Raw genomic sequence first — 115,343 nt, 5'->3', positions numbered from 1 at the left:
CAGGGCAGGGCGGTCTTGCCATAGCGTTTGCCAAATGGGGGCAAGTAGGGCAGGGTCAGTGATAAGCTTGATGTCCTTGGTGGCAAAGGCTTGGGTGAGTTTGGTTTTTTCTGCCACTGACAGCATGTTACCGTCCACAGCCACTCGACTGCCTTTGGCTAAGTTTGTCAGCCAATCAATGTGATTGGGGGTGCTGGCAGTCAGCTTTTGTAGCTCAATGCCTGTGCCATTTAATTGATTGCCAGCTTGTACCCAATAGCGACTGTCTACCCAAAGCCCAGCAAAATCCGCCGTTACCACCAGCGTACCAACCGAGCCAGTAAAGCCAGACAGATATTGACGAAGTTGCCAATGCTCAGGCAAATATTCGGACAGATGTGGGTCAGCAGAAGGCACGATTAAAGCATCAATGCCCTGATTATCGCCCTGATTATCACCCTGTTTATCTTGAGTAAGCTGGGTGTTAAATTGGCGAAGTTGCTCTCGTAAAGCATGAATACGCTCAGCGATGTTTGGCATAAATTTTCTGTTCCTTAAAACCCATCTAAACCTACCCAAAGGCAAATTTAGCGTTTAATTTCTACTTCAACGTTGTTTGCCTTATTCATTTGAACTTGGACTTACATCAACTCCATAGACTAACACGGTAGAACCTACCGCTTGTTTATATTAAGATAAAGTTAGGACTTTATCCGCCTTGTTTAAAATGTTTAAACTTGCATTCACATCACGGTCATGACTTGCTTTACAATTTGGGCAAGTCCATAGACGTGTTGCCAACGTCAAGTTTTCTTTAGCCATCACAAAACCACAAGATGAACAGGTTTTACTGCTTGGATAAAATCTGTCCACTTCTTTAACAGTTTTGTGATGAATGTTGGCTTTGTAGATGAGTTGCCGCTTAAATTCATAAAAACCCAAATCGCTAACAGCACAGCTTAATTTGTGGTTTTTAATCATGCCTTTAACGTTAAGGTTTTCAAGGCAAATCACATCAAATTGTTTTACTAAGTTGGTTGTTAATTTGTGTAAAAAGTCTTTTCTAATGCAGCTGATTTTATAATGCAGCCGTGAGAGCTTGGTTTTCGCTTTTTCACGGTTGTTACTGCCTTTTTGTTTACGGCTAAGCGATTTACTTAGTTGTTGTAATTTTTTAAGGTTTGTTTTTAAAGGTTTGGGTGCCCCAATTTTTGTGCCGTCTGATAACGTGGCTAAATCGGTAATCCCTAAATCAATGCCAACACTTTTGTGTGTTTTGGCATTTAATTTTGGTGGATTGTCAATTTCCACACCAACCGATACAAACCATTTACTGCCTTTTTTAAAAATGGTGGCGTTTAAAATTTTTCCATTAAAACGCAAATTTTCTTTGAGCTTTACCCAACCTAAATTAGGAATTTTTATCTTTTTGCCAATCAATTTAAATTGGTCGTTGGTTAAGCTAAATTTGTCGTTTATGCCTTTTTTCCTAAACTGCGGATATTTGGCTCGCCCTTTAAAAAAGTTGTCAAAGGCTTTGCCCAGTTGAATTATGGCTTCTTGTGGACTGCATTTGGTTACTTTTGCCATAAAGGGAAATTGTTGCTTTTTTATGCTGTTAAGTTGTTTTCTAAGTTTAAATTGATTTGGGCTGTTCAGTTTGGTTTTGTCAGTTTCTATGCCGTTTGCTTGACATTCATCACGATAATTTTTATCCGCTTGGTATTGTTTTTGCCATTCGCTCAATGCCCAGTTATAGGCAAATCTGGCAACGCCACAAGCCTTTTTGAGATGGGTAGCTTGGGCGTTGTTAGGTTTTAGCTCAATGATGTGTCCACGAATACAGGTCATTCTAACATCGCCTTAATTGCTTCTAAGACTTTTTTGTTTTTCTTGCTTTGTGAGCCGTACAGTCTTTCGGAAAATACCGTGATGATTTCTAGCACATCTTGGGCTAATTCTTCTTCAAAGTATGGGTTTTCGCCTTGATTAATGATGACAACTTCCACATTCTTTTTTTCACATAAAGCGAAAATAAGCTCCGAGCCAAAACGCAATAGGCGGTCTTTGTGGGTTAAGACCAAACGTCCAATTTCGTCATTTAAAATGCCATCTAAAAGCAGGTTTAAGCCTTTTTTGTGGTAATTCATACCACTACCCAAATCACCCACGATTTCAAATTGCCAACCTTGATTGGCACAGTACAACTCCAATACACCAATCTGACGGTCTAAATCGTCCTTTTGGTCGTGGCTTGATACACGAGCGTAACCAACTGTTTTGCGTTTGAGCATGGGTAGATTGTGGTAAAAATTAGGGTGCAGTTTATTAATGTCATATCTGCGATGACCTTTGGGCGTGCGTTCAGCAACAAGAACACCTGTTTCGTCCCATCTCCGCAAAGTGGAGATGGACACGCCAAGTCGTTTTGATGCTTCATTGATACTAACTAATCTATTCATTTGAGAATTATTACATAGGTTTAGGTAGATTTCAATAAACAGTTAGTAACCCTAAGGCTCATTCCATCTGTGACTTATCTCATCTGCTATTTATTTTGCCTGCCATTTACTCCGCTTGCTTAAGTGTTTCTGAGTTCTTGAGCATTTTTTCGATGGGACGAGATAAGATTAACAGCATCACCGCACTCACCACCAAAAATATCGCCATGGTGGCAAATAAGTTGGGTAAGTCATTAATGGTATCAGCGGTGACATAGCCACCAAAAAACGCCGCCACCAGATTGCCCACCGCAATCGACGCAAAAAATAAGCCCATGATTTGCCCCTGCATTCGTTCAGGAGCAAGCTTGGTCATTGACGATAAGCCAACAGGGCTAAGTGCCAATTCACCCAGTGTCAATAGGAGCAAACTGCCCACCAGCCACATGGGCGATACCAATGTACCGGGTTGGTTCACCACATGGTTGGCTGCCACAATCATCAAGCCAAACCCTGCTGCTGCCAATAACATGCCCAAAGCAAATTTTGTCATACTGCTTGGTTCAAGCCCTTTATTTGCCAATTTGACCCAAATCACACTGACAACGGGGGCAAGCAATAAGATAAAAAATGGATTTAAAGATTGAAACCAGAGGCTTGGAATGTTAAAGCCCATCACATTCAAATCGGTATAACGGTCGGCAAATAAGTTAAAAGAAGTGGGCTGCTGCTCAAAGCTTGACCAAAATAAGGTCGAACCAATGATGAGTAAAAAACAAATCAACAAACGAACTTTTTCATTTTTGTTTAAACTTGGGCTAATAAAGCGATACAAAAAATACAAAACAATCGTTCCTGCAATCAGATAAGTCATGTATTCAGCAACCACTTGTGGATTAAATGGCATGATGCCCATCATAATTAACCCAACCACCACGGCAAGCACCGCCACCACCGCAAACACCCACCGCCCCACATTGGCAACCTGACCACTGGGGTACTCCCACACAGGAGTAATGTTATTTTCTTGAGCGTATTTTTTTAGGCTGGCACGTGCATAAAAGCGATACAACAATAAAGCCACCAACATGCCAAAACCACCGACCCCAAAGCCGACATGCCACATGCCTTGTTCTTTAAAAATCCCCACAATTAAAGACGCAAACAACGCCCCAATGTTAATGCCCATATAAAATAGCGTAAACCCAGCATCACGACGGCCATCACCGTCAGGATATAATGCCCCCACCATCACCGAAATACAGGTTTTAAACAACCCTGAACCGATGACAATGAACATCAACCCCAAAAAAAATACCGACGCACCCACCATGGCAGATAACGCAATGCACAAATGACCCAAGGCAATGATTAAACTGCCCCACCACAATGCCCGTTCTTGCCCAAGCCAGTTATCCGCAAGCCAACCACCTGGCACTGCCATTAAATACATTGCCCCAGCAAAAATACCATAAATGGCAGAAGCAGTAACATCATCAAAGCCAAACCCGCCACTTTGAATGGTTGCCACCATAAACAGCACCAACAAAGGACGAATGCTATAATAAGAAAAACGCTCCCACATCTCAGTAAAAAATAGCGGTTGTAAGGGTTTTGGGTGTCCCATAAAACCACTGTCTTTATGGGGCTTTATTGGCGTATCGCCTTCCAAGTGGTTGATATTTTGCGTCATACTGTGTATGTCCTTATTTAAATGTCATCTTTTAATGTAAAAAATCAAATATAAACAAATCCAATTAACTTGAGCCAAATTAAAAAAGCATTGTTTCACCAAATAGACGATTTGTAAATTATTTTTTTACATAACCAACAACACATTTAGCCAATAATCAGCAAAAATCAATAAGCAAAAAGCCCATTGACGGGCAATGGGCTTGGGTTATGAATTTATGGAGATGATGGGTCATCAGTTGGCTTGATGAATGATTTTGATAAGTTATTTTGATAAATTATTTTGATAAATTATTTTGATGAATGACTTTGATAAGTTACTTTGATAAGTTACTTTGATAAGTTATTTTGATAAGTTATTTTGTATAAAGTCAATCATCTTCTCCCAACTTTGTTTGGCAGCAGTTTCATGATAGCCCAAGTCCACATCATTTTCAGAAGCGCGTTTATCGGCGTTGGGATTGGTAAAGCCGTGTTTGGCGTTGTCATAGACGTCCACTTGATAACTCACATTGGCATTGTCCAGCTCTTGTTTTAATTTTTCAATGGCCTGCATCGACACCATGCTGTCATCACGCCCATGAGCCACCAACACGTTGGCATGAAACATGCCTTTTTGGGCAGGTTGTTTTGGGGTGGGGTTGCCATGAAAGGTAGCAACCGCTTTTAATGGCATGCCAACCCGTGCCATGTCTAGGACGATTTTGCCACCAAAGCAAAAGCCGATGGCCCCCAATCGATTCGCATCAACCGCCATTTGATCGCTAAAGTCAGTTAAAATTTGTTGGCAACGAGCCATCAGCTTGTCTTGGTCATCAAGCATCTGTGTCATCCATTCGTTGGCTTGAATGGCATCGGTGGTCAGTTTGCCTTCGCCGTACACGTCCATTGCCACCGCAGCAAAGCCTGCTTGGGCAAGGCGTTCGGTGACTTGTTTGGGGTGTTCAACCACTCCCCACCATTCTGGAGCAACCAAGATACCAGCAACAGGATTGTCTTCACTGGCAGAGTCAGGCAACGCCACATAACTGATAAGCTCAATGCCTTGTTTTGTGGTGCTATGTAGTTGGTAAGTTTTGATGCTCATGGTGCTTCCTTATTGCCATACTCCCACCACCATTGCCATACTCCCACCACCAAACCTAGCGGTTATGGTAGGGGAATCTTTGCGACCCATAACAATCCCAACCTAGATTGAATTGTTACCTTTCGCCAGCACACTTACGCTGATAAGTATTATACTGGGGGAACTCTTTACACAGTAGCAAATCCTGCTACATCAGCTAATGCCTGCTTTTTATGGTTCTTTACCATGTTTTTTACATCTAAATCTTCAATCACATAACTGGTAGCTTGGTTTTCGCAAATCAGTTTATGCGTGACTTTATGGTGTAATTTTAAGCGCTGGTTGCGTACTTTTTCATGAATACAAGCAACAGCTAACTTTTTGAAATATGGGTATAATTTAGCATTATTTTTATTTAAGTGTCAACCTAAATCAAAGATTATGGGTGGAGAATGACGCACGATGAGTTAAAATGTTGTGAAAAAAAAACGTTGTTAACAAAGGTGTTGCGAAAAAAAATAAATGACAACAGTTAAAGCCAACCTTTGCTTTATAAGCATACCATAACAAAATTTGCCACCGCACAACAGAACAAACGTGTTAAACTTCGTCATTTTCTTAGATGGTCGATAGACTAGGCTGACAGATTATTGATAAATTTCTGGTAAAAGTCTGACAAATAAACATTGATAAATAGACATTGACAAATAAACAAATAACAAACATGAAGCAAGCTGATACCACATTTACCACATTGCAACCCACATCACAACTTAAATTACAATCAGACACCATTGTTAAAACCACGGCTCAAGCAACGGCTCAACTTACCAATCAGTCTCAGTCAATCTTACGCCCTAATTTTTGGCAACACTTTCCCCTTAACGAGTTGACTGATGCCGAATGGGAAGCTTTATGTGATGGCTGTGGTGTGTGCTGTTTGGTGAAGTTTTTGGACGATGACACACCTGCCCACTTGGTTGAATACACAGATGTGGCGTGTCAGTTGCTTGATTGCCAAACAGGTCATTGTCAAGATTATGCCAACCGTCAGGCCAAAGTACCTGATTGCATTCAACTGACGGTAACCGATTTGCCAAAGATGTTGTGGCTACCAGACAGCTGTGCTTATAAGCGTCTGTATCGTAGTCAGTCATTACCAAATTGGCACCCACTAATCACTCAAGACAAGGTGAAATCTGCCATTTTGATGAAGCAGGCAAATATTGGAGCGGCTGGTCGTTGTGTGCCAGAACCAAGCGTATCGCAAGAGCAGATTGAAGAGCGGGTGGTGCATTGGGTGCAAGTGAGCTGATGGGGTGCAAATTGGTCATTGCTCAACTCAAATGGTCATTAATGGTCATTGCTTAAAAAATCAAAAAAAGCCTATTGATTGTATGGGTGGCATCGGATAAAGTGAGACAACTTTTGGTAATGATGCGAGGTTAACACACCCCCCATGTCTGACGACAGTTCCCATTTTAGTACTTCTTCTGGCTGGTCACGAGGTCTAAAACGCTGGTTGTCCGCCGCTCCTGAAACTCGTGATGAACTCATTGACATTGTTCATGATTCTCGCCAATTTTTGCAACCTGATACGGTTGACATGCTTGAGGGCGTGTTGGATTTGCCCGCCACACAAATTCGTGAAATCATGACCCCACGGCCTAACGTGGTTGGTTTACATGAATTAGATGGTCTTGAAGACATCATGGCGGTGTTTTTAGAATCTGCTCATTCACGTTATCCTGTTTTTGACAGTCAAGATGGTGATGCGGTCATTGGCATTTTGCTTGCCAAAGATTTATTGCCACTGTTGATGGCGACCATTAAAGCCGACAAAGCTGATAAGGCTGACAAAGCCAATAAAGGCAACGATGACAACACTGCCAGTACTGCCAACGCTCAATCACGCACTTTTCGCATCAGAGATTTGGTCAGACAGCCTTTGTACATTAACGAAAATGCCCGCTCTGATACCTTGCTACGCTTACTACAAAAAACTCAAGTGCATATGGCAGTGGTGGTGGACGACTTTGGTAACTTTGCTGGCGTGGTTACCATGGAAGATTTGCTTGAAGAAATTGTCGGTGACATCGTTGATGAGCATGATGATTTAGACGAAGACAGTAACATTAACAACATCGTACCCCATGCCAGTATGCCAAATGTTTGGATAGTACAAGCATCTACATTGATTGAAAGTTGTAATGAAGCGTTGGGCGCGGCATTTGATGACAGTGAAGTGGATACCATGGGCGGTTTGGTGATGCAAAAGCTGGGCAGTGTTGGTGATTTATCTGGAGAAAGTGTGGACATTGACGGTTGGCAATTAACCGTTTTGCAAGTAGAAGGGCGGTTTATTCACACTCTTGAGCTGAAAAAAATGCCCTAAATGAATGCTCTAATACTGATGCTTTAATAAACAATAAAATCAGTTTTAACTCATCCTGCGTAATTCTCCACCCATAATCTTTGATTTAGGTGGAGATGTAAGCACAAGCGACCCAAGCAGGGCGTTCTTGTTTTTCGATATATTGTCTAAATTGACACTAAATAAAAATAATCCTAAATCATACCCATATTTCAATCAGCTAACAAGCCATGCTAATCAAAAAGCATTTTGGCTATAATCGGTTTGTATTCAACTTGACGTTGGCATTGCAACAACGCTACTATGCCATGTTTGGCAAATCTTTATCACGAACCAAAATCCAAAGCCAGTTGGTTAAGAAAAAGAAAACAGGCAAGTTTGCATGGCTAAATGAAGTCAATAGCCAATCGTTACTTAATGCCCTGCTCAATGTACATACCGCTTTTACCAATTTCTTCAAAAGTCGTGCCAAGTTTCCACGCTTTAAATCTAAAAAAATCCCACAGCGAAGTTATCAATGCCCTCAGCACTGCACAGCAAACTTTGAACAAGGCATCATCAACCTACCCAAAATCAAAGGCATCAAAACCGTATTTAGCCGTGAATTTGTTGGCAATATCAAAACAGTTACCATCTCTAAGACAGCCACAAGCAAATACCATGCATAAACTGATTTGCGAAAACCAAGCTACCAGTTATGCACTTGAAGATTTAGGTGTAAAAAACATGGTAAAGAACCATAAACTTGCCAAAGCGATTCATGATGTCGGTTGGGGGCAGTTTGTTACCCTACTTACTTACAAGGCGAATTGGTATGGTAAGAATATCCTAAAGGTAAATCGGTTCTTTGCCAGTAGTAAAATTTGTTCGCATTGTCATTACAAATTAGACAGTCTGCCGTTGTCAGTCAGAAATTGGGCGTGTCCTGGCTGTCAAACACAGCATGACCGTGATGTCAATGCATCAAGTAATATACGAAAGCAGGCGTTAGCTGATGTGGCAGGACTTGCTACTGTGTAAAGAGTTCCCTCATGCCGATACTATTCAGCGATGGTGGCATGACGAAAGGTAATAACTCAATCTAAGCTTAGGTTGTTATGGGTCGCAAAGACTCCCCCACCATAACTGATGAGTTTGGTGGTGGGGTATGTCAAGGGTGCTGATAGATTATTGAGCCGTTTTTTGGCGGACAATTTGATAACGCCTGCCAAGATACCAAATTGGGGCAGAAATGATATGGATTAAGCGAGTAAATGGCACAAGTAAGATTAAGGTTGTGCCTAAAAACATGTGCATTTTATAAATCAGTCCAGCATCTTCGACCAATGAAGCGGCATAGACTGGGCGTAATATCGCCAAGTTTTGTGCCCACCCTGCCAAGCTTAACATCAATGCACCATCACGATGCGTTGGATATGACCAAATGGTTGCAAGTCCCATGACCAATTGAAGCAAAATAATTAACAGTAACATCTTATCGCTAAAAGTTGATGTGTGGCTGATGCGTGGGTTGGTAAAGCGTCGCCAAATCAACATGATAAGCCCAATTAAGCACATTATCCCTGCAATGCCACCAACAATCACTGCCATCAGTTGTTTTTGTGGTGCGGTGATGATGCGTTCATAAATAAAATGGGGGGTAAACATGCCAAAAAAATGCCCAAGCAATACGACAATGATGCCAATATGAAATAAATTGCTTGCCAATCGCATGCCTTTATCTGACAACATTTGACTTGAGCCTGCACGCCATGTGTATTGAGACAAGTCAAATCTTGCCCAACAACCAAAGATGCACACTGTCAAGGCGATGTAGGGATAAATGCCAAATAAAAAGACATGTAACCAATCTTCTGGGTTTGTTGTGTTCATAATCAGACTCCTTGTGTGGTGGCTTTGGCGGATTGGTTGAAGTCAACCCAATGCACAGGAACTTCGGCTTGGCGTTGAGCTTGTTCACCTTGTAGGTTTGCGATACGCTGTTTGGTTTGGTTTGATGGGCAGTTTTGTTGTTCTGCTCCCAAAAAATCCACCATTTCTTCTTCCCATGCTTTGTCAATCGCTTCGGTGGTGTCATCAGCAGGTTGGTTGTCTTTGTGCATTTTGGCAAGCTCTTGGTCAATGACACTCAGTGGTTCGCCTGCGATTTGCAACAATGCTTTAAATAGACCAACATAGTGGCTGTTTTTGTCCATTAAGCGAGCTGCCAATAAGGTAACAATGTGGCTAATGTTGGCAATTTCTTCACGAATCTGCATCTCATCATGGTTGATGGTGGCTTGGTGGGATAAAAATTCCAAATACATCGGCAGATAGTCAGGCAATTCTTTTGCGTTAATCTCAAATCCAGCCATTTCATATTGAGCCATTAAATCCACCATGGCTTGCCCACGGTCTCGACTTTCGCCATGAACATGTTCAAATAGCCATAAAGATAAGGAACGACCTCGCTCAAATAGGCTGTCATATTTGGCTTGTGCTTCTAGCTCACCGAGTGCAGCCATCTGGTCAATTAAGGTGGCGATGTCTTGTCGCACCTCAGGGCTGATAAGACGGCTTTGCATGACAAGCTGTTTGCATTGGTCTAAGTTATCATCAATAAACAGTTCGTGTTCAGGGTAATCCATGAGCAAGCTGATGACTTTAAGCAGTTTCATGTCTGTGGCAGATGTCATTTATAGCTCCCATGTTTGTACGGTTTTGATAAAATCACGCTTGTTATTTTTCTTTTGTCCAAACATGTGGGTGTCATTACCTCCTGTACAACCATTGCCAAAGGTAAAGCCACAACCATTGCGTTCAGCAAACGCATCGCTTAGGGCTTCTTCACGATGGGCGGTTGGGATAACAAAACGGTCTTCATAGTTGGCAATGGCAAGATAGCGATACATGTCCTCCACTTGGGCAACGCTTAAGCCAACAGCGTCTAACACCTCTTGGGCATCTTGTTTTTCAACCAGTTGCAGGCGTTTATAGCTTCGCATGGCAAGCAGGCGTTTTAATGCCAAGCGTACAGGCTCTTCATCGCCTGCGGTGAGCATGTTGGCAAGGTATTTTAAAGGAATGCGTAAACTGTCCACATCTGGAATCAGTCCGTCCATGCCCACTTTGCCTGCTTCGGCAGCGTTTTGAATGGGTGATAATGGTGGCACATACCACACCATAGGCAAGGTACGGTATTCTGGGTGCAAGGGCAGAGCAAGCTTCCAATCGACTGCCAGTTTATAGACAGGGGATTTTTGAGCAGATTCGATGACGCTCATTGGCACGCCGTCTTGTAAGGCTTGTTTGATGACTTTGGGGTCATGTGGGTCTAAGAAAATATCAAGTTGTGCTTGGTATAAATCTTGTTCGTTTGATAGGCTGGCAACTTCGTGGATTTTGTCTGCATCATACAATAATACACCAAGGTAGCGAATGCGACCGACGCAAGTTTCAGAGCAAATGGTGGGCATGCCTGCTTCAATACGGGGGTAACAGAAGATACATTTTTCTGATTTGCCCGATTTCCAGTTGTAATAGATTTTTTTGTAAGGGCAGCCTGAGATGCACATACGCCAGCCACGGCATTTGTCTTGGTCAATCAGCACGATGCCATCTTCTTCACGCTTATAAATTGCCCCACTTGGACAAGATGCCACGCAAGTTGGGTTTAGACAATGCTCACATAGGCGTGGCAAATACATCATAAAGGTGTTTTCATATTGCCCATAGATGTCAGCTTGTATGTCATCAAAATTCTTATCACGGCGACGCTTGGCAAACTCTGACCCAAGAATCTCTTCCCAATTTGGCCCCCATTCAATTTTTTGTATGCGTTTGCCTGTAATTAAGGAGCGAGGGCGTGCAATGGGCTGATGTTCACCAATTGGGGCGGTATGCAGATGTTGGTAGTCAAAGTCAAATGGTTCATAATAGTCATCTATCATGGGCAAATCTGGGTTGGCAAAAATATTGGCAAGCACTCTAAATTTACCCCCAATTTTGGGATTAATTGAGCCATCTGCATTGCGTATCCAACCACCTTTCCATTTACCTTGGTTTTCCCATTCTTTTGGATAACCGATACCGGGTTTGGATTCCACATTGTTAAACCATGCGTATTCCATACCTTCTCGGCTGGTCCAAACATTTTTACAAGTGACTGAGCAGGTATGGCAACCGATACATTTATCAAGGTTTAACACCATGCCAACTTGTGAGCGAATTTTCATTTTAATTTTCCTTGACCTAGCGACAGCTTAGTAAAATGTGTCATGATATGTTGTAAAATCATCAGTCCAAAGTGGTGGGTAATGGGCGTGGCAATTCATCATCAGCCTTGCCCTCTAGCCAGTCAATATTTGCCATTTTACGCACCACAACAAATTCATCACGGTTACAACCAACCGTACCATAGTAGTTAAAGCCATAAGAGAATTGGGCATAACCACCAATCATGTGAGTGGGCTTTAAGATGGTGCGGGTAACCGAGTTATGAATACCACCACGAGTACCTGAGTTTTCAGAACCTGGGATATTCACCAGTTTTTCTTGAGCATGGTACATCATGGTCATGCCTTCTTTGACTCGCTGACTGACCACCGCACGGGCGGTGATTGCCCCGTTGGCATTAAAGACTTCAATCCAATCATTATCTTCAATGCCTGCTTTTTGGGCATCAATCTCACTTATCCAAACAATTGGACCACCACGACTTAAGGTAAGCATCAATAGGTTTTCTGAATAGGTGCTGTGAATGCCCCATTTTTGGTGTGGTGTTAAGAAATTAAGCACAATTTCTTTGTTGCCATTGGATTGATATTTTTTAAATGCTTGGGTGGTTTTGGTGTCAATTGGCGGACGGTATTGTTGCATTTGTTCGCCAAAGGCTTGTATCCAAGGGTGCTCAACATAAAATTGCTGACGGCCTGTGATTGTCCGCCATGGAATCAGTTCATGCACATTGGTGTAGCCTGCGTTGTAGCTGACTTTGTCAGATTCAAGCCCTGACCATGTGGGACTTGAAATGATTTTTCTGGGTTGGGCAACAATGTCATTAAAGCGGATTTTTTCATGCTCACTGGCTTTTGCCAAATGAGTGTGGTCTCGTCCTGTTTTTTTGGATAATTCTGCCCATGCTTTAACCGCAACATGACCGTTGGTTTCTGGGGCAAGCATCAGTACGGTTTCAATGGCATTGACGACACTGCTCATATTGGGGCGTGTGTTGGCGACGCTGTCATCATGAATGCGATAATTTAACTGCCCCAATTGTTGCACTTCTTCTTTGGTGTCCCAGTCAATGCCTTTAGAGTTATTACCAAGCTTGTCCATTAAAGGACCAAGAGAAGTGAACTTGGCATAGGTGCTGGGATAATCTCGTTCCACGACTTTGATGAGTGGGCAATTAATGCCGGGTATGGGTTTTTCACCTGCACTTTTCCAATCTGTGCCACCAAAGGGTTGAGCCAATTCATCGGCACTGTCATGTTGCATGGGTAAGGTAACCACATCGGTTTGTGTTCCCAAATGCCCAACACAAAGGCGAGAGAACGCCTTAGCGATGTATTTATAAATTTCCCAGTCAGTTTTTGCTTCCCACGCAGGGTCAGTGGCGGCAGTGAATGGGTGGATAAATGGGTGCATGTCTGATGTGTTGATGTCTTCTTTTTCGTACCATGTGGCGGTGGGCAGTACAATGTCAGAATACAAACATGTGCTGGACATTCTAAAGTCTAAGGTGGTTACCAAATCAATTTTACCCGTTGGGGCATTTTCAACAAAGTCAATTTCGTTGGGTTTAAAGCCAGTTTGTACCGTTTCATCACCCAATAAGCCATTTTTTGTCCCTAACAAGTATTTGAGCATGTACTCATGCCCTTTGCCTGATGAACCCAGTAAGTTTGATCGCCAGATAAACATATTGCGTGGGAAATTTTGTGGATTGTCGGGTTGTTCGGCAGCAAAACGCAATGACCCATTGTGCAGACTTTCAACCACATAATCTTGAACACTCATGCCTTTGGCTTTTGCTTGGGGGGCAATGGTCAGTGGATTTTGGTTTAATTGGGGGGCAGATGGCAACCAACCTGCCCGCTCAGCTTTAATGTTGTAATCGAGCATATGCTCTGGAAATTGCGATTTATTGGCATGAGATGAAAGCAATTCATGGGCAGAGACAGTTTCATGTCGCCATTGGCTTGAGTGATTGTAAAAAAAGCTTGTGCCATTCATGTGGCGTGGTGGTCTGTGCCAATCCAACCCAAACGCAACAGGTGCCCAACCAGATTGTGGTCTGAGCTTTTCTTGACCCACATAGTGAGCCCAGCCACCCCCTGATTTGCCAATACAGCCACAGAGCATCAGCATATTAATCACACCACGATAATTCATGTCAAGATGATACCAGTGGTTCATGCCTGCTCCGATGATGACCATGGATTTGCCTTGAGTTTTGTGGGCATTTTCGGCAAATTCACGGGCGATTTGAATCACCTTTTCACGACTGACACCAGTGATTTTTTCTTGCCAAGCAGGCGTACCTGCGATGTTGGCATCATTGTAATCATCGGTGACATTTTGACCACCATGCCCATTATCAACCCCCAAATTGGCAACCATCAAATCAAAAACGGTGGCGACTTTGGCGGTTTGTCCATTGGCAAGACTGATGGTATGGCAAGGAATGTTTTTATACTGAATGGCATCACCAGCAGCAGCGGTAAAATAGGGGTGTTCATCACCACCAAAATAGTCCAAACCAACGCTTGCCGTCTCACCAGAACCTTTTAATGACAAAGTCAAATCCACGTCGCCATTATGTTGACCTTCTTTATTTTCCAAATTCCAACGCCCTGTTTCACCCCAGCGATAACCGATTGAGCCATAAGGTGAAACAAGCTCACCATTTTGGTTCATGGCGATGGTTTTCCATTCAGGATTATTTTCTTGACCTAAATTGTCAATTAAGTCAGATGCACGCAAAAAACGCCCTGCTTTAAACTTATCATCTTTTTCTTCAAGCACCACCAACATGGGTAAATCCGTGTAGCGTTTGGCATAGTCTTGGAAGTAATCACTTTGAGATTTCAGATAAAACTCTTTGATGATGACATGGCAAAATGCTTGAGCCAAGGCGGCATCTGTGCCTTGTTTTGGGTTCAGCCATAGGTCACAAAGTTTGGCAATTTCGGCATAATCTGGGGTAATGGCAACCGTTTTTGTGCCTTTATAACGCACCTCGGTAAAAAAGTGAGCGTCAGGCGTACGGGTTTGTGGCACATTTGAGCCCCACGCAATGATATAATCAGAATTGTACCAATCAGCAGATTCAGCAACATCGGTCTGCTCACCCCAAACCATGGGAGAAGCTGGCGGCAGGTCGCAATACCAATCATAAAACGATAAGCATGCACCGCCTATGAGCGATAAATATCTTGACCCTGACGCATAACTGAGCATGGACATCGCAGGAATGGGTGAAAAACCAATGATGCGGTCAGGGCCAAAGGTCTTGGCGGTGTAAACATTGGCTGCTGCAATGATTTCTGCACACTCTTGCCAAGATGAGCGTACAAAACCACCCAAGCCTCGTTTTGACTTGTATTCAGCAGATTTGGTAGGATTTTCAACAATGCTTGCCCATGCCAAAACAGGGTCGGTATGTTTGGCTTTGGCTTCACGCCATAATTTTAATAATGGTTTACGCACTTTTGGGTATTTTAAGCGGTTGGCAGAATACATATACCAGCTATAGCTTGCCCCACGAGGACAGCCACGAGGCTCATGGTTGGGCAAATCTGGGCGAGTGCGAGGATAGTCCGTCTGTTGTGTCTCCCAAGTTACCAGACCATTTTTGACATAGATTTTCCAAGAGCATGAACCTGTGCAGTTCACCCCATGTGTAGAACGCACCACTTTGTCATATGACCAGCGTGCCCGATAACTGTTTTCCCATTCACGGTTTTCATGGCGAGTCTCACCGTGGCTGTTGGCAAATTCACCTTGTTTTCTTTTAAAAAATCGCAGTTGGTCGAGTAAATGGCTCATGAATTTATCCTTAATTGGTCGATACCACAGTTGATGGTTAAAGTGAGTTGATGGCTAAAATAAGTCAATGAATAAAAATAAGGTTGATGGTTAAAAAGCCTGATGATGACCATCTAGTGTAAAGACAGCTAAGAAATGATGCTATTGTCATAATGGGCAGAGTGTCTACCCATTTAGTAGTAGATAAGATGGTCAGTAAAATTCGTTGGTAAACTTTCTGTTATTAACGTTGTTGTTAACGTTGTCTGACCAAAGATTAACCAGTTAACTGTTTGGTAATCAGAGCCTTTAATGGTGTTAGGTTGTTGCTGACTCGTAAGACCATGGTACGAGCGAGTTTGGCAGGTTTATTGTCTGTTGTGAACAGCTTAACCATGGCATTGGTTCCATGATACATAGGGCGAGTAAGGAGCATGTGCTGCCGTTCATAACGACGCAATGACTCATGATTGCCGATGTCTTGTTTTAGCCTCACCGCCTTTTTGACTTGTTTTGATAAAGTATGTACGCCATGCAATCCCAGATTAAACCCATGGGCTGTTACAGGGTGCATGCCAACAGCAGCATCGCCAATCACAGCAGTGCGAGTACTGATAAAGCGATTGGCATGTACCCCAACCAATGGATAAATATGCCGACTGCTGATTAAAGTCATCTCGCCCAATTCGTTATTGGCATAACCTTGTACTTTTTTAGCAAATTGTGCATCAGATAACCCCATTAACGCATCTGCATCTTGATTTTTAACAGTAATGACGCAGTTGGTTATCGTATCGCTTAATGGCAGTAACGCCAAAGTGATGCCATAATAAAAACACTCAACTGCACGCTGATGATTTGAGTAAGTATGTGACATACGGCACACAATCATACTCCGTCCAAAATCATAACTGTCAGCAGTGATGCCTAAATGACGGCGAGTGGTAGAAAAACGACTGTCTGCCACCACCAACAATTTGCCTTCTAATGAATCATTATTATCCAAAATAACACGAACCCCATGTTCATGATTAAAGACCTTATTAACACCGTGTCCATAACGAATGTCAATATTAGGGTGACTGATGGCGACTTGATAAGCTGCCTTACGAATTAAGTGATTGGATATCAGATACCCCAAATTAGCAACAGATTGACCAAAAGGCACATTTGCCGTTGCAAAATATAATTGATAGGGAGAATGACCGTCTAACACACTGGCATCTTTTAGGGTATGAATATCTTGTGGATCAATGCGTTGCCACATACCAATGTCTTGCATGATACGCTTTGAGACATGGGTTAAAGCAATTTCTCTGCCATCATAGGCAGGGTTACTAATGATCTCTTGGTTATTTTTCTCAACAATGACGATGTTTAACCCTGTGTCAGCGATACTGCTTGCAAAGCTTAATCCTGCAGGTCCTGCTCCTACGATGATGACATCGGTTATGTTGGTTGAACCAGATTGGTTTGGTGTGTTAGGAAAAAGTGCCATAAATTCCTCTTAAGCATCATGAGTTGAGTTGATGAAGCATGAATTTTCTTTTTAGCCATAAAATCTCTTTTTAGCCATAAATTTTATTGCCAGCATGGATTATCAATCAGATGGATTATTAACCAGATGGATTGTCAACAAGGATATGCTGCCCCTTTACGGCTGTAATACCACCATGTCAATGCAATACAAATTACATAAAAAACAATCAAAGTGATGAACGTGCCATTGACCCCAAGACCTGAACCGAACATTTTAGGAATAAAAAAACCACCATAAGCTGCAAACCCGCCAGCAAAACCAACCACAGCTGCCGACTCTTTACGAGCTTCATGAATGACATTTGGGGTATTTAAGCGTTCGTGCATGGTGCGAAAAATCACAGGAATCATACGAAATGTCGAACCATTACCAATGCCTGTGGTGATAAACAGCACCATAAAGCACATAAAATAGCCCATGAAATTACCTGCTTTTAGAAAATACATCACCGCAATCACTGCCAATGTCATCACCACATAATTGAATAAAGTAACCTTTGCACCGCCCAATTTATCCGCAATCCACCCGCCCACAGGACGAAACAATGCACCCACCAAAGGCCCTAAGAACGCCACCTTTAATGGGTCAACATCTGGAAATGACTGTTTAATCACCATTGGAAATGCCGCTGAAAACCCAATAAATGAACCAAATGTGGCAAGATATAAAATACACATGATCCAATTATGCTGACGCTTAAAAATCACCGCTTGTTCTTTAAACGACGCAGACGCTCCTGCCAAATCATTCATGCCAAACCAAGCCAATACCGTCACAATCATAATGGGAATGACCCACACAAACCCAGCATTTTGTAAATACAGAACATGACCTGATTCGCTCATTTGTCCATGACCTGCCATCGCCCCAAACAGAGCAAACCCAATCACTGCTGGCACAACAAATTGCATGGTAGAAACGCCCAAGTTACCCAAACCTGCATTTAGTCCCAATGCCATGCCTTGCTGAGATTTTGGGAAAAAGAATGAAATGTTTGACATGCTTGATGAAAAATTACCACCCCCAAAACCACACAATAACGCAATGACAGCAAATACCCAAAACGGCGTATTGATGTCTTGAATGGCAATACCAAGCCATACCATGGGGATAAGTAACGACGCAGTTGAGATGGTTGTCCAACGTCTGCCACCAAAAACAGGCACCATAAATGAATAAAAAATTCGCATGGTTGCCCCAGATAATGCAGGCAAAGCCAAAAGCCACGATAATTGCGACTTATCAAAATTAAAACCAACCTCAGGCATCTTCACCACAATCACCGACCACACCACCCACACCCCAAATGCCAATAACAAAGCAGGTATCGATATCCATAAGTTGCGAGTGGCAACGGTTTTACCATGCTGTTGCCAAAACGTCTCATCTTCTGGTCGCCAGTCGGTGATTTTCACGCCACCTTTGTATGTTTGATTTGCCATGATGCCCTCTGTGAATGGGGTTGAAATTAATGGGATTGAGATTAATGGGATTGGGTAAATGGAATGAATAAGCAAATAAAGATGAATAAAAAAAATAAAGATAAAAACCCATCGGTTAATTTTTGATTTAGCAGATTACTCTATCAACAAAAGCGAGCCGTCAAAATACACAAAAAGGAGTAGGTTGCTACCACCAACCACTCAAACCAACCACCAATCCCCAATCAAACTGTCACTGTTGATGGGCATGTTAGGGCGTGTCGCCAGTGAGTGAATGGATAAATGCGAATTAACGGATAACTGCCAAATTACGATATAATCATGATTCTTATGTCGTTAAAGCATCTGTAAGACGTTAAGAAGAATAGACAATTTTGTGTTTGAATGATGAATGGATGGGTGCGTGTATAAATTTCAGCTTTCTTTACCGATGCGAGCATGGTTGGCGGTAACGGTCATTGCATTGTTGGCAATCACCACCACTGTTACAAGCGGTCTGTTATCTTGGGAGTCAGAAGGTGATGCTAGGGCAATTAACACCGCAGGCTCAATAAGAATGGCGATATATCGCTTTAATAATGAATGGTTACGGGAATTTTCTCATGCTCAATTTTCAGCTGATGAAAAAAGTTGGCTGAATCAACAATATGCTCAACACACTTTGACTTCTACCTATCCAGATGGCATTAGCTTAGATGACAGCAAGGCATTTCAACAGCTTTTAATTGAAGACATGGAACATCGCCTAACAGAATTGGCGGTTTATCAATCCAACAAATCATCTGACCAAGATGAATCACAACAGATGTTTGATGACATTCAAAAACATTGGCATCAAGTGCTTAAACCCATGATATTTGCTCAGCGTAAAGATGATTTTTATCTGTCTTCAATTCATTATGTGGTCATGGTAGATGATTATGTGGTTAAACTACAATCTTTAAATGAAAAGCGACTTGGTCATTTACAAAGCATACATGCTTTTTCTTTAATCATTACCATGATTGTCATGTTTACAGGCATGTTGCAATTACAAAAAAACATCTTAAATCCCATTAAAAACCTGATAGATGCCAATCGTGTCTTTCGTGATGACCAAAAAATTCGTGTGCATATTAAAGGCTATAAAGAATTTGAAGACTTAGCTGACAGCTTTAACGCCATGGCAGACACCATAGAAACCAACCAAAGACATCTGAACAATGAAGTCATCAGTAAAACCAAAGATTTAACTCGAGCCAATGCTGCCTTATCAATTTTGTATGAATTTGGGCAACAAATGTCCACACGCCCAGTCAAACTTGAGATGCTCAACAAACTCATTGAACAATATGCCAGTTTAATGCCCAATTATCATTTGGTGTTGTGCCTGCAATATGATATCCATGCTGAAAAAGACAACATCTCCTTACATCGTGGTGGCACACAAGACATTTGCAAAAAAATAAACTGCCAAGAGTGTTACCTAAAAAATGATGCCAACACTCGCCGTTATACCGTTGCCCATTTGGGTGAAACATTTGGCGAGTTGCAGGTTCAGCAAGTCTTGCCTAAAGAAAATGCCAAACATCACATCAATAGTGTCAGCTTATCTAAAGATGGCGTGGTGGAATCTGCGCCTACTTGGCTTGATATTAGCCCTGCTGAGAATGATTTGTTTGAAACTTTAACACACTTCATCAGCACCGCCTTATCGTTACGTCAGCAACGTCAACAACAACACCAGATTTTATTGTTAGAAGAACGCACCACCATCGCCAGAGAATTGCATGATTCTTTGGCTCAATCATTGTCTTATCTGAAAATCCAAGTCAGCATGCTAGAGCGGAAGATAGATTTTGATGATTTAAAGACCAAGCAAGTGATTGACCATGTTAAAAAAGGCCTAGACGATGCTTATCGTCAATTAAGAGAGCTTTTGGTTACATTTAGACTAAAAATTGACGGTGATAATTTTGACCACGCATTACAAATGTCAGCTGACGACTTTGCCCAAAGAGCAGGATTTCATGTCCACATAAACAACCGAGTGATGAGCATCAACCTTGAAGCAAATGAACAAATTGATTTACTGCAAATTGCTCGTGAAGCCTTATCGAACATTCATAGACATGCCAAAGCAACCCATGTGATGATTGATTTGGGCTATATAAAATCAGAAAATAAAGTCATCATGCAAATCACAGATGATGGTGTGGGTATGAATGATGACAAAATTGACCAAAGCCAACATCATGGATTGATGATTATGCACGAAAGAGTCAGAAACCTAAATGGCAAGCTGACCATCAGTGCCAATCAGCCACATGGCGTGATTGTTAAAGTTGAATTTTTACCTGCTTTTTTTATTAAACGTTAGGGCGTGTTCCTAGTTTAGAACACCAAGTTTTAATGGGCTAAAAATGCCAAAATCTGGCAAAACTGCGTTAAATTGTTTGACAATATTCCAATATTATCTGCACAATTTGCCTTGTTTTGTTGGCGATTTTATCTATTTTTAGCCACATTATCCAAATAGGGGCACGCCCTAAACAACATCATGACTGGAACTTATATTTATGACCATTTTTACCGCTCTGTTTCCTGCAAAAATCCTATTGGTCGATGACCACCCCATGCTAAGAAGAGGGCTAAAAGACCTACTGAATTTGGAAGAAGATGTGCAAGTGGTGGCAGAAGCAGAAAACGGTCAACAAGCATTAGACTACTTACAAAATCATGATGTTGATTTGATTGTGCTTGATAATAATATGCCCGTATTAACAGGCATTGAAACCTTACAAAAAATACGTCAGCAACACATCACAGGAAAAGTCATCTTATTTACTGTCTCTGATAACAGTGAAGATGTGCAAGACGCTTTAGAGTTGGGAGCAGATGGGTATTTACTAAAAGACATGGAGCCAAATGACATCATCATTGACATCAGAAAAATCCTAAAAGGAGAATTGGTCATCAGCCCAAGTCTTGCCCCAGTATTGGCAAAGGCGATGCGAAAACCTGCCAATCAAAACGTCATTTCTGAACTGACTTCAAGGGAGAGACAAGTGGTTACCATGATTGCACAGGGAATGAGTAACAAAATGATTGGTAACAAACTTGACATTGCCGAATCAACCGTCAAAGTACATGTCAAACATGTGCTTAATAAGACCCAACTTCGCTCACGAGTAGAAGTGGCAGTATGGGCAGTACAAAATCTTGATGTTTAAAAACTGATACTTAAAAAAAACTGCCAAAGATTAGGCTGACCATAAGCGGTGTTATGTCAGCGATATGATAAAAATTCCCCCACTAAGCCAAAGACTTAGTGGGGGGTAAGTTAAGGGGGGTAAGTTAATCAGTGAGTTGGCTTTATTTGTTTGGTTGCTCAGTGCATGTCCAGCCCTTCTTGCTCAGCCAAGCGTTTATCCACAGAAGACATGTGGTACTCATCACCAAATGCCCCTTTTGGCTCTTTTAACCAAATAAAGCAAAAAATCCACGAAATCAACGCCCCAATGGCAATGATAAAAAAGAACTGATTTGGCTCAACAAAGGTAAAAATAAACAAGTAAAATACCGCCCCCACATTCCCATATGCCCCTGTGATGCCAGAGATTTGCCCAGTTAGACGGCGTTTAATAGATGGAATGATGCCAAAAGTTGCCCCTTCTGCACCTTGCACAAATATTGAACAACAAATGGTGATACACACCGCAATGAACAGCGGCCAGCTTGAATTCAACAATCCCATTAAGGCAAAACCAATGCTGATGCCCAACATGTATGCCAACATCACGGTTCGACGACTGCCAACTTTATCGGATATATAGCCACCCAATGGACGTGCCCATAAATTGACAAAAGCAAAAGTAGACGCAATCAGACCAGCAGTGGTTGGGTTTAAGTCCCAAGTCGTCTGAAAAAACATGGGCAACATTGACACCACCGCAAGCTCTGCCCCAAAGTTAGCAAAATAGGTGATGTTTAAAGAAGCCACCGAGCTAAAAGGATATTTGTCATCTTCAGGAATGCCTGCTTTAATGATTGGCAAATTCACACTGATGGCTTTATAAATCTGTAATAGCACCACAACGGCAATCGCCCCATAGGCAATCATCGCCCCAACATCGCTTAAAAATCCCATGGCTTGTGTGCGATAAACCAGTACTGACAAAATGCCATACAATGGAATGATGAACAAACAATAAACCAACAAATCTTTATAAGTGGATACCTCTAACGCCCCTGCCTTGCGAGACTTTTTAAAGGTTTTGGCTGAAGGACCATCGGTAATGATGAACCAATATATCACCCCATAAATCGCCATGATAAGCCCTGATACCGCAATCGCCCATCGCCAGCCATCATCACCCCCAAAAAACTGTAATGCCACGGTTGGAATGGTGATGGCAGCAGCCGCTGAGCCAAAATTCCCCCAACCAGCATAAAACCCTTCGGCAAAACCAATGTCTTTGGGCTTAAACCACATTGATGTCATATGTATGCCCACAACAAACCCTGCCCCAACAACAGACATAAAAAGCCGTGCGACAAATAACTGTGTTGTGGTATTACCAAAAGCAAAAAACCATGTTGGAATTGCCATGACCACCATCAAAATTGAAAAAACCCGCCGTGGACCAAAGCGGTCTAACGCCATGCCCACCACAACCCGACCAGGAATGGTTAAAGCCACATTGGCAATTAAAAAAAGTTTGATGTGGTCAGGGGTAAGGTATGACTCTGTGGCAAGCATGGACGTTGCCAAAGGTGCCATATTAAACCAAACATAAAAGGTTAGGAAAAATGCAATCCACGTATAATGCAAGGCTCGAATGTCTTTGCGTTCAAGCTCAAGTAGCTCTTTTGCATGCATGATACCTCTCCTAATTAAATGAATAAAAAAATTGGTCATCACATATTTGTTTCTGGTTCACGTTTTTGTAAGTGGACTAAAACAAACCAAACATATGATGAGATTATCAAAAAACATCAATAGGAGATATCATGCCAATGGCTATAAATATTGAGTCATGTACTTCTAAAGTGGCACATCACCACCAACACCACCACAAACATCACAACTTGATTGCTTGTGGTAAGAAATGGCTTGTATCTTCATGCGTTGTCCATCGCATAATAACAACTTATTTGCCAATGGATTGATGCCACGTCCCAAAAATTGTAATGCCACATTTGCTTGTAGCTGTCCCATAAATGCAGGTGTGCTGGCCAAAACCCCTGATGTGGCACAAGTCTGTTCAATGGGTATGGTATGCCCAAAAATACAGTGATAACACCCCGTATTTTTTGCAGGCTCAAATAACGCCAATTGACCGTTCATGGCAATTGCTGATGCGGATAATAAGGGGATATTGTGCTTGACACTTAACTGGTTAAGCAGTCGGCGAGTGGCAAAATTATCGCTACAGTCTAATATGACGTCAAATCTATTGTCTGCATGGGTGGCTGAGTGGGCAAATAATTGGTGAGCCAGCCCATCATCTAATCGTTGACAAATGGCATGAATCTCAACATAAGGATTGGTTTTTTTTAAGGTAACACAAGCCGTTTGGGCTTTAGGCTTGCCGATGTCATCTGGATAAAATAAGCTTTGTCGTTGTAGATTACTCAGTTGTACCTTGTCATCATCTATCAACAGAAGATGCCCCACACCTGCCCTTACCAGAGTTTCTAAAGCAGGACACCCAAGCCCCCCCACACCAACAACCAACACATTGGCGTGTTTCAGTCGTAACTGGGCTTTTAAACCCCATTCATCAAGTAGGATTTGCCGAGCGTATAATGCCAATTCATCGTCGCTTAACTCATTGTCGCTTAACTCATCATCGTTTAACGTGGTGTTGTGCGGTTTTATCATTTACAGTTGCCCCATGGATTAAAATTACTCATGTAAAGTTACTTACAGATTAAAGCCATTCACAGATTTGGGTGGATAACAAGTGGTTAAGTCTTGTTCAATCCATTTGTAACAATGGGTTATTTTAACTTGAACTCATCACAAACAAAAAATTCAATTGTCATAAAAAAAGCCCAAATCATTTTGGGCTTTTTTTATGACGGTTGTCAGTCAAATTTAAATGAAATCACATTCAGATTATTTATAACCTGCTTTTTTCATCAATATGATGGCTTGACGTTGGTTTTGGCCTGCAACAGAGACGTTGATGATGTCTTGTTTGAATGAACCCCATTTTGCCACATGGGGGGCTGGGCTGATGCGAGGGTTGGCTGGGTATTCGTTATTTAAATCAGCAAATAAGTTCTGGGCCTCAGGGCCGCTTAGCCATTCCATGAACTTTTGGGCTTCTGCTTGATTTTTACTGTATTTCACCAACCCAATGCCTGAAACGTTGACGTGTGTGCCTTTGCCATTTTGGTTGGCAAAAAATGGCTTGACGCTGATGTTTGGTTTTTTATTCAGTAGGCGACCGTAATAATAGGTATTGGCAATGCCCACATCACAGCGACCTGCGTCAATGGCTTCTAGCATGGCGGTGTCATTAGGAAATGGGGTGGTTGCTAAATTACTGACCCAACCTTTCACCACTTTTTCGGTGGTGGCACGACCTAGGTTTTGAATCATGGTACCAACCAATGATTGGTTATAGACGTTATCTGATGTGCGTAAGCACAGTCTGCCTTGCCATTTTGGGCTTGCCAAGTCAGCATAGGTTGATAATTCAGATGGGTTGACTTTTTGTGGGTTATAAAAAATGGTTCTGGCACGTACAGACATGCCAAACCAGCGGTTTTTAGGGTCTTGAAATTGTGCTGGGATATTGGCTTCTAATACTTTTGAGTTGACTGGTTTTAAGATGCCAGTTTGAGCCGCTTGCCAAAGGTTACCACCATCGACGGTGATTAAAAGATCGGCAGGGGTGTTACTGCCTTCAGCTTGTAGCTTTTGAATCAGTGGGCCTGCTTTGTCGTTGACCAACTTAATGTTGACCCCTGTTTTTTGTTCGTACTTTTCCACAATTGGCTTAAGTAGGGTGTCGGCACGAGCAGAGTACAATACCAATTCGGTGGCAAAAGCAGGGGTTAATGTGCCCAATGTGCAAATGGCAAGTAGTATTTTCTTTAACATCACTGTCTCCTTGATGGATAAAAATGCGTGTCATCACAAAGGGTTTTGTTTTGTAATGAGCTTGCGTGGTTTAAGATAAAGATTTTACTTAAATTTAAGCTAGTATATAATAACTCATACTGATGAACAATAATAATTATCATTCATTTTTATATTGTGATTTTTTGTGTCTGAACGTTTGTGTCTGAATGAAAGACAATAATGAAAGATAATAAAGATTAGGTTTGATGAGTTATGCGTGTATTACCCAAAGTGTGGTTATTGCTATGTATGGCGTTGGTGCTGATGCCATTGTCAGTCATTATGCTGGCATTTGGTGAGTTTGACCAGGAGATTTGGGGGTTTTTACTCGATTATCAGTTGCCGTTGTTGGTGAAAAATACCCTAATACTGCTATTAATGACAGCAGTCGGTGTGTTGCTGGTGGGAGTGAGTACCGCTTGGCTGACGGCAATGTATCGTTTTCCACTTCGTGGGGTGCTGTTTTGGGCGATGATGTTGCCATTAACCGTACCTGCGTATGTGCTGGCATTTGTGCAGGTGGGCATGTTTGATTACACAGGGGCGATAAGTACCTATCTGCGTCAAGCACATGGGTTTGAGCAGGGGTTGCCTGATGTGCGTAACATTTGGGGCTTATCGGTGGTGATGATTTTGACCTTTTATCCTTATGTGTATTTGCTTGCTCGCAATGCGTTTTTGAGCATGGGGCAGCAGTCTTTAGAGGTCGGTGCGTCTTTGGGTTTGTCGCCCAAACAGTCGGCGATGAAGATTGCCTTACCGATGGCTCGTCCGTGGGTGCTGGGTGGGTTGATGCTTGCGTTGATGGAAGTGTTGGCGGATTTTGGTGCGGTGTCTATCTTTGGGGTGGAGACGTTTACCACAGCGATTTATCAGGCGTGGTATGGTTTTTTTTCTATTGAGACTGCCAAGCAGTTGGCATCGCTGTTGATTGTGTTTGTATTTGCGTTGATGTTTTTGGAGCAGGTGACTCGTGGTGGGCAACGTTTTGCCATTGATAAGTCGGTACAGGCAAGCATTAAGCCATTACAGGGAACAAAGGCATGGCTTGCCACTTTGTATTGTGTGCTTGTGCTGACTTTGGGGTTTTTATTGCCTTTGGGTCAGTTGGTGGTGTGGGCGGTGGCAGATTGGCAATGGCAATCATTGCACGCTTTATTGAACCCAATGTGGCATTCGGTGCTGATTGGTCTGATGGGAGCAGGATTAACGGCAGTGGTGGCGTTGTTATTGGTAATGGCAAAGCGAACGGATAACAGCCGTTTTGCCCAAGTGGCGACTCGTGTGGCGACGTTGGGTTATGCCATTCCAGGGGCGATTTTAGCGTTGGGTGTGTTTGTGCCTGTGGCAGGACTGGATAATTGGTTGATTGAGCGGTTGTCTTTGTCAGAGGATATGACAGGAATTTTTAAAGGAACACTGCTTGTGATGCTTGTGGCGTATGTCATTCGCTTTTTGGCATTGGCGGTGTCAAGTGTGGAGAGTGGTTTTGAGCGTATTTTGCCAAGCATGACTGAATCAGCGGTGAGTCTTGGCGTGGTTGGTCATCGATTGATTACCAAGGTGTATTTGCCGCTGTTAAAAGGCTCTTTGGGCATTGCCCTGCTGATGGTGTTTGTGGACATCATGAAAGAGATGCCAATCACACTGATGACTCGCCCTTATGATTGGGATACGTTGGCAGTGCGGATTTATGCGTATACCATGGAAGGGCAGTTTAACGAAGCATCTTTGCCTGCGTTGGTGATTGTGTTGGCAGGTTTGGTGCCTGTGATTGTGTTTGCAAAAGCGGAGTATCGTTCATGAGTTTATCAGTCAAACATCTTGCCTTGGCATATGGGCAAAAACAAGTGCTGTCTGATGTCAGTTTTGAATTACAAGCAGGTGAGATTGCTTGTCTACTAGGGCAATCAGGCTGTGGTAAAACCAGTGCATTACGGTGTATGGCAGGTTTTGAAACACCCACCCAAGGCGACATTCATCTTAATGGTAAGGTGTTGTTTAGCCACACCCCCAGTCAGTCGGTGTCTGTCCCTGCCCACTTGCGTGGGATTGGTGTGGTGTTCCAAAATTATGCCCTATTTCCACATTTGACCGTGGCGGATAATGTGGGTTTTGGCTTGCATCAGCTTAGCAAAGCCGATAGGCAGACACGCATTGCTGAGCTTTTGGATTTTATCGGTTTAGACACTTACCATAACCGTTACCCACATGAGCTGTCAGGTGGACAACAACAACGTGTGGCACTTGCCAGAGCCTTAGCTCCTAAGCCACAACTGATTTTGCTAGATGAACCGTTTTCCAGTCTTGACGCTGAGCTAAGAACCAGCCTTGCCAAAGAAGTGCGAGAGCTGTTAAAGCAACAAGACACTCAAGCCATCATGGTCACGCATGACCAACAAGAAGCCTTTGCCATGGCGGATAAGGTGGGGCTGATAGCCGATGGTGTGCTACAACAATGGGCAACTCCCAGTGAGTTATATCATCAACCCAAGACACAGATTGTGGCACAGTTTATCGGTCAAGGGTCTTGGCTTAATGCCACACCAATCAGTGGCAATGATGCAAGCACCAGCTATCAAACTGTCCTAGGCAAACTTGGTTCGCAATATCCTTATTTTACCGATACAGAACAAGGCAAAACAGAACAAACAGGCAAATTGCTCTTACGTCCAGAAATGCTAGAAGTGGTCAATATTGCTGACGGTGTTGCTCATCATGCCCACACCACCACCGCCACGGTAGTAGACACTGAGTTTAAAGGGGCGTATCATCTTTGTCAGCTTAAACTGGGCAACCAAGAGATGGTCTATGCCCACATTGTTGCGACGGCTGATGGGTCTTGGCCGATACCACAAATGGGCGATAAGGTCGGGGTTAAGGTTTTATCATCATAAAAAACAGCCGTTGATTTCAATGTTAAACTGATTTATATTTTTTTAGCCATTAAGTTCAAGGAGATACCATGTTTAAAAATGTCGATTTTTATGCAGGCGACCCCATTTTGGGGTTGATGGAACAATTCAAAAATGACACCAAAGCGGATAAAGTGAATCTTGGTGTGGGCGTGTACTACACTCAAGACGGTAAATTACCCGTCCTAGAATGCGTCAAAACCGCTGAAAAACGCCTTGCTGACCCCGTACAACCACGCCCTTACTTGCCAATGGCAGGGCTGGCTGGGTATCGCAAAGCATGTCAAAATCTGTTGTTTGGTAAAGATGCTCAAGTGCTACAAGAACAGCGTGTCGCCACCATCGCCACCATTGGCGGTTCAGGAGCATTAAAAGTGGGAGCGGAGTTTTTGCATCAATGGTTTCCCCATGCCAAATGCCATGTCAGCGACCCCACATGGGGTAACCACATTGCCATCTTTGAAGGCAGTAACATCGAAGTTCATAAATACCCCTATTACGACAAAGCCACCAGCAGTGTCAAATTTGACGATATGATTGCTTATCTACAAAACTTGGATAAAGATGACATCATTTTATTGCATCCATGCTGTCATAACCCAACAGGGCGTGATTTGACACAAGAGCAATGGAATACCGTACTAGAAGTCATCAAGCAGCGTGGGCTGATTGCTTTTATGGACATTGCTTATCAAGGTTTTGGCACAGACATGGACAGTGACGCTTATGCCATTCGCAAAGCGGTGGACATGGGCATGACGCTTATCGTCAGTAACTCATTTTCTAAAAACTTATCGCTTTATGGTGAGCGAGTGGGTGGTCTGTCAGTGGTTTGCCCCACCGCTGATGAAGCCGAACGAGTGTTTGGCCAACTACAATTTACCGTGCGTCGCATCTATTCAAGCCCGCCATCACATGGTGGACATGTCGTTGACATCGTCATGAATGATGATGAATTATATCAACAATGGCTGGGTGAAGTTTATGACATGCGTGATCGCATCAAACAGATGCGACAAAAACTCAAAGCCACGTTAGAAGCCAAAATTCCTGAGCAGAACTTTGACTATCTCACCGAGCAAAACGGCATGTTTAGCTTTACAGGACTCACTCCCAAACAAGTCGAACGCCTACAAAAAGACTTTGGCATTTATATGGTCAGTAACTCTCGCATGTGTGTGGCAGGCTTAAACACCAACAACATCGACTATGTGGCAAATGCCATGGCAGACGTATTAAAAAGCTAAGGTTATATTTGTCAAAAATAGCCATCTATCATAAAAAACCATAAAAAATCCATCATAAAAGCCACGTTTAACGTGGCTTGATGTGACGTTAAAAACTGAAGTTAAAAACGCATCAACGCAACCTTTCATGCCATGCTGGCCCTTCACGCCATGCCAACAAAGCGTGTACATCTGCATCAATCCCAGCCTTTAACGCATCAAGCGATGAATAACGTCTCTCCCCATGCAAAAAATGCAAAAAAGTAACCAGTAACTCTTGTCCATATAAATCACCATCAAACTTAGGAAAATGCACCTCCAGTCGCCATTGATATTGTTGGTTAAGCGTTGGGCGAGTGCCAACATTGCATGCACCAAACAAACTGCCTTTACTCAAACCCACCAGCCCAGTACTGCCGTGTTTGCCTAGGCTTGATAAATCCGTACCATCGGTTGCCCTCACAGACACACCAAACACACCATGCACCGCAGGTTTTAGCCGATTTAAGGCAATATTGGCGGTGGGGAAGTTCAATGTCCGCCCGATTTTATCCCCATCGGTTACCGTCCCTAACATAAAATATTCATGCCCAAGCAGTGCATGGGCATGGTCTAACTGACCCTTTGCCAAACACGCTCTAATGTGGGTTGAGCTGATTCGGTTATCGTTATTCATGTCTTTAATGGTTTGTAAATTATTGACAACAAAGCCAAACGCACGTAAAAATTCACTGTCTCCTGTGCGGTCATGTCCAAACCTAAAATCATCACCCAACACCAAAATTTTGACATTCAGTTGTTTAAGCAGAATCTGAGCAAACTCATTGGCAGACAACGAACGAAATGCATCATCAAACCCTGCCACAATCAAATAATCCAATCCCTTGCCATTGTGTTGCAAGTTCGATAGTAACTGTTGTTTTTCTGCCAAATTGGTCAAACGAGCAGGGGCATTGCTGGGTGAAAAAAACTCTCTGGGTTGTGGCTCAAACACCATCACCGCACTGGCAAGACCCTGTGAGTTTGCCGTATCGAGTACTTGATAAATCATGGTCTGATGCCCCAAATGCACCCCATCAAAATTACCAATGGTCAGCACACAAGGCAGTGGCAATGACGGTAGTGATTGAGCAGATTGGTTGCTGGCTAATAAGTCGGATAATAGTAAGATTTGCATGTGGGTATCATGTGGCTATACAGTGTGAGATTATGGGGTAAGATTGTAGGGTGAGATGACAGTATGACATTGGTTATGACAAAAATATGGCGTATTATAGGCTATTTTTCCCAACATACCCAACTTAACACAAACAACATGCCATTATCTAAAAACATGCCATCGTCCAAAAATACAAACAATTGCTTATATCACTGGCAAACTGGTTTATCTGATCAATCATCAACTAAGTCTGGTCAACCACCAAATAAGATGGGTATTTTTTTACCATCTATCGATGACCTTACCGACATTGTCGCCATCTATAACATGGCTGTTCCCAGCAAATCAATCACCGCAGACTTAACCCCAATCCGTACCAACATGCGTACCGCTTGGTTTCATGAGCATTTGCACAATCCTAAGCGTCCTATTTATGTGCTTAAGCAATTAGATAATGGCGTTGATGGGGGTAAAGGGCGTTTGGTAGGGTGGGGCAGTTTTAGCGATTTGTATGCTCGTCCTGCTTATCACATCAGCAGTGAAATTAGCCTTTATCTGCACCCTGATTATCAACAAAACGGCATCGGTCGTACCTTATTGACGTGGATGTTACAGCAAGCTTCTGGACTTGGCATCAAAAACGTGGTGGCACTGATTTTTGCTCACAATCAGCCAAGTTTGGCGTTATTTAAACGGCTTGAGTTTGTACAATGGGGGTATATGCCACAAGTATGCGATATGGACGGATTTTTGGCAGATGTGGTGATGCTGGCAAAACAAACACAGACATAAACGCAGACATCAATACCAATAAACAGCAGAACACATCAACTAACAATCTAACGCATATTGGGGAGCGGTCTTATAACGCACAATGCCTTGCGTGTTAAACGAAATCTGATAATGGTTGTCATTAAAAGCAGTATTTGAGCAATAACTGACATGTCCAATATGACCTCTAGGTAAACCCGTATCCCCCCAAAACTTGGCGTAATGCTTCCCCAATGATACCCGAAACATCACATGGCCGTATTTTAAGCCCAAATGATGCTGTTCAATCACACGGTCTTGATGAACATCAAATTGGTTATCACGGTTCATGTCATCAAACAACAGCAACGCATGCTGTCCATCACGATGACAAGCTCCACTGTCATCTAATATGCAAACAAACACATTTTTTCGTGTGGTAAAGCTATTAACTTTTGCACTTGATAATGACGTGCTGATCAGATTTGCCACACGCCGAGCTTCCATATTGGCAAGCTGGCGCATAAAAGAAGGATACGCAATCACCGCCACCAATGCCAAAATCACCACCGTTACCATCATCTCAATTAAAGTAAAGCCTTGAATGGGGTTGATAAGGGTTAATGGGCTTGTACGCTTAGACTGTCTATGACTAAATGGCTTGGGTGAGTGTGGTTTTTGATACTGTGGCTTATGATTGAGCATGGAAGACATGAGAACGTGATGTTCTTGTTATTTATCGAAATCTCACATTATTGAAGTCAAGCTAATACAATAATAGCAAGATATCACCCAATATGTAAACGAAACAGTGGTATTTATATAAAAAATTCGTTACTATTTGTATGCCGATGCTCAAAAATAAGCCAATTTTGCTACAATGGATTTAAAATTTCAGATAAATGCAAGGCTGTTTGTCTTATCAAGTACACTGTTTGTGCTTGTCAGCATATTATAATTCAGTATATTATAATAATGTAATTATCTGTACCCTTACTTCACAAAGTGTTGTATTCTGTGCTTATTAAGGCTAAACTTTAGCCGTTGTGTCATCTCTCAAGAGATTGTTTGCCATCAGTCACTAAAACTTGCTAAAACTTAGTAACCTAAGATTTGGTAACACTTAGTCATGATGAATGATGATCTGATTTAATCTAATTTGGAGGAATTCCATGAAATTCAATAAAATCGCAATGGCTGTTTTGGCGGCATCTGCCGTTCCTTTAGCAGCTCAAGCTGGTGTGACTGTTACTCCACAGGTTGGTTACCACTATGCCAATCAAGCTCATAAAGAGCAACGCAAAATATTTAACACAGGTAAAGATTTAAAACCACAACAATCGGATTCAACCCCAAATGGTGGCATTGCTCAACAAAGTGGATTATACACTGGAGTGGCACTAGGTGTTGAGCTGACTCCATCTACCCAATTCCAAGTAGAATACGGTGTTAGCAATACTGAAGGTCGAGCTTCTAAAGAATCAGCAAAAACTCCTGAAAATCGTTTTGATGTTGAACAACAAACTTTATCTGGTAACCTTTTAATTGGTACAGAACAGTTTACTGGCGTGACTGACAGCCCATTTAAGCCATACGTGTTGGTGGGTGCTGGTCAATCTAAAATTTCTGTAGAAAATCAAAAAGCTTATAACACAGGTACAAATCAAGCCACACAAACTGGCAAAAATGGAAATATTACTGCTGGTACTGAAGTTGCCGAATCTAAAGACACCATCGGTAACCTAGGTCTTGGTGCAATGTATCGTGTTAATGATGCTTTAAGCCTACGTGGTGAAGCTCGTGCCATCCACAACTTTGATAATAACTGGTGGGAAGGCATGGCATTGGCAGGTGTTGAAGTGGTTTTGGGTGGTCATTTAGGTGCTGCTGTTCCTGATGCTCCTGTTGCCGAACCTGTTCCAGTCACTCCTGTCGATCCAGTAGTACCAGTAGTGCCTGTTGCACCAGTGGTTGTTGTGGAAGAGCCAGTGGACATCGACTCTGACGGTGATGGTGTGGTTGACAGACTTGATGCTTGCCCTGGCACACCACGTAACTTGGTTGTTGATGCCCGTGGTTGTCCGATTGAAGTGCCAGTTGCTGACGAATTGAACATGGAGCTTCGTGTGTTCTTTGATAATGATAAGTCGGTCATCAAGCCACAATTCCGCCCAGAAGTTGCCAAAGTGGCAGAAAAAATGGGTGAATATCCAAACGCAACCGCACGCATTGAAGGTCATGCTTCTAAGACAGGTCCTTCTGCTGCTTACAACCAACGTCTGTCAGAAGCTCGTGCTGTCGCTGTTAAGTCAATGCTTGTCAATGAATTCGGCGTTGCACCTAACCGCATGAGTACAGTTGGTTATGGCTATGATCGCCCAATCGCTCCTAACGACACTGAAGAAGGTCGCGCCATGAACCGTCGTGTTTATGCTGTCATCAGTGGCGATAAGACAGTGACCGTACAACAAACCAAAGATATGATTCAGTAATGGTTTGGTCTTGGTTCGGTCATTCGCCAAACCACATGTGCTAATAAATTGCATGTGCTGGTATGAATGAAAGACGCCCTCATTTGAGGGCGTTTTTTTATTGTGCATGACATATTGTCATCATTTTATCTCATTAAGATGCTATACTAGCCGCTGTTTTTTATACACCCTTGTTTTAAGCATATTTTATTAAGCGTATTTTTTAAGAGTATTTATGGCAAATGACATTCAAAATCTGCGTAACATCGCAATCATTGCTCACGTAGACCATGGTAAGACCACACTGGTAGATAAATTATTACAACAATCAGGCACACTGGGAGAAAGAACTGGTGAGATTGAGCGAGTCATGGATTCAAACGCCCTTGAACAAGAGCGTGGTATCACCATTTTGGCTAAGAATACTGCCATTAAGTGGCACAACCCAAAAGATGGCATAGAATATCGCATTAACATCGTTGATACCCCAGGACACGCTGACTTTGGTGGTGAAGTTGAGCGGGTCATGTCAATGGTTGATTGTGTGTTGTTGTTGGTAGACGCAGTAGATGGCCCGATGCCACAGACTCGCTTTGTTACCCAAAAGGCATTTGAGCAAGGACTTAAACCCATTGTGGTGATTAATAAAGTTGACCGACCGGGTTCTCGTCCTGATTGGGTGATGGATCAAGTGTTTGATTTGTTTGATAATTTGGGGGCAACCGATGAACAATTGGACTTTCCAATTGTTTATGCGTCTGCATTAAATGGTGTGGCTGGCAGACAGGCTGATGAGCTTGCTGATGACATGACCCCATTGTTTGAGACCATTGTGGACATCGTACAACCACCCCAAGTTGACCCAAAAGGGGCGTTTCAGATGCAAATTTCAAGCCTTGATTATAATAGCTTTGTGGGGGTGATTGGCATTGGGCGTATTCAACGAGGCTCTATTAAGACCAACACGCCTGTTGTGGTGATTGATAAAGATGGCAAAAAACGCAATGGTCGTATCTTAAAAATCATGGGTTATCATGGTCTTGAGCGTGTGGATGTGGATAATGCCCAAGCAGGTGATATTGTTTGTGTGACAGGGTTAGATTTGCTCAATATTTCAGACACCATATGTGATTTAAGTGAGGTTGAAGCTCTGCCCCCATTAACCGTTGATGAACCAACCGTTTCTATGACTTTTCAGGTCAATGACTCACCATTTGCAGGACGTGAAGGTAAGTTCGTCACTTCACGCAACATTCGTGAGCGTCTTGAGCGTGAGCTAATTCATAATGTGGCTTTGCGAGTAGAAGACACTGACACCGCCGAGAAATTTAAGGTTTCTGGACGAGGTGAGTTGCACTTATCCGTATTGATTGAGAACATGCGTCGTGAAGGCTATGAGCTTGGGGTATCACGTCCTGAAGTGATTATCAAAGAGGTGGATGGTGAAAAACAAGAACCTTTTGAAAATGTCATTTTTGATATTGAAGAGGCGCATCAAGGTTCAGTGATGGAGCAAATCGGTTTGCGTAAAGGCGAGATGACTAACATGGAGCTAGATGGCAAAGGTCGAATGCGTATCGAGGCGGTGATGCCTGCTCGTGGGTTGATTGGTTTTCGTTCTGAATTTATGACCATGACATCAGGTACGGGAATTTTGACATCTAGCTTTTCACATTATGGCACTCAAAAAGTGGGTGATGTGGGTGGTCGTATTAATGGGGTGCTGGTATCAATGACATCAGGTACTTGCTTGGGTTATGCTTTATTTAACTTACAAGAACGTGGCAAGCTGTTTGCTGAGCCAGGTTTGGAAGTGTATGAGGGAATGATTATTGGCATCAACTCTCGTGGTGATGACATGGTGGTTAACCCAACCAAAGCCAAGCAATTAACCAACGTGCGTGCGTCTGGCAGTGATGAAAACATCATCTTAACCCCTGCGATTAAGTTTAGCCTTGAGCAGGCGTTAGAGTTTATTGAAGACGATGAGTTGGTTGAGGTAACACCTGAATCGGTGCGTATCCGTAAGCGTTATCTGAGCGAAAATGAGCGTAAACGCCATGGTCGTAAAAAAGACAGTTAATTGGATTGTTTTATCAATAAAAAAGCCAGCGTTAAATGACGTTGGCTTTTTTGATGCGGTTGGTTTTTGTGGTTGATTTTAATGCCTTAGTCAACCACCACCACGGTATCGTTGGTATTGATGATGACTTCAGATGGTTTGTCAACAACAAGACGTACAGTGTTGTTATTGCTGTCTTGTGATTTGTAGTATTTGTCTTCAGCAACGGTACAACCTAAGCAACGTTGTAATGCTGCTTCCCAAGGTTCGCTGACCAGTTTTTGCTGAGCTTGTTGATGATTGTTACCAGCAAAAGAAAAGGGAAGACTCGCCACATAAGCGACTGTGCCTGCCACTGCTGTGACCAACTGCAAAGGCTTACCTACCACAGTATCCACCACCATGGACTCATAGGTAGGACCAAAGTCGTTTTCATTGATTTCAATGGCAGCTTGAGATGCTGAGCTAAGTAACATGCCAGTGACTAAGCTTGTGGAAAGTGCGATGTGAGTTGTAATGCGAGTAAAGGTACGTTTTGACATGGTGTTATCCTTAAATAAAATACCTATGATGTGTTTGTGATGGGTTGACAATGTATTTAGGGTGTGTTCCTAATTGCAATGATAAGATTGACAATGATAGGAACTTACAAATGATTGCCTTTATTAAACCAAGTTATGCCAGTCATGGCAAGCAGAAAAGTAACAATCTTTTAATAAATTGACAGCAGTGAGTCATAGGCAATGATTTAAAGACATTGCCACGCTGTTATTTACCCATTATTTACTTGTTATTTATCCGTGATTTATCCATAAAGGGGCTGACAGTTTGAGCAGTACACACTGGCACGTCCGTTGATTTTTTGCTTAGATAATGGTTTGGCACAAGTGGGGCAGGGTTGATTTTCACGCCCATAAGCCAACAGTGTCTGCTGAAAATAACCTGTTACTCCATTGGCAACGGTAAAATCACGCAAACTAGAGCCACCTTTGGCGATGGCTTGGGCTAAGATGGTTTTTATATGACTTACTAATGTTTCAAGCTGTGCTAAAGACAGCAGATAAGCAGGTGTGGCAGGGTGAATGCCTGCCAAAAACAGGCTTTCGGTTGCATAAATGTTGCCCACTCCAACAACCAGCGTTTGTTCCATAATGACGGATTTAATCGCTCGTTTTATGGGCGTTTTGAGTGTTGGCTGGGTTGTTTGAGTGCCATCATCAGTGTGGTTAAGACGATGAATGTGCGTGTGTAGATATTGAGCGGTAAAGTCATCACTTAATGGCTCAACACCCAAATGGTCAAGCAATTTATGTTGATAATCTTTTGCCCATAACACTGCCCCAAAACGCCTTGGGTCATGGTAATGTAGTTGGGTGATTTGTCCTTTGGTATTGATGAAGTCGATGATAAGATGGTCATGTTTACGTTTATCAAACCCTTGTGGGTGCTGTTGTAGACTGCCTGACATGCCTAAATGGACAATCAGCGAACGTGGGTGTTGTCCGTTAAAGTCTAATAATAAATATTTGGCACGGCGATGAATGGCAGTCAGACGGTGCTGTGTCAGCTGTGATAAATCTGCTGGCATTTGCCACCTAAGCTTTGGTTGATATGCTTGCAGACGGATAACGTTACTGCCAATAAGTGGGGTTAAGCTGGTTTTGGTGGTTTCAACTTCAGGTAATTCAGGCATATTGATGGGGATTGCTTGATGTTAATGTTAATGTGAAAAGCTATCTGTTATTTAACAACAACATGTGTTTAACAACATGCTGTTATTTAACCGCACGGTAAGCTTGCAAAATGCCATGCTGTTGCTCAAGCTTGGCAAGTAGTTTGGATAATTGTGCCAATCCTGTTACTTCCAAATGAATACGCATTTCAGCGATGTCTTCATCGGTGCTGACGCTGTCTACTTTACGAATGTTGATGTTTTCTTTATCAATGACTTGTGTTAGGTCTTTGAGCAGACCACGGCGGTCGTAAGCTTCGATAAAGATTTCTACAGGTTGCAAATTGCCTTGTTCTGAGTACCAAGTGGCATCTATTTGACGTTCAGGCTCACGTTCAATCAAGCGAGCGTATTCAGGACAGCCTCGGTGATGGATACTGACACCATGAGATTGGGTAATGAATCCTGCGATGGGCTCACCTCTGACTGCTTGACAGCAACCTGCCAGATGAATATCGATGTTGTCTAATCCATCAACGCAGATTTGATAAGCATCCAGCTTGCCAGTCGCTTTTGGGTGAATGCTGGGTTTAAAATTCCGATGGTCTTGCTCTGGCGTTAAGTCCAGCTGTTTTAAAATTTGGTTGGTGAGTTGATGTAAGCTGATGTCGCCTGTTACTAAACCCACCAAAATATCTTCTGAACTTTTTACTCGAAAATGTTCGATATGGCCAGCAAGATTCACACTGTTGGCATGCACGGACAATCGCTCCAACTCTTTGGTAAGTATCTGCCAGCCGATGTCGATGTTTTTACTGCGGTCAAGTTTGTTAAACCATTGTCTAAGTTTGCTTCTGGCTCGGTTGGTATGAATATAGCCAAGTGAGGGTACTAGCCAATCTCGGTTAGGCTCACGGTTGGATTTGGTAATAATTTCTACCTGTTCACCTGTTTTTAGTTCATAAGTCAGTGGCACATATCGTTGATTGACACGAGCAGCTTGAGCATGATTGCCCACTTGTGTATGCACATAATAGGCAAAATCCAGAACGGTTGCTCCTTTGGGTAACTCGGTGATGTCACCATCACGGCTAAACACATAAATGCGTTCGAATTCTTCAAAATCAGCCAGTTGCTCTTCTGCGTTATGATTGTCAATTTGGCGGTTGTCAGGTTGGTGGTTGTCCTGTTGATTGTCAAGGGTGAATGGTGCTGACGCATTGTCAGTGACTGAGTTGATGTTGATATTGGCTTGTGGGTGGTCTTTGTTGGTAGTCAACAGTTGTCGTAATGAGTTGATGCGTTGATTGAGATAAGCATCATTTTTGCCCCCTTCTTTATAGGTCACATGGGTACACATACCAAGCTCAGCTTCATAGTGCATGGTGTGGGTGCGGATTTGTACTTCCAGTGATTTATGCTTGGCAATCACTGCGGTATGCAGTGAGCGATAGCCGTTGGATTTTGGGTTGGTAATGTAGTCATCAAATTGCTCAGGAATGTGTCGCCATAGTCCATGCACCAATCCCAAAACGTGATAACACTCACTGTTGCTATTGACAAGCACTCGTAAGGCACGAATGTCATATAGTTGGTCAAAGGACAGCTGTTTGAGTTTCATCTTGCGATAAATCGAATAAATGTGCTTCACTCGACCACTGACATCGGCTTGAATGCCTGATTGCTCAAGGGCTTGTAACAGTTGTCTACGCACTTGTTCGATATAATCTTCACGCTCACTGCGTTTTTCTGCCAGCAGTTTGGCGATTTGTTTGTAGCGTTCTGGTGCAAGGTGGCGAAATGCCAAATCTTCAAGTTCCCATTTGATTTGAGCAATGCCCAAACGGTGGGCAAGTGGGGCATAAATGTTCATCACTTCACGAGAAACACGCTGTTGTCTGGCTTCACTGGCAAATGATAACTCTCGCATGGCAAAGGTACGCTCAGCAAGCTTTATCAACACCACTCGCACATCATTGGTCACAGCGATGAGCATGCTATAGATGTTGGTGAGCTGTTCACGGTGGTTGTTGATAAAATGGTCTTCTAGGCGTTTGTTATTTTCGATGGCTTCGGTCAGTTGTCCCATCGCCAAGGTGTCTTGTACCAGTTGGCAAACTTCTTTACCAAAATGCGCTTGTACTTCTTGCAGGCTAAGCAACTCTTTACGCACACTGCGAAACAGCATGGCAGCGACCAACGCCCGCTCATCATGATATAAATAGCTTAAAATATCCGCCATGCCAATGCCTGTGGCATACACACCAGAACGTTGGTTGTGGCTGACGGCATTCACCTTTTTGACCAGCTCCAAAGCGGCATGTAACTGAGTCAGATTATCTTGATGAATGCGTTGAGCCACCTTATCCAACCATGCTTGGATATCAATAGAAGCGGTATTTAAATGAGTGGTTGGCAAATGGCCATCACCACCCTGCTCGTGAATGCCCTGCCCGTGAGCATTTTGCCCGTGAACACCTGTGGCTGATGCCCCATATGGCAAATTCAAAGAAGACAGCATGGTTAAAAAAGTGGGATACGTACATTGCTTAACAACATGATTGCCATCGCCAATAAACGACCACTGAAATGACGACAACGTCATCTTATGATGACCATTAGCATCGGTTTTGCTTGACCCAACCTGTGTGTTACTTTTAGATACATGAAATAAAGGTTGGCGAGAATCATAGACAAATTGAGCGGTCAAACTGGCACTGTCAGCAAGTGCTGTCTGTCCGTCAACCAAAGGTAAGCCTTCTCGAATTTTAACCATGCCTATCTTCCTTTTGCTGATGGTTTGATGCCTTGTTGTCATTTAAAAAACATCTGACGACATGATTCATCATTATCACCCAACTGCTGGATAAATCAATGCAAACACTGTAAATATAAATACCGATATCAACACCGACCATAACAAAAAATAAAACAACCACATCACAAGCTTAAAATCTGATGTTAAGCTTGTGATTGTAAAACACGATGTTAAACTTCGATTTTAAAACACGATTTTAAAACACGATTTTAAAACACGATGTTAAACCCTGATGTTAAAATTTGGGGTGCATTAACTCATCAAAAAAGTGCAACATAATGTTGGGATTGATGGCAATGGTGGCAACCACCCCAAACGCACCGCCCCACAAATGGGCAGAATGATTGATGCGTGAATTGCCTTTTTTATTGGCATATAGGCCATAAGCCACATAAGCGACGGCAAATATGATGGCAGGGATTGGGATAATCGCCATCAGATACAACATGCTCCAAGGTTTGATTAAAATATACGCAAACAGCACCGCTGATACCCCACCAGAAGCACCAAGGCTAAAATAATTTAACTTTCCCTTATTGGTGGTGTGACTGGGTAATATCGAAGCGATGATGGCAAGCCCATAAAACACCACAAACCCAAAACCTGACACATATTGGTTATAAAACTGCTCAATGGCACGCCCAAAAAAATACAAAGTAAACATGTTAAATAACAAATGCGTGCCATCTGCATGGATTAAACCATAAGTGACTAAGCGATGCCATTGCCCTTGGCTTACCCAAACGGGGTTAAATATCAACTGATTGTATAAAGCACGACTTTGCCAAGCCATCAGGCTGACGATGACGGTAACGATGATGATGATGGTGGTATGATTTGGCACATAATCTCCTAAAAATTAAGGGCAATCAGCTAAAAAAGAATTCTAAAAAAACATGCTGACAAATTTGGTGGCTTTTTTTTGGTGGTTTTTTGCTGATTTTTACAACCATGGTAACAGTATTATGACGGTTTACTTACTGTATCATAACGAAATTTATTGAGAATTAGGGTATCTTATGTCATTAATCGTCAATGATGTTTGTTAACGATGGTTTTTGTTAACGATGGTTTTTTGACTTTGTGAAATTTGGTTAATGTGAAATTTGGTTAATTGGCTTTAGTAACTGGATAATCTTTAATAAATGGATAATATGACAACAGATGCGATGACAGACATTGTCGGTCATCTAAGACAGACGGTAACGCCAACCTTATTCAATGAACAACATGCTCAGCCAGAGACAACATTGTCAGACACTGAGCTGTCGTATATGTTAGATGGGTTTTATGCGTTGTTGACCACATTGTTGACAGATGATAAAACTGCCACACGAATTGAGCAAGTCATGATGGCAAATGATGGTGATGTTTATGCTCAACTTTGGAATGCCACTGAACGTAACATCATCAGCACTGAACTGGCACAAGCCCATGATGTTGATAAAATGACGGTTGATGATTGTCTTGATGCCGTTACGCCAAATGCGTATCGACATATCAAATCGCTGGCAGGGGGCCATCCTGTTGCCACTTATCTAAAAGGACACGTGCAACAAATCCGTCCTTATTTGCCTGTTTGGGCGGACATGGTGTTACCGCCTTATCTTTTGGGGAGTGTTGCCCCTAACATCACTTCAAACGTTGCTTCAAATGCTGTCTCAAATATGACCAGTAAGCCCAAGCCCACAGTAGAGCCTGTCTCAGAAGTGGCATATCAACAAAAGGCATACCCACAGTCGCCACCTACCTACAAGCGTCCACAAGGCAGTTTTATCAAGGCATTGTTGCCCATTTTGGCTTTGGTGTTGCTTGGCACATTGGCTTGGACAGCCTTGCATTACTTACAAAAAGACCCTAAACCACTTGCCCAACCAAATAGCAACAGTCAGCCAAACATTGCCCCTGTGGCAGTCACTTTGTTACCTGCCAACTTCACCGTAACCATTGGGGCATCAGGTGAGCTGTATGCGTGTCGTGGTGGTGTTGCCAATTCCATTATCCAATCTGAGCTGATAAAGGCGGTGGAAAATGTGTTTACCCTGTCATCAAACCGTTGTTTCTTTGATGTGTCGCCAAGCTATGACACCAAATTGCCTGCGATGGATCGAGTGGCAAGCATTTTAGCAATGATGAAACATGTGCCATTTGCCACGGCAGAATTTTCGGACAATCAAATTGTGTTAAATGCGCCCAATCCTACCGCATTGCAACAGTTGGTTAATGACGTACAAGCCTTGGCAAATAACGCTCAAGTATTGGCTGCCAAACCCTTAGATTCACAAGCCCAAATCAATCAAAGTCTAGAAGCATCAAGGCTTGCATTGGCAAGTTTGTCAAGCAATGCAAATCCCATTGATGTGGCTCGTGCATTGAGCTTGCAGGTGATTAATTTTGACATGGATAAAGCAATCATTCCTGAAGTCAATAAGCCACTGCTTGATAAAGCTGCCGACATCATCAAAGGTCTGCCTAACATAAGCTTGCTTATCATGGGGCATACCGATGCCACTGCTGATAATGCCCACAACGTGGCTTTATCACAAGAGCGTGCAACAGCAATCAAAGCGTATTTGGTCGCCAAAGGTGTCGATGCCAGTAAGCTGATGGTCAAAGGCATGGGTGAGCAATATCCAATTGCTGATAACGAAACTGAGCAAGGACGTTTTCGCAATCGTCGTATTGAGTTTGCTGTTTATAATCAGACTCAAGGTGATTTGGCTTGGTATCGAGACATACCAACACTTAACCAGCGTTCGCTCAACATCACAGACATGTCAAGCATGAATGATGATGCAGAAATGACCCAAACACCTGATATGATGAATGACATGCCATTTAATCAAGAAATGAACCAAGAAATGAACCAAAATATGCAAAATATGAATGTTGTGCCTAATGACCAAATGAACACTGGGGATAGTGGCGATTTGATTTATCCCCTTAGCAATTCCCAGCCTATGAACAATAACCATGGTTATGGTGGCATGTCTACTCAAGAGTTAGATGATTTGGCGAACTTAACCATCGTTGCTGAGCCAGCTATCAACCATTCAACCACCCATTAACTCATTGTTGTCTTATTTTTATGATTCTTGTTTTTATGATTAAGGAGTTAGCATGAATATCATCAACCATTTATCAAACACCATCACCCCTGCTGTATTGTCTGATGCCACAGCCAGCAGTGAAACTTCCATGCTTGAGCAATTCTATGCCATTTTTTTGGCACGCTTAGCAGATGACAACACGTACGCTAAGCTGTTAGATGAAAATTTGGTGGCAGAAAATGCGGGGCTTGATGCCATAGTCTGGAACAATACAGACGACCCAAAATATGTGGCTGAGCAGTTGGCAATCAATCATGGGTTGGAGATTAACAGCGTACAGCAGATGATGGCAGCCGCTTCACCTTTGGTGGTGCAAGAAGTAGAAGCATTGGCAGGAGAAACGCCTGTCCCAACTTATCTGCGTGGCTTACAACACAGTCAAGACAATCACAATACGGCGTTTGTTGATCATATTCCGAATTGGGCATTGGCGATGTTACCAGCAGGGTTGTTGGGCAGTACTGCCAGCACAGCAACTGCCCACGTAACGCCGCCCGCTCATGTCACACCAGAGCCTGCTGATTCTCGCATCTCTGAAACCATCTCAACCGACCCATTGGTCAAAACCAAAAAGCCATCTGGCAGTTTTATGAAGGCTTTACTGCCCATCATTGGCTTGATTATCTTGGGTGCATTGGCATGGGCGTTGTTAAAAGGTTGTCAAGAACCCACAACCAGCACTCCTGTGGCAACCGCCACCGAACAATCTGCCCAAACGGTTGCTCCTATTGAAGAGATGGTGAATGAATCACCTTCTGTGTTACGTCTGTCCGTCGATGAAACAGGCGAAAATGTCTATACCGCCACGGTTACCGCAGGTGATCAAGGTGTTGTTGACAGCATCAAATCCGCCATTGTCAATGTCTTTGGGCAACCAGCAGCTGACAAACTGATGGTTGATATTGACTCAAATCTCGCCACCCACATGCCTGCTGGGGATAAACTCACTGACATTTTAAGCGTGGTCAAAGGCGTACCCAATGCCAGCATCAGCATCGTAGGTGAGACCATCCGTGTCAATGCACCAGATACCGATGCTCGTGATAAACTGGTTGCTCAATTACAAGCTTTGTTGCCAGCGTTCATCGTAGAAGCTGAGCCTGACCTCAATATAGGCGATTCGGTCAATCAAAGCATCACCGCTTCACAAGCTGCCTTAAACCGTTTAACCGCTGCTCCAAACATCAATGACTTAATCCGTGCTTTGAACTTACAAATCATTAACTTTGCGGTTGATGAAGCCATTATCCCTGAAGAAAATAAAGTCATCTTGGATAAAGCCGCTGAACTTTTGCAAAAACTACCAGATGCTCACCTAAAAATTACAGGACATACTGACACACAAGGTCCAGCATCGTATAATCAAGACTTATCAGAACGTCGAGCAATTTCTGTCAAAGAATATTTGATATCAAAAGGCATCAATGCTGAGCATCTAACCACCATCGGTGCAGGTCAAGAAGAGCCGATTGCTGATAATTCAACTGAACAAGGTCGCTTTCGCAACCGTCGCATTGAATTTGGTGTGATGTCAGATGGTAAGTCTGTTGCGGTGATTGGCAATGGAGAATCTGGCTCAACTTCCATTGCAGACACCACCAAAGTGAATGATGCCATTCATGTGGCTGGTAATGCGGTTAAAGAAGTGGTGAGTGGGGTGATTGACCGTGAAGTGGACTTAAATTCAACCGACACCAACCACGCCACTGACAATGACAATAACAATAACAATAACAATGACACTTTATCAGGTGGTGATGGCTCAAACAACTCAACCACAACACCGTAATTTGCCGTCATTTCACTTGATGGCAGATTCATACAATGACAAAAAACCCAATGCGCACGGCATTGGGTTTTTTATGTGATGTATTTTATGTGGTGTCTTTTGTTTTTGTTTTAGATGGGTGTGTGTCGATGGGTATTAATGGCTTAAAAGCAACTCTTTGGCATTCACATACTCGTATCCTAATGCATCTGCCACCGCTTGATAAGTGACTTCACCGCCAAGCGTATTGATGCCTTTCATCAAGGCAATGTCGTCTTGACAGGCTTGTCGATAACCCTTGTTTGCTAAAGCAAGGGCATAAGGCAACGTAGCGTTAGACAATGCCATGGTGGACGTACGTGGCACAGCCCCTGGCATGTTGGCAACGGCATAATGAATGATGCCATGCTTGGTATAAGTGGGGTCATCGTGGGTGGTGATGCGATCGGTGGTCTCAAAACAGCCACCTTGATCGATGGCAATGTCCACCACCACACCACCAGCTGGCATAGATTGTATCATCGCATCGGTAACCAGTTTGGGAGCAGATGCCCCTGGGATAAGCACCGCTCCGATGACCAAATCGCTCTGCTTGACACATTGGGCAAGGTTCAATGGGGTAGACATTAAGGTATGTACACTGTTGCCAAACAGCTCAGACAACTGTTTTAAGCGTCTTGGGTTTAAATCTAAGATGGTTACGTCCGCACCCAAACCAACCGCCATTTTGGCGGCTTCTGTGCCAGCAACCCCACCGCCCACGATGGTAACTTTGCCTTTTTGTACCCCTGGCACACCGCCAAGTAAGATGCCTTTACCGCCATAAAATTTTTGTAAAAATTGAGCACCGATTTGTGTGCTCATTCGCCCTGCCACTTCACTCATGGGGGTCAAAAGTGGCAATGAACCATCTGCCAACTGTACCGTTTCATAAGCGATTCCTGTAACTTTATTATCTACCAAAGCTTTGGTTAACTGGGCTTCTGCTGCCAAATGCAGGTAGGTAAATAGCGTCAAACCTTCTTTAAAAAATGGATACTCAGTTTGCAACGGTTCTTTGACCTTAATGACCATGTCCACATCCCATGCCATGGAAGCATTGGGTACGATGGTTGCTCCGACCGCTTCATAGTCAGCATCAGCAAACTGTGAGCCACTGCCTGCATTGGTCTCAACCCTTACGGTATGACCAAAGGCGACCAACGCATGAACGCCACTTGGGGTAAGACCGACACGGTTTTCGTTATTTTTGATTTCTTTTGGAATGCCGATAAGCATGTTGCTCTCCTTAGCATCAGATAAAAAAAGGGCATCATATGGCGTTGGGTTAAACATTGGATTAAAAACTGACGCAATGTTAAAACTGACGCAATATTATTGATGCAATGTTATTAGGGGTGCGGTTATTAAAGATGCGATTATTAGAAATATGTCCTAAAACTTCACTTCTTTTTCCAGTTTTGTGTGCGATGGAATGGACCTAAATGACCACGCACTGCCAAGGTATTTGCTTTGAGAGTGGCAGACATTTTGTAGGTTTTGCCATTTTCTGGATCAGTGATTTTACCGCCACTGTATTTGCCATTACCATCAGCTTTTAAGCCTGTAAAGACGGTTGTGCCAACGAATTTTTTACCCTCTTCACGGTTGGTGTCAATAATTTTACCAGAGAAAGTATCACCAGATTGGGTGATTTGAACGGTGGCTTTGGGTTTGCCGTTATCAAATGTTTGCCACATGGTATCGGCAAGTGGGTCATTCGCCATGACAACAGTGGTCAGCGCAAAAGTGGCAAGGGCAATGGCGGATTGAGTGAAAAATTTCATAAAAGACTCCCTTCTTTAAACTTTCTTTGTTGAAAATAAATGAGCGTTGAAAATAGATAAGCTAAGCCAAAACGCTGATGATGTGAAACTGATAAACACTCATTCTAAGCATATAACAATTTTTAAGCGTATAACAGTTTTTAAGTATATAACAATTTGTATTAAGATTGTATCAAGACATCGTACTTTTTTATCCTCCGTTGCCTTATATCCACCGCCTTCAGGCGGTGGATATAAGGCAATTGTTAAATGCGATAAGTTTTGTTATACTCATCTCACTATATTCAATGTCTTACATTCCACAGTTAAGTTAAGACTAAATTGCGAGTACGCAGTAACTTAACTGGTAAGACGTTTCCAAACACACACTTAAGCTAATTCGTATCTATGACAATCCTAACGGTAGGATTAGCTTAAAATAAGAACCTAAGATGTACGGTGTGTCGTACGGGCGGTTGCCACTATCTTAGGCTTGCGGTCGGGCTTGACCGTCTGGGAGCAGGAATCCCCGAACGATAGGGAGGGGAGGAAGTCAAATACCAAAAATGGCACGCTTCGTAAATTAAGTGGTTATGAAAGTTTATTATTGCAAGGATTTTCAAAGCAGCTTGCCAAAAAAGTCATAGCACACAAATTACCTGATGGTAAAATACTATCGCAGGCAGGCAACGCCATGACTGTTACAGTCATAGAACAGATTGGCAAACAATTATTAAAATCTATTGGTGAGCAAGATGAACAACAAGCAAAAATTGATTGATTTGGGTTCACAAACTGCCAATATGCTCCAATTTAAGATTGACCCAGCAGAATTATTTGAGCTTTAAAGTTATGGCACTAAAAACCAACCAAACAAAACATTTACCTTACCCAAAACACCATTCAAATGGCTGAATTTCCACCATTTCCCCTTGTGCCACATCACCATGCTCCACTGTCAATACCAATAAACAGTTGGCATGGCTAAGCTGTTTAACACGGTGAGAATCTTGATGATTAAATGGTGTAACCACAAATTCACCAGATGGCGTTTGCTCAAAAAAAGCACGCTGGAATTCTTGTCGCCCACTTTTTTTGTCAATGTCTGTTTGACAAATGGCTTGTAAACGTAATGGTTTTGGTAAATCATCAGCATTTGCACCTGTCAGTTGCCAAATGGCAGGACGCACAAATTGTAAACAACCAACCACCGTAGATAATGGGTTACCGGGCAGTCCAAAATACAACACCTGTTTTTGTTGATGCTCATCTGTTTGATGCACAAACTCACCAAAGACAAAGGGCTTGCCGGGTTTCATGGCAACTTTATAATGATTGACTTTACCCAGTTCATCAACCACTTGGGTTAAAAAATCATAATCCCCAACAGACACGCCAGCGGTGGAGATTAACACATCGCAATCACTGATGGCCTGTTGTACCACTTGTTTTGTCATGGCTAAATCATCAGCAATAATGCCATAATCTTTGATGCTGATGGGCAGGTTTTTTAATAATGTTGTTAGGGTGGGTGTATTGGCATTATAAATCTGTGCCAAGGTGGTCAAAGGCTCACCCAAAGTTACCAATTCATCGCCCGTTGCCAAGATGCCTACCACCAGTGGCTTTACAACCGTAACCGATGCCACACCCAAATTAGCAAGTAAGCTGATATCGGCGGTATTTAGGCGTTTGCCTGCGGTGAGTACCGTTTCGCCCTTTTGTACCTCTTCGCCTTGTTTACGGATATTTGAGCCGTGATTGGCAGGTTTGCTCAGTGTGATTGAGTGGGCTTTTGATTTGTCTGTGTGTTGATTAAAATCGGTATTTTCTTGCATGACCACGGTATCACAATCGCTTGGCACAATAGCACCAGTAAATATGCGTACTGCTTGATTGGGTAAAACCTCTCCTTCAAATGCACTGCCTGCACACGACTCCCCAATTATCGTCAACCGACTGCCTTGTTCTAATTGACTATTTTTGCCTAAGGCAAAACCGTCCATGGCAGATAAATTTTGGCGTGGCACTGCAAAATCTGCCACAACATCGTGAGCCAACACAAAATTTTGCCCAGCCAATAATGGCACATGAAACGTGGGACGAGTTGCCAATGGATAATCAGCCAGATAGTCTTGGCAACGCTTAGAAATGGCGGTTTTGAGTTCTTTAACCGTAATCATATCAGCCTCGATAAACATTTTCTTCAGACATCTGTAGCTCAATGCCATCAATGTCTGCTTGCTTGCTTAACGCAAATAAATAATCAATTAAAGCATGATGAAAGGACTGTTGCATCAGCTGGTTGGCTATCATGGGCTTGGCTTGTTCATAGCTTAAAGCGATGCCCTCTTTTTTGGTCAGTATCTCAACGATGTGTATGCCATAGCGAGTTTCAATGGGATTGACAGACACCCCAATGGGTAAGGCAAAAACCACTTGTTCAAATTCAGCAACGGTTTGCCCTTTAATTATCTCTCCTAAATTACCCCCTTCCTCTTTTGATGGGCAAAATGAATGCCTGCGAGCCAGCTCAATAAAATCAGCATCACGATTATCACTGTGCTGTAATTGTTTGATGATGTCTAAGGCTTGTTTTTTAAGCTCAATTCGCTCTTCACCAGCATCATAAGGGGCAGCCAATAAGATATGGCGAGCGGTGATAAAAGGAGGCGTCACATAACGCTCAGGATTGCTGTCATATAATTGTCGGCAAGCATCTTCATTGGGAATGGTGGGCTGAACATGTTTATCAATCAACGCACTAATGGCAAGTTCTTCATCTTTTTGCCATGCTTGCTGTCCTAATTTATCATCTGCCAGCACGGCTTGATGCAAAAGCTCCCTGATGACCAAGGCTTGAGCGGATTGATATAAAGCTTCTTCTTGGCTATTGGCAGGGTGATATTGTACTTCTTGGGCAATGGCAGTGGGGTCAATCGTGATGCCATTGACGGTGATATGGGGAATTTGTTGACGGCTAGAGGCGATAAGATTTTTGGGACGCTTCATCTCTGCCAATGCTTCATCAATCAACTCTTTATCGCTGTGCGGGCGTTTTAAATCATCAGATGTTGGCATGATGCGAATGTCATCATCATAAATACTGCCATCATGTTGATGATGGTCGTGATGTTGATGCTTGCCACCACAACCACATGTGCCACCACCACAACCACTTGATGGGTCTTTTGTGTTTGGGGTGTTGGTTGGTTGTTGTGGATTAAAGGTTAAAACGGTCATGTCTTTTTCCAATTTTAGGATTTAAAGCCATTATTGATTGAAAAATCATGATTTACCATACTGCTTTAGGACTATACAATCAACAACACAATGACCATTCACTTTCAATCTGCCCCATGGCATAGGGGGCGGTTGCTCCTATTTATGCCCTTGGTGTTTTTGCACTAGGTAGGTGTGGTACTGGTACTTTTATTGGCACAATAAGTTCTATTAGAGGTGCGTCTACCATGTTAAATGGCATGCGCACTGTTGCTATGGGTACAGCTGGTGGTATTAGTGGTTACGCAAGTGCGACCAGTAAAATATCAATATTAGCTAATTTTTCCCACCAGATTAAAAGAGCATTATCAAATCTACTGGTAATTTGTGAGTTTACTATGTTATTAGCATATATTATAGCAACCCTAGCATTATTTATTGGGTGGATAAAAAATATCTCTATTATTGCAACCAAACCATGGATTGAAAGATGTTTTTTCTTAACATCAACTGTATTATTGATTTGGTGTTCTCTAAGAGTTGTCAATCAAACAAATCACCTTAGTGATAATTTGGCTTTTATGTATTTGGCTTATTATTTTGGATATTTATTGTTGCTTAGCGTGATTTTTTATAATTTGGTGAATTTCTTATCAAAAAAGTTGAGATAATATTCAATGGGCATGTGTCATTAAATTTTATACTGATGTCATCATCATACAAATTTGTGCGATTTTAATCAGGATAATAATAAAAAAAGTGTGGTGATTATTGCATAATTTTAGCATTACTTCTCTTATGTTTTAGCATGACTTTCAAATCTTAATATGAATACAAAAAGTCAGATTGTCAGATAATAATAAGAAAAATAAATGGAACAGAAAACAAAGGTCATATTTTTTTATGGTAGTCGCTACCATAGGTAAATCCTAAATAGATATAATTTCTTTAAAAATATTTGGGGTGTATCATGTTTTTTGAAATAAAGCCTTTTAATGGTATAGAAAAACATTCTTTTTACTTGTCGGGTCATTATTTATCAAAAGACACCCAAAAAAATAATATTATTGGGCTGGGCTTGGGAATTGAGTGATTGTCATACTGTCATTGATGGCAAAACACTTGATGATAATTTACCAAAAAAACAGCTAAAAAAAATTTATATAGACATACAGGTTGGAAAAACCACTGCTAAATATCAAAGGTGTTTAAATAAAAATGGGGAATTATTTTTGCATGATGTTTTTGATAAAGTTGGTGGTTTTAAATTTTCTATTTACAAAGAAGATTATGGGTCATCTGATTTTATAAAAAAAATAAACATAAGAGATTTAAAAGCTGGTCTGATAATAAATACAGACATTACATTTTTAGTGGTAAATAAAATTTAGTGGCAATTTTTTAATCAATTTGCTAATGGTCAATAAAAGAAAAAAATCCTATGAAAAAACTCTCAATCCTAGCACTTAGTGCTACTGTCGCCATAACCCCTGCCTTTGCAGAGACTGATGTTAATCATCACACACCAAAAACAGAATTATCTACCCAATAAGCGGATTTGTCTTTTGCTTTTAATGACAAAAATCCCAAAAGGTATTTATTATGTCATTTTGTTTTATGATACAATCTAAAAATGACATGGTGAAATATGTAAAAGACTATTTTACTGCCAATTTTGATACAAGAAAAAGATTTCATGTTGATTATTATTGTTATGATAATATTTATGTGTTTTCTTATGGTTTTAGTGGTATTTTAGTAGAAGGAGAAGATAAGAAAGGAGAAAATAAGAATAATTGCGTCAGTTTTTTTCTGTCAGATATTGCTGTTGGCATATTTCAATTACTGATAAAAAATCATATTGGATTTAACTTTGCTTTTGTTAATCTAAGGCACAAAGAAGATGAAGAAATGATTTTTAGAGATATTATTAAAAACCCAAAAGTCAAATATAAATTAAATGCTCCTTATTGTATTATAGAGAGATGATTGTACTGCATAATATGATAAGGTTTTTAAAAAATACAGTAAAATAAAGTATTGGTTATTTTATGAAAGGTGTGGTAGCTACTACTACTGGTTCTGCAACGTTAGGTTGTGCAGGGTGTAAATAAAACATTGTTTTAACCTATGAAGAAGTAAGGTGATTTATTTTTATAAATAATCGCCTTGTTTTTATTTTTTAAGTAGATGCTTTATTCCTGATGTACTTCTTGCTTATATTTTATGTATAATTAGCCTAATTGTTGGTTGGCTAAAATTTTTGCCAAAAATAATGAAACAAAAGAGTGCATAAACAAAATAGTGCATATAATTTCACTTTTTCTAATGATTATGAGTTATTTTTCTTATATAAATTTTATAGAAAATGTACCTGATAGCTTGGTATGAAAATACATCATATTCTTTATAATGTATATTACATTAGTATCTTTCGTTATGTATCTTATTGTTAATCGATTTAAGCAAACAGATGAAAATTCTTAAAAAGTATTAAAAATAGTTGTCGCAATATTATGAGATTTAAGCATCTACTTCCAATTTTGACGACGCTATCACTTCAAGCCCATGCCGACCTGCCATTAACCGTTGGTGATTTGTTGGTGGAGTAAGAGATATTTATCCAAATATTAGGTAGTAAAATCAAGACAAAAGATAATTGACAGGCACGGTTATTATCATTATCATCAACAATGATAACCAAATTATCTACCAAACAAGCGGATTTGTCTTTTGCTTTTGATGATGTAGAAAATTTACAAGCGGTTGCCATGACTGATGGGCAGATGCAAGAGACACAGGGTGCGTTTTTCCCCATAGGTGTTGGCTTGGCTATTGCTGGTAGATTTGCCACCAACCAATTAGTCAAACACTACATTGGTAGTGCAGGCATTGCTTACGGAACTTACTCTTTTGGAAAATCTCAAAGTGCGGAAGGCAAATAACACGAAAGGCAAATAATAATTTCTTGCCAATTTTATTTATGAGAAAAGTTCAAGCCACTTTCCACGTGGGATGGTTTGAGCTTTGCAAAAAAACAAAGCAAAAACAAAGCATTATGGTTAAATACATTATGAAAAAATGCCCCAATTGCCATAAAAAATGTATTGATTTCCTAGAATATTCTAGCAAATGCCCTTGTTGCAAAGAAACCATACAAACGCCAGTATTTTTTTCTGCATATCTAATGATTGTCCTGATGATTGTTATGTCTGTTGGCATATATATAAATAGCTATTTTTTGATGACATTTGCTTTTTTAATGATTGTCATCTATAAACTATTTTCCTATCAAATAGATTTACTATTATTTCCATTGGTGGTTAAAAATGAATAACGAATGGCATTTTATGTATCCAAAATATATTTGTTTACTTTATTGGTTCTAATACTGCTCCCATCAGCCCATGCCGACCTGCCATTAACCGTTAATGATTTGTTGGCGGATAAAATCAGTTTTAACTCATCCTGCATAATTCTCCACCCATAATCTTTGATTTAGGTGGAGATGTAAGCACAGGCGACCTAAGCAGGGCGTTCTTGTTTTTCGATATATTGTCTAAATTGACACTAAATAAAAATCCTAAATCATACCCATATTTCAATCAGCTAACAAGCCATGCTCAAAGCCCACAAATACCGAATTTATCCAAACAGTGAACAAGCCTTGCTAATCAAAAAGCATTTTGGCTGTAGTCGGTTTGTATTCAACTGGGCGTTGGCATTGCAACAACGCTACTATGCCATGTTTGGCAAGTCGTTATCACGCAGTAAAATCCAAAGCCAGTTGGTTAAGAAAAAGAAAACAGGCAAGTTTGCATGGCTAAACGAAGTTAATAGCCAATCGTTACTTAATGCCCTGCTCAATGTACATACCGCTTTTACCAATTTCTTCAAAAGTCGTGCCAAGTTTCCACGCTTTAAATCTAAAAAAATCCCACAGCGAAGTTATCAATGCCCTCAGCACTGCACAGCAAACTTTGAACAAGGCATCATCAACCTACCCAAAATCAAAGGCATCAAAACCGTATTTAGCCGTGAATTTGTTGGCAATATCAAAACAGTTACCATCTCTAAGACAGCCACAAGCAAATACCATGCATAAACTGATTTGCGAAAACCAAGCTACCAGTTATGCACTTGAAGATTTAGGTGTAAAAAACATGGTAAAGAACCATAAACTTGCCAAAGCGATTCATGATGTCGGTTGGGGGCAGTTTGTTACCCTACTTACTTACAAGGCGAATTGGTATGGTAAGAATATCCTAAAGGTAAATCGGTTCTTTGCCAGTAGTAAAATTTGTTCGCATTGTCATTACAAATTAGACAGTCTGCCGTTGTCAGTCAGAAATTGGGCATGTCCTAGCTGTCAAGCAAAACATGACCGTGATGCCAATGCAGCAAGCAATATACGCCATCAAGCGTTAGCTGATGCACTAGGACTTAGTGTTGTATAAAGAGTTCCCCCAGTATAATACTTATCAGCGTAAGTATACTGGCGAAAGGTAACAACTCAATCTAAGTTGAGGTTGTTATGGGTCGCAAAGATTCTCACGCCTACCGCTGGATTTGGTGGTGGGAGTGTGTCAAAAAACCCAACCAATCAATGGGGTGAGTTTTTCATGTAAAGTTGCTGACAAATTGTTATCATAGACGAATTTTATGTCATCGTCCGAGCCAACCATGCGTTTATCCACCCAATCGTTACAACAACGCCTAAATCAACAAAACAGTCATCAACAAGCTCAGCGGTTGCCCTTTGTGCTAAGTTTACTGGTCGCTTTATTATCAGGGGCGATGTTTAGCTTGTCGCTAGCCCCTTATGGGATTTGGATAATCGCCATCATCTCTCCTGCCATTTTGTATGCCCAAATTCGCTCAAGTACCAACTCAAAACAAGCGTTTGTCATCAGTCAGGTTTATGGTACAAGCTATTGGTGTGTGGGGGCGTTCTGGCTTTATACGTCCATTCATACCTATGGTGATGTTCCTGTGGTATGGGCATTGCTGGCAATTTTTGCCATGGGGTTGGGCATGGGGCTGTTTCATGGCATTTTGGCTTGGCTGTTTCATCGTTTTATGGGCAGACAGCCATTTGCTTTTGCTGCCCTTTGGGTCATTCAAGAATGGCTAAAAACATGGCTGTTCACAGGTTTTCCATGGTTGTTTGTTGGTTATGCGTTCACTGAACAGTATTGGCTGTCGTCCATTGCTCCTGTGTTTGGGGTGTTGGCGGTGTCGTTCGTTGCGGTGCTGTTGGCGGCAAGCCTTGTGGAAGTCGCCTACCGACGAGCAGGATATTTGCTTATCACCAGTGTCATCATGACAGCACCGCTGGCATTATGGCTTATTAACCCACAATGGACCAAGCCAAAAGACACAGCACCGCTAACGGTATCCCTGATTCAGGGCAATATTCCGCAAGATTTAAAATGGCTTAGAGAATACCAACTTAAGACGCTTGAGATTTATGCCAAGCTTACTCGTGATGAATGGAAGCAAGATGTGGTGGTCTGGCCAGAGTCTTCCATTCCCATGTTTCAAACCGAAGCATGGGGCTTTATCAGTGAAATGGCAAAAATTGCCAAAGAGAATAACACCACTTGGATAACAGGCATTCCTTATAAAGATGATGCTGCCTATGACCCTGCCATTCATCCATACCCACCGTTTTATAACAGCGTCATCGTATTGGGGTCTCAAGCAGGCATTGGTACTGACACAGAGGCTGGGCAATTATACAAAAAACAACGCCTTGTGCCATTTGGTGAATACATTCCCTTTCAAGGCATGCTCAACTTGTTCCCCAATTTGGCAGGCATGCAAAATTTGATGAGCTATAGCCGTGGTTCTGCTAAGCAAGCCCCACTTGGTGTGCGTGGACGCAACATGGGCGTGGCAATTTGTTATGAAGTTGCCTACCCTGACACCACCCGCAAAAACGCCATTGGCAGTGATTTTTTATTGACAATTTCTAATGATGCGTGGTTTGGTACGTCGGCTGGGCCATTACAGCATTTGCAAATGGTACAAATGCGATCGCTGGAAACGGGACGTTGGTTTGTGCGAGCCACCAACACGGGTGTGACTGCCATCATTGATGACAAAGGACGCATCATAAAGCAAGCTCCTCAGTTTGAACGCACTGTACTCAGAGGTGAGGTGCAAGCTTACACAGGACAAACACCATTTGTCCGCTTTGGGCATTATCCCATACTGGTATTGACGTTTTTATTAAGCTTGCTTAGCTATTTGGCTGGGCGAGCGAACAGGCAAACCAAAACCATAAAAAAATCAAGGTTTTAATCTGTCGGCTGTTTTGATGCAGAAGATTTTGTTATATAATAACCCCATCATGTTGTATATTTTTCATCACTTATTTAAAGGGACAACACCATGGCAGATACACACCACGAGGTTGCCAACAACCCAATCAAAGAAATCAGCTATGCACTCATCGGTACGTTGCTATTTTTAGCCATGGTTTTGTGGATTGCCATTGCTGCTTATATGCGACCAGCAGGCGACCATCACACCGCTGAGACCTTAGCCACAACTGACGTGGCAACTGAACTGGCTGAGACCACCCCCAGTGATGTGGCATCAGATGTTGCGGTGGCTGACCGCCACGAAGTGAATACTGATGCCAGTGCTCAGTTAGATAACGCCACCATCGTCGATGAATCTGACAGCATAAACAACGACGCTCCCGCTGATGCCACTGCCACCACCGAAGCACCCATCGCAGAGCCTACCGCTCAGTAGTCGTGGTTATTTGGTCACATAAAAAAGCCAATGGCATGCCATTGGCTTTATTGCGTTAATAATGCTTCCCACCCCAATCATACATATGACGTTGATACGCTAGTAATAATAACACCAATCCTGCCACAATCATCGGTAATGTCAGCATCTGCCCCTTAGTAACCCAACCCAATAGGATAAATCCTTGGTCAGCATCAGGCTGACGATAAAACTCAATGACAAAACGAGCAAAACCATAGCCTAATAAGAACATCGCTGATACCGCCATACGTGGGCGAGGTTTGGCAGAAAACCACCAAAGTAGGATAAATAACAAAAACCCCTCAGCAAACGCCTCATATAACTGTGATGGATGACGGGGCAGTAAATCCATGCCGTTTATCTGATATGCCAGCTCACGCAAGTTTGGATTAGACTGTAACAGTTGGGCATCAAAATGCACCGCCTGTGGAAAATACATCAAACAACGATAACTGCCATCAGACACCCGACCCCACAACTCACCATTGATAAAATTACCCAATCGACCGAATAATAACCCTGTTGGCACACAAGGGGCAATAAAATCTAACACTTCAAAGGTGGTCTTTTTGTATTTGTGGGCAAAAAATATCATGGCCAGTATCACCCCAATAAGACCACCATGAAAGGACATACCACCTTCCCAAACTCGGAACAAATAACCAGGGTTGGCAAACAGCTTATCCAATTGATAAAACAGCACATAACCAATACGGCCACCCAGTATCACTCCCAATGCCCCATAAAATACCAAATCAGACACCATATCCGTGTTCCAATCTAATCGCTTGGTTGTCCGATGCCATGCCAGCCCATAAGCGGCTGCAAACGCCAATAAATACATCAGCCCATACCAATGCACTTGCACAGGACCCAATGCCAACGCCACAGGGTCAAATTGAGGGTGTAAACTTGCCATAATTTTAATCACCAATAAAAAATTACCGCTATCATAACAAACTTTTTACCTAGAAAAAGCCCACAAATTCACAAAACCATTCACAAAACAAAAAAAACGAACCACCCCAAGGCGGTTCGTTCAATTCGTTCAATCACAATAACCAAAAACAACGAACTAAGCAATCAAATGATTGTCCAAAATACGTCTGGGTAATTGCAACTGTAATTCATCTTTCAATGGCAACTCACGAGCAAGTTGTTGCAATGCTCGACGATACACCCCACGTTTAAAATGTACCACCTGATTTAAAGGATACCAATAACTTACCCATTCCCAATGGTCAAACTCAGGCTTGCTGGTATCAAAACGAATATGTTTTGTGTTTGGCTCATCTAGCTGAAGCAAAAACCACTTTTGTTTTTGCCCAATACACAGCGGATAATTACCATGTCGGATATAGCGTTTTGGCAAACGATAACGCAACCAATTCTCCGTTACCGCAAGCAACTTCACATGGCAAGGACAAAGACCAACCTCCTCCCATAACTCACGATACATCGCATCTGTTGGCGTTTCACCATGGTCAATCCCCCCTTGAGGGAACTGCCACGAATTATGACCGACACGTTTTGTCCACAGAACTTGTCCTTGTGTATTGGCCAAGATGATACCGACATTGGCACGAAAGCCATCTGTATCAATCATGACGATTACCTATACATTATAAAATAAAAAAGATTCATTATAAAAATCCCATTTTGCCCATTAATCACCAAAAACAGCAAATAACAAACAAAATGCGTAACAATGACACTATTAAACCAAGAAACGCCCCAAAAGTGAAACAGTATTTTGCGATAAAATGTTTCACAAAAAACCAAAACAAAATCAAGCCCTTAATCACCCTAACTTTTTTGGATTTTTTGTGGCTTATCCTGCCATACGCTCCCATACGCTACTATCTCATCGCCCCCAGCCAAGTCCGCCACACCCTAGCCAACGGCTCGATACCGCTTCTGTCAAGGCCATGTCACCATCGCTCCCAAACTCTGCTATAATCCAAACTCAATAACCATTTCGAAAATCTAAACTAAATAACCCCCAACACATTGAAGACAATCAATGAGTTGCAACCGCCATTGTGCATGATTTAATATTAGTTACTCGTAACACCAAAGACATTGAGCATACAGGCGTAAAATACATCAGTCAGTTCTTATCCCTTTCCCAAAAATTTCCATGGCTTGCTCAAACTTGCTTGCTGCACTATTTGCACTATCTTCGCTTGCTTTTCTCGCCATAAGAAATCCTTGGGTTTGGTATTAAATCAACACACGTTGTAAAATCTAATAACTCAAACATTCACTAAATATAGGATTCCCCATGGCCAACACAACCCAAGCTAATCTGCCCCTAAACGCCCAAATTGAGTGGCAAGACAACGTCCATTTCATTGGCACTGCCCCATCAGGACAAACTGTTCATATTGACGCAGACAAGCAATATGGAGCAAGCCCAATGGAGCTGATATTACTTGGTTTAGGTGGTTGTGCCAGCTATGATGTGGTCACTATCCTAAAAAAATCTCGTCAAAACGTCACTGATGTGCGTTGTCAGCTATCTGCCAGACGAGCCGATGACGTACCTGCTGTTTATACCGACATTCATCTACATTTTATCATTACAGGCACAGACATCAAAGACAACCAAGTTGAGCGAGCCGTAACCCTATCGGCAGATAAATACTGCTCTGCCAGTCGCATGTTGGCAGATGGTGGGGTCAACATCACTCACAGTTATGAGGTTGCCCCAGCATGATATTAGATGTCATCATTCCAAACAGCACAACCACCGCCATCTACGCCATGATGACGGCGTGTTTTCTGCCATTTGTTTTTGCCATTGTTGCCAAGGCATTGGGCGGATTTACGCCCAAAGACAACGCCAACCCACGCATATTTTTAGCAAACACCACAGGAATGGCCTCTCGTGCCAATGCTGTTCAGGTCAACAGCTTTGAAAGTTTGCCCATGTTTTTGGCGGCGGTTATTTTAGCGATGTTATTTTTTGTGCCACAGCAAGTTGTGAATAATTTTGCATGGATGTATGTGGTGATACGCATCGCCTATGGCATGGCATATGTGTTCAATTTGGCGTTGTTTCGTTCCATTTTATGGGCATTATCGATGGTTTGTATTATGATGTTATTTTATGTGTCAATGCGAATGCTCTAGCACTTTTGTGAATGCTCTAGCACTTTAATGATGGATTCTTTATCAGATAGGCGTCGTATGTGTTGCCATAATTGCACCGCTTCATTGTAGCCTTTAGTTAGCATGCCCAACCATTGTTTATAACGCCCAATCAGCCCCTTTTCATTTTTGCTATCATCGGTCAAAAATGCCAACTGATAAGGCAACAACGCCGCCCAGCTTAAAGTGAATGGATGGCTTGGATTATCCACGCAAGCGATCAAATCTGGGCGAGTTACTGCCCCACGCCCCAGCATCAGATGACAAGTTTTGGCTTGTGTCATACATGATTTGGCATCACTTGCCGTCCAGATGTCGCCATTGGCAATCACAGGCATGGGTAGGTCAGTAAAATGGGCGATTTTGTCCCAATAAGCAGGGGGCTTGTAGCCTTGCGACTTAGTGCGAGCATGAATGGTTAGCCAATTGGCCCCACTGTCAGCAATGGCTTGGCGAATGTCATTCATATTATCCCAATTTTCATAACCCAAACGGATTTTAACAGACACGCCAATGTGACTTGGTACTTGTTTACGAACTTGACTGATGATTTTTTGCATCAAGGTTGGGTCATTAAGTAACACCGAGCCACCACGGTGGTTATTGACTGTTTTGGCAGGGCAACCAAAGTTTAAATCGATTGCCAACGCCCCAAGCTGACAGGCTTTAACAGCATTTTGTGCCATCAGTATGGGGTCACTACCGAGCAGTTGGATATGAATGGGTGTGCCTGATGCTGTGCAACTGTTATTATGTAGCTCAGGAACAAATTTATAAAACACCTGTTCAGGCAACACATGATGGGTCACACGAATAAACTCACTGACTGACCAGTCGTAAGGTCGCCCCAAATCATTGGCAATTTGGGTCAAAATTTTGCGCATCAAGGGGTCGGTCAAGCCTTCCATTGGGGCAAGTAAGCGGACTGGGTGATTATTTTTTGTGTCAAAATATTTCATATTTTTCATTATTTAAAACAGTGATTTGCGATTATTTAACAGTTATGTTGAAGCTGCCAGTTATGTTTAAACTGATGTTTAAATTTTATTTAAGAACTTCTGTTTAAATCAGTTAAGATGATGTGATATAAAAGACGATGATTTAAAAAAACCATGATGACAAAACTAAGACAACCACCATGATGCCTTTATTTTACATTATCCATCAAAGCTTTATTCAATCATTTTTGCGAACACTGGGCGTTACCAGTGATGTTGCTGACACCACAAAAATCCAAAAGGCGACTTTTGATGCTTTAGATGAACAGCTTTATCCCATCGAGCTGTCAGGGCAATGTTTTGCCAATGCTAAGACCTTGTTATTGGCAATATTACAAAACGATTTATCCATATCTGCCAACGAGTTTGCCAAGCATTTGGCTAAGCAATCTGTTTATCAAAGCTGGATAAATTTCACTGTCTATGGTCGCTATGTTGAGCGTAGTTTTCAAGCATTTTATCAACAAGATAAAGACGACTTTAATATGGAGATGTCTGGGTTGTTGTTACATGAGCTAAAACATCACGCTCGCTATCTGCCCAAAGGTCAGGTGTTGTTTGCCAGTGGCTTTAGTCAAAAACAGCTTGACCGTTTGGCTGGTGAACATCGGTTGCTCAATGTTACCGTCAATCCTGCTTTTGCTGTTGCACAAGCTGATGGCGACACATCGACAGTTAAGGTCATCAATATGTTTTGTGTTGCAAGCACTGGGGTGTTGGCAGTTGCCATAAAACCCAGACAACTGACCAACCAAAGACACCGCAATGAGCTTTTGATAGTAGATTTCAAACAATTACGACTACAGCAAGAGCAACGGCTGACAACAACGAACGGTGAGTATGTGGTTAAGTTTTATCAAATAAGTTAGCTATTGTGATTGCTTTGTGCCAAAAATTTTATCACCTGCATCGCCAAGACCAGGAATGATATAACCTTGCTCATTTAAATGACTGTCTAAAGCTGCGGTAAAAATTTGCACATCAGGGTGAGCGTTATTTACCGCTTGCACCCCTTCAGGGGCTGCCACCAGCACAATGGCAGTGATTTTTTTACAGCCATGTTTTTTAAGCATGTCAATGGTTGCCACCATTGAGCCACCTGTTGCCAACATTGGGTCAATGATTAGGGCAGGGCGTTTGTCCATGTCGTTAACAAATTTTTCAAAAAATGGCACAGGCTCAAGCGTTTCTTCATCTCGTTGTAGCCCAACCACAGAGATTTTAGCCGTTGGGATAAGGTCAAGCACCCCATCTAACATACCAAGACCTGCACGTAATATTGGCACAACGGTTACGGTCTTGCCACAGATTTGTTCCCCTGTGATGTCTCCACACCAACCTTGCATATTAAAGCTTTCAATATTAAAATCTCGACTGGCTTCATATGCCATGAGCCGTGCCAACTCTTTGGTAAGGGTACGAAACTTATAAGTGCTACAGTCTTTTTCACGCATTAGGCTTAATTTATGACGCACAAGTGGGTGGTCAATGATGTGTATTTGCATGGTCGGTCTCTTGATGGTCTGTCTCTTGATGGTCTGTCTTTTGAATGTGATGCCGATACGCAAGTAAATATCATATCGGCAAGCAAAGAAAATTTTGCACGATTATTTTGCACTATAATAACAAACCGCTTACCATAAATGGATAATTTGCATGACTTTAATGTATCAATTTTTCAGAAATATTCACACATCAATCACTCAAACCACAACACCATGACTGACTTAACCAATAAACCCATAGAACAACACCCTTTTGCACCTGTATTGCCTGCCAATGCTGACATTATGATGATGGGGACGTTCCCACCCACACAAGACAAATGGGCAATGCCGTTTCATTACCCCAACTTTTATAATGACATGTGGCGTATCTATGGGGCGGTGTTTTTTGATGACGTTGATTATTTTCGTGATGGCGAACAAAATCGCTTTGACCACAAACGAATTATTAAGTTTATGCACGTTCACAACATTGCGTCTTGTCCCACTGTCCGCTCTGCCATACGTGAAGAAGGCAATGCTGCTGACAAGCATTTGACTGTGGTAGAATCAGTCAACTTAGCCGATATACTGACCCAAGTGCCGAAAGTACAACATATTTTTACCACAGGTGGCAAAGCAACTGAAATTTTATTGGGGTTGTTACCAAAAGACAAACAGCTGCCCAAGTCCAAACACCCCAAAACCAATCAACACATGACCTATCCAATCACCGACAGCACAGGCAAACAGCGATTATTAACTTTGCACCGCTTACCGTCCACGTCACGGGCATATCCACTGGCTTTTGCCAAAAAAGTCTTGGCATATCAGCAATTTTTTATTTCCGTGGGCAAGTTGCCATCAGCTTAGGGACACATTTTTATCATAAAAGCACACTCTCATCATAAAATACATTCTAGCTGTCAAAACACATTCAAATGATAAAACACTGGATACAACTCGCCCGACCACGCACCTTCCCATTAGCCGTTGCCAGCATCATCTGTGGCACGAGCATGGCATATGCCCAGCTTGAGCGATTTACCGTCAAGCAATGGGGCATATTTGCCCTAACCTTATTTGTCGCCTTAAACCTACAGATTTTATCCAACATGGCGAATGATAATGGTGATGGCACTAAAGGCACTGACACCCACCGTGATACCACCAGTCCGCAGAGACTGACCGCTAATGGTCATATTTCTATCACCAGCCTAAAACGAGTCATCATCATTTGGGCGTTATTTACCTTTGGCTGTGGAATGGGATTACTATGGTTGGGATTTGATGACCTGACAGATTTTTTATGGTTTTTGGCATTTGGCATATCCGACATTATCGCCGCCATGGCATACACCATGGGTAAACGACCTTACGGCTACCGAGCCATGGGTGAAGTGGCGGTATTGATTTTCTTTGGTTGGATGGGCGTGTTGGGCAGTGCCTATCTACAGCTTAGAGAAATACGGTTATCCATGTGGCTACCAGCGACAGGGTGCGGTCTATTATGTGCTTGTGTGCTTTATATTAATAACATGCGAGACCGCCCCAATGACCAACAAGCAGGCAAAATCACCCTTGCCGTTTTGCTTGGTTTAGAGCGTATGTATCACGGCTATGTTGCGTTAGTTACCATTGCCTGCCATGTCTTATATGCCCTTATGCAACAACGGCTGACAGCGTGGCTATGGCTGTTGGCCATACCATGGGTGATTAGGCATATCCAAGCCATTAAAGCCAGCAAACACAAGCCCAACAGATACCTAGCAATCGGTCAAGAACTCAAACCCATTATCTTTATCACCCTACTGATTAACCTGCTATTTGCCATCAGCCAGGCTCAAAAAACAGAATTTTTTTAAAAACCCCCTTGACACCATCTCACAACCCTATATAATACCTCGCACTTAAAGCAACAAGCCAAAGGTCAAGCAGACCGAAAGCGGAAGCAACAACTTAAGCAACAACTTAAGTTAAGAAACGAAAAAAGGTAAAAAACTTTAATCAACCAAACTTCAAGTTAAAGTTAAACATAAAGTCAAACATCAACTTAAAGTCAAAAAATTAAAGCAAAAAACCTTAAAAAAAAGCTTGACAGAAAATCAAACCATGATAAACTGGTCAGCTCACAATGACAAAACGTATCAAACTGATATTGATAGTTGCTAACAACAAACAGCAACCAAACAAAACAACATTGTAATAAAAAAGCAAAACAACAAGCGACGCTAATTATATTAACAACATAATATAGTAAAGCGAAGCAAGCAAGTCTAGTGGACGACACAGACAGAACTATATAACAACGAACCAAGAAACAACTTGTGTGGATTTTTACTGACAAAAAAATGGCTTTTAAAGAAACAGTCTTAAGCAAAGCTAACTTAAGCAAAAGCTTAAGGCGAAAGAAACAAATCATTCGAATCAGTAAATGACCAAGTTAATTCAAACAAATGAACAAACGAAGCGAATTTGCTAGTAAGAATGAGTCGATTAAACTGAAGAGTTTGATCATGGCTCAGATTGAACGCTGGCGGCAGGCTTAACACATGCAAGTCGAACGAAGAGGTCTAGCTTGCTAGACTGATTAGTGGCGAACGGGTGAGTAACATTTAGGAATCTACCTTATAGAGGGGGATAGCTCGGGGAAACTCGAATTAATACCGCATACGACCTAAGGGTGAAAGGGGGGCTTTATAGCTCTCGCTATAAGATGAGCCTAAACCAGATTAGCTAGTTGGTGGGGTAAAGGCCTACCAAGGCGACGATCTGTAGCTGGTCTGAGAGGATGATCAGCCACACTGGGACTGAGACACGGCCCAGACTCCTACGGGAGGCAGCAGTGGGGAATATTGGACAATGGGCGAAAGCCTGATCCAGCCATGCCGCGTGTGTGAAGAAGGCCTTATGGTTGTAAAGCACTTTAAGTGGGGAGGAAAAGCTTATGGATAACACCCATAGGTTCTGACGTTACCCACAGAATAAGCACCGGCTAACTCTGTGCCAGCAGCCGCGGTAATACAGAGGGTGCGAGCGTTAATCGGAATTACTGGGCGTAAAGCGAGCGTAGGTGGTTTATTAAGTCAGATGTGAAATCCCTGGGCTTAACCTAGGAACTGCATCTGATACTGATAAACTAGAGTAGGTGAGAGGAAAGTAGAATTCCAGGTGTAGCGGTGAAATGCGTAGAGATCTGGAGGAATACCGATGGCGAAGGCAGCTTTCTGGCATCATACTGACACTGAGGTTCGAAAGCGTGGGTAGCAAACAGGATTAGATACCCTGGTAGTCCACGCTGTAAACGATGTCTACCAGTCGTTGGGTCTTTTAAAGGCTTAGTGACGCAGTTAACGCGATAAGTAGACCGCCTGGGGAGTACGGCCGCAAGGTTAAAACTCAAATGAATTGACGGGGGCCCGCACAAGCGGTGGAGCATGTGGTTTAATTCGATGCAACGCGAAGAACCTTACCTGGTCTTGACATAGTGAGAATCTTGCAGAGATGCGAGAGTGCCTTTGGGAATTCACATACAGGTGCTGCATGGCTGTCGTCAGCTCGTGTCGTGAGATGTTGGGTTAAGTCCCGCAACGAGCGCAACCCTTTTCCTTAGTTACCAGCGACTTGGTCGGGGACTTTAAGGACACTGCCAGTGACAAACTGGAGGAAGGCGGGGACGACGTCAAGTCATCATGGCCCTTACGACCAGGGCTACACACGTGCTACAATGGTAGGTACAGAGGGCAGCTACACGGCGACGTGATGCCAATCTCAAAAAGCCTATCTTAGTCCAGATTGGAGTCTGCAACTCGACTCCATGAAGTCGGAATCGCTAGTAATCGCGGATCAGAATGCCGCGGTGAATACGTTCCCGGGCCTTGTACACACCGCCCGTCACACCATGGGAGTTGATTGCACCAGAAGTGGTTAGCCTAACTTAGGAGGGCGATCACCACGGTGTGGTTAATGACTGGGGTGAAGTCGTAACAAGGTAGCCGTAGGGGAACCTGCGGCTGGATCACCTCCTTAACGAAGCATTTAGGTAAGTAAAAATCCACAACAAGTTGTTTTTTGGTTAAAAGATTAAGTTAAAAAAAGAGCATAAGCATTTTTTAAGTTCAGACCAAAAATTGCGATGCAATTTTTTAACGGCTTTCGGGGTCTATAGCTCAGCTGGTTAGAGCACCGTGTTGATAACGCGGGGGTCATAAGTTCAAATCTTATTAGACCCACCATTTATGGGGCCATAGCTCAGTTGGTAGAGCGCCTGCCTTGCACGCAGGAGGTCAGGAGTTCGACTCTCCTTGGCTCCACCAGGCAAGCGAACAAAAACAAAGCATACATAAGCAATTTAAATAAGATTTCTTATTTATGCTTTCACAAAATAAACTGACGAAGTTTATCACTTACTATTTAACAACATAGAAATGAGTCTGGGTTAATAAATTAACCAACGTAATTTATTAACCATGGTGATTGTACCCAATACAATCACCTAAAGTAAAGAGAACTGAATCAAGCGTAAACACAGGTAAAATCGTTACTACAATTACCCAAACAAGACTAATTAGGATTGTATGGTCAAGTAATGAAGTGCACATGGTGGATGCCTTGGCAGTCAGAGGCGAAGAAAGACGTGACAGCCTGCGATAAGCGTCGGTGAGGTGGCAATATCCTGTGACCCGGCGATTTCTGAATGGGGAAACCCAACCAACACAAGTTGGTTATTACACAATTTACTGTGTAAGGCAAACCGGGAGAAGTGAAACATCTCAGTACCCCGAGGAAAAGACATCAAAAGAGATTCCCCAAGTAGCGGCGAGCGAACGGGGAGGAGCCGATCAATTTTACAGTAGCAAAATGGCGTGGGAAAGCCAACCATAGTAGGTGATAGTCCTGTATGCGAAACTGTTTAAGCGACACATTAAGTAGGGCGGAACACGAGAAATTCTGTCTGAAGATGGGGGGACCATCCTCCAAGGCTAAATACTCCTGACTGACCGATAGTGAACCAGTACCGTGAGGGAAAGGCGAAAAGAACCCCTGTTAGGGGAGTGAAATAGAACCTAAAACCGTGTGCATACAAGCAGTCGGAGCCCGACCACTTAATCGTTTTGAGGATAACAATGAATTTTTACTACGTCTATGTCATACAAAACATGGATAATCATGATGAGTTTTATGTTGGTTTTACCACCAATTTAAAACAAAGAATTGATGACCATAACAATGGCACAACTTACTCAACCAGAGCAAGAACATGGCGTATTGTTTATTGTGAAGCCTACATTAACGAACAAGTAGCAAGAAAGCGAGAACGAACCATAAAAAATAATGGTCGTATGAGAACTTTCTTGATGAATCGTGTCAAATCACAATTTGACAATCAGAACGATTAAGTGGTCGGGTGACGGCGTACCTTTTGTATAATGGGTCAGCGACTTATATTCTGTAGCAAGGTTAACCGAATAGGGGAGCCGTAGGGAAACCGAGTCTTAAAAGGGCGAATGAGTTGCAGGGTATAGACCCGAAACCGAGTGATCTATCCATGAGCAGGTTGAAAGTGCCGTAACAGGCATCGGAGGACCGAACCCACTGTCGTTGAAAAGCCAGGGGATGACTTGTGGATAGGGGTGAAAGGCTAATCAAACTCGGTGATAGCTGGTTCTCCCCGAAAGCTATTTAGGTAGCGCCTCGGACGAACACCATTGGGGGTAGAGCACTGTTTCGGCTAGGGGGTCACACCGACTTACCAAACCGAGGCAAACTGACGAATACCGATGAGTGATATCCGGGAGACACACGGCGGGTGCTAACGTCCGTCGTGGAAAGGGAAACAACCCAGACCGCCAGCTAAGGCCCCAAATTCCTAGTTAAGTGGGAAACGAGGTGGGAAGGCACAGACAGCTAGGAGGTTGGCTTAGAAGCAGCCACCCTTTAAAGAAAGCGTAATAGCTCACTAGTCGAGTCGGCCTGCGCGGAAGATGTAACGGGGCTCAAACTAGGAGCCGAAGCTGCGGATTTAATTGTTTCAATTAAGTGGTAGGGGAGCGTTGTGTAAGCCTGAGAAGGTGCACTGTAAGGTGTGCTGGAGGTATCACAAGAGCGAATGCTGACGTGAGTAACGACAAAACGGGTGAAAAGCCCGTTCGCCGGAAGACCAAGGGTTCCAGTCCAACGTTAATCGGGGCTGGGTGAGTCGACCCCTAAGGCGAGGCCGAAAGGCGTAGTCGATGGGAAATCGGTTAATATTCCGATACTTGTTTATGATGTGATGGAGGGACGGAGAAGGTTATGCCAGCCTGGCGATGGTAGTCCAGGTGGAAGGATGTAGGTAGGTTTGGTAGGCAAATCCGCCAAACTAATACTGAGATCTGATAGCAAGCGGTACATGTACCGTGAAGTGGCAAATACCCTGCTTCCAGGAAAAGCTTCTAAACGATGGTCATAAACGAATCGTACCCGAAACCGACACAGGTGGTCAGGTAGAGAATACCAAGGCGCTTGAGAGAACTCTGCTGAAGGAACTAGGCAAAATGGTACCGTAACTTCGGGAGAAGGTACGCTGCCGATGGTGATAAGACTTGCTCTTTGAGCTGTTGGCAGTCGCAGATACCAGGTGGCTGCAACTGTTTATTAAAAACACAGCACTCTGCAAACACGAAAGTGGACGTATAGGGTGTGATGCCTGCCCGGTGCTGGAAGGTTAAATGATGGGGTTAGCGTAAGCGAAGCTCTTGATTGAAGCCCCAGTAAACGGCGGCCGTAACTATAACGGTCCTAAGGTAGCGAAATTCCTTGTCGGGTAAGTTCCGACCTGCACGAATGGCATAATGATGGCCACGCTGTCTCCAGCAGAGACTCAGTGAAATCGAAATCGCAGTGAAGATGCTGTGTACCCGCGGCTAGACGGAAAGACCCCGTGAACCTTTACTACAGCTTTACATTGAACTTTGACCTGACTTGTGCAGGATAGGTGGGAGGCTATGAAGCAGATACGCCAGTATTTGTGGAGTCAACCTTGAAATACCACCCTGGTCATGTTGGGGTTCTAACTTAGATATTCACAATATCGAGGACAATGTATGGTGGGTAGTTTGACTGGGGCGGTCTCCTCCTAAAGAGTAACGGAGGAGTACGAAGGTGCGCTCAGAACGGTCGGAAATCGTTCAAAGAGTATAAAGGCAAAAGCGCGCTTAACTGCGAGACCCACAAGTCGAGCAGGTACGAAAGTAGGTCTTAGTGATCCGGTGGTTCTGTATGGAAGGGCCATCGCTCAACGGATAAAAGGTACTCTGGGGATAACAGGCTGATACCGCCCAAGAGTTCATATCGACGGCGGTGTTTGGCACCTCGATGTCGGCTCATCTCATCCTGGGGCTGAAGCAGGTCCCAAGGGTATGGCTGTTCGCCATTTAAAGAGGTACGCGAGCTGGGTTTAGAACGTCGTGAGACAGTTCGGTCCCTATCTACCGTGGGCGTTGGAAATTTGAGAGGATCTGCTCCTAGTACGAGAGGACCAGAGTGGACGAACCTCTGGTGTTTCGGTTGTCACGCCAGTGGCATTGCCGAGTAGCTATGTTCGGATGGGATAACCGCTGAAAGCATCTAAGCGGGAAGCCCACCTCAAGATGAGATTTCCCTAAAGAGCCGTTGTAGACGACGACGTTGATAGGTTGGGTGTGGAAGTGTAGTGATACATGTAGCTAACCAATACTAATTGCTCGTTTGGCTTGACCATACAATGCCTAATTGGTTTTATAGGGTAATGTGGTTGATGTTGATTTTACCTGTGGTTTTATGGCTTTGATTTGTCCTTTTTATCAGATTCATTTCTATTATCCTGTGTTTGCAGGATTCCCCCTTTGCTGACGACAATGGCAAGATGGTACCACCTGATCCCTTCTCGAACTCAGTAGTGAAACGTCTTAGCGCCGATGGTAGTGTGGTTTAACCATGTGAGAGTAGGTCATCGTCAGCTCCCTTTATATACCCCCCCTTCAATAGAAGGGGGGTGTTTTTTTTGGGGTTATTTAAGGGGTATTTTGGTGGTAGAATGGCAATTCAATAACCTCCCAAATGCTGGAGCATAAAACATGGCAGTGGATTTTTCTAATACTTTAATTGTGGCGATTTCGGCGACGGCATTGTTTGATTTGAGTGAATCGGAACGATATTTTAGCCAACTGCTTCAAAAAGACCCCAAAAATGCCTTACAACAGTTTCATGATTATATGATTGCCAATGAAAGTGTACCATTGACAGCAGGGGTGGGTTATCCGCTGATTAAGGCTCTTTTAAAGCTTAATGAATATGATGATGGTAAAGATTACCATGATGAGTCGCCATTGGTAGAGGTGGTGATTGTGTCAAAATCTAGCCCTGATACGGGTGTGCAGGTATTAAATTCTTTGCGGTCGCATGGGTTAAACATCACTCGTTCAGCGTTTATCTCAGGTGAGCCTGTGGTCAAATACATTGCTGATTTTAAGGTGGATTTGTTTTTGACCACCAATTTGGACGATGCCCAAATGGTCACTGATGCCAGTGTGTGTGCTTGTGCTTTGCTTGATGCCACCCCTGTTAATGCCTTTGAGTTGGATAGCAATCAGTTACGTATTGCCTTTGATGGTGATGCGGTGCTGTTTGATGGGGCTGGGGAATTGATGTATCAACAACAGGGTTTAAAGGCGTTTCATGATTATGAAGATAAGATGAGCGACTCGCCGATGGAAAAAGGTCCTTATGCTGATTTTTTGATTAAGCTGTCTAAGTTGCAACAGCGATTGCCCATTACTCAAGACAAACACCCTGTACAGATTGCTTTGGTAACCGCTCGGAATGCTCCTGCTGATTTGCGTGCGATTAAGACGTTAAGGGCTTGGGGGGTGACGGTAGACATGGCGTTTTTTTTGGGTGGATTGGACAAAACCCATGTGTTAAAAACCTTTGCCCCGCATATCTTTTTTGATGATTCGATTAGGCACATTGAGCGTGCAAGGGGATTTGTGCCATCGGGGTTAGTGCCTTATCGCTCCAATTCAGGATTAAACACAAGATTAAATGCAGTGCATCAGTTGACAAAGTGTGATCAGTTTGGGCATAAGTTTTCTAAAACAAAAACATCACCCACCAAGATACTGACAAATGTAAAGCCATCAAAAAATAAGTAAATTAACTTAAACGCAACTGGGGCAAATCATGTATCCCACCTCGCAACCAAGCTGGCAAAGCCTTGTTAAAAGCCGTTTGCGACAAACCATGCAGCTGTATCTGTGGGTATTTGTTCCCATGTGGTTGATGTTTTTGCTTAATAACAGCGTGCTGTTTGGATTGTGGAATGTTTTTGGTATTGTCCCAAGAGAGTTGAGTGTGCCAAGCTTTATCGGTATTTTGGCATCGTGGACCATGCACGCCAATTTGGCTCACATCACAGGCAATAGTTTGGTCATGGCTCAGGTGTTGTTTTTATTTGGGGTGTTTGAGAAAAAGGCGATGATGACCATTGTGTTTTTGATTGTCGGTTCTGGGCTATTTACTTGGGTGTTTGGGTCATCGAACTCTCTTCATATTGGGGCATCTGGGTTGGCGTTTGCGATGATGGGTTATATGATTGGTGGGGCGTTGTTTGCCAGACGTTGGGGCTATCTGATTGCATGTGTGGCGTTAGGTGTGGGGTTTTGGTTGGCGATGTTGAGTAATCTTATGCCACAAGTGGGCGTGTCCTTTGCTGGGCATTTGGGGGGATTGTTGACAGGCATTGGGGTTGGGGCAAGTACTCGTCATCCGTATTCACAGAGTCGGTTGTTACGGTAATCAGCACACAAAATTATCCAATGGTGGTTTTACAGCAACGATGATAAAAAGCGGATGAGATAAGAATTTATACTGTGAGTATCGTCAGCGATTTGGGTTCATGGTATAGTATTGGGCGATTAAAATAATCCGTTTATCCTCCGTTGCCGTAAAACCACCGCCTTTGGGCGGTGGATATAAGGCAATTGTTAAATGCGATAAGTTTTGCTATACTCATCTCACTATATTCAATGTCTTACATTCCACAGTTAAGTTAAGACTAAATTGCGAGTACGCAGTAACTTAACTGGTAAGATGTTTCCAAACACACACTTAAGCTAATTCGTGTCTATGACAATCCTAACGGTAGGATTAGCTTAAAATAAGAACCTAAGATGTACGGTGTGTCGTACGGGCGGTTGCCACTATCTTAGGCTTGCGGTTGGGCTTGACCGTCTGGGAGCAGGAATCCCCGAACGATAGGGAGGGGAGGAAGTCAAGAAGCTGTCATGAGCCAAGTTAATATGAGCCAACTTAAAATAGATGACCGTCTGTGGTCAATAAAAGCCCGTAATCTGTCGCCTTATGTTCCTGGTGAACAACCCACACAAGCCAGCTTGTGCAAGCTCAATACCAATGAAAACCCGTTTCCACCATCACCCATGGTGGCAACTGCCATTGCTCAGGCATTGCAAAATCAAGCGGTCAACCTGCGTTTATACCCAGAGCCTGAGTCAGACAGCTTGCGTCAAGGTTTGGCAACTTATCATCGTCAGCATGGCATCACACCATCACAAGTCTTTGTGGGTAATGGTTCAGATGAAGTGTTGGCGTTGGTGTTTGCGTGTTTTTTTATCAAAGACAGGGCTTTACTCACGCCTGATATCAGCTATGGTTTTTATCCTGTGTATGCTGATACTTTAGGGGTGGAGATGATAAAAATCCCTTTACGAGAAGATTTTAGCATTCATTCAGATGATTACCGTCGACCTTGTGCAGGCATCATCATCGCTAACCCCAATGCCCCCACGGGTATTTTGATGCCATTATCTGACATTCATAAGCTTTGCCAAGAACACCCCAATGCGGTGGTGGTGATTGATGAAGCTTATATTGACTTTGCACAAAATGAGCATGATGCACAAGCGGTGGTGAGTGCCATCAGTTTGATTAATGAATTTGATAATTTGTTGGTGGTACAAACCTTTTCTAAATCTCGCTCGTTGGCAGGGTTGAGGGTGGGGGTTGCTTTTGCCAATGTGTCATTGATAGAAGCGTTGATACGCATGAAAAACAGCTTTAATAGTTATCCGCTTGACCACTTGGCACAAGCAGGGGCGCTGGCAAGTTTGTCTGACCAGCCGTATTTTGAGCAGGTGTGTCAACTGGTGCAAAAACTGCGTCAGCTATTAACCGATAAGCTTGTTACATTGGGGTTTGACGTGTTGCCATCACAAGCCAATTTTGTGTTTGCCAAACCTCCTAAGACATTATTTTCAGGAGATGCGTCTGTATTGGCACAAACCCTAAGAGAGCAGGGCGTCATCGTTAGACACTTTAATCAACCACGTGTCAAGGACTATTTACGCATCAGTGTGGGTGATAAAGAGCAAATCCAGCGTTTGATTGTGACTCTTTATGATTTAATCAAATCATAAGTGAAGCAAACATCATCAAGCCAAATTAATAAATGCAAAGCAATCACCCAAAAGTAATCACACAGAAACAATCACCTAAAAAAACAACTTAGGAAAACAGATGATACGAGAATTACCAATCGAAAATTTACCTAACGAGCTACACGAGCGTGGCATTGCGTTGGCTGATGCCAGTATTTGGGATGTGCGTGATGCCAAAGATTATGCTAACGGACACATACAAGGTGCAGTTAACCACCCCATTAATCAAGGGATAAATAAGACCATATTATCAGAACTGCCAGACACCACCATCTATGTGTTGTGCGGTGGTGGTGGTAAAGCCCCCAGAGCTGCCACTGTTATCAATGACATTGACAGCGAGCGTGATGTGGTGGTGCTAACAGGTGGTACTCGCCAAGCTAAAATATTGGACTGGCAAATGGTGGCTGGTGATGCCCCATTTTAAGGCATAACTTAAGGCATAACAATGAATTAAGGCATAAATAAGAACGGTTTAGGCAATGGCGGATTTGACGGCTGATTTGGGATTATCAATGCCTTGTAATGTCATTTTTACTGGCGTGGCAGGGACAGGTAAGACACATCGACTACAGCAGTTGGCAAAGCAATACACCGATGTGGTACAAAGTGTGAATGCTGATCAGCTGGGCAAAACCTTGGTGCAAACGCTAAGCTGGCGTGATGTGATTGTGTTGGTGTTTTTACATAAGTTGCAACAAGGACAAGAGTTGCTTAAGGTGGCGGATATTGTTGCCAGCCCATTTTTTCAATACAAAGCCGTGGTGAATAATCGTCAAGAACATCTAGAACAGACGGCATGGACGACCTTACGCCAATATGCACGCAGTGGCAGTCTATCGAACCACAACCCATCAACAAACCACAATCCATCAAATCATCAACCGTCATATCAAACGCCTTTTAATCACAACAGCCAAATATCTGGTCAGGCTTATTTTGCCAAAGACAGTTCATCACATTGGTATTTGTTGTCAGACAGCTTGCCATTATTAACCGATTTACAAGCTCAATTGGACAGCTATCTTGCCAGTGTGGCAAATATTCATCAGCGTGAGCAGTGTCGCTATGTCATGGTCAGTTTTCATCAAGCTTATGGTTATGATGAATTTGTCGAAGGCATTCGCCCTAATGTCGATGATGATGGCAAGATGCACTATGATATCCAAGCAGGGGCGTTTGTGCGGTTGTGTGAGCGGGCATGGCAAGATCCAACGCATCGCTATGCTGTGCTGATTGATGAGATTAACCGTGCCAATGTGGTGCAGGTATTTGGTGAGTTGCTTAGCCTGATTGAGCCAAGTAAACGCATGGGACAACCACACGCCATGCAGGTGAATTTGGCGTATTCTGGCCGATTATTTGGTGTGCCAAGCAATGTGGATATTTATGCCACCATGAATGTTCAAGACAGATCATTGATGCCATTAGATACTGCCTTTCGTCGTCGTTTTGAATTTGTTCTGCTGTTGCCAAATTCACAAGAGTTGCCTTGTATTGATAATCCTTATGACCACAAGCAGATTGATTTGGCAAAAATTTTAGACGGTTTAAATACTCGTCTTTTGCAACACGCAGGTGAGCAAGCATTGTTAGGGCAAGCGTATTTTTATGGGGTTGACAGTGTGGCTGGGCTGATTACTGTCATGGTAAAGCAGGTTTTGCCCCAACTGCTCAATGACCTAAGTCAGGCTCAGCTGATCGAAGTGTTGAATTTGTCGATGGTGCCTTGGCTCTTGCCAATCACTGACATCATCACCACTTCAGCTAGCAGCAACCCAGTGATTAATCAAAACAAAGATGTTGCTTATGCTGTTGGGCAATATGCCGGGCAGAGCATGAATCACATGTTGTCTCATGGGTCAAGCTTGCACATTAATCCTAACATGATTCGGCTTTTGACAAAATTACCAATGGCAATTAACCCAATAACCAACTCAACAATCAATCCAGAGCAACACAATAACCCATTTTTGCAATCGGAAACATGGGCATCTTTATATGATTAACAAAATATGATTAACAAAAGAAAACTGCCAAAAACACCGATAAAAACAGCATAAGCAGTGTATGAATGTATTGACTGTCTTGGAACATCAGCGGATTGATGACACACAGGTGGCAAAGGGTCAACTGACTGCTCATGATTATCAATGGTTGCTTGAGCAGACCGCACAAGGTCATCTGCCATGTTTTGAATGTGGCATTCACCAAGGCAAAGCCGTGCTGGTGGTGCGTCATTATTTGGCGGTGCTGTTGTTGCCAAGTGGTCGGTATTTGGAGATTTTGCCAAAAGTAAGCCAAATTGAGAACCCAGCGGACCTGCACAACAGTCGCCAAGGGGTAAGGGCATTGGTCAACGCATTGATTAACACCTTGTTACCAAAGTTGTCAAAACTCAACCCCATCGCCATGACTGCTGTCGCTCCCACTAATGGCATGGCCTTATCGTCATTGAACATCGATATTGACACGCCTTGCGATTGGGTAAAAATATTATTGACACTATGGCAACAACAACTGGTGAACCTACCAACCATCTTACCAAGAACTTATGTAACCCAATGGCAAAATCACCCACAAGCACAGGGTAAACTGCATCTAAAAGAACAAATTTGTCATAATACTCATCGTCCACATTTTCGTTACACCAGTGATGCTAAGTTGACATGGCATTTTGCTTGGTATGGGTTGTTTTTTATGGCGTTACAGCAGGCACAACGGTTGGGTGTTTGTTTAAATCCATCATCATATCAGGTGGTTAATGCTTTAAAGCATGGGTATGATGGCAATGGCTTGCAGTCCCTGTCTGTGCAACTGTATCCACGAGCATTTTATCATCAGCTGTTAACCCATATCAATTCGCAAAATCAACATATTGCGATACAATTTCAGCAACGTTTTGTTGTTGACATGGCGTGTTGGTTGCTCAATTTACCAACCGAGCAATTGACCCAGTCCCTGCCAGACTTTGGCTTGTCATCACCCCTGACCAAAGCGCCCCATCAATACACACCTGCATTGATGTTTAATATGTCCAAATTGTTCGAGTTGTGGGTGGTTGATTGGTTTAAGCAACGACTGCCAAACCGCCTACAAACACAACAAGCAACCATGTGGTTGACTGATGATAAAGGGGGGCAAAAATTCATCCGCCCAGATTTGCAAATTTTGCCCCAAACTTTGCCCACATCTGCCTTGGCAGAAAGCGACCTTACCTCACTGGCAACGCTTGGCTTAACAGCAACATCGCACATTGTCATTGATGTCAAATACAAAGTTCCAAATGGCTTGTCACAAGTGCTTACCAGCGATTTATACCAAATTTACAGCTATCAAACGCTACTTAAAGCCGATGCGTCATGGCTGATTTATCCTGCCAGCCCCTTCTTACAACAGCCCAAACGTTTGCATCTACATGGGGGTGGATACATTGATTTGCTTGGCTTTGATATGATGACGGGTGAGCTTTTGATAAAAATATAAAAAAAACATTGACATGAATAAGATTGTCTCTTATCATATGCACCCTATGGCAAGACAGTGGTGTTGCCATGACAGTTCACGGAGTGTAGCGCAGCTTGGTAGCGCATCTGGTTTGGGACCAGAGGGTCGGGGGTTCGAATCCCTCCACTCCGACCACTGTTAAAGAGCCTTACAGGCTTTTTATGTATGAGCGCCTGTAGCTCAGTTGGATAGAGCATCTGCCTTCTAAGCAGGTGGTCGCAGGTTCGAATCCTGCCAGGCGCGCCACTTGCCTGTAAATATCAAAGTAGCCTAAAAGACTTTATCAAAGTCATCATTACCATCATTCATCATTACTGATGATGTCTATATGGCGGCTGTAGCTCAGTTGGTAGAGCCCCGGGTTGTGATCTCGGTTGTCGTGGGTTCAAGTCCCATCAGTCGCCCCATCTATTATGGTTACTAATATGGTAACATACCACCATTTAAAGTTACCCACCCACCTATCCCTATCTAAGCACACAAATCAGCTTACAAATAACACAATCATTTATCATTGCCCATTTTAATCATTTTAATAATGGTTGCCGTCCATCAGACGCTTGCGATACCATAAGCTCATTGTCAACCAACAAAATCAACAAACAGATGAGATGTGATGAATGCCAGCGTATCGTTATAAAGCCTTAGACCCACAAGGTCAACTAAAAAAAGGCATTTTAGAAGCCGACTCAGCTCGGCAAGTGCGTCAGCAGTTGAGGGACAAGGCATTGATGCCTGTCGAAGTGGACTCAGTACAAGACACCAATGCTAAGGGCAAACGTCAAAAACGCCCGTCTTCTTATGATTTGGCATTGTTGACAAGACAGCTGTCGGTGCTGTTGGCATCTGCCATTCCTTTAGAAGAAGCCTTGGCTGCTGTTGCCAAACAACATGAAAAACCTGCCATGCAATCGCTGATATTGGCAGTACGCTCACATGTGCTTGAAGGGCATACCCTTGCCAATGGCTTTGCTCAAACCGCTGATTTTCCTGATTTATATATTGCCACCATTGCCGCTGGTGAAAAATCTGGACATTTGGATTTGATTTTAGAACAGTTGTCGGATTACACTGAGAACCGCCATGCCTTACAAAAGAAAATTCAAAGTGCCATGGTGTATCCGTTGGTGTTGATGGTGATGGCGTTTTTGATTGTCATTGGATTGATGAGTTATGTTGTGCCAAAAATTGTCAAGGTCTTTGAGCAATCAGACCAAGCCTTGCCTTGGATTACCCAAGTGGTGATGGGGCTATCTAACGCCGTTACTCAGTGGTGGTGGTTAATCCTATTGGTGTTGGTGGTGTTGGTGGTATTGTTGGTGCGGTTTGTGCGTGGTGAGCATGGCAGGCGAGTGAGTGATGCCATGGTTTTGCGTTTGCCAATTTTTGCTAAGTTATCTAAAGGGTTAAATGCGTCTCGTTTTGCCAGTACGCTGGCAATTTTGACACGCTCTGGTGTGCCGTTGATTGAGGCCTTGCGTATTGGGGCAGCTGTTACCACCAACGTGCATATCCAGCAAGCCATTCAAGCAGCCGCTGATAAAGTTACTGAGGGGGCAAGCTTATCAGGACAGTTACAAAATTCACCTTACTTTCCACCGATGATGGTGCAAATGATAAAAAGTGGTGAAAATTCAGGTGAATTGGATGACATGTTGGCAAGAGCAGCAAAAATGCAAGAAAATCAAGCCACCAATTTTATCAGTACATTATTGGCATTGCTTGAGCCGTTGATGTTGGTGTTCATGGGGGTGGTGGTGATGGTGATTGTCATGGCGGTGATGTTGCCCATCATTAATATGAATGACTTGGCAGGATAATTGCGTAATACTTGAGCAATAATTGGCATTTATAATATGACACAGATGATATGAACAGATGATATGCCCCATTATTTTTTGCTATTTTCTGATTAATATGAAAAGAAACTTAGCCTTATGAGAACCTTAGTCCTATGAATAACATTCCTTCTTCTGCTTCTCAGTGTTCTTTGTCGATAAGCAAAGCCCAAGCAGCTGGCTTCACCTTAATAGAAATCATGGTTGTCATCGTCATTTTGGCCATTTTGGCAGGGTTGGTGGTGCCTCGTGTGGTGGAACAAAGTGATAAGGCTCGTGTTAAGACCACCGAAGTGCAATTATCTAGCCTGTCGAATGCACTGGACACGTATCGCATCGATAATGGACGCTATCCAACCACCGCACAAGGCTTGGATGCCTTAATTCACCCTGTTAATGATGCTAAAAACTTCCCCGAAGGTGGCTATATTAAAGGCGACTATCCAACCGATGGTTGGGATAATGAAATTCAGTATGTCTCACCTGGTACAGAAGGTCGTCCTTATGATTTGTTTTCACTTGGGGCAGATGGTCAAGTGGGCGGTGAGGGAATGGACAGGGATTTGTACGCCAGCACTTAATTAGATTTTGACGGATAAAAAATACCGTCAATCTCAGATTAAAATAAAGCGGTAAAAAGTTAAATAATTAAAAGTTAAGTAATTAAAAGGTTGTGAACGTGAAAGCTGTTAAATTAATACAAAATCGTCTGCAAAAACAAGGCATGACATCAGATTGTGTGATTGCCAATGCTGTAATCACCAACGTATTGGTACTGACAATGGGGCTTATGACCTTAGGGGCGATGCCTTTACAAGCGGTGTATGGTGCTGGCTTGAATGATTTGTTTTCTGAGCAGACCAGTGGCGGTAAGTTTTTACCTGTTAATCAGGCTTTTAATGTCATGCCCAGCATTCAAGGCGATAAGGTGTCTGTGTATGTCGACATCACCCCAGGTCATTATCTGTATCGAGACAAGCTTAAACTCAGTTTGCCTGATGGCATAACTGCCACACCGTTGCAATTTGATAAATCAGCTCACTTTGTTGATGATCCAAGTTTTGGTAAAGTGGCGGTATTTGACCAAAATAACGTTACTGCCACCGCCATTTTGACCAATACCCAAGGCAAACGGCTGACCGATGTGCCTGTTACAGTCAACTGGCAAGGTTGTGCGAAAGCAGGTCTATGCTATCCACCAGAGAAGACACAATTTGTCATCAGCTTAGATGCCACTGGTAAAAATGACGCTCACGCAACACAAGAACCCATCACAATCGAGCAAGCAACAACCAACAATCACAATATTTCCAAGCAAGACACTTCCAAGCAAGACACTTCCAAAGTAAAAACAGCACAACAAACCAACACAATCAACCCTAATAACAACCTTAATGACAACACTCAAGAAAAAACGGCTGATACCGCCACGTCATCAACCATCAAAAATGACATAACTGGCAACGATGCCACAACCACAACACATGACAATCCAAGCACAGATGTCAACATAGACCCCAGCACAGATTTAGAGACTCAGGTTGTTGCCAATCAATCATTGGATAATCTACCAGCTGACGCATCACATGCCGTTACGTTAACCGAAATGGCAGAAAAGCCAAGCACCAATGCCACAAGCACCAATACAGACGCTCATGCAAATGATCCATTTGGGCTGGCAAGTCACCCAGCGTTGGCGTTGCTATTGATATTTTTGGCAGGATTGACCTTGGCGTTTACCCCTTGCGTGTTGCCCATGTTGCCGATTGTTGCCAACATTGTTGCCCAACAAAAGCAGGTCAGCCAACGTCGCAGTGTCATTTTAAGTGGCAGTTATGCTTTGGGTGTGGCAGTGGCGTATGGATTGCTTGGGGCGGTGATTGCCTATTTTGGGCAAGCTTTGGGCATTTTGGGCTGGTTACAAAACCCTGTGATTTTGGGTGGGTTTGCCTTGGTGTTTGTGTTGCTTGCGTTATATATGCTGGATGTGGTGTCATTTCGTTTGCCCAGTGCCATCAGTCAGCCATTACAAAAGCTCAGCCAAGCAGGCAATCAACGTTTGGGCAGTGTTGGTGGTAGTTTTTTGGTGGGCTTATTATCCGCATTGGTGGTGTCCCCTTGTGTGTCTGCTCCTTTGTCTGGTTCTTTACTTGCTGTTGCCACCATTGGCAGCGTGCCACTTGGTTTTATGGCGTTGTTTTTGTTGGGTTTGGGTTTGTCTTTACCGTTGGTGGTGTTGGCTGCCACAGGGGGCAAGCTGATGCCAAAAGCAGGCGAGTGGATGAATTGGATAAAAGAAGGCATGGCGTATCTGTTATTTGCAGTGGCGTTATTGTTGCTTGAGCGTGTCTTACAATCGCCTGTGATGTTGATGCTTTGGGCGTTGTGGTTTGCAGTCGTGGCGTTTTGGTGGCATAAATGGTCTCAAAAAACCCCTTTACTGAGCCGTGCCATGAATTATGTGATGTTGTTGTGGGCAGGGTGTTTGATGGTGGGAGCAGCGATGGGGGCAAAAGACAGTTGGCATCCTTTGCAACCATTAACCGCAGGTTCTGGCACAGCAGGCATATTAGCAAATGACACTTTACCAAACACCGCTTTTGCTCAATCACGCATCACAACCTTAGCAGAGCTGGACCAGTTGTTGGCACAACATGACAAAGTGGTCGTCGATGTTACTGCTGATTGGTGTATTGAATGTCGCATCATGGAACAGAGCATATTCAATCAATTACCCTCACAAATGGCTGATTGGCATTTGGTGCGCTTGGACATCACTGAGACCACAGAAGAGTCAAAAGCCATTTTGGCACGTTATCAGTTATTTGGGCCGCCAAGCCTACTTTATTATGTTGATGGTCATTTACAAGAAAAGCAAGTCGGTGAAATCAAACGTCAAACCTTTATCGATACCTTGGATAAGTTATCATGAAGCATGCCTTTTTTTATGTTGGGTTACTTGCCTTGGCAGGCAGTCCAAACGCACAAGCCACTGACACCACTGACACATGGTTAGGCATTGATACAAACGTTCATACAGCCACTGATAAAAGTGCAAATTTAGAGTTGGCAAGTGAGCCTAATCACAGCAAAGACCAAGCCTCTTTATTTTATGAATGTGCGTCAATACAGACCAATGTGACACGGTTGGCCTGTTTTGATAAAGTGGCACAGGCAGGGACACTGCCTAACTTTATTAAGGAAAAAAAACCCATTGATTTGGGTCAAACCTTAATCAAAACCTTTAAAGGCGGCCCCCAAGTGGTGCTTGCTGGCTCTCAGATTAACAGCAGCATTAACAACAGCACCGTTAATCTTGATGGTGATAATAATAAGCAAATTACTGACACAATAACCGCTTTAGACCCAACAGCCGATGGTGCCAGTTTGCCACTGGCACAAAATGAACAATACATCTTATCAACGGTTGGCATTAAAGAGATTGACATCGGTAAATACTCACCGCTAAGCTTAGCCTATGATTTGGATAAAAACAGTGACATTGGCACATGGAAACCACGCCCACACAACCCCATGTATCTGTTGCCCATACAAGTACACACTGCCCCCAACCGCAGTCCACAAACGCCCAACCAAGACAGCAAAGAGTACAGTCATAATGACAGGCGTAACGCTGAGCTAAAGCTACAAGTATCTGTTAAAACCAAGGTGGCAGAAGACCTATTTAATACCCACTCAGACCTTTGGTTTGGTTATACTCAGCAGTCACATTGGCAGGTATATAATGAAGACAACTCACGCCCTTTTCGTGCCACGGACTATCAGCCTGAGATTTTTATCACCCAACCTGTTACCGCCAGTCTGCCATTTAATGGTCGATTAAGAATGTTGGGAGCAGGCTTAATTCACCATTCAAACGGAGAAGATGACCCTTTGTCACGTTCATGGAATAGGGCGTATGTCATGGCAGGGGCAGAATGGAATAAGCTAACGGTTGTGCCCAAATTTTGGGCAAGAATCAATGCCAGAACCAACAATAAACCAGATGACAACCCAAACATTAGCGAGCATTGGGGCATTGGTGAACTTAGGACTTATTATGACTTAGACAAAAAAAACAGCATCTCTGGCATGATAAGGGGCAACCCCAGCACCCAAAAAGGGGCTGTTGAGCTTGAGTTTATCCATCAGCTGGATAATAATGTGAATGTCTATCTACAAGTTTTTCATGGTTATGGCGAGTCGATAATCGACTACAACCACAAAGATACCGCTGTTGGTATGGGCATCATGCTAAATGACTGGCGTGGTTTGTGATGCCAAGCCCAAGCATCAGCCGTGATTTAACATCAGCCGTGATTTAACATCAGCATGAATTCATGACACGCATTCGCATTCCTTTGTTTGCCCCTTATCAGTTGGGTTGCTGGCTGGCTCACCGCTGGCAAGAGCGGTGTTTGCTCTGTGGTATCCATCTTAGCCAGCCAAGCATCCACTCACATCAAACCCACCGCCGTGCCAAGACAGCACATGGCAAAACAGCATCTTGGACAGATTGGCTTGGCATGGCAGACACTGGCGTATTATGCTTATCTTGCCAGCACAGATTGCCCCCACCACCTGCGTCATTTAGCGTCATAAAAGACACTCGCATCGATATCCAAGCGGCTGCCCCTTATCGTTATCCCATCAACCAACTGGTACAAGCCTTTAAGTTTCATGAAGACATGAGCCGATTGCCCGTTTTGCGTTATTTGCTTGAGCGGTTGTCTGTGCCTAAAGGTGTGCTGAGTGGTGAGCGAAATGGCATTGGTAAGCTCAATGGCAATGCGGTCATCTTACCCATGCCCACCACCGCCAAACGTCTGAAAAAACGTGGCTTTGACCCTGTAACCATCTTATCTGCCCATCTGTCTCACCATTGGCAGATACCCATATGGCGGGGCGTACAACGCATTGACGATACCATCAGCCAACGCCACCTAAACCGCCAAGAACGCTTTAGCAACCTAGAGCATGCGTTTGCCCTCGTTACCCCATTGCCTGCTTCTGTTCGTCATGTATTGCTGTTTGATGATGTTGCCACCACAGGGGCAAGTCTGCATTCACTGGCACACACGCTGCTTTTATCCCATCAATCGCTACAAGTGAGTGGTTATTGTCTTGCACATGGTAGCTGAGTGTTTTATAGTAGAGTCAGCAAATTTTTGGATTTTTGTTCATATTAATGGGAATTTTGGAACGATTATTGCAATAACGATACAATAATGATGATTGTTTTGATTTTTTGTCTTAATTTTTTTGTCTTAACCTATTGTCTTAATAATGTGATGGATAATACATGAAAGCGTTTAACCGCCCGATACAGACTGGCTTTACCTTGATTGAGTTGCTAGTGACCATCAGTGTCTTAGGCATCATTGCTAGCATCGCTGCCCCATCATTTCAAAATCAGATAGCCAAACGAAAGATGGAAGACGCATTCAACCAAATTGAGACCTGCTTTAAAGAAAGCCGTATTGAAGCGAACATCACTCGCAGACCCGTAACTGTTCGGTTTAATGCACAAACGTTAAACTGTGCCACTAAAGGCAATATTGAGTTTGCGCCTCCTTTGTCTGTTGTGGCTGTTATAGGTACACCAAACATTCGATTTAACGCCAATGGTACTGTAGATTTTGTGGGCGCAAGCTCAGCAACTTTAGAAGAGACGTTTCGAATTTGTTATAATGACTATGCACAAGGCTCTATAGACTTGACCATCAACTCAAGGGGCAGACTGTCAAGAAACACTGGGGGACGCACATGTTAAGCTTAAGCACACACCAACAGCAAGGTGTTGGTCTGGTTGAAGTGATGGTGGCATTACTGCTTTTGGCAGTGGGTGTCATGGGGTTTGCAGCCTTACAAATGACAGCAATCAAGGCAACTGATGAAAGCTTGGTAAGTGGGCGGGCATTGACCGTGATGCGTGGTGGGGCGGAGATGATGCGTGCCAATCCCAAGCACATTTCTGTTTTTAAACAGGTGCTTGATAACAACCAAGCCACCTATAAAGGAATAACCAAAGACAGCTGTCTGCAAAACGCCACCACTCAAAATCAAGCGACATGCACGAAAGAACAAATCGCCATACGTGATGCGCTGGTGTTAAGACAATTTGCCATTGACAGCTCAATTCAGATACAAGCCCATGAATGCCCCCCTGTCTCGACAGGTGTGCCATTGATGTGCCTAATCGCCAGTTGGGGAGACACAAACCCCACCATTGGCGCAACCGATACGGATTGTGTGACTGCCAATGGCGATTATAAAGCTGGCTCTTCTTGTTTTGTGATGGAGGCATATTGATGCAACAGCAACAATGGCGACAGTCTGGTTATCCAAAAGTCAGTCAAGCCAACATCAGCCAAGGCTTTACCTTGATTGAGCTGATGATAGCATTGGTATTGGGACTGCTTATCTCAGCGGCGGTATTGCAGGTGTATTTGAGTGCTTTTCGCACCTCGTTGGTTCAACAAGGAGGGTCTGAAATAGCTGATGCCAGTGTGTTTGGTATCCAAAACTTAGAGCGTCAAATCAGACTGGCAAACCTAGGTAACAGTGTCTTTCAAATCAATCAAACCACCAAATTTGGTGGGGTGGTATTATCCGCCCAAAATGTTGGTTTGCCAGCCAATGACCCAAAAATCCCTGACAACTTGATGACCACAAGTGCTGACGGTGCCCCCCCAAACACTGCTTCATCAACCAACTCAGCATGGACTGGGGGTAGTGGCACAGACATAGCCAGCGACCAGCTGACCATACAGTATCAAAATGTCATTGATGCAGGTCTTGTGGACTGTGAGGGCAATACGGTTGCCTTAAATGATTGGGTGATTGAGCGTTATTTTATCCGTGGTAATGGCATCTTTACTTGTGATGCAGGACGTGTTGATCCAGCAGGTGGTATTAAACCTGCCAATACCACCAACAATACCCCAACTTTTGGTAATGAAGGCGTGGCATTTGTGGATAATGTTGAGCAATTTAAAGCATTGCTTGGGGTACAAAGTAGAGATGCCAACCATTTGGCTTACATCACACCAAAAAATTATTTGGCATTGCCAACTTCAGACCCCTTATATCAAGCCCCCATCATTGCGGTCAAACTGGGTTTTTTGGTACGCAGTAATCACGTCATACCAGAAAGCACAGGCAATGAATACACCATCTTTGGTACAGAAAATACCGTGAGTAATCAAGACAACTTTTTACGACGCAACTATGAATCGACCATCATGTTGCGTAATGCTCGGGTCATCACCCCATAATTGTCAATTTATTGGTCTTATGGTTGGATAAATAACCAGTTGGACAAATTGTAGTTGGATACATTTATGAAATCAGATTGTGCCAATCCATCATATCGCCAAAGTAGTCTTGGCTTAAAACGCAGTCTTGGCTTTAGTGGTCATCGTCAGCAACAGGGGATGGCGTTGATTGTCGTGTTGCTGGTGTTGATATTAATCATCAGTATCGGAGCGGTGGCGGTTAGGCGCAGTCAGACTGATCTTAGGCTGGTCAGTAGCAGTCAGATGGATACCTTGCTACTACAAGGGGCTGATGGGGCGAACATGAGGCTAGAAGAAGCGGTTAATCTACCTGTTACCGATTCAATTTATCAAGACATGGTGAATCGAAATAATGGAATTTTTGGTCATTTCATTAGTAATTCACCTGATGCCGACCAAGATGAACTCATCTATTGTTATAATCCAAGAATGCTACAAATAAACACCAAAACCGCTACCATCAAGCGAGATGGTGGTTTGGTAGTCAGTAATCATCTAGGAATATGCGATCCAAAACAAGCCAGTAGCTATCTCAGTGCCAGGCAGACTGTTGCTACGCAGGTACATATTACCAGAACGCCACTAAACAATCTACGACCATTTGAAGGAGCAAGGCAAGAAGTTAATCTATCTGCTGGTAATCAAGACCTAAAAAGTAAGCATGTGTTCGATATTGGAACGGTATCAGCAATTCCTTCTTATAACCATTTTGACAATTGTTATTCCGATGTCTCTAATGTGGGTGCTGTTGTATCTGACCATTTAAGCAATTGTCTAAAAAATCACAATGTGCCTAACAAGCAACTTAAAGAACAGGTGGAAGTCAGTCTTGCCAACCAAGTGCAGACATGCATCGGATTAGGGCGTGCCAGCTCTGCTACGCTTAAAAATGATGACAAATGTAAACCAATCAGTGATGGCACAACAGGTACAAATTCTAAACCCACAGAAGGACAAGCTCATGAAACTGAAAAACCCTAATGGTCATCTGACACCTAAAATGATGCGACGTGGCTTGTGTGTTGCGGTGAGTGCCCTGTTGTCCAGTGTGTCGGTAGAGGCTGCCCCATCATCAACCGATATTTCTTCATCAAAAATCGAGCCACCAAAAGTACACAGAAATATCGGTGACTTAGAAATCTACCAATCTGCAGAGGGTGGTAAAGTAACCATCATGATGATGTTAGACACATCAGGGTCGATGTCTGGTGAGCTGATGACCGATGGTTCAGCATGTGAGTTAGAAAATACACATTATACACTTATCACAAGGCAATCAAATACCATACCTCAATATACCCGCTATTTGTGTCATACACACACCACTGCAGGTAAACGTTATCAATTTTATGCCAAAAAACAAGGAAATTGGTGGAGTGGGTATTATACAACATACCATAGATGTTTAGATGACCATTGCAATAGTATTAGTTCACAATCATATGACGTGAAAAATAGACTTTCTCAGTATTCAGTTGAAAACCGAGGTTCTGATAAATTATATTACACCCCACTCAAACCACACTATAGAGATGAGCAAATTCCTGATCGCATGACTCGGTTAAAAGATGCTATTTTTACTTTATTGGATAAAGACAGCGCTGGCAACTACCTATTAGACTCACATAAAGTTGCCATTGGGATAGGGCAGTTTTCATCACAAAGTGATGAAAATAACCAATTTAACTATACAGATGGACAAACAGGTAAGATATTGGTGCCAGCAGCGTCTCTGTCAGAAGAGCAACGTAAAAAAATAAAAGAAGAGGTAGCAAAACTACGAGCTGAACACCGTACGCCAACTGCCAATGCCTATGCTGAAGCAGGCGCATATATGATGGGCACCACCACATGGGTGGGATATACCAATATCTATGGTTATACCGTACCACCTCAAAGTGGCTTTGAAAAATCACACAAAAGCACCAAGAGTAATGGGAAATACATCAGCCCATTAAAAAATGCCAACTCGTGCGATGGGCAAGGCATCTATTTTTTAACCGATGGTGAACCCAATGGTGCAGACCCCTATGAGATTATGAACAAAGCATTAGAGGGTAATGGTCATAAAATACCGAACTATCCCAAAGATATTAATTCATTCACTTATGGTTCCATATCGCCTGGCAATGAAACTTTGCCCTTTGGTTCAAGTAATGGCAATGCTATGCCATCAGTAGGGGCTTTTGCCAAAGCACTGCGTGATGTGGATAAAAACCCTAGCCGTAAAAGCATTCGTACTGCTGTGGTGGGTTTTGGCTCAGTGTTTGATGTCAATAAATACAATGGCATTATTCTCAAAGATCTGCAATCACCCAAACTTGATCCTAAAACCAGTCTGCCCATACAGAGTAACGGTAAATATGAATATCATCAAGACAAGAAATCAGATTACATTAACTGTAATCTAATCTCAAACGTAGATGCCAAAAATGCCTGTAATTGGGGGGCAAAAAGCCACCCAAGTCTACCAAAAGATGTGGGTGGTTATGGTGAAGGGGGGTTTTATTCTGCTCAATCGACGGACGACATCATAAAAAGTGTCAGAACCTTTTTGTCAGATTTAAATAACGAGATAGCTGCATCACCGTCAGGGATATTGACTGTCCCAAAAGACCCTTACAAAACCATCGGTGAATTGCCCTATGCCTTTATGCCATTGGTTGAGGCACGTGTGGGGGGGGGTAATGGCCACAGTAATATTTGGCCCGGCAACGTCAAAAAATACAAGCTATACGATGGCACGTTACAAGGTCAAAATGGTGACAACATATTCACCAATGTGGCAGGCAGTCTGAATGCGGATGCTGCAGATTTATGGACCAGTAGCAGCTCTGCCAACGGCGCAAGACATGACTCGGTTAGGGTGGGAGGTCTGTATGGTAACTTAAAAACCCCCAATCATCCTAACAATACGGACAATATCCGTACCCTTTATCTTGAAGACTTAACTGCACAAGGTCAACAGACCACTACCTTTAGGAAAATTACCGTTGACTGGTTCTCTGGCAAAGTAACTGGTCTTGACGAATTGATAGATACCACGACTTATACACCAAAGAACAAACTTATCTTGTTACAATTTTTAGGCTTTGAGAGAGCAGCCTACACAAAAAATGGCAGAGAACAATATACCAAATATTTAAGTGACATGTATGACATACCCAATATCAAGATGAGCGATTTGGTATTAAAAAAAGCCGCCAGCCCAAACAAAGTTTTAGGTGCGACCATTCACTCTAAACCTATCTCCATCTCTTATGGTGCAAATCTAGATGATCATGGACGTATAAAAGACACAGAACGAGACGACTATGTGTTCTTTGGCAGTATGGATGGCACATTACATTTGGTGAATGCTAAAAATCATAGCGGTGGCAACAACATTGACGGTGGTGGTACAGAAAATGTGGTCATTTTACCTCGCATCATGATGCAGCAACAACCTGAGGCATTAATCCCTGAATCTACTTATATCGATCGACTTGCTGGTACACCAAAGTTCGGTATTGATGGGCATTGGGCAGTTAAAAACAAATACAGCTACAACTATTCTGAGAAAAAAGTAAAATCTGATGGCAAGGTTTTGGCATATGGTGGCATGCGTCTGGGTGGTGAGGGGCTGTTGGCATTGGACATCACCAATAAAAACGAACCCAAAAAAGGATTTAGCAATCAAAACAGTGCCTTGATAGATAAAACCACACCGGGTTTTGAGCGTATCGGTCATATTTGGAATCAACCAACACTGGCACGCATCAAAACAAGCCAAACCGATACCAAAGGCACCGATGTCATCGTATTTGGTGGTGGCTATGACATGTGTTATGAATATGATAATTTCCAAGTTGGTGTGAGTGGTATTGGTCAATCCGTGGGGAGACATCAAGCTAACCAGAATCAACAGTGCAATAATAAATCCATTGCTCAAGGTAATGCGATATACATCGTTAATGCTGATACAGGTCAGCTACTCTGGAGTGCTTCAAATCAATCCAATACCAAAAAAACTCCTTCTAAAACACATTCTGACCTTAAGCACAGTATTGTCGGTGGCGTGGCAGCTTTAGACCGTAACAGTGATGGTATAGCTGACCACTTATACTTTGGCGACCTTGGTGGACAGCTGTTCCGTGTGGACTTTAAAGATGGAAACATCACCAGCAGTAGCATCACCAAATTGCTAAAAAATGAATACACGGGTAATACGATCAAATACACACGTCGCTTTTATGAAATGCCTGTGGTTAGTATTCATAAAAATCCACATAACAATCAATTGTTTGCTATGGTCAATATTATTTCTGGTGACAGAAGCTCGCCTTTATCTAAGATGCGTGCTGACAACCAATATGCCGATCGTGTCTATGGTATCATCGATACAGATGTTACCAGAGTAGATTTATTTACAAAATCAGCTACTAATGGCAATCAATCTATGTCTATGATTAAAGAGCTAGGTGATAATGATCTGATCGATTTCTCAAAAGAGAATAAAAATAATGGTAATTATTCACAGCAAGCCAAGAAAAAAATCATTGAACAAATGCAGAAACAAGTTAAAAAAGGTTGGTATTATCCGTTAACTCGTTTTGATGGTTGGGCAAATGTGCGTTATGGTAAAGGCTTTGGCAAGTCTGATATCTTGGCAAATAAATTATACACCAGCGTGTATAACCCAGATATGAATTACTCTGCTGTTAACTCTTGTAATGCTAGAATTGTCGGAGGTACAGAACGTCAGATATATTGTCTGCCTTATGGTGTGTGTTTGGAAAATGAATCTCGTAACGGCACAGCAGGTTTTATCCGTGCAGGTCAAGGTATTCAAGAGTTAAGCTTTGGTTCTTTCACCAGTAAAGATAATATTACCAGACGCACACTCATCAATACCTTGTCTTTGACGGAACAGCTTAAGGAAAATAACCGTGTAAATTTTGGCTCAGATAACAGTAAAAAGCTTATCAGACCCAATCAAGGTGCACCACATCAAGACACTCCTAACAGCCATATTGGACTATTAGCAAGTAACTTTGGTGATGCTGGTGGTCAGAGTCAATCACAAAATACACAATTAGCCAGTCAGTTATCAGGTGATGGTACAGGATCGATTGATCTTGTCAGTGAGCGTTACATCTTACAACCCAGACAATGGTATGAAAAGCCCTAATCCACCAGCAGACAATTTGATGGTAACCACCCATGTTAAGCACAACACATCATAACTTGCCCAACATCGCCACCAATGGGCAACATAGACTGAGCAATCAGGGCTTTACATTAATCGAGCTGATGATAACAGTGGCGATCATCGCCATCATCGCAGCGATTGCCTTACCGTCCTATCGTCAATTTGTCATTCGTAATGCCGAAGCTCAAGCTCAGGCTAAAATGCAACAACTGGCTGTTGAGTTGGAGCGGTGGCGTAGCAACAGCCTAAGCTATCGCAATTTTCACCCAAGCAGTTGTGGCACAGGCAACAACTGCTATGATGTGGGCAACACCCAAATTTATGTGCCAACAGGCAGCACAGCAACAAATTATCGCTACATCATCACCTTAACCAACCGCAGTCCAACCAGTTCACTGGTACCACCTACTGCCACAGCACAGACATCAGCACTGAGCAACATCGCCATCGGACGTGATTGGATGATGGTGGCAGAACCAAGCAGCAATCTGATGGGTGCGTCTAAAATATATCTGGACAGCCATAATATAAAGTGCATGACTTCCAGTGCCACCCCTGATGTTGCCACCATGCAAAACAGCAACGGTTGTGGCATCAGTGCCAAAAGTTGGTGATTTTGTTTGTGGGGTGGTTGTTATGTTGTCTGTGGTTTATCGGTTGTAATATTTGGTTGTTTTATTTTTTTATTGAGCGTTCACATATGATTATTCAAGACCACGTTGCCATTGCACCTACCACATTTCAAACGTCACAAAACGGCTTTACGCTTATTGAGCTGATGATTGTGGTGGCGGTGATTGGGGTGCTGGCAGCAATTGCCTACCCCAACTATCAAGAGTATGTCAAAAAAACCAAACGCACCGATATGATGGTGGAGCTGGTCAATCTGGGTAATCAGATAGAATCTCAAAAGCTGTCTAAAGGCAGTTATTCCAACATCACCACCACAGATTTTAGTGGTAACTATCCTAAAAATGGCACAGCCTTGTATGCCGTAACACTGAATCTAGATGCCAATGCTGACGGTAATCAAAGGGATTGGATACTGACTGCTACTCCAATTGCCTCATCAGCCATGGCAAGTGATGGCACGCTCAGCTTTAACCATCAAGGCAGAAAATGCCGAGACAGCAAATGTGGGCAAGGCGATGCGTGGAAAGATTGATGGGTTTTTTGCTAAATATGCACATCAAACCAGCAAAATAAACGTAAACAATATTGTAATTATTATTGTTTAGTATCGGAAAAAATTACGGCCTATCAGTATCCTAGCTGCCATCGCTCTGCCTGCGTATCAGAACTATACCCAAAGTTCTGCTAATACTGCTTGTTTGGGTGAAGCAAAAGCATGGGCTAGTGCTAGAGTGGCGGATGTAGCAATTGGTACTCCTAAAACTGGTCAAGGTGCTACTGGAATAGTATTCGGCGAATATACTAAATCCGCATGTGCTGAAGGTCCTATGAAAACAAAAGCAACAGAAGCATCTAAAGGTACGTCCATATCTGGTGCTGATAATCAAAGAGATGCATTTATTGGTACTAAAACCCTGTATTTCTCACCACAAACTCGTGGTACTAAAGATAAATGGCAGGCAGTTGAGTGTACAACAGAATCAGGTACTTGTAAGTTGGTTTAATGATTTCTTAAAAAAGATAAACAAGCTCTCACCATTCATTGATGAGAGCTTGTTTTTTTTGATATTATGCTGGGTAGAATTTAATCGTTATTTAAAAGCACTTGGAAGGTATTTTTCCGCAATTTCGGTCTTTTTAGTAGCAAAAGTCTCCTTTGTTAATTGTAATGTCGAATCTTCAGTTACTTTTAGAACAATCTCCTTGCCTTTAAGCTTATCGGATACGCCAGTATCGTTGAACTTATAATAAATACCACAGACTAAACTGCCAGCGGTATCACCTTCTTGGAGAATTTCAGCTGTACCATATTTCCCAACAAGTTTATCTTCAGTTTGGGCTGAAGTGCTAGCACTATTAGCAAAACATTTCCCATTTTGGCGATTGGTACTGATGCTGGTTTTTAGACCATCAGCAAGGGTAAAGGCTTCTGATACTTGTGCACGAGCAATGTAATCTTGATACGCAGGCAGAGCGATGGCAGCTAGGATACTGATGAACGCTTTATATCACTTGGACTGGTAACTTCAAAATGTTGAATTTGTCGAATTTGTGCATTGATTTCAATACCTATTTGATAGATGGCTTTATTTTTACTTAAATATTTTTCACCATAATTTTTATCAATAATTTGGCTTGTGGCACTCCCTTGTCTATGCTTGGTCAATACTTTAAATTCAAAAATATAGATACTGTCTTGTAATTTTATGGTCATGTCAATACGACCTTGATTGGTCATGTCTTCTAAAGTAATGTCAAAACCAATACTGGCAAAGTAGCTAAAAAGCACACTTGCCCAATATCCTTCATAATGAGCAATGGTGTTATTTCTGTGCCAATCATAAGGAATGCTGGCGATAAAGGATTTGAGTTGTTGTTTTAGGGCATCAAAATCATTGGTGGCAAGTAGCGTTACTAAAACCGCTGGAGCTTGTTCGTTTTTTTTGTGTAAATACTTAGCCAATAACAGTTTACTTAAACTTTGTCGTACCTCTCTGTTGGGATAGCCAAGCTGATAATAAGGGCTATCAAGTACGGTGAATACCTTTTTAATGGTTAAATAGCCTGTTTGGAACATCAATGCAATTGGGTGAACGTCTTCAATATCCAGCTTAGATAATTGCAATTTATCAGCTGTCATTTGACGAATGTCAAACTTTTCCACACCCTCATAATCAAGCACCTTTAATAAAAAATCAGGAGTACCTGATGCAAACCAAAATGGTTGAAATACTCGGTTTTTATCCGCCAAAAATAATAAAATATCAAATGGATTATAGACTTTATCACCTGTCCAATTATAACCGTTGTACCAATCTTTGATTTTTTGTAAATCCACATCCATTAGCTCATCAGCAAAAACTGTTTCAAGCTCATATTGAGTATAACCACAAATAGCAGAAAATTGCTTCAATAACGTAATGTCTGTCAGATTATTTAAACCAGAAAATAGATTAACTTTGCTAAACTGGGATACACCTGTCAGCATGACAAAACGCAACTTGGCATCTTGCCCTTTAATAATGGAATAAAAATCTTTTAAAGCATCTCGCATTTGTTTGGCTTGCTTAGGGTCATGACTGACCATGTTATCTAAAATTGGTTTGTCATATTCATCAATTAAGATAACTACTTTTTGTTGGTATTTTTGATATAGTATGGTAATAAGATTTCTAAATCGAATGGCGACGTATGCCTCATCAGACAATGTCACTTGATATCGATTTGCAGTCTCATTAAGTTGGTTGGTCAAGTTTTTATTGAGTCTATCCAACCCATCTTTTACCCCATCAACAAAGCTTAGACGGATAATGGGGTGCTTTTGTGACCAATCCCAATTATCTTGGGCATATAGCCCATAAAACAACGCTTGATTACCATCAAAGAGTTCTGCAATGGTATCAATGGTTAGGCTTTTGCCAAATCGTCTGGGTCTGGATAAAAAGATGTAATCACTAAAGTTGATAAGCTCAATAATTAGCTGTGTTTTATCAACATAGTAATGATTGTCATGATGTATTTTGGCAAAGGTTTCGATACCGATTGGTAGGGATTTTTTTATGCCCATAGACAACTTCTCAAAAAAATAATTGTCACAATTATATCAGTATTTACTGCGATATTCATGTATCCATCAGTATCCTAGCTGCCATCGCTCTGCCTGCGTATCAGAACTACACCCAACGTTCTGCTAATACTGCTTGTTTGGGTGAAGCGAAGGCATGGATGAGTATCCGTGTGGCAGATATTGCATCAAATACAGAATTTGCTGAATTTACTGGGAATGCTTGTGCTGTAGGTCCCATAAAAACTACTAAACCTACAGAGTCAGCCAAAGGTGCTGCAATATCTGGTAAAGATAATCAGAAAGCTGGTTTTATTGCTTCTGACACCCTGTATTTCTCACCACAAACTCGTGGTACTAAAGCTGAATGGAAGGCAGTTGAGTGTAAAACAGAATCAGGTACTTGTAAGTTGGTTTAATGATTTCTTAAAAAAGATAAACAAGCTCTCATCAATGAATGGTGAGAGCTTGTTTTTTTGATATTATGCTGGGTAGAATTTAATCGTTATTTAAAAGCATTTGGAAGGTATTTGTCTGTAATACTTGTTTTTTTAGATTCAATAGTAGCACTATCACCTTTCATCAATTGTAAGGTCGAATCTTCAGTTACTTTTAGAACAATTTCCTTGCCTTTAAGCTTGTCAGATACGCCAGTATCTTTAAACTTATAATGAATACCACAAACTAAACTACCAGCAGTATCAGCACCTTCTTGAAGAATGGTGGCTGTACCATATTTTCCGTCAAGTTTATCTTCAGCTGTGGCAGTACCGCCAGTGGTTGAAAAACATCTCCCATTTTGGCGATTGGTGCTAATGCTGGTTTTTAGTCCATCAGCCAAAGTAAAGGCTTCTGATACTTGTGCACGAGCAATGTAATCTTGATACGCAGGCAGAGCGATGGCAGCTAGGATACTGATGTCCCCACATCTCACCTGATTATCTCCCATGCCAAGCCATGCGTATGGCAATTGCATTCATCATCAGCTATGATTATCACTCATTCCTTTTGGTTAACGGTAAGATACAATGACCGCAATATACATCAATCCCTACACAGACTTTGGCTTTAAAAGATTATTTGGCAGCGAAGCGAGCAAACCTTTTTTGATGGATTTTTTAAACAGCATTTTACCACCCCATCATCAGATTGCTGAGCTGGCATTTAAAAATACCGAACAATTGGGTTTGACACAAAATGACCGCAAAGCAATCTATGATATTTATTGCCACAGCACCACAGGCGAGCAGTTTATTGTTGAATTGCAACGCATCAAACAAGAATTCTTTAAAGATCGTACATTATACTATGCCACCTTCCCCATCACTGAACAAGCCAAAAAAGGCAAAGACTGGGGATATAAACTCAGTGCTGTATATTGCATCAGCATTTTGGACTTTTATTTAGACATCATCTCTTCTGATGTGATACACACCATACAATTAAAGAATCAGCATAATCAGGTATTTTATGATAAATTAACATTCATCTATCTTGAGATGCCAAGTTTTAACAAAACCCAAAATGAACTGACAACCCATCTGGATAAATGGTTATTTTACCTAAAAAACCTAAAGGACTTACAAATGATACCCAATGTTTTTAAAAATGACACTTTATTTCAACAAGCCTTTGAACAAGCCAAAATTGCAAACATGAACCGAGAAGAATGGGCAAGATATGAACACAGCCTAAAAACTTACCGAGACAATACAGCAGCGGATGCTTATTTGGCCAAAGTGTCCTGGCAAGAGGGGCGAGATGTGGGGTTGAAACAGGGAATGGAAAAAGGTATGGAAAAAGGTATGGAAAAAGGCATAGAGCAAGCCACGCTAACCACGGCCAAAAACTTAAAAACCCTAGGACTGTCCATGGAGGTCATTATCCAAGCAACAGGGCTAAATGAAGACACCATCAATCAATTATAAACGATTATCAGTATCCTAGCTGCCATCGCTCTGCCTGCGTATCAAGATTACATTGCTCGTGCACAAGTATCAGAAGCCTTTACCCTTGCTGATGGTCTGAAAACCAGCATTAGCACCAATCGCCAAAATGGGAGATGTTTTTCAACCACTGGCGGTACTGCCACAGCTGAAGATAAACTTGACGGAAAATATGGTACAGCCACCATTCTTCAAGAAGGTGCTGATACTGCTGGTAGTTTAGTTTGTGGTATTCATTACGTGTTTAAAGACAATGGCGTATCCGATAAACTTAAATCAAAAAATATTGTTCTCAAAGTAACTGAAGATTCGGTATTAAAATTAGAAACTGTAGGTTCGAAACAATCAGATATTGATACTAAATATCTCCCAAATGCTTTTAAATAATTAAATATAACATATCTAAAACAGAAACAAGCTCTCACCATTCATTGATGAGAGCTTGTTTATTTTTCTCAGAAGTAACAATACCAGAAAACAATCTCATACGCAGGTTGTAACATCGTTTTCTATTGTGATAATGCTCCGAGACCATTTTAAACAGCTTGATTAACCCTATTTTATGTTCAATCAAGATACGTAACTTAGCCAAATACTGATTGGCTCTCTTTACTTCTTTAATTAAACTTATCACTTTAGGTTTCTTAAGATAGTATGAATGTTTGCTTATACCGCTTGCCAATACCCTGATAGCCATTGTCTACCATAATCAGTGTGTTGTATTCAAACCACTCAGGGTAGGTGTCTTTGTGCGGCTTAAAATCGTGTACTGAGCCTTTGTAAGTTTGTACGTCCAGTATCATACCTGTTTGCCAGTGAACGATGATTTGTGCTTTTAGGGTATGTTGTTTCTTTTTACCGTTGTCATATTGTTTTTTAGACGTTCTATTGGGGTTTCTGTGGCATCGACAATGATGGCTGGTCAGTTGATGTCATTATCTGTCCTGCTGGGAAGTTTTTTAGGTAATTCAAAATGTCCTGAGTTAATGAGTACGTCTTCGACTTTGTGAGCGATACGACTGGCTAAGGATTCATGTACGCCAAAGTCTATGCCAATATGGTATAAGGTACGATATTTACAACGCATAGCCAAATCATTCAAGCCATCAACGAAACCCATACTAAAAGCCGTAAGCAATTTAAAAAGGCTAAACTGGCGAACCAATAACCCCAATGCCAAGCGTAAATCGCTTGGTTGGCTACCGTTTAAACAATCTGCCATCAAACATATTGCCACGCAACAAACTGGTAAAAAAGGCTTAAAATCCACCATGAAACTCAACCTAGATAAAGGACAAAGACTCATCATGAACTATGGGACAATGATAATCTTTGCCTATACCAAATCAAGACACTACAAATCGTCTAGGCCAGCAATAACCATCGGCATGCTTGTATTACCGTTAAAGAGTACCCAAAATAAAAATGTAGTATTGGCAGTATTGGCAGATATTTAGGTTTAAAATAGTTTGTCACAACATCAAATGGCGATAAATCACATATCAAACAAATCCTAAAATGGGCTAAAAAACTAGCAATTGCCCAACGTGCTAAAAACAAACAACGTGTAAAAGCTATCCATGCTCAAATCAAAAACACACGCCAAGATTTAATTCATAAATTCACAGCAAGGTTAATCATAGAGACATTAATGCCAGTCGGAAAATTCTTGCGATCAGTATTGATTGTCTTATGGAAGAAATCCCCGAACGATAGGTATAAGAGAAAGTCAAATTTCATTGATTGATGTTTCATTTAACTCATCGTGGGTAATTCTCCACTCATCATCTTTAATTTAGGTAAAGATACAAATACGGATGACTTAATCAGTGTATCTTTCTATTTGCTCATCATTGATACTAAATAGAAATAATGCTAAATTACCTTATATTTTAACCAGTATTCATATCATGCTCAAAGCCTACAAATACCGAATGTACCTAAACAACAAACAAGCCTTAGTTTTTAACAAGCATTTTGGTCGTGACCGTTTTATATTTATTAATTGGATGCTTGGCTTACAAAATCGTTACTACAAAATATTTTGTAAAGGGTTGTTACACACTCAAATTCAAAGCCAGTTCGTCAGAAAAAGAAAACGGCTAAATTTGCATGGCTAAATGAAGTTAATAGCCAGTCGCTATTAAGTGCTTTACTTAAAATATTTATACCGCTTTTACTAATTTTTTAAAGGTTTGTAGCTGTTTTCCATGCTTTAAATCTAAAAAAATTCCCCAACAGAAATAACTAAAATATGACAATGAACAAGTAACGTGATGGCAGTGATATTTAATCATGTAACATTGAAAGACATGGCACAGCTTTCACTGATTATACTATTGATGGTTGTATTTGCCTATTATTACGCCAACAATCAAGCGCGCAATCAGTTATGGTTATCCACCTATCCCATTCGTGCCAAGCTGTCACTGACCAATCTGTCTTGTAGTGCCAATAGCCCAAACTGGATGGCAGAGGTGCTTAGGTATCAGACCCAACAAGGCGACGCTCCCAGCAATCAAATTGCTTATATCGACGCACAAGGGCAAACCCATCATTGTCATAATGGCTATGTTGATAAATACCCACTCATCTCTCAAGCGGTTACTGCCGACACTCGCTACCGCTATGCCAGCGTAACCAAGCTATGGACAGCCGATGCGACCCTAAGCCTAATCAGACAAGGCAAGCTGACGCTAGACACGCCACTGGTATCAATACTGACACAGATTGACCAACCCAAAGACGCTAGGGTTAATGACATTACCATCAGACAGCTGTTGTTACATCAAGGTGGCTTTGACCGTTATGGCATGTTTGGCAATGACATGTTTGGCATTGGTGAAGACATCTGCCCCAACCATATCGATAAGATGAATGACATCAAGCTAAACTTTGACCCCGGTAGCCAAAGCAGTTATTCTAACTTGGGCTATTGCTTGCTTGGTGAAGTGGTGGCAACGCTCAACCAACAACCACATCAAGCACCATCATATCAAGACAGCATCATCAAACAATATCAACTCAACCAAACCCACCTACGCTTTATCAGCAATGCCGCCATGGAAGATGAGGTATTTTATAATCATGTGGAGACGGGCATCACAGGATTGGGCGATATTTACACCGCATTTGACTATGATGGTTTGGCATCAGCAGCAGGGCTGTCTGGCAATGCCATTGACTTGGCAGAGCAAGTAAAAGCGATGATTGCTCAGCCTGAGCCTAATGTGTTGTCTACAGGCGACAATCACGCTTGTGAAGCCATCAAAACCAACTCACATCAGCCACATGGCTCACACAGCAACAGCCACCATGGCGATGATGAAAAATGTCATGGTTATGGTACGGTCGCTTTTCGTCATGCCCCAAATGGCTCAATCATGTATTATCGAGATGGGGCATTGCCGGGGTTAAGAACGTTGGTACTGATTGACCAAAAGGGAGCGGTGGTGGTTTTATTAAGTAATGGTAGGGGCAAAGAAGATGGATCACAACAACTCATAAAGAAAATTGTTAAAAACTTAGAGTAAAAAAATAAACACGCCTTTGCAAAAAAAAAGCTAAGTCAATAACAAACGCAACATGCCGTTTATTTTGGCAATTTGGTTTGGTTGATTGGCATTTTGGTTGATAAGTTGCCATACGTCAGGCTCAATCAGAGACGTTTGATGTTGTTGGTTGGGTGTGCGTTTGGCGGTTTGTCGCTGAGTGATTTGTGGCGGTATGCCACGCACGGCATCGGTCATATCAAAATTAAAATACACGTCGTCATCTTTATCCATAATAAAATTCCTTAATCTGGTCCTTACTTGCCAAAAATCCTGTAATTAGACGTATTTTATCGTAACGCTCAGTCCAAACGACGGTTAAAATGCGTGCTTTATCGCTACAACCTGTGCTAATAAAACGCCGTTCACCATAATCACGGTAATCTTGTTTGGTAATGGTGGTAGGGTTGAACAATATCGTGGCACATTCTTGAAACGTAACGCCATGTGTTTTTGATATCAATAGTGCTTTATTACTGTCCCATTCAAATGTGATGTCATTTATGATATGAGTTTGGTTCATCAAGTCCATTGCCTTGGCGATATTTGCGATATTTATAAATTTAGATTGTACTGATTGTAACATAAGTTTTTACTCAATCAACCTTTATACATATACAGGTTTCTTATCATAACCACTCTGATAACAACTTAGTAGTCAAAGACATCACCCCCACCAATTACCACCACCATGCCCATGGTTAAAGTGAACATGGGATAAGCGTGTGTTTCTTTGATGATTTTGGTGGTTTATCGGTCAGATATTCTAGATTGTCTATCATGGTGATAATTTTTTAAATTTATTTGTGTTTCTAAGATTGTAGCATTGATGCTGATAAAATAAAACCCACCAAAAAATGGTGGGTTTTGTGGGTAAGTATGAGTGAATTTAATAGCTTTATGAAGTAGTTGTAGCAACACTACATCCAGTGGGTGCAAACTTAGCATCAACAGTAGTTTTACAAGTCCAAGCACCATCAGTACTACGGCTCCAGGTTAATGTCTTGGTCTTAATGGCTGTGGCTGCGTTACCACCAAACTTAGCTACTAGGGTTGCTGTATTAGCATTAAATGTTGCTACCAGGGCGTCTCCCTGTAGTTTTTTTGTGTCAGTACTGGCTCCATTACCAAGTAAATTGCTGTTTGTCCATCCAAATTCACATTTGGCGGCAGTAATGCCATCTAGCAAGCAGGTTTCAGCTGCAGTTCTCATCTGTCCAACTTCACTCATCACACGGCTAACTTGTGAGCGGGCGATGTAGTTTTGGTATTGTGGGATTGCGATGGCAGCTAGGATACCGATAATGGCAACCACAATCATCAATTCGATAAGAGTAAAACCTTTTTGAGCGTTCATAATGAACTCCTTTTGTGTCATGGTGAGCATAGAGTAGATGCCCCCATATTGGTTGAATGGTTAATCATTTAGCGATACATGATTAGGTAATGTGTCAGACTAAATGATTAATCTTTTGTTTCTTATGTCTTAATTGTTGCATGCGTCATGCCAGTTTACACCTTTTTGCATATTTTATACATTCATATACTCATAAATTGGCGATTTTTGATATTGGTTGTTATCCAAAGGTGGTTTAAAACCGATAAATGATTGATAGATGGGTAAATCGGTAACTATTTTTGTTATCACACTGTCCATATTGACACTTTTGGATAACATTTTTTGGACATAACATCTATTGATTGTTTATGGTCAGTCAAAAATGGGCAGATAAATGGTGCTGATTTCTGATGTAAGCAACCTTTATCATCAGTATCCTAGCTGCCATCGCTCTGCCTGCGTATCAGAACTATACCCAAAGTTCTGCTAATACTGCTTGTTTGGGTGAAGCAAAAGCATGGGCTAGTGCTAGAGTGGCGGATGTAGCAATTGGTACTCCTAAAACTGGTCAAGGTGCTACTGGAATAGTATTCGGCGAATATACTAAATCCGCATGTGCTGAAGGTCCTATGAAAACAAAAGCAACAGAAGCATCTAAAGGTACGTCCATATCTGGTGCTGATAATCAAAGAGATGCATTTATTGGTACTAAAACCCTGTATTTCTCACCACAAACTCGTGGTACTAAAGATAAATGGCAGGCAGTTGAGTGTACAACAGAATCAGGTACTTGTAAGTTGGTTTAATGATTTCTTAAAAAAGATAAACAAGCTCTCACCATTCATTGATGAGAGCTTGTTTTTTTTGATATTATGCTGGGTAGAATTTAATCGTTATTTAAAAGCACTTGGAAGGTATTTTTCCGCAATTTCGGTCTTTTTAGTAGCAAAAGTCTCCTTTGTTAATTGTAATGTCGAATCTTCAGTTACTTTTAGAACAATCTCCTTGCCTTTAAGCTTATCGGATACGCCAGTATCGTTGAACTTATAATAAATACCACAGACTAAACTGCCAGCGGTATCACCTTCTTGGAGAATTTCAGCTGTACCATATTTCCCAACAAGTTTATCTTCAGTTTGGGCTGAAGTGCTAGCACTATTAGCAAAACATTTCCCATTTTGGCGATTGGTACTGATGCTGGTTTTTAGACCATCAGCAAGGGTAAAGGCTTCTGATACTTGTGCACGAGCAATGTAATCTTGATACGCAGGCAGAGCGATGGCAGCTAGGATACTGATAATCGTTTATAATTGATTGATACTGATAATCGTTTATAATTGATTGATGGTGTCTTCATTTAGCCCTGTTGCTTGGATAATGACCTCCATGGACAGTCCTAGGGTTTTTAAGTTTTTGGCCGTGGTTAGCGTGGCTTGCTCTATGCCTTTTTCCATTCCCTGTTTCAACCCCACATCTCGCCCCTCTTGCCAGGACACTTTGGCTAAATAAGCATCCGCTGCTGTATTGTCTCGGTAAGTTTTTAGGCTGTGTTCATATCTTGCCCATTCTTCTCGGTTCATGTTTGCAATTTTGGCTTGTTCAAAGGCTTGTTGAAATAAAGTGTCATTTTTAAAAACATTGGGTATCATTTGTAAGTCCTTTAGGTTTTTTAGGTAAAATAACCATTTATCCAGATGGGTTGTCAGTTCATTTTGGGTTTTGTTAAAACTTGGCATCTCAAGATAGATGAATGTTAATTTATCATAAAATACCTGATTATGCTGATTCTTTAATTGTATGGTGTGTATCACATCAGAAGAGATGATGTCTAAATAAAAGTCCAAAATGCTGATGCAATATACAGCACTGAGTTTATATCCCCAGTCTTTGCCTTTTTTGGCTTGTTCAGTGATGGGGAAGGTGGCATAGTATAATGTACGATCTTTAAAGAATTCTTGTTTGATGCGTTGCAATTCAACAATAAACTGCTCGCCTGTGGTGCTGTGGCAATAAATATCATAGATTGCTTTGCGGTCATTTTGTGTCAAACCCAATTGTTCGGTATTTTTAAATGCCAGCTCAGCAATCTGATGATGGGGTGGTAAAATGCTGTTTAAAAAATCCATCAAAAAAGGTTTGCTCGCTTCGCTGCCAAATAATCTTTTAAAGCCAAAGTCTGTGTAGGGATTGATGTATATTGCGGTCATTGTATCTTACCGTTAACCAAAAGGAATGAGTGATAATCATAGCTGATGATGAATGCAATTGCCATATGGTTTGGTGTAGGGTAACGGGGTGGGGGTACTGATGACAGACCTTATTGATGCAAACTGGGATCAAAGGGCTGTCCTGTTTTAATGACAACATAGCAAATGGCAAGTAACTTACGCATCACTGCCACAATCACCTGTTTTTTACATTTACCATTCGCCAGCAGTCTTTGTACAAATGGCTGAAAGGCTTTATAGCGACCAAAGCTAACCACCACCGCAGGCATATATAACACCTCACGAATGTCTGGTCTACCACCATGACCAATGGTGGTTTGTTTATTGATGCTACTGCCAGATTGATATGCCCTTGGCACAAGCCCCACAAAGCTGACCAAATGTTTAGATGACGCAAAGCGAGAACCATCACCAATCAATGCCAAGAGAGGTGGTATTGATTTTTTGCCAATACCTGGAATGCTGTGCAGCAGTGTGGCACGAACTTTTAGGTTAACATCGCTGTTTATGGTTTGCCAAATCACACAATCCAACTTTTGAATGTGTGTTTGCCAATAGTTGATGGTACTTTGAATAAAGCTTAGGGTATGGTAATTGGCAGTTTCAAGACGAGTTAATTCATTGGTCAGTTTGTGTTTGCTGTGGTGTCTTTGGCGTACAAGGCTAATCATCTTATCTTCAATGGGTGATGGTGGTTGCCAAAGTGGGGGATTTTCGTGGCGACCATAGCGGGCCAAAAGAGCAGCATCTTGTTTGTCTGTTTTATTACGAATGCCCAAACTTTTGGCGTAAGCACGGATAAAAGCAGGGTTGACGACGCTCACTAAAAATCCAGCCTGATATGCCCAAAGTGCCAATGCCTGCCAATAGATGTTGGTGGATTCCATGATAAAATGAATATTGAGACATGTTATTTTGTGTTCAGTTAGGTGGTTTGTTAGGTAATTTGATAGGTCTAAAAAACCATCATCGTGGTTGCAAAAACGGGCATAAAAAGTGCTGTTATTTTGTAAAAAGCTGATGTCAAATGAAGATTTGGCAATGTCTATGCCGATGATAAGCGAATAAAGAATAAGGGGTGAATTGTCTGTATTAAGATTGTTTTTATTAAAATCATTTTTGCTAAGCATGTAGATAAACCCAACTGCAGTAGGTAAATGTCTGACGACTCAACCTAGCTTACGGGTTTTACCCAAGATACCGACCGAGTTTAATATTAGACATTTCAATAATTTTGACACACTTAAGCGATAAATACAACTTAAGTATTTTTTATCATTTGGCGGTTATTTGCCATTAGACTGTGAATTAAGTTTATTGATGTGCTTAAAATAGGTTTAATTTTACAAAAGTTCATGGTAGGATAATCAGTTAAGAAGATTGTTTTGATATTGGTTTTTATATTCAATTGGTTTTTATATTCATTGTTAAGGATTTATGATGATGACATCAAATTTACCCAAAGAGCTTGAAAATTTTGACATTGAGCAACTGGCTGCCATCAGTAAAAATGCTCAAGCCCTTATCCAAAAAAAGCAAAAACAAAAGCTGTATGACGCATATGAGCATTTTGAGCAAATTGCCAAAGAGATGGATTGCACTGTGCAGGACATTTTAGCCGCTGGCAGTGAGCTGGAATATGAGCGTAACATCAAATACCGCCATCCTGATGACCCAAACAAAAACTGGACAGGGCGTGGGCGTATGGCGAAATGGCTAAAAGAAGAAATTGAGGGTGGTAAAGCATTAGAAGATTTTGCGGTTTGATTGTTGCGGTTTGGGTTAATCGTTGATTGATGATAAGGTCGTGTTCATTTGGTTGGATACGACCTTTTTGCAGTTTATTATCAATATTTGTTATCATGGTGGTCATGTGTTTGGTCGCTATGTGTTGTTATTTATTCATTGTGCTGTTATGTTGTGAGAACCCATCGTGTCGGTGTCGTCCTTGTTATCGTCTAAAAGCAAATCTAAAAGCAAGTTTAGAGCCAAAGCAAATGACTCAGCCAACAGTCAATCAGTGACGGCACGCCCAAGCGTGTTGTGGTGGTTGATTGGTTTGGTGTTATTGTGCTTATGTGTGCTGATGCAGATGCCAGCGTCTTGGGTGGTGCAGAAGTTTTTGGGTGATGATGACCATATCCAGTGGGTCTCTGGTAATTTGTGGCAAGGTTCGCTGTCTTGGCAGATGCCCATGCAGGGCAAGCCCCCCTTGGTGGGCAGTGTTGATTGGCAATGGCAACCCAGTCAGCTGTTGTTGGCTCGGTTGGGGGCAGATGTGCAAGTGGTCTCTGGTGGCACACGTTTGCAAGGCAAGGTGGCAAGGGGCATTGGCAAATGGCGAATGGTGGACATGAATGGTCGCATCGGGGCAGATACGCTACAGACATTGGTTGCTTGGCAAGTGCCTAATGCTCCCATCGAAGTCAAGCAAGTCAGCTTGGTGTATGATAAGCAGATGGGCTTTAATAAAGCTGATGGCATGATGAGTTGGGTGGGCGGTGAGCTGAGTTATCCCAGTGGTGGGCGAGTGTTTGAGATGACGTTACCTGCCATGACTGCCCAGTTGACAAGTAAAAAAACTAAGACAGATAATGTTGCCAACACAACTGCCACAAATGGCAAGCAACATGCCTTACATTTACAACTGCTTGATGAAGACAGCAAACGATTGGGGGCGTTGTTGGTGGATGCTGATGGTATGGTGGATGTCAGCTTGACCCAAAGATTGCTTGAGCATGTGCCTGATTATCAAGGGTCAGCTCCTAAAGACAGCGTGGTGGTGGCGGTCAGACAGCCGTTAATTTTGGGTGTGTTAAGCCATACGCACAACCCTGATGGCCACAACCTTGATGCCCATAGCCCTGATACGCACAACTTTGATGCGCCACCAGTAGAACAAGGTGAGGGCTTGTGATGGGCATGCTAGATAAGCTAGGCAGCAAGATAAAGGACAACTCATTTATCCCCACCAACCGACAGGCAGGCACGCTTGAGCGGGTATTTGAGCATGTGGTGGCGTGGCTCAATCGTCTGTCGCCGTTGGCGTTATTGTTGTCGCTGTTGTGGCTTTGTTGGGTATTGGCTCAACTGCTGTGGTTGTTATTATCACCCCCCACTGCTCCCAGACTGCCTGTCGTGGCATTACAACCGACTGCCATACAGACTGTGCCACAAGATACGTATATGGTGTTTGCCAATCCGATACCGCAAGTGCCTGTTAATCAGCCACCCCCAGATATTAAAGTTCAAGGGGTGATGGTGGCAACGCCTGCCCATCTTTCTTCGGCAATTTTGTTGATGAATGGTGTCAGTCAAGGTTATGGTATCAATGACCCATTGGCAAATAGTGGTTATACTTTGGCGGCGGTATTTTGGGATAAGGTTATGATTGCTGATGCCAATGGGCAGACCGTGGATATTCCCTTGCGTGAGCCGATGCAACTTGACCAACCCAATGCCTTTGCCAATCCTGCCACAGGCATGATGCCACAAACCCTGGCAACTTTGCCTACTGATGTTGATGGTTTTGATGTTGATGGTTTTGGTGATGTTGGTGGCTTTAATGGTGGTGAACATCATGATTTTGGTGGTGTAAATGCCTTTGAGCAAGCTGCTGATGAGTTGCGTCATAATCCTGCTGGATATTTAAGCCGTATGGGGGTGATGGCGGTGGGTGATGGCTATCAAGTGACTGATGCGATGCCCAGTGATATTAAAAATCGCCTAGGTCTGGAGGCAGGAGATAGGGTCATCTCAGTCAATGGTCAGAGTGTGGGTAGCAACCCCATGCAAGATGCTGATGTGATTCAGCAAGTGCAACAATCAGGCACAGCCAGTATTCAAGTACAACGAGGTGAGCAGGTCATCACCATTCGCCAGCAATTTTAGTTGGTTTTTATCGGTTTGGTCATCAAGGTTTAATCATCATATTCAATGATTGTGTTTGATGAGTTTGTCTTCAAGGGAAGTTTATATGTGTTTGTTAAAAGCCATTCATCATAAAATGAGAAACAAGATGAGGGTGGGTGCGTTGGTATTGCCATTGACGGTGGCGGTGATGTCAGCGATGATGCCACACACGGCATTGGCTGAAACTTGGAAAGTCAATCTACAAGAAGCGGACATCAAAGGCTTTATTAATGAAGTGGCGACCATCACAGGCAAGAACTTTGTCCCAGACCCACGCATCAATGGTAACATTACCGTCATCTCTCAGCGTGCCATGACTGAAGCTGAAGTGTATGATTTATTTTTGAGCGTGATGCGAGTCAATGGCATCACTGCCATTGAACGCAATGGCTTGGTTGAGCTTTTACCAGATAACGTTGCCAAACAGTCAGGCGTGGCGGTGGACATTGATGGCACTGCCCGTGGTGAGCAGATGGTGACCCGTGTCATTTATCTGTCCAGCTCACGAGCCGACGAAGTGTTGTCAGTCATTCGCCCCATCATGCCCCAGTCTGCCCACGCAGCAGCGGTTGGTAGTGTCAATGCCTTGGTGTTGTCTGATAGGGCAGATAGCCTAAACCAGTTAACAGCACTCATTCGTGATTTGGACAGCAATGTGAGTAACAGCGTGAGCGTCATTCCCCTACAACACACCGATGCTCAACGGATGCTGGAGCTGTTATCTGGGGTTACCGAGCAAGCAAGCCAAGGGCAAGACTCATTAGGCAGTCGCTTAACACTCACAGCTGACCCTGCTTCAGACCGCTTAATTGTCATGGGCAATCCTGAGCAGATTGCCAAAATTCAAGCCCTTGTGAATCGTCTTGATACTGTGCCAACACGACGATTAAGCGGTGTGCGTACTTTTCGGCTTAACTATGCTGACGCATTACAGACCGCAGAGATATTGCGAGCCTTGTTAGGTGGGCAGTCCATCAACAGTGCTGAGACGCAGTCAACCTTATCCACCGCTTCTTTATCCAATGGCAGTAGTGCCATGAACAACAGTGGCAATGCCTCTACTGGCTCTAATGGAGGTTCAAGCACAAATGCCATCAGTGGCGGTGGTGAACAAAATAACGGCAGACGTTACAGCATCATCGCCAATGAAACTCAAAACGCCATCATCGTCAATGCCCCTAATGAGCTGATGATGGAGATAGAAGACACCATCATGCAGATGGATATCAAAGAGCCACAGGTACTAATCCAAGCTGCCATCATTGAGATATCAGGCGATGATGCTCGTCAGTTGGGTGTACAATGGGCATTGGGCAGTGCCAATTCAGGCTATGGCGTGGTCAACTTTGATAATGCTGGCGTGAGTGCCACGACACTGGCAACAGCAGCATTGAGTAAAAGTGCCACCGCCGTCAGTGGGGCGGCCAGTGCCATTGCTGGGGCGTTATTGGGTTTTGGCAATAGTCGTCAACGCCATGGCTCAACAGAGTTTTATGGGGCGATATTACAAGCCCTTGACCGCACGACCAGTGCCAATCTGCTGTCTACGCCTTCCATCATGACCTTAAATAATAAAGAGGCCAAAATTTTAGTGGGGCAAAATGTGCCATTTGTTACAGGCTCTTACAATACCAACAGCAATAACAGCAATCCATTTCAAACCGTCAGCAGACAAGATGTGGGCATTCAGCTTAACGTCAAACCACGAGTGGGGCGAGATGGTACAGTACGCCTAGAAGTGTCCCAAGAAGTGTCCGCGGTTGTGCCAGGCAGTACCAACAACATCAATGGCTTGGTAACCAATAAAAGCTTTATTGACACCACCATCATGGCAAAAGATGGGCAAACGGTGGCATTGGGAGGCTTGATGCGTGATAACACCACCAATAGTGCTCAAAAAGTACCTGGATTGGGTGATATTCCGATGCTGGGGCGATTATTTCGCTCTGATGGCAAATCCAATCAAAAAAGCAATCTCATCATTTTTTTGCAGCCAACGGTGTTGTATGACAGTGCGGCGGTGGCGAGCATGACCGAAAAACGCAACAATCAGCTCATCACCATGCAGTTGGTGATTGACAGCAATGGCACAATTAAAAAAATTCCTCTAAAGCAACCTGTCAGTCAATATCCACAAGTGCCTGTGTCCGTACCCATGCCCATCACTGTTCCTGATAAATCGGTGTTAAACAGTCTGACACATGATGACTTAATTCATGAAGACTTGATTGATGTTACCCCCAATCAGCCAATGGCCATCACGCAGCAGCAACCCATCACAGCACCAAAAACCATACAATCTGTTCAATCTGATTAAATCAAATGGCATAAATTAAATGGCATAAAGGCAGATAATTCATTGGCAAATAATTGGCAGACATACCATGGCGAAACACACACCCAATCAACCCAACGGCATGTTAAAACAGCATCGAAAAACGATGTGGCTTAAGCTTGGTAAGCTTGGCTTGGTGGCGGTGGGATTAATGTTTATCCCACGCTCCAGCAGTCGTAAGGCAGATTATGACAAGAAAACAGCCACAAGGTAAACAGCCACAAAATAGGTTGGGCAGGTTGGGCAGGTTGGCAACATCGTCAAGGCGATGGCAATAACAATGACCGCAAAGTGGGCTGAGCAGGTCAAAATAGCCAGCCCCTATCAGCATATCTTAATCTTAGCTTATTTTAATTCAGTTTATTTTAACGCACAGTTTATCGCATCTATGTCATCTATGTCTTCAACATCTTATCCACTTTTACCTTATCAACATGCACACGCTTTGATAGACACACACACGCATTTTGATGTCAGCATTTTTGATGCTGACCGTGAGCAACAAGTGTTAAATGCAATGCAGGCAGGGGTGCGTCATTTGGTGTTGGTCGGTTATGTTGCCAAATACTTTGAGCGTATGCGTGATGTTCAACAACAAATCAACCAGCAGGTTGCAAGGCAAGTGGATAAGCAGTCAGCCACGCAAGCAGAACACAACTTGCAAGCACATGTGGCATATGGCTTGCACCCATTTTATATTCGCAGTCATGACGATGCTGATTTGGACATTTTGGCAAATGAATTGCAACATCATGATTGCCTTGCCTTGGGTGAGATAGGCCTAGATACCTTTAGTAAAACCATGAAACAACCTGAACATTATCAGCGTCAGGTGCGTTTTTTTCAGGCACAGTTACAACTGGCACAGAAACATCAACTGCCCATCATGCTACACATTCGTAAAGCCCATGCTGACGCACTAAAAATCTTAAAACAGTTCCGTCATCAACAGCGTGGCAATGGGGGGATTGCCCACAGTTTTAGCGGAGCACAGCAAGAAGCAAAGGCGTTTGTCAAACTTGGCTTTAAACTGGGTATCACAGGGCAAGTCAGTAATCCCAATGCCAAAAAATTGCACCGCGCGATTAAGGCAGCGGTGGATTATGCTGGCTTAGAGTGTTTGGTGATAGAGACCGATTGCCCTGACATGACCCCATTGCCATGTCAACGTCGCCATCATCATCACCATGATGTGAATAAGCCCAATGATGTGAATAAGCAACCAGACAGAAATGTCCCTGCCAATTTGCCTTATGTGTTGTTGGCATTGTCTGAGCTGTTGTCTGTGCCAGTGCAACTGTTGGCAGAACGGCTTTGGCAAAACAGCGTGAATGCTTTAAACTTACCTCTTTAAACTTACCCCTTTCATCTTAATGACATAACCAACCATATGACTTATCATGCCCATGACTTCTTTTAACCCTGTTACCAATGACCATCAGATTGATGCCCAATATGACCGCCGTTTTGGTGGCACAAAGACCTTATACGGTCATGACGCAATGCAACGCTTTGGCAATGCCCATGTGTATGTGATTGGTATTGGTGGTGTGGGCAGTTGGGCGGCTGAAGCACTGGCAAGAACGGCAGTCGGTGAGCTGACGTTGATTGACATGGACGTGTTGGTGGCATCAAACATCAATCGCCAACTGCCTGCACTAGACAGCAGTTTGGGGCAAAGTAAAATCGAAGCAATGGCATTACGTTTGCATCAAATTAACCCACGGTTAACGCTGAACTTATGCGATGAGTTTGTTACCCAAGACAATGTCAATCAACTGTTGCCCAGCCGTCAAGACAAAGACAAGGCACATCAAAAGGGGCGTGGTATGGTGATATTAGACTGTACCGATGACATGAGTGCTAAGGTGCATATTGCGTTGCATTGTCGGTTTAATAAATTAAAGCTGGTGTGTGCTGGTGGAGCAGGGAGCAAAACAGACCCCACTCGCATCGGCATTAGTGACTTAAAAGACACCACCCAAGACCCATTGTTGGCAAGATTACGCAACAAATTGCGTCAAGAACATGGCATCAACCGTGAATTAAAAACTAAGTTTGGCATTCGCTGTGTGTATTCTGACCAACCGCCAGAGCATAGCAAGGTGGGCAGTCAAGCTCACGGCTTGCAATGTGGCGGTTATGGCTCAGCGGTGGTGATGACCGCCAGCATGGGCATGGTGATGGCAAGTGAAGCATTACATTTGTTGGCAATACCATAAAAAACATTGGCAACCAAACTTGTCAAACCGATGAACATGTCATCAGTTGGGATTATTGGTGGTTATGCCATTGATGAATGACGATGTTCATCGTTCATCGGTGATGTGATTGGCAACATTAATCAGCTAACACGAGTTTGATATTCGCCTGTGCGAGTGTCCACACGAATGGTTTCGCCTTGTTGGACAAATAACGGCACTTTAACCACTGCCCCAGTTTCTAAAATTGCAGGTTTACTGCCACCGCTTGATGTATCACCTTTTAGCCCAGGGTCAGTTTCGGTGATTTGCAGTTCCACAAAGTTAGGAGCAGAAACGGACAAAGGCACCCCATTAAATAAGGTGATGATGCAAGTTTCGTTGCTGTTTTCTTTGAGCCACTGCTTGGCATCGCCCATGGCATTGGCATCGGCTTGCAGTTGCTCAAAGCTTTCTGGGTGCATGAAATGCCAAAACTCACCATCTGAGTACAGATAGTTCATTTCATTATCAACCACATCTGCCCCTTCTAGGCTATCGCCTGATTTGAAGGTTTGTTCAAGCACTTTGCCTGTTCTTAGGTTACGCAGTTTCACACGGTTAAAGGCTTGACCTTTACCTGGTTTAACGTATTCGTTGTCAATGATGGAGCAGGGGTTGCCATCTAGCATCACTTTAAGACCTGCTTTAAATTCGTTGGTAGAATAACTTGCCATAATGTGTTTTCCAGTTTGTTGCCATTAAAAAGTTGACGTTTATTAAGCTTAGGGGTGATTTTTAGTTGCCCATCATTAGCTGACATCAGCTGACATCGCTTACTGACATCGCTTAAATGAAGCAGACGCCCTAATATCTTGCTCAATATCAGTGAAAAAAATCTCTGCCAATGCGTCAAATGGAATATACTTTGCGTTTTATGTGCTGTTCGTTTTATGTGCTGTTCTTAAAGTTAAAACATGAATGTTAAAACCCCATGTAAACGAAGCATTGAAACTCAAACGCCAGCTAAACGCATGACACACTCGCAGATTAACCATAGAATATGATAAACCATTTGCCCCCACAAAAAAACTGGCAACAGCAAATATCTGATGCCATCACCGACCCCATGCAGTTGCTTGAGCGGTTACAGATAACCGACCCTAAGCTGTTATCTGTGTATCAAGCACACGCCCAAACGTCCAAAAAATTCGGTCTAAAAGTGCCACATGCTTTTGTGGCAAAGATGAAAGTGGGCGACAGTCAAGACCCTTTGTTACGCCAAGTTTTGCCCATGTATGGACAAGATGTCCACACACAAGGCGGTGATGATTATATGCTTGACCCATTGCAAGAGGTGCATGCCAGTCCTGTAACAGGCATGTTACACAAATACCAGTCACGCATATTATTGACCGTAACAGGAGCCTGTGCGATTCATTGTCGCTATTGTTTTCGCCAGCATTATGATTATCAGGCCAACCGCCCATCATCACAGACGCAAGTGGTGCAAGATTACATTTTGGCTCACCCCGACATCAACGAGGTGATTTTTAGTGGTGGTGACCCTTTGAGTTTGAATAACCGTCGCTTATTTGTTTGGTTAGACGCCATGGCAACCATGCCACAAATCAACACCATTCGCTTGCACACTCGCTTACCGATTGTTATCCCTGAGCGTTTAGATGATGAATTGTTGACAAAATTTGACAGTTTAACCCAAGTGATGATGGACAACGCCATCAATCTTATCATGGTGGTGCATACCAACCATGCCAACGAAATTG

102 protein-coding genes, 5 tRNA genes, 3 rRNA genes and 1 pseudogene (2 of these 111 only partly in view) are annotated in these 115,343 nt (G+C 42.6%); 70 read left to right on the top strand and 41 right to left on the bottom strand.

Annotated features, from left to right (window positions below):
- The 6 genes from WDM69_RS08585 to WDM69_RS08560 form a co-directional block, all read right to left on the bottom strand.
- Window positions 1-519, bottom strand: partial view of an aminopeptidase P family protein gene (locus tag WDM69_RS08585; protein ID WP_338755325.1) — the 5' end (the start) only. Its footprint begins 1,392 nt before the window's first position; the window shows 519 of its 1,911 coding nt (coding positions 1-519); its start codon is at window positions 517-519; its stop codon lies off the left edge, out of view.
- A 150-nt stretch (window positions 520-669) separates the two neighbouring features.
- Window positions 670-1,830, bottom strand: a complete 1,161-nt coding sequence (locus WDM69_RS08580) for an RNA-guided endonuclease TnpB family protein (RefSeq protein ID WP_338755324.1) — start codon at window positions 1,828-1,830, stop codon at window positions 670-672.
- The gene (locus WDM69_RS08575) at window positions 1,827-2,441 is read right to left on the bottom strand and encodes an IS607 family transposase (protein WP_078306480.1); all 615 of its coding nucleotides are present in this window, start codon (window positions 2,439-2,441) and stop codon (window positions 1,827-1,829) included. Before WDM69_RS08575 ends, WDM69_RS08580 begins: the two co-directional genes overlap by 4 nt.
- Window positions 2,442-2,547: 106 nt before the next feature.
- Window positions 2,548-4,113 carry a peptide MFS transporter gene (locus WDM69_RS08570; protein ID WP_078306479.1) on the bottom strand — a complete coding sequence of 522 codons (1,566 nt, stop codon included), beginning with the start codon at window positions 4,111-4,113 and terminating at the stop codon, window positions 2,548-2,550.
- A gap of 342 nt (window positions 4,114-4,455) precedes the next feature.
- Window positions 4,456-5,199 carry a dienelactone hydrolase family protein gene (locus WDM69_RS08565; protein ID WP_338755323.1) on the bottom strand — a complete coding sequence of 248 codons (744 nt, stop codon included), beginning with the start codon at window positions 5,197-5,199 and terminating at the stop codon, window positions 4,456-4,458.
- A 167-nt stretch (window positions 5,200-5,366) separates the two neighbouring features.
- On the bottom strand, window positions 5,367-5,540 hold the full coding sequence (locus tag WDM69_RS08560; RefSeq protein ID WP_240494824.1) for a transposase: 174 nt from the start codon (window positions 5,538-5,540) through the stop codon (window positions 5,367-5,369).
- A gap of 362 nt (window positions 5,541-5,902) precedes the next feature.
- Between WDM69_RS08560 and WDM69_RS08555 the strand changes: the two genes are divergently transcribed.
- The 4 genes from WDM69_RS08555 to WDM69_RS08540 all read left to right on the top strand — a co-directional run bounded on the left by WDM69_RS08555 (window position 5,903) and on the right by WDM69_RS08540 (window position 8,572).
- On the top strand, window positions 5,903-6,493 hold the full coding sequence (locus tag WDM69_RS08555) for a YcgN family cysteine cluster protein (RefSeq protein WP_411350688.1): 591 nt from the start codon (window positions 5,903-5,905) through the stop codon (window positions 6,491-6,493).
- A 144-nt stretch (window positions 6,494-6,637) separates the two neighbouring features.
- Window positions 6,638-7,573 (top strand): CBS domain-containing protein, encoded by a 936-nt coding sequence (locus tag WDM69_RS08550; protein WP_078306476.1) that lies wholly within the window; start codon window positions 6,638-6,640, stop codon window positions 7,571-7,573.
- A gap of 209 nt (window positions 7,574-7,782) precedes the next feature.
- Window positions 7,783-8,220, top strand: a complete 438-nt coding sequence (locus WDM69_RS08545; protein WP_338755322.1) for a transposase — start codon at window positions 7,783-7,785, stop codon at window positions 8,218-8,220.
- Window positions 8,213-8,572 carry an RNA-guided endonuclease TnpB family protein gene (locus WDM69_RS08540; protein WP_338755321.1) on the top strand — a complete coding sequence of 120 codons (360 nt, stop codon included), beginning with the start codon at window positions 8,213-8,215 and terminating at the stop codon, window positions 8,570-8,572. The genes WDM69_RS08545 and WDM69_RS08540 overlap by 8 nt, the downstream gene beginning before the upstream one ends.
- A gap of 147 nt (window positions 8,573-8,719) precedes the next feature.
- Here the strand turns inward: WDM69_RS08540 and narI are convergent, their stop codons facing one another.
- From narI to WDM69_RS08510, 6 genes are all read right to left on the bottom strand, one after another.
- The gene (narI, locus tag WDM69_RS08535) at window positions 8,720-9,424 is read right to left on the bottom strand and encodes a respiratory nitrate reductase subunit gamma (protein ID WP_078306475.1); all 705 of its coding nucleotides are present in this window, start codon (window positions 9,422-9,424) and stop codon (window positions 8,720-8,722) included.
- A 2-nt stretch (window positions 9,425-9,426) separates the two neighbouring features.
- A complete protein-coding gene (gene narJ, locus WDM69_RS08530) occupies window positions 9,427-10,227 on the bottom strand; it encodes a nitrate reductase molybdenum cofactor assembly chaperone (protein ID WP_064608242.1) in 801 nt (266 codons plus the stop codon).
- Window positions 10,228-11,766: a nitrate reductase subunit beta gene (narH, locus tag WDM69_RS08525; RefSeq protein WP_003657676.1), complete on the bottom strand. Its 1,539-nt coding sequence runs from the start codon at window positions 11,764-11,766 to the stop codon at window positions 10,228-10,230.
- Between the two features lie 61 nt (window positions 11,767-11,827).
- Window positions 11,828-15,583 (bottom strand): nitrate reductase subunit alpha, encoded by a 3,756-nt coding sequence (locus WDM69_RS08520; RefSeq protein ID WP_003657675.1) that lies wholly within the window; start codon window positions 15,581-15,583, stop codon window positions 11,828-11,830.
- Between the two features lie 256 nt (window positions 15,584-15,839).
- Window positions 15,840-17,060 (bottom strand): 5-demethoxyubiquinol-8 5-hydroxylase UbiM, encoded by a 1,221-nt coding sequence (gene ubiM / locus WDM69_RS08515; protein WP_338755319.1) that lies wholly within the window; start codon window positions 17,058-17,060, stop codon window positions 15,840-15,842.
- Between the two features lie 134 nt (window positions 17,061-17,194).
- Entirely contained in the window at window positions 17,195-18,544 is a 1,350-nt protein-coding gene (locus WDM69_RS08510) for a NarK family nitrate/nitrite MFS transporter (RefSeq protein ID WP_338755318.1), read from the bottom strand.
- A 403-nt stretch (window positions 18,545-18,947) separates the two neighbouring features.
- Between WDM69_RS08510 and WDM69_RS08505 the strand changes: the two genes are divergently transcribed.
- Entirely contained in the window at window positions 18,948-20,903 is a 1,956-nt protein-coding gene (locus WDM69_RS08505) for a histidine kinase (RefSeq protein ID WP_338755317.1), read from the top strand.
- Window positions 20,904-21,096: 193 nt separating this feature from the next.
- Window positions 21,097-21,756 carry a two-component system response regulator NarL gene (gene narL, locus WDM69_RS08500; RefSeq protein WP_078306470.1) on the top strand — a complete coding sequence of 220 codons (660 nt, stop codon included), beginning with the start codon at window positions 21,097-21,099 and terminating at the stop codon, window positions 21,754-21,756.
- A 158-nt stretch (window positions 21,757-21,914) separates the two neighbouring features.
- Here the strand turns inward: narL and WDM69_RS08495 are convergent, their stop codons facing one another.
- From WDM69_RS08495 to WDM69_RS08485, 3 genes are all read right to left on the bottom strand, one after another.
- Complete coding sequence (locus tag WDM69_RS08495) at window positions 21,915-23,405, bottom strand: MFS transporter (RefSeq protein WP_338755316.1); 1,491 nt, start codon at window positions 23,403-23,405, stop codon at window positions 21,915-21,917.
- A gap of 165 nt (window positions 23,406-23,570) precedes the next feature.
- Window positions 23,571-24,410, bottom strand: a complete 840-nt coding sequence (locus WDM69_RS08490; protein WP_338755315.1) for a HesA/MoeB/ThiF family protein — start codon at window positions 24,408-24,410, stop codon at window positions 23,571-23,573.
- Between the two features lie 237 nt (window positions 24,411-24,647).
- Window positions 24,648-25,640: an extracellular solute-binding protein gene (locus tag WDM69_RS08485; RefSeq protein ID WP_338755314.1), complete on the bottom strand. Its 993-nt coding sequence runs from the start codon at window positions 25,638-25,640 to the stop codon at window positions 24,648-24,650.
- 234 nt (window positions 25,641-25,874) lie between these two features.
- Here WDM69_RS08485 and WDM69_RS08480 point away from each other — a divergent pair, with 234 nt between their 5' ends.
- From WDM69_RS08480 to WDM69_RS08470, 3 genes are all read left to right on the top strand, one after another.
- Entirely contained in the window at window positions 25,875-27,467 is a 1,593-nt protein-coding gene (locus WDM69_RS08480; RefSeq protein ID WP_078306466.1) for an ABC transporter permease, read from the top strand.
- Window positions 27,464-28,558, top strand: coding sequence for an ABC transporter ATP-binding protein (locus tag WDM69_RS08475; protein WP_078306465.1), 1,095 nt, complete (start codon window positions 27,464-27,466; stop codon window positions 28,556-28,558). Before WDM69_RS08480 ends, WDM69_RS08475 begins: the two co-directional genes overlap by 4 nt.
- Before the next feature lie 68 nt (window positions 28,559-28,626).
- Window positions 28,627-29,823: an aromatic amino acid transaminase gene (locus tag WDM69_RS08470; protein WP_078306464.1), complete on the top strand. Its 1,197-nt coding sequence runs from the start codon at window positions 28,627-28,629 to the stop codon at window positions 29,821-29,823.
- Window positions 29,824-29,935: 112 nt separating this feature from the next.
- Here WDM69_RS08470 and ribF read toward each other — a convergent pair whose 3' ends face one another.
- On the bottom strand, window positions 29,936-30,979 hold the full coding sequence (ribF, locus tag WDM69_RS08465; protein ID WP_078306463.1) for a riboflavin biosynthesis protein RibF: 1,044 nt from the start codon (window positions 30,977-30,979) through the stop codon (window positions 29,936-29,938).
- A gap of 252 nt (window positions 30,980-31,231) precedes the next feature.
- On the opposite strand from ribF, the gene WDM69_RS08460 reads away from it, so the two are divergent.
- Window positions 31,232-31,753, top strand: a complete 522-nt coding sequence (locus WDM69_RS08460) for a GNAT family N-acetyltransferase (RefSeq protein ID WP_078306482.1) — start codon at window positions 31,232-31,234, stop codon at window positions 31,751-31,753.
- Window positions 31,754-31,792: 39 nt separating this feature from the next.
- Here the strand turns inward: WDM69_RS08460 and WDM69_RS08455 are convergent, their stop codons facing one another.
- Window positions 31,793-32,425 (bottom strand): pilus assembly FimT family protein, encoded by a 633-nt coding sequence (locus WDM69_RS08455; RefSeq protein ID WP_078306462.1) that lies wholly within the window; start codon window positions 32,423-32,425, stop codon window positions 31,793-31,795.
- A 458-nt stretch (window positions 32,426-32,883) separates the two neighbouring features.
- Between WDM69_RS08455 and WDM69_RS08450 the strand changes: the two genes are divergently transcribed.
- Complete coding sequence (locus tag WDM69_RS08450) at window positions 32,884-34,203, top strand: OmpA family protein (protein WP_078306461.1); 1,320 nt, start codon at window positions 32,884-32,886, stop codon at window positions 34,201-34,203.
- A gap of 214 nt (window positions 34,204-34,417) precedes the next feature.
- Window positions 34,418-36,265 carry a translational GTPase TypA gene (typA, locus tag WDM69_RS08445; protein WP_078306460.1) on the top strand — a complete coding sequence of 616 codons (1,848 nt, stop codon included), beginning with the start codon at window positions 34,418-34,420 and terminating at the stop codon, window positions 36,263-36,265.
- Window positions 36,266-36,351: 86 nt separating this feature from the next.
- Here the strand turns inward: typA and WDM69_RS08440 are convergent, their stop codons facing one another.
- The 4 genes from WDM69_RS08440 to WDM69_RS08425 all read right to left on the bottom strand — a co-directional run bounded on the left by WDM69_RS08440 (window position 36,352) and on the right by WDM69_RS08425 (window position 41,527).
- Window positions 36,352-36,786, bottom strand: a complete 435-nt coding sequence (locus tag WDM69_RS08440; protein ID WP_078306459.1) for a hypothetical protein — start codon at window positions 36,784-36,786, stop codon at window positions 36,352-36,354.
- Between the two features lie 263 nt (window positions 36,787-37,049).
- A complete protein-coding gene (mutM, locus tag WDM69_RS08435; protein ID WP_078306458.1) occupies window positions 37,050-37,937 on the bottom strand; it encodes a bifunctional DNA-formamidopyrimidine glycosylase/DNA-(apurinic or apyrimidinic site) lyase in 888 nt (295 codons plus the stop codon).
- Between the two features lie 82 nt (window positions 37,938-38,019).
- Window positions 38,020-40,692, bottom strand: a complete 2,673-nt coding sequence (locus tag WDM69_RS08430; RefSeq protein WP_078306457.1) for a RelA/SpoT family protein — start codon at window positions 40,690-40,692, stop codon at window positions 38,020-38,022.
- Between the two features lie 277 nt (window positions 40,693-40,969).
- Window positions 40,970-41,527, bottom strand: coding sequence for a rhomboid family intramembrane serine protease (locus WDM69_RS08425; protein WP_078306481.1), 558 nt, complete (start codon window positions 41,525-41,527; stop codon window positions 40,970-40,972).
- 352 nt (window positions 41,528-41,879) lie between these two features.
- On the opposite strand from WDM69_RS08425, the gene WDM69_RS08420 reads away from it, so the two are divergent.
- Both WDM69_RS08420 and WDM69_RS08415 read left to right on the top strand, forming a co-directional pair.
- Window positions 41,880-43,802 carry an OmpA family protein gene (locus WDM69_RS08420; RefSeq protein ID WP_338755312.1) on the top strand — a complete coding sequence of 641 codons (1,923 nt, stop codon included), beginning with the start codon at window positions 41,880-41,882 and terminating at the stop codon, window positions 43,800-43,802.
- A 52-nt stretch (window positions 43,803-43,854) separates the two neighbouring features.
- The gene (locus WDM69_RS08415; protein WP_338755311.1) at window positions 43,855-45,633 is read left to right on the top strand and encodes an OmpA family protein; all 1,779 of its coding nucleotides are present in this window, start codon (window positions 43,855-43,857) and stop codon (window positions 45,631-45,633) included.
- A gap of 135 nt (window positions 45,634-45,768) precedes the next feature.
- Here WDM69_RS08415 and ald read toward each other — a convergent pair whose 3' ends face one another.
- A complete protein-coding gene (gene ald / locus WDM69_RS08410) occupies window positions 45,769-46,890 on the bottom strand; it encodes an alanine dehydrogenase (RefSeq protein WP_078306454.1) in 1,122 nt (373 codons plus the stop codon).
- Window positions 46,891-47,054: 164 nt separating this feature from the next.
- Window positions 47,055-47,438, bottom strand: coding sequence for a DUF2147 domain-containing protein (locus tag WDM69_RS08405; RefSeq protein ID WP_078306453.1), 384 nt, complete (start codon window positions 47,436-47,438; stop codon window positions 47,055-47,057).
- Window positions 47,439-47,922: 484 nt separating this feature from the next.
- On the opposite strand from WDM69_RS08405, the gene WDM69_RS08400 reads away from it, so the two are divergent.
- Complete coding sequence (locus WDM69_RS08400) at window positions 47,923-48,198, top strand: DNA cytosine methyltransferase (protein ID WP_240494946.1); 276 nt, start codon at window positions 47,923-47,925, stop codon at window positions 48,196-48,198.
- 106 nt (window positions 48,199-48,304) lie between these two features.
- Here WDM69_RS08400 and glp read toward each other — a convergent pair whose 3' ends face one another.
- Window positions 48,305-49,600 carry a gephyrin-like molybdotransferase Glp gene (gene glp / locus WDM69_RS08395; protein ID WP_338755310.1) on the bottom strand — a complete coding sequence of 432 codons (1,296 nt, stop codon included), beginning with the start codon at window positions 49,598-49,600 and terminating at the stop codon, window positions 48,305-48,307.
- A 1-nt stretch (window position 49,601) separates the two neighbouring features.
- On the bottom strand, window positions 49,602-50,660 hold the full coding sequence (locus WDM69_RS08390; RefSeq protein ID WP_338755309.1) for a peptidylprolyl isomerase: 1,059 nt from the start codon (window positions 50,658-50,660) through the stop codon (window positions 49,602-49,604).
- A gap of 227 nt (window positions 50,661-50,887) precedes the next feature.
- On the opposite strand from WDM69_RS08390, the gene WDM69_RS08385 reads away from it, so the two are divergent.
- The 8 genes from WDM69_RS08385 to WDM69_RS08350 all read left to right on the top strand — a co-directional run bounded on the left by WDM69_RS08385 (window position 50,888) and on the right by WDM69_RS08350 (window position 57,404).
- A complete protein-coding gene (locus tag WDM69_RS08385; protein ID WP_143823338.1) occupies window positions 50,888-51,310 on the top strand; it encodes a hypothetical protein in 423 nt (140 codons plus the stop codon).
- Between the two features lie 414 nt (window positions 51,311-51,724).
- Window positions 51,725-52,030, top strand: coding sequence for a hypothetical protein (locus WDM69_RS08380; protein WP_078308166.1), 306 nt, complete (start codon window positions 51,725-51,727; stop codon window positions 52,028-52,030).
- 211 nt (window positions 52,031-52,241) lie between these two features.
- Entirely contained in the window at window positions 52,242-52,628 is a 387-nt protein-coding gene (locus WDM69_RS08375) for a hypothetical protein (protein ID WP_338755307.1), read from the top strand.
- A gap of 704 nt (window positions 52,629-53,332) precedes the next feature.
- A complete protein-coding gene (locus WDM69_RS08370; RefSeq protein WP_078308163.1) occupies window positions 53,333-53,584 on the top strand; it encodes a hypothetical protein in 252 nt (83 codons plus the stop codon).
- Between the two features lie 674 nt (window positions 53,585-54,258).
- Complete coding sequence (locus WDM69_RS08365; protein ID WP_240494945.1) at window positions 54,259-54,744, top strand: RNA-guided endonuclease TnpB family protein; 486 nt, start codon at window positions 54,259-54,261, stop codon at window positions 54,742-54,744.
- Window positions 54,737-55,096, top strand: a complete 360-nt coding sequence (locus tag WDM69_RS08360) for an RNA-guided endonuclease TnpB family protein (protein ID WP_240494944.1) — start codon at window positions 54,737-54,739, stop codon at window positions 55,094-55,096. Before WDM69_RS08365 ends, WDM69_RS08360 begins: the two co-directional genes overlap by 8 nt.
- A 226-nt stretch (window positions 55,097-55,322) precedes the next feature.
- The gene (gene lnt / locus WDM69_RS08355) at window positions 55,323-56,945 is read left to right on the top strand and encodes an apolipoprotein N-acyltransferase (protein WP_338755306.1); all 1,623 of its coding nucleotides are present in this window, start codon (window positions 55,323-55,325) and stop codon (window positions 56,943-56,945) included.
- A gap of 90 nt (window positions 56,946-57,035) precedes the next feature.
- Entirely contained in the window at window positions 57,036-57,404 is a 369-nt protein-coding gene (locus tag WDM69_RS08350) for a hypothetical protein (protein WP_338755305.1), read from the top strand.
- Between the two features lie 55 nt (window positions 57,405-57,459).
- On the opposite strand, the gene lgt is transcribed toward WDM69_RS08350, so the two are convergent.
- Both lgt and WDM69_RS08340 read right to left on the bottom strand, forming a co-directional pair.
- Window positions 57,460-58,344, bottom strand: coding sequence for a prolipoprotein diacylglyceryl transferase (gene lgt, locus WDM69_RS08345; protein ID WP_338755304.1), 885 nt, complete (start codon window positions 58,342-58,344; stop codon window positions 57,460-57,462).
- A 156-nt stretch (window positions 58,345-58,500) separates the two neighbouring features.
- A complete protein-coding gene (locus WDM69_RS08340; RefSeq protein ID WP_078308156.1) occupies window positions 58,501-59,031 on the bottom strand; it encodes an RNA pyrophosphohydrolase in 531 nt (176 codons plus the stop codon).
- A 678-nt stretch (window positions 59,032-59,709) separates the two neighbouring features.
- Between WDM69_RS08340 and WDM69_RS08335 the strand changes: the two genes are divergently transcribed.
- Together WDM69_RS08335 and WDM69_RS08330 are read left to right on the top strand one after the other, a co-directional pair.
- Window positions 59,710-60,144, top strand: coding sequence for an OsmC family protein (locus tag WDM69_RS08335; RefSeq protein ID WP_338755303.1), 435 nt, complete (start codon window positions 59,710-59,712; stop codon window positions 60,142-60,144).
- On the top strand, window positions 60,141-60,560 hold the full coding sequence (locus tag WDM69_RS08330) for an MAPEG family protein (RefSeq protein WP_078308152.1): 420 nt from the start codon (window positions 60,141-60,143) through the stop codon (window positions 60,558-60,560). Before WDM69_RS08335 ends, WDM69_RS08330 begins: the two co-directional genes overlap by 4 nt.
- On the opposite strand, the gene WDM69_RS08325 is transcribed toward WDM69_RS08330, so the two are convergent.
- Complete coding sequence (locus WDM69_RS08325) at window positions 60,557-61,537, bottom strand: tRNA dihydrouridine synthase (protein WP_338755302.1); 981 nt, start codon at window positions 61,535-61,537, stop codon at window positions 60,557-60,559. The two genes, WDM69_RS08330 and WDM69_RS08325, sit on opposite strands and share 4 nt — an antisense overlap.
- Window positions 61,538-61,716: 179 nt before the next feature.
- Between WDM69_RS08325 and WDM69_RS08320 the strand changes: the two genes are divergently transcribed.
- Window positions 61,717-62,445 carry a hypothetical protein gene (locus WDM69_RS08320; protein ID WP_338755301.1) on the top strand — a complete coding sequence of 243 codons (729 nt, stop codon included), beginning with the start codon at window positions 61,717-61,719 and terminating at the stop codon, window positions 62,443-62,445.
- On the opposite strand, the gene upp is transcribed toward WDM69_RS08320, so the two are convergent.
- Entirely contained in the window at window positions 62,446-63,081 is a 636-nt protein-coding gene (gene upp / locus WDM69_RS08315; protein ID WP_338755300.1) for a uracil phosphoribosyltransferase, read from the bottom strand.
- Between the two features lie 213 nt (window positions 63,082-63,294).
- Here upp and WDM69_RS08310 point away from each other — a divergent pair, with 213 nt between their 5' ends.
- From WDM69_RS08310 to WDM69_RS08170, 29 genes are all read left to right on the top strand, one after another.
- Window positions 63,295-63,933, top strand: coding sequence for a DNA glycosylase (locus WDM69_RS08310; protein ID WP_078308172.1), 639 nt, complete (start codon window positions 63,295-63,297; stop codon window positions 63,931-63,933).
- A 68-nt stretch (window positions 63,934-64,001) separates the two neighbouring features.
- Window positions 64,002-64,925, top strand: a complete 924-nt coding sequence (gene menA / locus WDM69_RS08305; RefSeq protein ID WP_338755299.1) for a 1,4-dihydroxy-2-naphthoate octaprenyltransferase — start codon at window positions 64,002-64,004, stop codon at window positions 64,923-64,925.
- Window positions 64,926-65,558: 633 nt separating this feature from the next.
- A 16S ribosomal RNA gene (locus WDM69_RS08300) occupies window positions 65,559-67,089 on the top strand.
- A gap of 129 nt (window positions 67,090-67,218) precedes the next feature.
- A tRNA-Ile gene (locus WDM69_RS08295) sits at window positions 67,219-67,295 on the top strand.
- Between the two features lie 5 nt (window positions 67,296-67,300).
- A tRNA-Ala gene (locus WDM69_RS08290) sits at window positions 67,301-67,376 on the top strand.
- A gap of 263 nt (window positions 67,377-67,639) precedes the next feature.
- Window positions 67,640-70,801, top strand: a 23S ribosomal RNA gene (locus WDM69_RS08285).
- A gap of 126 nt (window positions 70,802-70,927) precedes the next feature.
- A 5S ribosomal RNA gene (rrf, locus tag WDM69_RS08280) occupies window positions 70,928-71,041 on the top strand.
- Together the 16S, 23S and 5S rRNA genes with 2 tRNA genes alongside form the textbook arrangement of a ribosomal RNA operon.
- Window positions 71,042-71,156: 115 nt before the next feature.
- Window positions 71,157-72,233, top strand: coding sequence for a 5'-nucleotidase (locus WDM69_RS08275; RefSeq protein WP_078308397.1), 1,077 nt, complete (start codon window positions 71,157-71,159; stop codon window positions 72,231-72,233).
- 28 nt (window positions 72,234-72,261) lie between these two features.
- Window positions 72,262-72,876, top strand: a complete 615-nt coding sequence (locus tag WDM69_RS08270) for a rhomboid family intramembrane serine protease (RefSeq protein WP_078308396.1) — start codon at window positions 72,262-72,264, stop codon at window positions 72,874-72,876.
- A gap of 503 nt (window positions 72,877-73,379) precedes the next feature.
- A complete protein-coding gene (gene hisC / locus WDM69_RS08265) occupies window positions 73,380-74,513 on the top strand; it encodes a histidinol-phosphate transaminase (protein WP_338755915.1) in 1,134 nt (377 codons plus the stop codon).
- Between the two features lie 100 nt (window positions 74,514-74,613).
- Window positions 74,614-74,961, top strand: coding sequence for a rhodanese-like domain-containing protein (locus WDM69_RS08260; protein ID WP_338755298.1), 348 nt, complete (start codon window positions 74,614-74,616; stop codon window positions 74,959-74,961).
- Window positions 74,962-75,016: 55 nt separating this feature from the next.
- Window positions 75,017-76,543, top strand: a complete 1,527-nt coding sequence (locus WDM69_RS08255) for an McrB family protein (RefSeq protein WP_338755297.1) — start codon at window positions 75,017-75,019, stop codon at window positions 76,541-76,543.
- A gap of 61 nt (window positions 76,544-76,604) precedes the next feature.
- Complete coding sequence (locus tag WDM69_RS08250) at window positions 76,605-78,020, top strand: 5-methylcytosine restriction system specificity protein McrC (protein WP_338755296.1); 1,416 nt, start codon at window positions 76,605-76,607, stop codon at window positions 78,018-78,020.
- Window positions 78,021-78,099: 79 nt separating this feature from the next.
- Window positions 78,100-78,176 (top strand) — tRNA-Pro (locus WDM69_RS08245).
- A 34-nt stretch (window positions 78,177-78,210) separates the two neighbouring features.
- Window positions 78,211-78,287, top strand: a tRNA-Arg gene (locus WDM69_RS08240).
- Between the two features lie 85 nt (window positions 78,288-78,372).
- A tRNA-His gene (locus tag WDM69_RS08235) sits at window positions 78,373-78,448 on the top strand.
- 213 nt (window positions 78,449-78,661) lie between these two features.
- Entirely contained in the window at window positions 78,662-79,861 is a 1,200-nt protein-coding gene (gspF, locus tag WDM69_RS08230) for a type II secretion system inner membrane protein GspF (RefSeq protein ID WP_078308388.1), read from the top strand.
- Between the two features lie 134 nt (window positions 79,862-79,995).
- On the top strand, window positions 79,996-80,460 hold the full coding sequence (gene gspG / locus WDM69_RS08225) for a type II secretion system major pseudopilin GspG (protein ID WP_338755295.1): 465 nt from the start codon (window positions 79,996-79,998) through the stop codon (window positions 80,458-80,460).
- A gap of 98 nt (window positions 80,461-80,558) precedes the next feature.
- Complete coding sequence (gene dsbD / locus WDM69_RS08220; RefSeq protein ID WP_338755294.1) at window positions 80,559-82,811, top strand: protein-disulfide reductase DsbD; 2,253 nt, start codon at window positions 80,559-80,561, stop codon at window positions 82,809-82,811.
- Window positions 82,808-84,157: a phospholipase A gene (locus tag WDM69_RS08215; protein ID WP_338755293.1), complete on the top strand. Its 1,350-nt coding sequence runs from the start codon at window positions 82,808-82,810 to the stop codon at window positions 84,155-84,157. Before dsbD ends, WDM69_RS08215 begins: the two co-directional genes overlap by 4 nt.
- A 62-nt stretch (window positions 84,158-84,219) precedes the next feature.
- Window positions 84,220-85,020 carry a ComF family protein gene (locus tag WDM69_RS08210; RefSeq protein ID WP_338755292.1) on the top strand — a complete coding sequence of 267 codons (801 nt, stop codon included), beginning with the start codon at window positions 84,220-84,222 and terminating at the stop codon, window positions 85,018-85,020.
- A gap of 161 nt (window positions 85,021-85,181) precedes the next feature.
- Window positions 85,182-85,652: a prepilin-type N-terminal cleavage/methylation domain-containing protein gene (locus WDM69_RS08205; protein WP_338755291.1), complete on the top strand. Its 471-nt coding sequence runs from the start codon at window positions 85,182-85,184 to the stop codon at window positions 85,650-85,652.
- Window positions 85,646-86,191 carry a type IV pilus modification protein PilV gene (gene pilV / locus WDM69_RS08200; protein ID WP_338755290.1) on the top strand — a complete coding sequence of 182 codons (546 nt, stop codon included), beginning with the start codon at window positions 85,646-85,648 and terminating at the stop codon, window positions 86,189-86,191. The genes WDM69_RS08205 and pilV overlap by 7 nt, the downstream gene beginning before the upstream one ends.
- Window positions 86,191-87,156, top strand: a complete 966-nt coding sequence (locus WDM69_RS08195; protein ID WP_338755289.1) for a PilW family protein — start codon at window positions 86,191-86,193, stop codon at window positions 87,154-87,156. The genes pilV and WDM69_RS08195 overlap by 1 nt, the downstream gene beginning before the upstream one ends.
- Before the next feature lie 66 nt (window positions 87,157-87,222).
- Window positions 87,223-88,158, top strand: coding sequence for a hypothetical protein (locus tag WDM69_RS08190; protein ID WP_078308379.1), 936 nt, complete (start codon window positions 87,223-87,225; stop codon window positions 88,156-88,158).
- The gene (locus WDM69_RS08185; protein WP_338755288.1) at window positions 88,139-92,347 is read left to right on the top strand and encodes a pilus assembly protein PilY; all 4,209 of its coding nucleotides are present in this window, start codon (window positions 88,139-88,141) and stop codon (window positions 92,345-92,347) included. The genes WDM69_RS08190 and WDM69_RS08185 overlap by 20 nt, the downstream gene beginning before the upstream one ends.
- A gap of 32 nt (window positions 92,348-92,379) precedes the next feature.
- Window positions 92,380-92,982, top strand: coding sequence for a type IV pilin protein (locus tag WDM69_RS08180; protein WP_078307970.1), 603 nt, complete (start codon window positions 92,380-92,382; stop codon window positions 92,980-92,982).
- Window positions 92,983-93,068: 86 nt separating this feature from the next.
- Window positions 93,069-93,533, top strand: coding sequence for a type IV pilin protein (locus WDM69_RS08175; protein ID WP_078308436.1), 465 nt, complete (start codon window positions 93,069-93,071; stop codon window positions 93,531-93,533).
- A gap of 166 nt (window positions 93,534-93,699) precedes the next feature.
- Window positions 93,700-94,005, top strand: coding sequence for a hypothetical protein (locus WDM69_RS08170; RefSeq protein ID WP_338755283.1), 306 nt, complete (start codon window positions 93,700-93,702; stop codon window positions 94,003-94,005).
- Window positions 94,006-94,092: 87 nt separating this feature from the next.
- Here WDM69_RS08170 and WDM69_RS08165 read toward each other — a convergent pair whose 3' ends face one another.
- Together WDM69_RS08165 and WDM69_RS08160 are read right to left on the bottom strand one after the other, a co-directional pair.
- Complete coding sequence (locus WDM69_RS08165; protein ID WP_338755913.1) at window positions 94,093-94,395, bottom strand: pilin; 303 nt, start codon at window positions 94,393-94,395, stop codon at window positions 94,093-94,095.
- An 89-nt stretch (window positions 94,396-94,484) separates the two neighbouring features.
- A complete protein-coding gene (locus WDM69_RS08160) occupies window positions 94,485-96,068 on the bottom strand; it encodes an ATP-binding protein (protein WP_078308457.1) in 1,584 nt (527 codons plus the stop codon).
- 170 nt (window positions 96,069-96,238) lie between these two features.
- On the opposite strand from WDM69_RS08160, the gene WDM69_RS08155 reads away from it, so the two are divergent.
- Window positions 96,239-96,484: a hypothetical protein gene (locus WDM69_RS08155; RefSeq protein ID WP_338755286.1), complete on the top strand. Its 246-nt coding sequence runs from the start codon at window positions 96,239-96,241 to the stop codon at window positions 96,482-96,484.
- 86 nt (window positions 96,485-96,570) lie between these two features.
- Here the strand turns inward: WDM69_RS08155 and WDM69_RS08150 are convergent, their stop codons facing one another.
- Window positions 96,571-97,041 carry a pilin gene (locus WDM69_RS08150; protein WP_338755285.1) on the bottom strand — a complete coding sequence of 157 codons (471 nt, stop codon included), beginning with the start codon at window positions 97,039-97,041 and terminating at the stop codon, window positions 96,571-96,573.
- 52 nt (window positions 97,042-97,093) lie between these two features.
- Between WDM69_RS08150 and WDM69_RS08145 the strand changes: the two genes are divergently transcribed.
- Window positions 97,094-97,993: an Rpn family recombination-promoting nuclease/putative transposase gene (locus tag WDM69_RS08145; RefSeq protein ID WP_078308454.1), complete on the top strand. Its 900-nt coding sequence runs from the start codon at window positions 97,094-97,096 to the stop codon at window positions 97,991-97,993.
- A gap of 3 nt (window positions 97,994-97,996) precedes the next feature.
- Window positions 97,997-98,398 (top strand): pilin, encoded by a 402-nt coding sequence (locus WDM69_RS08140; RefSeq protein ID WP_338755914.1) that lies wholly within the window; start codon window positions 97,997-97,999, stop codon window positions 98,396-98,398.
- Window positions 98,399-98,655: 257 nt separating this feature from the next.
- Here the strand turns inward: WDM69_RS08140 and WDM69_RS08135 are convergent, their stop codons facing one another.
- Together WDM69_RS08135 and WDM69_RS08130 are read right to left on the bottom strand one after the other, a co-directional pair.
- A complete protein-coding gene (locus tag WDM69_RS08135; RefSeq protein ID WP_143823291.1) occupies window positions 98,656-98,937 on the bottom strand; it encodes a transposase in 282 nt (93 codons plus the stop codon).
- Entirely contained in the window at window positions 98,934-99,098 is a 165-nt protein-coding gene (locus tag WDM69_RS08130; RefSeq protein ID WP_240494876.1) for a transposase family protein, read from the bottom strand. The genes WDM69_RS08135 and WDM69_RS08130 overlap by 4 nt, the downstream gene beginning before the upstream one ends.
- On the opposite strand from WDM69_RS08130, the pseudogene WDM69_RS08125 reads away from it, so the two are divergent.
- From WDM69_RS08125 to WDM69_RS08120, 3 genes and pseudogenes are all read left to right on the top strand, one after another.
- Window positions 99,078-99,674, top strand: a pseudogene (locus WDM69_RS08125) (RNA-guided endonuclease TnpB family protein); the annotation flags it as partial. The gene WDM69_RS08130 and the pseudogene WDM69_RS08125 sit on opposite strands and share 21 nt — an antisense overlap.
- Window positions 99,675-99,921: 247 nt before the next feature.
- A complete protein-coding gene (locus WDM69_RS10045; RefSeq protein ID WP_078307103.1) occupies window positions 99,922-100,131 on the top strand; it encodes a helix-turn-helix domain-containing protein in 210 nt (69 codons plus the stop codon).
- Between the two features lie 192 nt (window positions 100,132-100,323).
- Complete coding sequence (locus WDM69_RS08120) at window positions 100,324-101,544, top strand: serine hydrolase domain-containing protein (protein ID WP_158077869.1); 1,221 nt, start codon at window positions 100,324-100,326, stop codon at window positions 101,542-101,544.
- A gap of 30 nt (window positions 101,545-101,574) precedes the next feature.
- Here the strand turns inward: WDM69_RS08120 and WDM69_RS08115 are convergent, their stop codons facing one another.
- From WDM69_RS08115 to WDM69_RS08105, 3 genes are all read right to left on the bottom strand, one after another.
- Entirely contained in the window at window positions 101,575-101,796 is a 222-nt protein-coding gene (locus tag WDM69_RS08115) for a hypothetical protein (RefSeq protein WP_078307107.1), read from the bottom strand.
- Entirely contained in the window at window positions 101,789-102,085 is a 297-nt protein-coding gene (locus WDM69_RS08110) for a BrnT family toxin (protein WP_158077870.1), read from the bottom strand. The genes WDM69_RS08115 and WDM69_RS08110 overlap by 8 nt, the downstream gene beginning before the upstream one ends.
- Window positions 102,086-102,460: 375 nt before the next feature.
- On the bottom strand, window positions 102,461-102,919 hold the full coding sequence (locus tag WDM69_RS08105) for a pilin (RefSeq protein WP_338755284.1): 459 nt from the start codon (window positions 102,917-102,919) through the stop codon (window positions 102,461-102,463).
- Window positions 102,920-103,401: 482 nt separating this feature from the next.
- Between WDM69_RS08105 and WDM69_RS08100 the strand changes: the two genes are divergently transcribed.
- Window positions 103,402-103,707, top strand: coding sequence for a hypothetical protein (locus WDM69_RS08100; protein WP_338755283.1), 306 nt, complete (start codon window positions 103,402-103,404; stop codon window positions 103,705-103,707).
- A gap of 87 nt (window positions 103,708-103,794) precedes the next feature.
- Here WDM69_RS08100 and WDM69_RS08095 read toward each other — a convergent pair whose 3' ends face one another.
- The 3 genes from WDM69_RS08095 to WDM69_RS08085 form a co-directional block, all read right to left on the bottom strand.
- A complete protein-coding gene (locus tag WDM69_RS08095) occupies window positions 103,795-104,097 on the bottom strand; it encodes a pilin (RefSeq protein WP_338755913.1) in 303 nt (100 codons plus the stop codon).
- A 135-nt stretch (window positions 104,098-104,232) separates the two neighbouring features.
- On the bottom strand, window positions 104,233-105,108 hold the full coding sequence (locus WDM69_RS08090) for an Rpn family recombination-promoting nuclease/putative transposase (protein WP_338755282.1): 876 nt from the start codon (window positions 105,106-105,108) through the stop codon (window positions 104,233-104,235).
- A 110-nt stretch (window positions 105,109-105,218) separates the two neighbouring features.
- Window positions 105,219-106,259 (bottom strand): IS110 family transposase, encoded by a 1,041-nt coding sequence (locus tag WDM69_RS08085; RefSeq protein WP_240494920.1) that lies wholly within the window; start codon window positions 106,257-106,259, stop codon window positions 105,219-105,221.
- 307 nt (window positions 106,260-106,566) lie between these two features.
- Here WDM69_RS08085 and WDM69_RS08080 point away from each other — a divergent pair, with 307 nt between their 5' ends.
- The 7 genes from WDM69_RS08080 to WDM69_RS08050 all read left to right on the top strand — a co-directional run bounded on the left by WDM69_RS08080 (window position 106,567) and on the right by WDM69_RS08050 (window position 113,598).
- Complete coding sequence (locus WDM69_RS08080; RefSeq protein WP_078307798.1) at window positions 106,567-106,896, top strand: H-NS family nucleoid-associated regulatory protein; 330 nt, start codon at window positions 106,567-106,569, stop codon at window positions 106,894-106,896.
- Between the two features lie 166 nt (window positions 106,897-107,062).
- Window positions 107,063-108,046 (top strand): type II secretion system protein N, encoded by a 984-nt coding sequence (gspN, locus tag WDM69_RS08075; RefSeq protein ID WP_338755281.1) that lies wholly within the window; start codon window positions 107,063-107,065, stop codon window positions 108,044-108,046.
- Window positions 108,046-109,020, top strand: a complete 975-nt coding sequence (locus WDM69_RS08070) for a type II secretion system protein N (RefSeq protein WP_078307799.1) — start codon at window positions 108,046-108,048, stop codon at window positions 109,018-109,020. Before gspN ends, WDM69_RS08070 begins: the two co-directional genes overlap by 1 nt.
- Window positions 109,021-109,105: 85 nt before the next feature.
- Window positions 109,106-111,358, top strand: coding sequence for a type II secretion system secretin GspD (gene gspD, locus WDM69_RS08065; protein WP_338755280.1), 2,253 nt, complete (start codon window positions 109,106-109,108; stop codon window positions 111,356-111,358).
- 67 nt (window positions 111,359-111,425) lie between these two features.
- Window positions 111,426-111,590, top strand: a complete 165-nt coding sequence (locus WDM69_RS08060) for a hypothetical protein (RefSeq protein WP_338755279.1) — start codon at window positions 111,426-111,428, stop codon at window positions 111,588-111,590.
- Between the two features lie 183 nt (window positions 111,591-111,773).
- On the top strand, window positions 111,774-112,730 hold the full coding sequence (locus WDM69_RS08055) for a TatD family hydrolase (protein ID WP_338755912.1): 957 nt from the start codon (window positions 111,774-111,776) through the stop codon (window positions 112,728-112,730).
- A 46-nt stretch (window positions 112,731-112,776) separates the two neighbouring features.
- A complete protein-coding gene (locus tag WDM69_RS08050) occupies window positions 112,777-113,598 on the top strand; it encodes a tRNA threonylcarbamoyladenosine dehydratase (RefSeq protein ID WP_143823321.1) in 822 nt (273 codons plus the stop codon).
- Between the two features lie 122 nt (window positions 113,599-113,720).
- Here WDM69_RS08050 and efp read toward each other — a convergent pair whose 3' ends face one another.
- Window positions 113,721-114,293, bottom strand: coding sequence for an elongation factor P (gene efp / locus WDM69_RS08045; protein ID WP_078307802.1), 573 nt, complete (start codon window positions 114,291-114,293; stop codon window positions 113,721-113,723).
- Between the two features lie 326 nt (window positions 114,294-114,619).
- Between efp and epmB the strand changes: the two genes are divergently transcribed.
- Window positions 114,620-115,343: the 5' portion of an EF-P beta-lysylation protein EpmB gene (epmB, locus tag WDM69_RS08040; protein ID WP_078307803.1), read on the top strand. Its footprint extends 350 nt past the window's final position; 724 of the gene's 1,074 nt are visible here — the first part of the coding sequence; the start codon lies at window positions 114,620-114,622; the stop codon falls past the right edge of the window.

This window comes from Lwoffella lincolnii, assembly GCF_037201985.1.
In the GTDB taxonomy this organism is placed as follows: Bacteria; Pseudomonadota; Gammaproteobacteria; order Pseudomonadales; family Moraxellaceae; genus Psychrobacter; species Psychrobacter lincolnii.
Note: the sequence above shows the minus strand (reverse complement) of the source record. Positions and strands in the feature narration are given on the sequence as shown.

Coding starts and splice junctions, on each gene's coding strand:
- WDM69_RS08580 (WP_338755324.1), bottom strand. CDS start 1,830: ATGACCTGTATTCGTGGACACATCATTGAGCTAAAACCTAACAACGCC.
- WDM69_RS08575 (WP_078306480.1), bottom strand. CDS start 2,441: ATGAATAGATTAGTTAGTATCAATGAAGCATCAAAACGACTTGGCGTG.
- WDM69_RS08570 (WP_078306479.1), bottom strand. CDS start 4,113: ATGACGCAAAATATCAACCACTTGGAAGGCGATACGCCAATAAAGCCC.
- WDM69_RS08565 (WP_338755323.1), bottom strand. CDS start 5,199: ATGAGCATCAAAACTTACCAACTACATAGCACCACAAAACAAGGCATT.
- WDM69_RS08555 (WP_411350688.1), top strand. CDS start 5,903: ATGAAGCAAGCTGATACCACATTTACCACATTGCAACCCACATCACAA.
- WDM69_RS08550 (WP_078306476.1), top strand. CDS start 6,638: ATGTCTGACGACAGTTCCCATTTTAGTACTTCTTCTGGCTGGTCACGA.
- WDM69_RS08545 (WP_338755322.1), top strand. CDS start 7,783: ATGCTAATCAAAAAGCATTTTGGCTATAATCGGTTTGTATTCAACTTG.
- WDM69_RS08540 (WP_338755321.1), top strand. CDS start 8,213: ATGCATAAACTGATTTGCGAAAACCAAGCTACCAGTTATGCACTTGAA.
- narI (WP_078306475.1), bottom strand. CDS start 9,424: ATGAACACAACAAACCCAGAAGATTGGTTACATGTCTTTTTATTTGGC.
- narJ (WP_064608242.1), bottom strand. CDS start 10,227: ATGACATCTGCCACAGACATGAAACTGCTTAAAGTCATCAGCTTGCTC.
- narH (WP_003657676.1), bottom strand. CDS start 11,766: ATGAAAATTCGCTCACAAGTTGGCATGGTGTTAAACCTTGATAAATGT.
- WDM69_RS08520 (WP_003657675.1), bottom strand. CDS start 15,583: ATGAGCCATTTACTCGACCAACTGCGATTTTTTAAAAGAAAACAAGGT.
- ubiM (WP_338755319.1), bottom strand. CDS start 17,060: ATGGCACTTTTTCCTAACACACCAAACCAATCTGGTTCAACCAACATA.
- WDM69_RS08510 (WP_338755318.1), bottom strand. CDS start 18,544: ATGGCAAATCAAACATACAAAGGTGGCGTGAAAATCACCGACTGGCGA.
- WDM69_RS08495 (WP_338755316.1), bottom strand. CDS start 23,405: ATGCATGCAAAAGAGCTACTTGAGCTTGAACGCAAAGACATTCGAGCC.
- WDM69_RS08490 (WP_338755315.1), bottom strand. CDS start 24,410: ATGATAAAACCGCACAACACCACGTTAAACGATGATGAGTTAAGCGAC.
- WDM69_RS08485 (WP_338755314.1), bottom strand. CDS start 25,640: ATGTTAAAGAAAATACTACTTGCCATTTGCACATTGGGCACATTAACC.
- WDM69_RS08480 (WP_078306466.1), top strand. CDS start 25,875: ATGCGTGTATTACCCAAAGTGTGGTTATTGCTATGTATGGCGTTGGTG.
- WDM69_RS08475 (WP_078306465.1), top strand. CDS start 27,464: ATGAGTTTATCAGTCAAACATCTTGCCTTGGCATATGGGCAAAAACAA.
- WDM69_RS08470 (WP_078306464.1), top strand. CDS start 28,627: ATGTTTAAAAATGTCGATTTTTATGCAGGCGACCCCATTTTGGGGTTG.
- ribF (WP_078306463.1), bottom strand. CDS start 30,979: ATGCAAATCTTACTATTATCCGACTTATTAGCCAGCAACCAATCTGCT.
- WDM69_RS08460 (WP_078306482.1), top strand. CDS start 31,232: ATGGGTATTTTTTTACCATCTATCGATGACCTTACCGACATTGTCGCC.
- WDM69_RS08455 (WP_078306462.1), bottom strand. CDS start 32,425: ATGTCTTCCATGCTCAATCATAAGCCACAGTATCAAAAACCACACTCA.
- WDM69_RS08450 (WP_078306461.1), top strand. CDS start 32,884: ATGAAATTCAATAAAATCGCAATGGCTGTTTTGGCGGCATCTGCCGTT.
- typA (WP_078306460.1), top strand. CDS start 34,418: ATGGCAAATGACATTCAAAATCTGCGTAACATCGCAATCATTGCTCAC.
- WDM69_RS08440 (WP_078306459.1), bottom strand. CDS start 36,786: ATGTCAAAACGTACCTTTACTCGCATTACAACTCACATCGCACTTTCC.
- mutM (WP_078306458.1), bottom strand. CDS start 37,937: ATGCCTGAATTACCTGAAGTTGAAACCACCAAAACCAGCTTAACCCCA.
- WDM69_RS08430 (WP_078306457.1), bottom strand. CDS start 40,692: ATGGTTAAAATTCGAGAAGGCTTACCTTTGGTTGACGGACAGACAGCA.
- WDM69_RS08425 (WP_078306481.1), bottom strand. CDS start 41,527: ATGGCTTGGCAAAGTCGTGCTTTATACAATCAGTTGATATTTAACCCC.
- WDM69_RS08420 (WP_338755312.1), top strand. CDS start 41,880: ATGGATAATATGACAACAGATGCGATGACAGACATTGTCGGTCATCTA.
- WDM69_RS08415 (WP_338755311.1), top strand. CDS start 43,855: ATGAATATCATCAACCATTTATCAAACACCATCACCCCTGCTGTATTG.
- ald (WP_078306454.1), bottom strand. CDS start 46,890: ATGCTTATCGGCATTCCAAAAGAAATCAAAAATAACGAAAACCGTGTC.
- WDM69_RS08405 (WP_078306453.1), bottom strand. CDS start 47,438: ATGAAATTTTTCACTCAATCCGCCATTGCCCTTGCCACTTTTGCGCTG.
- glp (WP_338755310.1), bottom strand. CDS start 49,600: ATGATTACGGTTAAAGAACTCAAAACCGCCATTTCTAAGCGTTGCCAA.
- WDM69_RS08390 (WP_338755309.1), bottom strand. CDS start 50,660: ATGACCGTTTTAACCTTTAATCCACAACAACCAACCAACACCCCAAAC.
- WDM69_RS08385 (WP_143823338.1), top strand. CDS start 50,888: ATGTTAAATGGCATGCGCACTGTTGCTATGGGTACAGCTGGTGGTATT.
- WDM69_RS08375 (WP_338755307.1), top strand. CDS start 52,242: ATGTCATTTTGTTTTATGATACAATCTAAAAATGACATGGTGAAATAT.
- WDM69_RS08370 (WP_078308163.1), top strand. CDS start 53,333: ATGATAACCAAATTATCTACCAAACAAGCGGATTTGTCTTTTGCTTTT.
- WDM69_RS08365 (WP_240494945.1), top strand. CDS start 54,259: ATGCTCAAAGCCCACAAATACCGAATTTATCCAAACAGTGAACAAGCC.
- WDM69_RS08360 (WP_240494944.1), top strand. CDS start 54,737: ATGCATAAACTGATTTGCGAAAACCAAGCTACCAGTTATGCACTTGAA.
- lnt (WP_338755306.1), top strand. CDS start 55,323: ATGCGTTTATCCACCCAATCGTTACAACAACGCCTAAATCAACAAAAC.
- WDM69_RS08350 (WP_338755305.1), top strand. CDS start 57,036: ATGGCAGATACACACCACGAGGTTGCCAACAACCCAATCAAAGAAATC.
- lgt (WP_338755304.1), bottom strand. CDS start 58,344: ATGGCAAGTTTACACCCTCAATTTGACCCTGTGGCGTTGGCATTGGGT.
- WDM69_RS08340 (WP_078308156.1), bottom strand. CDS start 59,031: ATGATTGATACAGATGGCTTTCGTGCCAATGTCGGTATCATCTTGGCC.
- WDM69_RS08335 (WP_338755303.1), top strand. CDS start 59,710: ATGGCCAACACAACCCAAGCTAATCTGCCCCTAAACGCCCAAATTGAG.
- WDM69_RS08330 (WP_078308152.1), top strand. CDS start 60,141: ATGATATTAGATGTCATCATTCCAAACAGCACAACCACCGCCATCTAC.
- WDM69_RS08325 (WP_338755302.1), bottom strand. CDS start 61,537: ATGAAATATTTTGACACAAAAAATAATCACCCAGTCCGCTTACTTGCC.
- WDM69_RS08320 (WP_338755301.1), top strand. CDS start 61,717: ATGATGCCTTTATTTTACATTATCCATCAAAGCTTTATTCAATCATTT.
- upp (WP_338755300.1), bottom strand. CDS start 63,081: ATGCAAATACACATCATTGACCACCCACTTGTGCGTCATAAATTAAGC.
- WDM69_RS08310 (WP_078308172.1), top strand. CDS start 63,295: ATGACTGACTTAACCAATAAACCCATAGAACAACACCCTTTTGCACCT.
- menA (WP_338755299.1), top strand. CDS start 64,002: ATGATAAAACACTGGATACAACTCGCCCGACCACGCACCTTCCCATTA.
- WDM69_RS08275 (WP_078308397.1), top strand. CDS start 71,157: ATGGCAGTGGATTTTTCTAATACTTTAATTGTGGCGATTTCGGCGACG.
- WDM69_RS08270 (WP_078308396.1), top strand. CDS start 72,262: ATGTATCCCACCTCGCAACCAAGCTGGCAAAGCCTTGTTAAAAGCCGT.
- hisC (WP_338755915.1), top strand. CDS start 73,380: ATGAGCCAACTTAAAATAGATGACCGTCTGTGGTCAATAAAAGCCCGT.
- WDM69_RS08260 (WP_338755298.1), top strand. CDS start 74,614: ATGATACGAGAATTACCAATCGAAAATTTACCTAACGAGCTACACGAG.
- WDM69_RS08255 (WP_338755297.1), top strand. CDS start 75,017: ATGGCGGATTTGACGGCTGATTTGGGATTATCAATGCCTTGTAATGTC.
- WDM69_RS08250 (WP_338755296.1), top strand. CDS start 76,605: ATGAATGTATTGACTGTCTTGGAACATCAGCGGATTGATGACACACAG.
- gspF (WP_078308388.1), top strand. CDS start 78,662: ATGCCAGCGTATCGTTATAAAGCCTTAGACCCACAAGGTCAACTAAAA.
- gspG (WP_338755295.1), top strand. CDS start 79,996: ATGAATAACATTCCTTCTTCTGCTTCTCAGTGTTCTTTGTCGATAAGC.
- WDM69_RS08215 (WP_338755293.1), top strand. CDS start 82,808: ATGAAGCATGCCTTTTTTTATGTTGGGTTACTTGCCTTGGCAGGCAGT.
- WDM69_RS08210 (WP_338755292.1), top strand. CDS start 84,220: ATGACACGCATTCGCATTCCTTTGTTTGCCCCTTATCAGTTGGGTTGC.
- WDM69_RS08205 (WP_338755291.1), top strand. CDS start 85,182: ATGAAAGCGTTTAACCGCCCGATACAGACTGGCTTTACCTTGATTGAG.
- pilV (WP_338755290.1), top strand. CDS start 85,646: ATGTTAAGCTTAAGCACACACCAACAGCAAGGTGTTGGTCTGGTTGAA.
- WDM69_RS08195 (WP_338755289.1), top strand. CDS start 86,191: ATGCAACAGCAACAATGGCGACAGTCTGGTTATCCAAAAGTCAGTCAA.
- WDM69_RS08190 (WP_078308379.1), top strand. CDS start 87,223: ATGAAATCAGATTGTGCCAATCCATCATATCGCCAAAGTAGTCTTGGC.
- WDM69_RS08185 (WP_338755288.1), top strand. CDS start 88,139: ATGAAACTGAAAAACCCTAATGGTCATCTGACACCTAAAATGATGCGA.
- WDM69_RS08180 (WP_078307970.1), top strand. CDS start 92,380: ATGTTAAGCACAACACATCATAACTTGCCCAACATCGCCACCAATGGG.
- WDM69_RS08175 (WP_078308436.1), top strand. CDS start 93,069: ATGATTATTCAAGACCACGTTGCCATTGCACCTACCACATTTCAAACG.
- WDM69_RS08160 (WP_078308457.1), bottom strand. CDS start 96,068: ATGGGCATAAAAAAATCCCTACCAATCGGTATCGAAACCTTTGCCAAA.
- WDM69_RS08150 (WP_338755285.1), bottom strand. CDS start 97,041: ATGCAATTGCCATACGCATGGCTTGGCATGGGAGATAATCAGGTGAGA.
- WDM69_RS08145 (WP_078308454.1), top strand. CDS start 97,094: ATGACCGCAATATACATCAATCCCTACACAGACTTTGGCTTTAAAAGA.
- WDM69_RS08130 (WP_240494876.1), bottom strand. CDS start 99,098: ATGCGTTGTAAATATCGTACCTTATACCATATTGGCATAGACTTTGGC.
- WDM69_RS10045 (WP_078307103.1), top strand. CDS start 99,922: ATGCTCAAAGCCTACAAATACCGAATGTACCTAAACAACAAACAAGCC.
- WDM69_RS08120 (WP_158077869.1), top strand. CDS start 100,324: ATGGCACAGCTTTCACTGATTATACTATTGATGGTTGTATTTGCCTAT.
- WDM69_RS08115 (WP_078307107.1), bottom strand. CDS start 101,796: ATGGATAAAGATGACGACGTGTATTTTAATTTTGATATGACCGATGCC.
- WDM69_RS08110 (WP_158077870.1), bottom strand. CDS start 102,085: ATGAACCAAACTCATATCATAAATGACATCACATTTGAATGGGACAGT.
- WDM69_RS08105 (WP_338755284.1), bottom strand. CDS start 102,919: ATGAACGCTCAAAAAGGTTTTACTCTTATCGAATTGATGATTGTGGTT.
- WDM69_RS08090 (WP_338755282.1), bottom strand. CDS start 105,108: ATGACCGCAATATACATCAATCCCTACACAGACTTTGGCTTTAAAAGA.
- WDM69_RS08085 (WP_240494920.1), bottom strand. CDS start 106,259: ATGCTTAGCAAAAATGATTTTAATAAAAACAATCTTAATACAGACAAT.
- WDM69_RS08080 (WP_078307798.1), top strand. CDS start 106,567: ATGATGATGACATCAAATTTACCCAAAGAGCTTGAAAATTTTGACATT.
- WDM69_RS08070 (WP_078307799.1), top strand. CDS start 108,046: ATGGGCATGCTAGATAAGCTAGGCAGCAAGATAAAGGACAACTCATTT.
- gspD (WP_338755280.1), top strand. CDS start 109,106: ATGTGTTTGTTAAAAGCCATTCATCATAAAATGAGAAACAAGATGAGG.
- WDM69_RS08060 (WP_338755279.1), top strand. CDS start 111,426: ATGGCGAAACACACACCCAATCAACCCAACGGCATGTTAAAACAGCAT.
- WDM69_RS08055 (WP_338755912.1), top strand. CDS start 111,774: ATGTCTTCAACATCTTATCCACTTTTACCTTATCAACATGCACACGCT.
- WDM69_RS08050 (WP_143823321.1), top strand. CDS start 112,777: ATGCCCATGACTTCTTTTAACCCTGTTACCAATGACCATCAGATTGAT.
- efp (WP_078307802.1), bottom strand. CDS start 114,293: ATGGCAAGTTATTCTACCAACGAATTTAAAGCAGGTCTTAAAGTGATG.